The following is a 114,361-nucleotide window of genomic DNA, read 5'->3' on the forward strand; positions in this document are numbered from 1 at the left end:
GATGAACCGCATGACGCAGTTCAAAGACAAGGCCGGCAAGAACGCCGAGAAAGTGTCGCTTGGTCTTTACGCCTATCCTGCGCTGATGGCAGCCGACATTCTGCTGTATCACGCGACCCACGTGCCCGTGGGCGAAGATCAAAAACAGCATGTCGAGCTGACGCGCGATATCGCGGCCAAGTTCAACCACGACTACGGGGCAGAAGGGTTCTTCCCTTTGCCTGAGCCAATCATAGACGGGCCGGCAACGCGCGTGATGAACCTGCGCGACGGGTCGAAGAAGATGTCCAAGTCGGGTGAAAGCGACATGGAGCGCATCAACATGACCGATGACGCCGACACAATTGCCAAAAAGTTCAAGAAGGCGCGCACCGATCCAGAACCCCTGCCCGACACGCTTGAAGGTCTAAAAGGGCGCCCCGAGGCCAGAAACCTTGTCGACATCTATGCCGGTCTCTCCGAGACCTCACCAGAAGCGGTCATTACCGAGTTCGCAGGTGCCGGTTGGGGCAAGTTCAAGCCTGCACTGGCCGATCTGGCCGTTGAAAAACTGGGACCGATCTCAGAAGAGATGGCGCGCCTGATGAACGACACGGTCGAGATCGACCGCGTTCTGGCTCAGGGCGCGGAAAAGGCCGAGGCGATCGCCCAACCGATCCTTGACCAGACCTATGACATTATGGGGTTCCTACGCTCGCGCAAAGGGTAACGGCGGGGCGTTGCTACCATTATTAGAAGACTAGGCGCGGGGCATCCTGCGCCCGTTTCATTTGGCCCCAATCATTTACGCAGACCGGTTAGCGATCCACGCCCAGCTTCGCGCGAAGCTCGACCAATGTTGCGCGCTGGGCTTTGGTCCAAACCGCTTTGCGCGACTTGAACAGTGTGGCCTGGCTTTTGTGCACCGGACGGCCCGACAGGATTTTCAGGTGATTGGCCCGCAGCGTTTCCCCGGTCGACGTGATGTCGGCCACCGCTTCGGCGGTTTCATTCTTGATCGTGCCCTCGGTCGCGCCCTGACTGTCAACCAGTTGATAATCCGCGACACCGTGATCGCGCAAGTGATCGCGGATCAAGCGATGATATTTGGTCGCAATCCGCAGGCGGAAGCCGTGTTTGGCACGAAACGCCGCCGCTACCGCGTCCAGATCGTCCAGCGTATTCACATCGACCCAGCATTTCGGCACGGCGATGATCAGGTCGGCGTGACCAAATCCCATCGGCGCAAGCTCGATCACTTTCTCTTCCCATGCACCCAGCTTTTCACGCACTAGGTCGGACCCGGTGACGCCCAGATGGATGCGCCCTGCGGCCAGTTCGCGCGGGATTTCACCAGCAGACAGCAACACAAGCTCGACCCCGTCAATTCCGTCAACCGAAGCAGCATATTCGCGATCCGACCCGGTGCGCGAAAGCGTGACACCCGAAGCGCCGAACCAATCGAACGTCTTCTCCATCAACCGCCCTTTCGAGGGCACGCCCAACTTCAAAGTCATCGCATCACCTCGCCCATCAGATGCAAGGTCAGTTCTGGGCGGATCACGCCACCAACCGCCGGAATCTCGCGCCCTTCGCCATTCTGATTGCCTAATACGCGCGTCAGCGCATCATACCGTCCGCCGGTCGCAACGGGCGGCAGATCGGGGCGATTTTCGGCATAGAAACCGAAAACAAAGCCGTCGTAATATTCCATCGAGGTGCGGCCATAACTGCCTTCGAAATCCAAAGTGGCAACGTCGACACCCCGCCGGGCCAAGGCTTCGGCACGAATTTCAAGCCGGTCAACCGCTTGCGCAATCGCGGGCATGTCAACGGCGATATCGCGCAGATGTGACAACACATTCTCGGTGGTTTCGCGCAGGCCAAACAGATCATCCAGCAAGTCGACCTCCTGTGCGGAAATCGGGTTGGCGGCGGCATCTTCGCGGAGCGCCTCGACACGTTCAGCGATCTCAGCGCGCGCACGCAAGCCGATATGCGTGCCGCCAGCGGCCATCGGGTCGGCCATGTTCAAAAGGGCCTCGCGCCCCTCTGGCAACGGCGCACGTCCAGCGAACCGGTCCAGAAGCGCACGGAACCGACGCGGACGCCAGATGTGACGCAAAAGCGCAGCCTTGCGACGGTCGGTCGTTCGAAGCCCACGCACAGCAGCCAAAAGCAGCCCCATATCCCCGGTGGCAGCGCGCAAATTAAGCGGCGCCAACACGTCCAATAGCAGCGCGAAAACCTCGGCATCCGCCTCGATCGGGGCAGCACGGTCGAATACCTCGTACCCTACCTGAAAATACTCGGACGACCGATGGGCTGTTTCCGCCTGTGCGCGAAACACCTCGCCCATATAGGCATAGCGCGCGGGCTCGGCCCCACCAGCCATGTGCATCTGCACAACCGGAACCGTGAAGTCGGGGCGCAACATGGCCTCGCCGAAATCCGGGTCGTGGGTCACAAAGGCACGGGCGCGGATATCTTCGCCATAGAGATCCAAAAGCGTCTCGGCAGGTTGCAGGATATCGGCCTCGACCACGCTCGCGCCGTGATCTTCAAAAAACCGCAAAAGCCGCGTGGCCTCGGAGCGGACGCGCGCCTTGTCAGTCATCATTGCCCTCGATGATTTCGCGCACTTTTGCGACCATGTCGGCGCGGTTGCATTCGAACTGGCTGGGTCGCTCTTTCCATTCCTCGAGTGTGGCATTTTCGGCTATTTTTGCGCCCAACACCAGATCCTTGACTTGCACTTTTCCTGCATCAAACTCGTCAGAACCGGCAATAATGGCGACAGACGACCTGCGCTTATCAGCATATTTCAACTGATTGCCGAAATTCTTCGGATTGCCCAGATAGACTTCGGCCCGGATACCAGCTTGGCGCAGGTCACCCACCATCGCCTGATAATCGGCCAAGCGCGACTTATCCATGACGGTCACGACAACGGGGCCTTCCGCCCTACCGTCCAAGCGCCCTTTGGCGTGCAATGCCGCCAACAACCGGTCCACCCCGATTGAGACGCCGGTGGCCGGAACCGCCTGCCCGGTAAACCGCTTGACCAGATCATCATAGCGCCCACCGCCAGCGACCGAACCGAACTGCCGCGGTCGGCCCTTTTCGTCGAGAATCTCAAAGGTCAATTCGGCCTCGAACACCGGACCGGTGTAATAGCCGAGCCCGCGCACGACAGATGGATCGATCTCAATCCTATCGGAGCTATAGCCTTGCGCGGCCAACAAGGTCGCGATCTCTTCCAATTCGGCCACGCCTTCCGCACCAATGGCGCTGTCGCCCACAGCGGCGCGCAAATTTGCAAGCGTGTGTTCAGCGGTGTCCCCTTTCGAGGTCAGGAACGCCAGCACCGGTTCCGCTTGTTCATCCGACAGCCCGACCCCATCAATGTACGCGCCCGACGCATCCAGACGGCCCTTGCCCAAAAGCTCGCGCACGCCCGCTTCGCCCACCTTGTCAAACTTGTCGATGGTGCGCAGAACAGCATCGCGGGTGGGGCCCTCGTCGACACCCATCACCTCCAACACACCGTTCAAAACCTTGCGGTTGTTGACCCGCACCACATAGTCCCCGCGCGGAATGCCAACGGTCTCTAACGTATCCGCCAGCAACGCGCAAATCTCAGCATCCGCTGCCATACTCGCGCTACCAACGGTGTCTGCATCGCATTGGTAAAACTGCCGAAACCGCCCCGGTCCCGGCTTCTCATCGCGCCAAACCGGCCCCATCGCATAGCGACGATAGGGCGTCGGCAAATCGTTGCGATGCTGCGCGTAAACACGCGCCAAGGGTGCGGTCAGATCATAGCGCAGCGCCAGCCAGCTTTCATCTTCGTCCTGCCACGCAAATACACCCTCGTTGGGGCGATCCACGTCGGGCAGGAATTTTCCCAGCGCCTCGACCGTTTCCACGGCAGAGCTTTCCAGCGCGTCAAAGCCATAGCGATGATAAACCGCCGCGATCTGGTCGAGCATCCGTTTCCGCTCGTCCACCTCTGAGCCGAAATAGTCGCGAAACCCCTTGGGCGTGATCGCCTTGGGGCGGGGCTGTTTTTTCTGCTTGGCCATGGCTGGTCCCGGTTCGTGTAAGTGTCGCGGGCGGTCTAGCGGATGGGCGCGTCAGGGGCAAGGAAAGCCTGCCACGTAAGCAACACGCAAAAACCGCTGGGTCTTCGGCCCAAGCCGCGCTATCACGCCCCCATGACACAAGATCGCCTGACCCAGCTTGAAGAAACCATCGCCCACCTGACCCGCCAGGTCGAGGAATTGAACGAGGTCGTCACCCGGCAGGACACCGAACTGTCAAAGATGACGCACCGCGTGCGGATGCTGATGGAACGCGAGGCCGAGCGGGAACAGGCCAATTCCGGCGGCGTGGTCCTGGGCGACGAACGGCCGCCACATTACTGACCTCCGCCCGTTTCTTCTGGCCAAAAATATCCTGGGGTGAGCGGCAACGCCGCGAGGGGCAAAGCCCCTTAAACCTCTTCCACGTCAATCACGCCGTTCAGCGATTTCAAGGCCCCCTTGATTTGCGGGTTCAAAGGGAAAGGTTGACCCAGTGTCATCTCGACTTCCCCCGGCAGGGACGGGTCCATCAAGCATACAGAAACCTCGCCAGATCGCACATTAAGCGCCTTCTCGGACGCGTCTTTTAGAAGATTGGCAACCTGCGTCAGGGCGTCGGTCTGATCCAGATACAACTTCAATGCCATACCACCAGCATCGGCCACCACATTGTCGATAGGCGAGATTGACCGGGCCAGCAACTTCAACTGCTCGGCTTCCATCGTTGCCTCGACCGTCACGACCACATTTGCGCCGGTCTCAAGGCTGTCGCGGCTCTTCTCCAGCACATCCGAGAAGATCGTGACCTCGTATTGTCCGGTCGGGTCGGTCAACTGCGCGAAAGCAAAACGGTTGCCGCGCGCCGATTTACGCTCCTGCCGCCCGGCGACCGTGCCCGCCAGTTTCGCGACCATCGCCCCCCGTTCGGCTTTCCGCTGTAACTCAGCCAGCGACAATATCTGTTTGCGTTTCAGCGCGGGCATATAATCGTCCAGCGGATGCCCGGACAGATAGAAACCGATGGCCTTATGTTCCTCGGCCAGCCTTTCGCTGGGCAGCCAATCGCCAACCGGGGACAGGCGCGGTTCGGGCAGATCGTCGCCTGCCTCACCAAACAAGGACACCTGATTGGACGCACGCTGTTCGTGGATCGCCGCAGAATAACTGACCAGCGCATCAAGGCTGTCAAAGACGCGGCGACGATTGGGATCGAGCTGGTCGAAGGCCCCGGCGCGGGCCAGCATTTCCATCGGGCGTTTGCCGACACGCTTCAGATCAACGCGACGGGCAAGGTCGAAAAGCGTGGCGAATGGCTTGTCGACACCGTCGACTTTGCGCCCTTCGACGACAAGGTTCATCGCCTCGACACCGACGTTTTTAAGCGCACCTAGCCCGTAAACCACACGACCTTCGCTGACGCTGAACATGGACTGCGAGCGGTTCACACAGGGCGGCACCACCTCGATATCCATGCCCCGTCGCACCTCGTTGGCGTAGACGGCCAGCTTGTCGGTCAGGTGGATATCACAGTTCATCACACCCGCCATAAATTCGACCGGGTGGTTCGCTTTCAGCCAAGCGGTTTGATAGCTGACCACCGCATAGGCAGCAGCGTGGGATTTGTTGAAGCCGTAGTTGGCAAACTTCTCCAGAAGGTCGAACACTTCGGACGCCTTCTTGGCGGGCACCCCGTTTTCTGCCGCCCCTTTCTCGAATTTCGGGCGTTCGGCGTCCATCGCCTCTTTAATTTTCTTGCCCATGGCGCGGCGCAGAAGGTCCGCGCCGCCAAGGGAATACCCCGCCATAACCTGCGCGATCTGCATCACCTGTTCCTGATAAACGATGATCCCCTGCGTTTCCTCAAGGATATGGTCGATCAGGGGGTGGACGCTTTCGATCTCGCGCAGTCCGTTCTTGACCTCGCAATAGGTCGGGATGTTTTCCATGGGGCCGGGGCGATACAGCGCCACCAGCGCGACGATATCCTCGATACAGGTGGGTTTCATGCGCCGAAGCGCGTCCATCATGCCCGTCGATTCCACCTGGAACACAGCGACCGTCTTGGCGGCGGCGTAAAGCTTGTAGGTCGCTTCATCGTCCAGCGGGATGGTATTTATCTCGTTCTCGGTGCCTTCGGGTGGATCATACAGCGTTTGACCGTCCGGCCCGATGTGAATGTCACGCCCCTGCCCCCGGATCAGGTCCACGGCGTTCTGAATGACAGTCAGCGTTTTCAGGCCCAGAAAGTCGAACTTCACCAGCCCCGCCTGTTCGACCCATTTCATGTTGAACTGGGTTGCCGGCATGTCGGATTTCGGGTCCTGATACAAAGGCACCAACGCATCCAATGGCCTGTCACCGATCACCACACCGGCCGCATGGGTCGAGGCATTGCGAAGCAGCCCCTCAATCTGCTGTCCATAGGTCAGAAGGCGGTCAACAACCTCTTCCGCGCGAGCTTCTTCCCGAAGGCGGGGTTCGTCTGCCAAGGCCTTTTCAATCGACACGGGCTTCACGCCTTCAACCGGGATCAGTTTGGACAGGCGATCCACCTGCCCATATGGCATCTGCAATACGCGCCCAACGTCACGCACAGCGGCTTTTGACAAAAGTGCGCCGAAGGTGATAATTTGGCCAACCTTATCGCGACCATATTTTTCCTGAACATATCGGATTACCTCTTCCCGGCGATCCATGCAGAAGTCGATATCGAAGTCGGGCATCGACACGCGTTCGGGATTCAAAAACCTTTCGAACAGCAGCGAGTATCGCAGGGGATCAAGGTCGGTGATCGTCAGCGCATAGGCCACAAGACTCCCCGCACCGGAACCACGACCTGGCCCCACTGGAATGTCTTGCTCTTTCGCCCATTTGATGAAATCGGCAACGATCAGAAAATAGCCGGGGAAGCCCATACCTTCAATGATGTCCAGCTCGAAATCCAGCCGCTTTTGATACTCTTCGACGGACACGGCATGAGGGATCACCGCCAACCGAGCGTGTAGCCCCTCATTGGCCTGGCGACGCAGCTCCACCACCTCGTCATCCGCGAATTTCGGCAAAATCGGGTCACGCCGATACGCCATGAAAGCACAGCGGCGGGCAATTTCCACCGTATTATCAATCGCCTCGGGCAGATCAGCAAACAGGGTGATCATTTCCTCTGCGCTTTTGAAATAGTGCTGGGGTGTCAGGCGGCGGCGGTCTTTTTGTTGATCGACATAGACACTGTCCTTGATGCAAATCAGCGCATCATGAGCTTCATACAGCTTTTGCTTCGGAAAATAGACATCGTTGGTCGCCACCAAGGGGATGCCCATCGCATAGGCCATTTCGACGAACCCCTGCTCGGTCGCGCGTTCGGCCTTGGTCAATTTTCCGTCCTCGCCCGGATGGCGCTGCAACTCGACGTAAAGCCGATCGCCAAAACTGCGGTGTATCCGCTGCAACAGCGCCTCGGCCTTCGGCCTTTGGCCCGATTTAAGGAATTGACCGACCGGCCCATCAGCCCCGCCTGTCAGACAAATCAGGTCATCAGAGTATTGTTCAAGTTCCTCCAGTTGCACCTGCGGTAGCGCGCCGCCCTTGTCGATATAAAGGCACGAATTCAGCTTCATCAGGTTTTCATACCCGTGCTCGTTCTGGGCCAGCAGAACCACCGGGGCAGGTGCGCGCGGCCTCTCGCCTGGCGCGGGTGGCTCAAACAGCACATCGACTTGGCAGCCCATGATCGGCTGCACACCTTCAGCGGCGGCTGTAACTGAAAATTCCAGTGCCGCGAACATGTTGTTGGTGTCCGTCACAGCGACCGCGGGCATACCGGCAGCAGCGCTCAGGCCGGGCAGTTTCTTTACCGGAACGGCGCCTTCCAACAACGAATACTCGGTGTGAACACGCAGGTGGATGAATCGGGGGTGTTTTGTCATGGCGCCAACCTAGACGACCGTCCGGCGCCGGGGAAGCCAAGAAACGGTGATCAAGCGGGTTGAAGAACTTCGATGCGGTTGCCGAACGGATCAGCTGAATAGAACCGGCGAAACCCAATCAGGTTGTCATCCCATATCACCGGGCACGCCGCTTGATCCAGCTTTTGCGCAAGCGTATCCAAGTCGGTGCAGGTGAAGGCGGGATGGGCCTTTCTGGCGGGCACAAACGGCACCTCGACCCCCAGATGGACGCGCAAATCACCGCGGCGAAACCAGACCCCACCGCGCCCGTCCAACGGCGGGGGCTTCGGTTCTTCGTCCAACCCCAACAAGTCGACATAAAACGCCCGTGCCCGGTTTTCCTGACCTTCCGGCATGGCAAGTTGAACGTGATGAAGGGTTGTCAGCATTCGACGGCATCTTTCACTGTGTGCATTAGTATACCGATTACACCCGCACCTTCAACACCCCGCGTCGCCGATGCCGGCGCGACAGGAATTTCTTGCCAGACCGTCGATTCTGGGCTTTGCTGGTCCAACATAATGAACCCCGCCTGTTTTCTACGCCGCATCGAGGATAGGCAAACCGGGGCACAACAGGGTAACGCGGCGGGACGGATCTCATGGATATCGCCTTTCTTCTGAACGGAGAGAGTGTGACACTGGCCAACGTGGACCCCACCCGCACCACGTTGGACTGGTTGCGCGACACCCAAGGCCTGACCGGCACGAAAGAGGGCTGCAACGAGGGCGATTGCGGCGCCTGCACCGTCATTGTCGCGGATGATCAAGGCACCAAGGCGGTCAATGCCTGCATCCTGTTTCTGGGCCAGATCAACGGCAAATCCCTGACCACGGTCGAAGGGCTGAGCAAGGGCGACGACCTGCATCCGGTGCAGCAATCCATGATCGGCCTACATGGGTCACAATGCGGGTTCTGCACGCCGGGTTTCATCATGTCGCTGGCTGCCGCTCATCACAATGGCGACGACAATCACGACGATGTTTTGGCGGGCAACCTGTGTCGCTGCACCGGCTATGCACCGATCATCCGCGCCGCAAAAGACGCAGCCCAGCGCACACCTGATCAGCCGTTTGATCCGCTGCCCAAGAACATGCCAGAGGCCGCTAGCGCAAAGGACGCAGCCCGGCCGGAAACCGTCGATCAACTGGCCCAAGCGCTGATGATGTCGCCCCATGCGACCCTTGTCGCCGGGGCGACCGATGTCGGGCTTTGGGCGACCAAGGCCTTGCGCGACCTAAACCCGGTGATCTTCCTGAGCGGTGTCAAAGACCTGCGCGACGTTCAGATCACGGACGACGCCATGCGCATCGGCGCAGGTGTCACGCTTGAGACCCTTCGGCGTGTCATCGCCCCCTATCATCCACATTTCGCCGAGATGCTGCGCCGCTTCGCCTCGGTCCAGGTGCGCAATGTGGCGACGATTGGTGGTAATATCGCCAACGGCTCGCCGATTGGTGACACGCCGCCTGCGCTAATCGCGCTGGATGCCACACTGCACCTGCGTCGCGACACCCAGACCCGCGCCATCGCGCTGAAGGATTTCTTCATCGACTATGGCAAGCAAGACCGCCCACCCGGCGAGTTTGTCGAGGCCGTGTCGTTCAAACGTCAACCCGACCGCCTGCGCATCTATAAGCTGTCCAAGCGGTTTGACCAAGATATCTCGGCCGCGTTGGGCGCGTTCAACATTGCGACCGAGGCCGGCGTGGTGACAAACGCCCGCATCGCGTTTGGCGGTATGGCCGGCACACCTAAGCGTGCCGCTCATGTCGAAGATGCCTTGACCGGACAGCCGTGGAACTTGGATACCATCCACGCGGCTCTGCCTGCGTTTGCAAAGGATTTCCAACCGATGTCGGATATGCGCGCGTCGGCCGAATACCGTCTGAAAGCGGCGCAGAACCTGTTGCTACGCTATTGGCACGAAGATCAGGGTCTGGCGACTTCAGTCCTTGAGGTGCAGTCATGAGTGTTGGCAAACCCCTGCCCCATGATGCCGCCCGCCTTCATGTGACGGGTCAAGCGCGCTATGTCGATGACATTCCCACATCAGCCAATTGCCTGCATCTGGCGTTCGGGCTCAGCGACACGGCGCGTGGTGTAATCACGCGGGCAGACTTGTCGAAGGTGCGCAAGTCCCCCGGCGTTGTCGACGTTCTGACAGCCATCGACTTGCCGCACGCCAACGATGTTTCGCCCTCGATCCACGATGAACCGTTACTGGCCAACGGCGAGGTGTTTTATCATGGACAACCGATCTTTCTTGTCGTCGCCACGTCGCATCTTGCCGCCCGCAAGGCCGCGCGACAGGCCCAGATCACCATCGATCCGCGCCCGGCCATCCTGACCATTGACGACGCGATGGAGGCGGGCAGCCGGTTCGAAGGCGGCCCGGTGGTTTGGTCGCGGGGCGAGGCGTCCGCCGCGATAGATGGCGCGCCCCACACCCTGACGGGCGCGTTCGAGATGGGCGGTCAGGAGCATTTCTATCTTGAAGGTCAGGCCGCATTGGCGGTCCCGCAAGAAGCGGGCGATATGCTGGTCCATAGCTCGACCCAGCACCCCACGGAAATTCAGCACAAGGTGGCCGAGGCGCTGGGCGTGCCGATGCACGGTGTCCGGGTCGAAACGCGCCGGATGGGTGGCGGCTTTGGCGGCAAGGAAAGCCAAGGCAACGCGCTGGCCGTGGCCTGTGCCGTCGCCGCCCAGCGCACCGGTCGCCCCTGCAAGATGCGCTATGACCGCGACGACGACATGGTGATCACCGGCAAACGTCATGATTTCCGCATCACCTATCGCGCGGGCGTTGACGATCAGGGGCGCATTCTGGGGTTAGAGGTTACTCAGATTGCCCGTTGCGGTTGGTCGCAGGATCTCTCGTTGCCGGTCGCCGACCGCGCGATGCTGCATGCCGATAATGCCTATCACCTGCCTGCGGTACGGATCGAAAGCCATCGGCTCAAGACCCACACCGCCTCGGCAACGGCGTTTCGCGGGTTCGGTGGCCCACAGGGTGTTCTGGGGATCGAGCGTATTCTGGATCACATCTCGGCCACCCGCAGGCTTGATCCGGTCGACGTGCGGCGCGTCAATTTCTATCGCGACGGGCAGACCACGCATTACGGCCAGACCATCGAAGGCTTCCATGTGCCCGCCATGACCGACACGCTTCTGGCGCAGGCCGAGTACGACAAACGCCGCGCCGCGATTGACGCGTTCAACGCCAACAATCCTATCGTTAAAAAGGGGCTGGCCTATGTGCCGGTGAAGTTCGGGATCAGCTTTACGCTGACCCATCTGAACCAGGCAGGCGCTCTGGTGCATGTCTATGCCGACGGGTCGATCCGCATGAACCACGGCGGCACGGAAATGGGACAAGGTCTGTTTCAGAAGGTCGCGCAGGTCGCCGCGCGGTGCTTCGGCGTTCCGTTAGAGGCGGTAAAAATCACCGCGACTGACACCGCGAAAGTGCCGAACACATCGGCCACGGCAGCATCATCGGGGTCGGATCTGAACGGGATGGCGGTGCAGGCAGCTTGCTTAACCATACGCAACCGGATGGCAGAGCATTTTGCAAGCCAGTGGGACACCACAGCGGACAAGATCACCTTCGACAACGGCGCGCTGAGCGGCCCGGGCGGCCAATCGCTGCCCTTTGGCAAGGCGGCTGCGGCGGCCTATGAGGCGCGTGTCAGCCTGTCCGCGACCGGGTTCTACAAGACGCCCGGCATCAATTGGGACCGGACAAAGGGTCAGGGCCGCCCCTTCCTTTACTTCGCCCACGGCGTTGCCGTGACCGAGGTCGCCATCGACACGCTGTCCGGTGAAAACCGTATCCTGCGCACCGATATTCTGCATGATGCGGGCAGTTCACTGAACCCTGCGCTGGATATTGGCCAGATCGAAGGCGGATACGTGCAGGGCGCCGGGTGGCTGACGACCGAGGAACTGGTCTGGGACGGTAAGGGCCAGCTTCGCACCCATGCGCCGTCGACCTACAAGATCCCCGCATGCTCGGACCGACCACGCGTTTTCAATGTCAAACTCTGGGATCAGCCTAATCACGAGGACACGATCTTCAAATCCAAAGCCGTGGGTGAGCCGCCCCTGATGTTGGGCATCTCGGCCTGGCTGGCGCTGGCTGATGCCGTGTCGGCCTGCGGCGACGGCTATCACGACATGAACGCCCCGGCGACGGCCGAAGAGGTGCTGAATGCCATCGAACGGGTGCGCACGGGATGAGCTTTGACTTGACCCAGCTTGCCGATGCCATCGCCCGGCACGGCGCCGTCGCGCGGGTCGTCGTGGCCCAAACCGCAGGGTCAACCCCGCGCGAGGTGGGCGCTTCTATGCTGATCTGGCCGGACGGGCAAAGCGGCACGATTGGCGGCGGAGAGCTGGAATACCGCGCCGCAGCGGACGCGCGAGTATTGCTAGCAAAAGGCGGCGAACCGGTTGTGAAACAAGTCCCCCTTGGGCCTGCGCTGGGTCAATGTTGCGGCGGTGCTGTGACCTTGGTAACGGAATGCTTCGACGCGCCCGAGTCGGACCACGACGGCATCGTTGCAAGGCCGGTCGCGGCAACCGGCGCAGCGCCCCTTGCGGTAAGACGCCTGCTGGACAAAGCGCGGGCCCAAGGCGTGCGGCCGGCGCCGCAATTGCTGCAAGGCTGGATGGTCGAGCCGGTCGCCGAACCATTCGCACCCGTATGGATTTACGGGGCGGGGCATGTGGGGCGGGCGCTGGTCGATGTATTGTCGCCGCTGGCGCATTTGTCGATCACATGGATTGACACGGCACCCAACCGCTTTCCCGCCACGCCACCGGCCAGCGTGACCACCCTGCCAGCCGCTGATCCGGCGCGCACTGTGGCGCTTGCCTCGCCAGACGCCCATCATCTTGTCCTGACCTACAGCCACAGTCTGGATCTGGCCCTGTGCCACGCCATCCTGTCGCGCGATTTTGGCACCGCCGGGCTAATCGGGTCAGCGACGAAATGGGCGCGGTTTCGCAGCCGATTGGCCGCGCTGGGTCACGATGCGACACAGATCAATCGAATTCAGTGCCCTATCGGTGATCCGGGCCTTGGAAAAGCACCTCAGGCCATTGCGGTGGGGGTTGCCTGCACGCTACTTAAAAGCGTCGCCAACAAAGACATAATCAACAGGGGAACGTCAATTGACGGGGGATACGCGAAAAACCGACGCGCTTTTGACACTTGAGGGGATGACAAAAGCCTATCCCGGTGTCGTGGCCAACGACCAAGTTTCATTTTCCATCCTACCCGGCGAGGTTCACGCCTTGCTTGGGGAAAACGGGGCTGGGAAATCGACACTGGTCAAGATGATCTATGGCCTCGTCAAACCTGACGCAGGCCAGATGATACTTAGGGGTGAAGACTTTGCCCCCGCCAACCCCGCCGCTGCGCGTGGGTCGGGGGTGACGATGGTGTTTCAGCACTTCAACCTGTTCGACGCCCTGTCAGTGGCGGAAAATATCTCGCTTGGGATGGACGACCCGCCCCATCGGCGCAAACTGTCGGCGCAGATCCGCGAGGTCAGCCAAGCCTACGGCCTGCCGCTGGACCCCGACCGGGTGGTGGGCGAATTGTCCGCCGGAGAACGCCAACGGGTCGAGATCGTACGCTGCCTTCTTCAAGACCCCAAGCTTCTGATCATGGATGAACCAACTTCGGTTCTGACCCCGCAAGAGGTTGATATCCTGTTCAAAACCCTGCGCAAGCTGACCGCCGAAGGCACCGCAATTCTGTATATTTCGCACAAGTTGGAAGAAATCAGGTCGCTGTGCGAACACGCCACTGTTCTGCGGTTGGGAAAGGTGGTCGACACCTGCGATCCCCGCGAACGCTCGGCCCGCCAATTGGCCGAAATGATGGTCGGCGGGACCTTGCATGTGCCCAGCCGCGCCGCAGCCGATCTAGGGCCGGTCGCCTTGTCGATGGCGGGCGTGTCGATGTCATCGCCGAACGAGTTTGGCACCAACCTGCGCGACATCAACCTTGAGGTCCGCAAAGGCGAAGTTCTGGGCGTCGGCGGTGTCGCGGGCAATGGGCAGGACGAGTTGCTGGCCGTGCTATCCGGCGAAGGGCGCGCACAAACTGGCACGATCACCTTGTCGGGTGACGATATCGCCACCCTGTCCCCCAATGCTCGTCGCGCGCGTGGACTTCTGACTGCGCCCGAAGAACGGCTGGGCCACTCCGCCGCGCCCGAGATGAGCTTGGTTGAAAACGCCCTTCTGACCGGGGCCGTGCGCGAAAACCTTGTCAAACGCGGGTTTCTGCGTTGGCGGCGCGCCGAACGGTTTGCCCGCAAGATCATACAAGATTTCGACGTCCGCACCCCCGGCCCTGACAATACGGCAGGCTCGTTGTCTGGCGGCAATCTGCAAAAGTTCGTCATTGGGCGCGAAGTGTTACAACGACCCGAGGTTTTGGTGGTGAACCAGCCGACTTGGGGCGTCGATGCCTCGGCGGCGGCGGCGATCCGGCAATCGCTTCTTGATTTGGCCCAAAACGGGGCAGCCGTCGTGGTGATCAGTCAGGATCTGGACGAATTGATGGAGGTCGCCGACCGTTTCACGGCATTGAATGAAGGCCGTCTGGCCGATCCTGTCCCGACACAGGGTCTGGATGTTGAAACGATCGGCCTGATGATGGGCGGCGTGCATGGGGAAACAGCAGCATGATTCATCTGGAAAAACGTCCTCAGCCATCGAAATTCTGGGCCGGGGTCACACCGATCCTTGCAGTGATCGCAACCATGGTCGCGGGCGGCATCATGTTCTGGATGCTGGGGAAGGATCCAATCGAGGCGATCCGCACAATCTTCTGGGACCCTTTGTTTCACGAGACATTCGGCCCCTATTCCCGCCCGCAGCTTCTGGTCAAAGCCGCGCCACTTATCCTGATCGCGATCGGGCTAAGCCTTGGCTTTCGCGCCGGCATCTGGAATATCGGCGCCGAGGGCCAGTATATCATGGGCGCAATCTGTGGGGCTGGTGTGGGTCTTGCGTTCTATCCATCGGAAAGTTTGCTGATTTTCCCCGCTATGGTGTTGGCTGGTGCGATCGGCGGCTGGGCTTGGGCGATGATCCCGGGCTTGTTAAAGGTGAAGTTCGGCACCAACGAAATTCTTGTCAGCCTGATGCTTGTCTATGTGGCCGAGAACCTACTGGCCTCGGTCAGTCAGGGACTTTTGAAGAACCCCGAAGGCATGGGCTTCCCCGGCTCGCGTAATTTCCGCGACTTCCCCGCCGCTTATAACGCCGAAATCATCGGCGGCACCGGCATGCACTGGGGCGTAGCGGCAGCGTTTGTTGCAGTGATTTTCACCTATATTTTGCTAACCCGCCACATACTGGGCTTCCAGGTTCGCCTGACCGGACAGGCTCCGCGCGCCGCCCGGTTTGCGGGCGTCAAACCATCTGTGGTGATCCTGTTCTGCCTTGGCACGTCTGGCGCACTGGCCGGGCTTGCGGGTCTGTTCGAGGTGTCGGGTCCGGCGGGCCAAATCTCGATCGACTTTAATTCGGGATACGGGTTTACCGCGATTATCGTGGCATTTCTGGGCCGCTTGCACCCCATCGGCATTCTACTGGCCGGCTTGTTGATGGCACTGACCTATATCGGAGGTGAACTGGCGCAGCTGATGCTGACCCTGCCCGCCGCCGCAATCCAGATGTTTCAGGGGATGCTGTTGTTCTTCCTTCTGGCGATGGATGTGCTGTCCCATTACCGCATCCGTTTTAACAAAACCGCTGCGACGGTAGAGGGCTGAGCATGGCTGAGAACGTCGGGGTAAAATTGTCGTACCTAGAGTGGATCTTAGCGAGCCTAGCCCTTGTCTTTGGGTTTCTGATGGGTAACGCAATTGGTTTCATCGCACTGAATATTCAATTGCTCTGGCCGCTGGTTGTTCTGAGTCTGATCTATGCCTGCCTTGAACTATTGCTCTTTGGCGCGGTCACGGGATTTTGGCGGCTGGTCATCCGGCGAAAAGGGCGGACGCTAGAACAGGACGCTGCGCGCGACAACCAACCTCAAAGCCGCCTTATTCGTCATATTTTTATCGCAGGATTTATCGGCGGGCTCTGCATTCCAATGCTGCAAGCCCTTGCCAGCCTAGCAACAGGAGCCTGATCATGGACCTTGGACAAATCAATCCGCTTCTTCTGCTTGCATCGCTGATGGTTGCAGCGACGCCGATCCTGCTGGCTGCCATTGGCGAAGCAGTGGTTGAAAAATCAGGCGTTCTGAACCTTGGGGTCGAAGGCATGATGATCACCGGCGCGGTGGTGGGTTTTGCCATCAGCGTCAACACCGGAAACCCCGCGGTCGGCTTTGTTGGCGCCGCCTTGGCCGGAGCTGCGCTGTCGCTGCTGTTCGGGGTATTGGTGCTGTATCTGATGTCAAATCAGGTCGCCACCGGTCTTGCCCTGACACTGTTCGGGTTGGGCCTGTCATCGCTGATTGGCAAGCCATATGAGGGGGTAAAAGCGCCGAGCCTCGCCAGGCTGGACATCCCTGTCCTTGGCGATATTCCGGTGCTGGGACCGATCCTGTTTCGTCATGATCCCATGGTTTATGTCAGCCTGATCATCGTTGCGGCCACATGGTTCGTGCTGACCCGCACCCGCGCCGGTCTGATCCTGCGCGGTGTCGGGGAAAATCACGACGCCGCTCACGCGCTTGGCTATAAAGTGGTGCACGTGCGTCTACTGGCCATTGCGTTCGGCGGCGCCTGCGCAGGGCTGGGCGGCGCGTATGTCAGCCTTGTACGCGTGCCGCAATGGGTCGAAGGCATGACCGCCGGTGCCGGTTGGATCGCCCTTGCCATCGTCGTGTTTGCAAGCTGGCGACCATGGCGCGTGTTGCTGGGCGCCTATCTGTTTGGCGGTATCACCGTTTTGCAGTTGAACCTGCAAGCCGCCGGAGCTGCGATCCCCGTCGACATCTTGGCAATAAGCCCCTACGTCGTGACAATTCTTGTCCTTGTCATTATCTCACTACGAGGCAGCCACGGCGCGCCCGGGTCACTTGGAAGGATATTCCATGCAACCCACTAGGGGCCACTGATGAACAAGGTCGGAATGCTACACACTCTTAACTCTCAGAATACGCTCGCCCGTGTGAATGTCGGTGGGGGCAGGGATAAGTTGATGCTCGTCGCGGCCTTCGCTATCGCGCTTTGTACTACCGCGTCAATTTCCAACAGCTTGTGGCGGGCCTTGGCTGGCTTCACGACCGGTAGCTATGATGATATGCTTGCCGAAATGGGGGGCGGCGAGTTCTTCACCACTTTCGTTCTGTTCATCGGGGTCTTCGGGATCGGGGCGCCGTGGGTCATCGTGACAGCCGCACTTCTGGACCGCGAAACCAACGCCCAAAAACAGACGCATCAGGGCGCGGATGGTGGCAACGCCAACGCCCCGAACACTACGGACACACCAAAATCTGCTAAAACCATCAAGGGAGAATGATATGCGTGCAGTAAAAACACTTTTGGCCAGCGCGGCCCTGGCAACCGGCTTGTCCGGCGCGGCCATGGCCCAAGACAAGACCAAGGTCGGCTTCATCTACGTCGGGCCGATTGGCGACGGCGGCTATACCTATGAACACAACCAGGCCCGGCTGGCCGTCGAAGAGCATTTCGGCGACAAGGTCGAAACCGTCTACCAGGAAAGCGTGCCTGAAGGCGCAGATGCCGAACGCGCGATCACACAGATGGCGCTGTCCGGCGCGGATCTGATCTTCACGACCTCGTTCGGGTTCATGGACCCAACCGTTGCAGTCGCCGAAAAGTTTCCGGACGTGAAATTTGAACACGCCACCGGCTACAAGCGCGCCGAGAACCTGTCGACCTATTCTGCCCGCTTCTATGAAGGCCGTGTGGTCATGGGCCACATTGCCGGCAAGATGACCAAGACCAACAAAATCGGTTATATCGCTGCGTTCCCAATTCCCGAGGTTATTCGCGGCATCAACGCGACCTATCTGGCCGCCCAAAAGGTCAACCCCGATGTCGAATTCAGCATCATCTGGGCCTACACGTGGTTCGATCCGTCGAAAGAGGCTGATGCGGCCCAAGCACTTCTTGAACAGGGTGCCGACGTGATCTTGCAGCACACCGATTCCACCGCGCCGCAAGCCGCCGCTGAAAAGGCTGGCAACGTGATCACCTTCGGTCAGGCATCGGATATGGCGGAATATAAGCCGCGCCCGCGTGTGACCTCGATCATCGACAACTGGGGTCCATATTACATTGACCGCGTTCAGGCTGTGATGGATGGCACTTGGGAAAGCCATGACGTCTGGCAGGGCATCGGTGACGGTATGGTCGAGATCGGCGAAATCACCGGCCTGCCCGAAGACCTGACCAAAGAGGCCGAAGACCTGCGCGACCGTGTCGGCTCGGGCGAGTTGCATGCCTTCACCGGCCCGATCAACAAGCAGGACGGCACCCCTTGGCTGGCTGAGGGCGAAACCGCCAGCGACGAAGATCTGCTGACAATGGAATTCTTTGTCGAAGGCTTGACCGGCGAAATTCCGTCCAACTGATCGACGGATAAATCAAGACGAACGGACCTCGCCTTCGGGCGGGGTCTTTTTTGTAAAACCGCCTCATTCCCGACGCTCTTTCACTTTCACCCTTCCCGTGCAAATGTTCCGGCAACGGCAGAGCATGGAGGGTTCGCAAATGGATGATTTTATCGTCATAGGGGGTGGTATCGCAGGTGTATCAGCAGGCGCGCGGCTTTCCCATCTTGGCCGCGTCACGTTGATCGAGGCTGAGGACGCGCTTGCCTATCACGCTTCGGGCCGGTCGGCCGCATTGTTCGAAGAAAGCTATGGTGCGCCCAGCGTTATCGAACTGAACCGCGCCTCACGAACGTATCACGAAACGGCGAATGGCGGGGTGCTTAGCCCTCGTGGTTTTATGATGGTTGCGGGCAAAGGTCAGGAAGGCGCACTGGCGGATGACATGACGAACATGAATCTGACCCCGTTATCCGCGAGCGAAGCGATCGCGTTGGTGCCGATTCTGAACACCAATGCGCTGATCGGTGCGGGGTATCACGAGGATGCTTGGGATATCGATACCGACCGACTGATCCAGAACTTCGCCCGCGAAATCCGCGCGAATGGGCAGATCATCACTGGTGCCACCGCGCAGAAAATCACGCGCAACCCGGACGGGTGGCAGGTCACGACCGCCAAAGGCAGTTTCACGGCCAAAAAGCTGGTGAATGCGGCGGGCGCCTGGGCCGATCAGGTGGCCACGCTGGCGGGAATCACTCCGATTGGCATTCAGCCCTATCGCCGGTCGATGGCGCGCATCCCTGCGCCGGGTGGCGTCGATGTGTCTAGGTGGCCCTTGTTTATGGGGGCCGGTGAAAGCTGGTATGCCAAGCCCGATGCGGGCGCCCTGATTGTGTCGCCAGCCGATGCTGACCCCGTTGATCCACATGACGCATGGGCGGATGACATGGTGCTGGCCGAAGGTCTTGCGCGATACGAGGCGATGGTGACAGAGCCGGTGACGCGCCTGACCGCGAACTGGGCCGGCCTGCGCAGCTTTTCGCCCGACCGAAGCCTTGTTATCGGCCCTGCACCCACCGACCCTGATTTCCTGTGGTGCGCCGGTCAGGGTGGATATGGGTTCCAAACCAGCCCCGCAGCGTCGCAATTGCTGGCCGATATTGTCGCCGGCACCCAGCTTGGGTTGGACACGGAAACCGTCGCGTCGCTTTCGCCCGCACGGTTCGATTAATCCAGCAGTACATCCAGATGCTTGACGACCGAGCGCGCCAGCACGTCCGGTTCATATCCACCTTCCAGCATCGAGACGATGCGACCTTGCGCAAATTCCTCAGCAACCTTTTTCAGCTCGCGCGTGACCCATTGGTAATCGGCATCAATCAGTTGAACGCTAGACATATCGTCAGCCACATGCGCATCAAAACCGGCCGAGATGAAAATGAACTCGGGCTTGAACGCCTTGAGACGAGGCAACCAATGGGCGCTGACGGCCTCGCGAAATTCGGCACTGCCGGCACCGGCTGACAGGGGGATATCGACAAGGTTGTCGTTTTCCTTCTCGTGCCCCGTGAAGGGATAGAACGGATGTTGGAAGCTGGAACAGAACAACACACGCTTGTCGGCTTTGAAAATATCCTCGGTGCCGTTGCCGTGATGCACATCGAAGTCGATCACCGCCACCCGTGGCAACCCATGCCCATCCAGCGCGTGCGCCGCTGCAACTGCGATGTTGTTAAACAGGCAAAACCCCATTGCCTTGTCGCGTTCAGCATGGTGGCCAGGCGGACGAACCATGCAAAAGATGGGGTTGGCTTCTTTCGCCATCACCAAGTCGACACCCAGAACGCCCGCACCGGCGGCACGTTCGGCCGCGCGCAGGGTGCCGGGGCTCATCACGGTGTCGCCATCAACCTCGACGCTATCCATCCCCTGCCCTGGTGCCAGCGCATAGACGCGATCAAGGTAATCGGCGTCATGCACCCGCTCCAACTGCGCACGTTCAACCAGCGGCGCGTCGCGGTGGCGCACAACGTAATCCATGCCGGACATAATCAACTGATTGTTGATCGCATCCAGCCGGGCCTTGCTCTCCGGGTGCATGGGGCCTGCGTCGTGGTCACGGCATTCGGGGTGCGATATGATGGATAGCATCCGGTCTCCTCTCCTGTAACTCAGATCTCGCGTTCAACGATCACGACATCGCGGTCGTCGGGGTCGGGACGTTGGGTGAAGCCCAGATCCTTCATCAAATGCAGCATGGGGGTATTTTTGCGCAGCACAGTGCCTTCGATTACGTGCAAACCATGATCCTGCGCGGCCTTGATCAAAGCTTTCATCAGAATCGTGCCCAAGCCCTGTTTCTGGATGCGGTCGGACACGACGATGGCGAACTCGCAGCTTTTCCAATCAGGGTTGATCACATAGCGCGCGACGCCCACCTGAAGCCAAGCGCCATCAATCTCGGCCATCGCGACAAGCGCCATTTCACGGCGATAGTCGATCTGCGTGAACTGCGCCAAAAGCTCGGGGCTTAGCTCGTTCACCGACCCCATGAAGCGCATTTTTTTGGCCTCGTCCGACAGCTCGCGCATGAAGCGTTTTTCGTTTTCGGCATCCTCAGGGCGAATGGGACGAATGGTCAGGGGTGTGCCATCGCGCAGATAGGTCTGACGCTTCAGGTGGCGCGGATAGGGATGGATCGCCATGTGATCATAGCGCCCATCAATCGACGGTGGGCGCGCAATCGCGATCCGTGCATCCACCGCTAACACCCCGTCCGGTCCAGCGAAAAGAGGGTTTATGTCAAGCTCGGTAATCTCGGGCAGTTCGCTGACGATGATCGACACACGCTTCAGAACATCCACGACCGCCGCCTTGTCGGCGGGTTCATAATCCCGAAAATTGTCCAGCGCCTTCGAAACCCGCGTGCGGTCTATCAGCCGTTCCGACAGAACCGCGTTCAGGGGCGGCAAGGCAACCGCGCTATCCTTTATGACCTCGACCAAAGTGCCGCCCGCGCCAAACAGGATCGTGGGGCCGAACACCGCGTCGCGGCTCGCCCCGATCACAAGCTCGCGGGCTTGACGCAGGTGAGACATGGCCTCAACGGTCACGCCCGAAATCTGGGCATCCGGCTGCGCCTTGCGAACATTCTGCACAATATCGTGGAAACAGCGCGTGACTGACGCGGCATCGGTGACGTTGATTTTCACGCCACCGACATCCGTCTTGTGCGTCACATCTGGCGACGAGATTTTCATCGCAACCGGAAAGCCCACCGTTTCGGCGGCAACCAGCGCGTCATTTGCCGAATGCGCCTCGATCGTCAGGTTGACGGGGATGTTGAAGGCGCTTAGCAGAGCCTTGCTTTCTGTATCCGACAGCCGCACGCGCCCACCAGCCAGTGCGTTTGCGATGATCATCCGGGCGCCGTCCAGATCAAGCCCATCCTCAAACGCGCGGGCACGTGGCACTTCCAGCGACAGCTGCCGGTTGCGATGGTGTTGGGCGAGGTATGAGAATCCCTCGACCGCGCGTTCGGGCGTTTCAAACACAGAAACACCGGCGGCAGACAGAAGCACGCGGCCTTCGGCGACCATATCTTCGCCCATCCAGCAGGCCAGAACAGGCTTTCGGTTGCGCCGGGGCAGCGCCGCCTTGACGGCCTTGGCAGCTTCGGTGGGCTCGGTCAGCGCCTGTGGGGTCAGCAGCACCAGCACGCCGTCGACCTCGGGGTCGGCAATCGCGGCCTTGACGGTGGCGCCGTAATCTTCCGGCGTTGCGTCACCCAGAATATCTACGGGGTTTTCATGGCTCCAACACTCGGGCAGGATCTTGTCCAAAATCTTGCGGGTCGCGTCAGTCAGCGCCGGCAGTCCCAGCCCCAAATCGCGCGCGCGATCAGCTGCCAGCACACCTGCCCCACCGCCATTGGTGATTATGCACAGCCGATCACCCGAGGTTTTCTTGATATTCGCCAACAACTCTGCGGCCGCAAACAGCTGGCCCAGCGTGTTGACCCGCACGGCGCCCATGCGTTCAAGTGCGGCGTCCACCACCTCGTCCGAGCCGATCAGGGCACCGGTATGCGTGTGTGCGGCCTTCGCGCTGTCCGTGTGGCGCCCAGATTTCAGCACGATCACAGGCTTAAGCCGTGCAGCCCGACGCATTGCGGACATGAAGCCGGGCGCATCTTTCAAGCCCTCAATATACAGCAGGATCGCGTCGGTTTTCGGGTCATTCACCAGATAATCCAGCGTATCCCCAATATCGACATCCAGCGAGTTGCCCAGCGATACCATCGCGGAAAACCCGGAATGGTGCGGGCCCGCCCAATCGGCAATGGCCGAGGCCAGCGCCCCGGATTGCGACACCATTGCCAACCGCCCTTTCGGCGTGTTCGAACGTAAGAAAGACGCATTCAGCCCAAGCCACGGGCGCACAAGACCAACGCTGTTGGGTCCAAGAAAGCGAATGCCGCCCTTTCGGGCCTCGGTTATGACGCGGGCTTCATAATCGCGGCCTTTGGGATCGCGTTTGCCGAACCCGTCAGACAGGACAATCGCCGTTTTCACTCCCGCCGCCGCGCAATCGCGCATGATAGCTGGCACCGTACGGGCAGGCGTTGCGATCACCGCAAGGTCGATATCCTGCGTCACGGTCTTGATGCTTTTGTGACATTCCACGCCGTCGATCTTTTGATGTTTCGGATTGATCGGAATAACCGGCCCCGAAAAATCGCCTGCCACCAGATTGGCATAGGCCAACGCACCGACCGAACGGCCCGAGGGGCTGGCCCCGAACACCACGATCGAACGCGGATCAAACAGGGGGCTAAGGGGGCTTTTATCCATTCGTTACGGTCCTTTGCACGCAGGCTCGCCGGTGGGGCGAGCCGATAACTCCTCCTGCATCTTTTTGCGCTTGTGCGCGGCCCGCGTCCTTGATGTGCCTCAAGCTTTGCGGGTGGGGTGATCGGCGTGTTCCATACCTTTCAAAATTGGACAATCCGGCCGACCGTCGCCGGAACAAGCCTGCACCAGATTGGACAAGGTGTCACGCCTTGCGACCAGGTAGACAATGTTAGCTTCGAACTTGCGCAAATGCTCGTCCGCGATCGGTTTCACATATGCACTGGCAGGCGACTGATCCTTCTACAAGACTAGAAGCGTACGGCAGTTTCTCAAGATTAAGGGCAAATTGGTTGGCACGGCTATTTGGACCCCTGGCATCGTGCCACAGCAGACATAAGCGCGCTAGTCACTGGAAGTCAGGACCGTCTGCCGATGTTCTTAAGACGCACATTGTCATGCTTGCGGCCTGATCGTGCCATGATTATGCATTAGATACGAGGTATTACATGAAAGGGGATCCCAATGAGTACGTTTCACATACCAGATATGAACTGCGGGCATTGCAAAGCATCCATCACCGAGGCGTTGACCCAAGCTGGCGCTGATCGCGTGACCTTCGACATGACAGCCCGCACCATCGAAGTGTCGGGCCTTTCGACCGAGGCCATATTGATCAAGCTCGATGAAATCGGCTTTACCGCCACCCCCAATTAACAAAACCCCGACACGCGCCGGGGTTTTGGTCAGTCATTACGGCAATTTCTCACGTCAAATGACGTGACAGGCCACTTGCTGCCCCTTGCCACGATCGGTCAGCGGAGGTTTGATTTCAGCGCAAACCGGTTCTGCCAAAGGGCAACGGGTGCGGAAGACGCAACCCGATGGCGGGTCCAGCGGTGATGGCAGGTCGGCGTCCAGCAGCATCACCTCGTTCTCGGCATGGGCCTTGGGGTCCGGGATCGGAACCGCCGAGATCAGCGCCTGCGTATAGGGATGGCCAGGTGCGCGATAAAGTTGATCAGATTCGCTGATCTCAACCACATTACCCAGATACAGCACCATCACACGGGTCGAGATGTGCTTGACCACCGACAGGTCATGCGCAATGAAAATAAGGCTCAACCCCATTTCTTCCTGAATGTCCATCAGCAGGTTGATCACCTGCGCTTGAATGGACACGTCCAATGCCGATACGGGTTCGTCGCAGATAATTAACTGCGGCTTGACGATCAGCGCCCGCGCAATCCCGATCCGCTGACACTGCCCGCCGGAAAACTCGTGCGGATAGCGGTTGATCATGTTGGGCAGGATGCCGACGCGGTCCAGCACCTCGCGCACGCGGTCCTTGACTTCGGACGCGGGCGTGTTGGGGAAATGAGTCTTAAGCGGCTCGGCTACGATCTGGCCGATGGTCATGCGCGGGTTCAACGATGCCAGAGGGTCTTGAAAGATCATCTGCATTTCTTTGCGATGCGCACGCATACCGTTCTTGGTCAACGACAACAGATCGTCACCCAGCCATAGAACAGTGCCACCTTCGGACGGAACCATGCGCATTATCGCGCGGGCCAGCGTGGACTTTCCACAGCCGCTTTCGCCCACGATACCAAGAGTTTCGCCCGGCATCAGGTCAAAATCCACGCCATCGACAGCTTTCAGCTTGTCGGGCGCGGTCCACGGCATCGCGCCCTTGGGCTTGATATCGAACCAGACTTTAAGATCACGGACGGACAGCAAAGGGGACGGGGCGTTCATACAAGCTCCTCCAGGGGTCTTATGCAGGCACGGCGGCGCACCTTGCGTCCGGCAACACCGTTCAGGGTCGGGCGGATCGTGGCGCAGTCTTCAATTGCAAATTCACAGCGGGGCGAAAACGGGCAGCCGATCGGCATGTTCATCATATTGGGCGGGCTGCCTGCGATGGTCGCCAAGCGTGGGCTGTCAAGGTCAAGGCGGGGAACCGCCTTCAGAAGCCCCATCGTATAGGGGTGGGTTGGCATCTCGAACAGGCCCTCGGTGGTGCCGTATTCCATCTGCTGTCCGCCGTACATGACCAGCGTTTCCTTGCACGATCCGGCAACAACGCCAAGGTCGTGGGTAATCAGGATGATCGACATGCCGAAGTCCTTTTGCAGGTCTTCAAGCAACTTCATGATCTGTGCCTGAACCGTCACGTCCAACGCGGTCGTCGGTTCGTCCGCAATCAGGATATCCGGCTTGCAAAGAAGCGACATGGCAATCATTACGCGCTGCCGCATCCCGCCGGAAAACTCGTGCGGGAACATGGTTACGCGCTTCTTCGCCTCGGGAATGCGCACGGCGTCCAGCATGTCGACGGCTTGTCGTGTCGCTTCGGATTTCGAAAGGCCCTTGTGGTGGGTCAGCACCTCGGCCATCTGATCCGACACGCGCATGAACGGGTTCAGGCAGGTCATCGGGTCTTGGAAGATCATCGCGATCTTCTCGGCCCGGATCTTGTTCAGCTTGCTGGTCGAGATATTCAGAATCTCTTCCCCAGCCAATTTTACCGAACCCGTTGCCTTACCGTTGCGGGCCAGAAGGCCCATGATGGCAAAGACGGTCTGGCTTTTGCCCGACCCGCTTTCCCCCACAACGCCCAGCGTTTCCCCCGCGGTCAGGTCGAAACTGATCCGGTCCACCGCGGTCACGGTGCCATCAGGGGTGTCGAACTGGACGCTCAGTTCACGAACTTCAAGAAGTGCCATGTCGCAAAACCCCTAGCGGTCTTTCGGGTCCAGCGCGTCGCGCAGGCCGTCACCAAAGAAAAAGAAAGCAAACAGTGAGATCAAGAAGAAGAACAGCGGGAAGCCCAGCATCCACAGGGTGCCATAGCGCATCTGCCCTGCCCCTTCGTTGATCAGTGCCCCCCAACTGGTCAGGGGTTCCTGAACCCCCAGCCCAAGGAACGAGATGAAGCTTTCGAACATGATCATCGAAGGCACCAGAAGCGTCGCATAGACGATGACCACGCCCAGCAAGTTCGGAACGATGTGTCGGATGATGATCTTCGGCGTTGAAACGCCAGTGGCGATAGCCGCTTCGACGAATTCCTTGTTCTTGATCGACAGGGTTTGGCCCCGCGCAATCCGCGCCATGTCCAGCCACGAGATCAGCCCGATGCCAACAAACAGCATGAAGATCGACCGTCCAAAGACCACCAACAAAAGAATCAGAACGAACATATACGGGATCGCCATCAGGATATCGACGATCCGCATCATGATGTTGTCCAGCCGCCCCCCAATGAAACCAGCCGTTGCGCCGTAAAGCGTACCGACAACGACGGAAATCAGCGCGCCGACAATCCCGATCATCAGCGAGATTTGCGTGCCCTGTACCACCCGCGCGAACAAATCGCGGCCCAGCGGGTCCAGCCCGAAATAGTGCTTTGTCTCGAACGATGGCCCGCCAAGCGTGCGCACGTCGCCCATCAGGTTCCAGTCGATTTCCTCGTTCGACCACGGTGTCAGCATCCCGCCGAACAGCGCAAACAGCGAGACAAGGATCAGGATGATCATCGACGCGACGGCTGCCTTGTTGCGAAAGAACCGCACGCGTGCGTCTTGCCACAGTGAACGGCCTTTGACGACTTCGGCAGTTTCGACGTTCGTAACATGTGTCATGCGCGTGCCCTCAGTACCTGATCCGCGGGTCGATCCATGCGTAAAGCACATCAACCAGCAAGTTGAAAAGGATCGTCAGCATCCCGACCAAGATCGTGATGCCCATGATCACGGAATAGTCGCGGTTCAGCGCAGCCTGTACGAAATCCTTGCCGATACCGCCCGTCGACAGGAACATATCCACCACAACCGAGCCGGTTATCATGCCGACAAAAGCCGGTCCAAGATACGAGATCACGGGGATCAAAGCAGGTTTCAGCGTATGTTTCAGCACGATGGTCCGGTCCGGCAGGCCCTTGGCCCGCGCGGTGCGGATAAAGTTGGAGTTCAAAACCTCCAGCATCGAAGATCGCGTCAGCCGCGCAATCGACGCCAGATAGGACGTCGCCAGCGCGATCACCGGCATCACCAGATACGAGGTATAGGAATTGGGGTCCCCCGGCCCGCCCCACCAGCCGCCACCGGGCAGCCAGCTTAGCCACAGAGTGAACACCAGCACCAGAATCGGTGCCATGATGAAGTTCGGTAACGCCTGCGCGCCAATGGAAAATCCAACAGCCAGATAATCCATCCAAGTGTTTTGCTTCAACGCCGCCGCGATCCCAAGCGCACCACCGATCAGAACTGCAAGGACAAAGGCCCAGAAGCCATAGGTCAAAGTCACCGGAAACCCGTCGGCAATGATCTGGTTCACCGTCCGGTCCTGATAAACGAAGCTTGGTCCGAAATCGAAATGGAAGATGATGTTTTTCAGATAGGTGCCGATCTGCACCAAGAGCGGATCATCAAGCCCATATTTGGCGTTGATGTTTTCCAGCACCACCGGCGGCAGCGCGCGTTCTTTGGTGAACGGGCCACCGGGGGCGGCGCGCATCAGCACGAACGAGAAGATGATCAGGATCAGGATGACTGGAACGGCCATCGCGATGCGACGAAGAACAAAACCCAGCATTTGAAAGCCCCGCTGTTGGCTGGGCGGCCCGGTTGCCCGGGCCAGCCCCGTTTAGGTTTGAACAGTTCTGGCTTATTCAGCCACTTTGTACATCCGGCGGGAATAGATGTTGTTCATCAGATCATCAAACGGATATCCCTTCACGTCCGGTTTGACCATGATCACGTTTGTGTATTGATACACCGGAACGATTGGCATGTCTTCGGCCAGGATTTGCTCCATCTGCTTGTATTCCTCGGCGGGGTTATCGGACGTCTTCGCAGCTTTCGCCAACGTGTCGTATTCTGGGTTGGAATATTTGCCGTTGTTGTGACCCGAGGTCGAGGTGAACAGGTCAGTATAGGTCGACGGCTCGTTATAATCTCCGCACCACGCATAGCGCGCCATGCCGAAATCACCGTTGCGCATTTTATCCAGGTGCACTTTCCATTCGAAGTTGGCCAGCGTGATCTGGGCGCCCAACGCTTGCTTCCACATCTGGGACGCAGCAATGGCGATCTTTTTGTGAGCTTCGGACGTGTTATAGTTCAACGTCAGCTCAAGCGGCTTGCCACCGGGGCCATAGCCTGCTTCTTCCAGCAGTTCCTTGGCCTTCGCCATACGCTCTGCTTGGGTCCAGTTGGCGTAGTCGATATCCGGCATCTCGAACCCGGCGGTTTTCTGGTGCGTCCAGTTATAGGACGGATACTGACCGCCTTTCAGGATGCTATCCACGATCACGTCCCGATTCAAAGCGTAGGACAGCGCCTTGCGAACCCGCACGTCCTTCAAAGCCTCCGGGCCGTTTTCACGCAGGTTGAACATATAGATATACGAACACGACCGCGGCGTCGAATATGTCTCGTCCGGCAGTTTTTCCTTCAGGGCGGGATACTGACCTGCGGGAACCTCGGTCTTATCGACTTCACCTGCATCATATCGTGTCAGCGCAATGTTTTCATCATTGATGACCAGCGCGACGACCTTTTCAAGGATCGTTTCGTCGTTGTTCCAGTACATGTCGTTCCGCTCGCGCACGATTTTCACGCCGGGCACGTAATCGGTCAGAACATAGGCACCGTTGCCCACCAGATTACCGGGTTTGGTCCAGTTGTTGCCATGCTCTTCGATCACCTTCTGATTGACGGGGAAGGTCGACGCATGGGTCAGCATACTGGGGAAGTAGGGACGCGGATCGTCAATCTTGACCTCAAGCGTCTTATCATCAATCGCAGTCACACCCAGCGCGTCAGGTGCTGCTTCGCCCGCCACAACCTTCGATGCATTCTCGACCCCCATCAACTCCACATACCAAGCGTATTCGGATGCGGTTGCCGGGTCTGCCAGACGACGCCATGCGTAAACGAAATCGCCTGCGGTGACAGGGTCACCATTCGACCACTTCGCATCGCGCAAGCTGAATGTATAGGTCAGACCGTCTTCCGACACCTCCCAGCCTTCGGCGGCACCGGGGACGGGTTCCCCTTTTGGATCCGAACTCACAAGACCTTCAAACAGGTCCCGTAGAACGTGTGAACCTTCAACGTCGGTATTGATTTGCGGGTCAAACGACTTGATGTCATCCAAGTTACGATAGGTATAGGTCTGGTCGTCGGCCAATGCTTCGCCCGTTTCCGGGTGCGTGCCTGCAGCCAGAGCCGGGCTGGCCAGCGCGAATGCGGTGCCAAGTAAGGCGGCTTTAATTGTGATGTTCATTAAGGATCTCCCTTGTCAGATATTCGGAGGTAACGCTTTTGACGAAGCGCGCATGCTTCCCGGGGACTCGGCCCCAGCGTTCACCAGTACTGCATCCTAAGCGCATATTATCGGCAGAGACAACCGCTTGCGCTTCGATCGTTTTTTCAACAAAAAGGAAACCCATATCGCCGCCAGGCGCCCGAAATGTCGTTAAAATGACGTCGATTTTCGTCGTTGTGCCGCAAAAACCCGACCGGCTGCTTGCCGTCCCAGCAATATTGCCAATCCAGGGCACGCGTGCGAACGTTACGTAACATCAAGCCACAGGACCAACCCGAGGGATACCCGTGCAAAGCGAACATACATCAGCCCGAACCCCTGCGGCGGATCGGGACAACGCGCAGTTGCCGCAAGTGACCCAGGCCCGCAATCCGGGCATGGAACTAGACATGGATTGGGTGCGCGCCGTGCAGGCCAACACCTCGGCCATCGAACGCCGTTGCGCGACCTTGCCGGGGCGGCGCAGCGTCAAGAAAGACTATCAGGCGGCGTGGCTTCTTAAAGCGATTACCATGATCGACCTGACCACTCTTTCCGGTGACGACACGGCCGGACGGGTCCGCCGCCTGTGCGCCAAAGCCGCCCGTCCCGTGCGGGGCGATCTGCTAGAGGCGCTTGGTGTAGATGACATCACAACGGGAGCCGTCTGCGTCTATCACGACATGATCCAACCCGCTGTTGAGGTGCTGAACAATCTAGGGGTGAACGTGCCCGTCGCCGCCGTTTCGACCGGGTTTCCGGCGGGTCTGAGCCCCTATCACCTGCGTGTCGAGGAAATCCGCGAAAGCGTGCGCGCCGGGGCATCAGAGATCGACATTGTGATTTCCCGCCGCCATGTGCTGACCGGCAACTGGCAGGCGCTTTATGACGAAATGCGCGACTTCCGCGAGGCCTGTGGCGATGCGCATGTAAAAGCCATTCTGGCGACCGGAGAGCTGGGCAGCTTGCGCAATGTGGCGCGCGCATCACTTGTGTGCATGATGGCGGGTGCTGACTTCATAAAGACCTCGACCGGCAAGGAAAGCGTGAACGCGACCCTGCCCGTCAGTTTGGTAATGATCCGCGCAATCCGCGATTACTACGAAGCGACCGGATATCAGGTCGGCTACAAACCAGCAGGCGGTATTTCCAAGGCCAAGGACGCGCTCATCTATCTGGCGCTGATCAAGGAAGAACTGGGCGATGACTGGCTGACACCTGACCTGTTCCGCTTCGGCGCCAGCTCGCTTCTGGGCGACATTGAACGCCAGTTGGAACACCATGTGACCGGCCATTATTCGGCCACCTACCGCCACCCGATGGGCTGAGGACTTAGACATGACCGTGAAAGAAATCTTCGAGACCATGGATTACGGCCCCGCCCCCGAAAGCGCGAAAGAGGCGCTGGCGTGGATTGCCGAACGCGACGGCCAGTTTGGCCTTTATATCGGGGGCAAGATGACCGCTGTCGGCGACACGTTTGACAGCAAAAACCCGGCAACGGGAGACGTGTTGGCGCGGGTCACGCAGGCCACCCCCGACGACGTGGACGCCGCAGTGACCGCTGCGCGCAAGGCGCAGCGCGAATGGGCGGCGCTGACGGGACACGAACGCGCGAAATACCTCTATGCGCTCGCGCGTCTGGTGCAAAAGCACTCGCGGCTGTTTGCGGTGCTGGAAACGCTCGACAATGGCAAGCCGATCCGCGAAAGCCGCGACATCGACATTCCACTGGTCGCGCGCCATTTCTATTACCACGCGGGCATGGCGCAGTTGCAAGATTCCGAGCTACCGGATCGAGAGGCGCTTGGCGTTTGCGGTCAGATCATCCCGTGGAACTTCCCGCTTCTCATGCTGTCGTGGAAAATCGCGCCTGCGATTGCGATGGGCAATACGGTGGTTTTGAAGCCCGCCGAATACACATCACTGACCGCCCTTCTGTTCGCGCAAATCTGCGGCGAAGCAGGTTTGCCCAAAGGCGTCGTCAACATCGTCACCGGCGATGGGCGCGTGGGCGAGGCCATCGTGACGCATGAAGAGGTCGACAAGATCGCCTTCACCGGCTCGACCGAGGTGGGCCGCGTCATCCGCCGTGAAACCGCTGGATCCGGCAAATCGCTGACGTTGGAGCTTGGGGGCAAGTCGCCCTACATCGTCTTTGACGACGCCGATCTGGATTCAGCCGTCGAAGGTCTGGTGGACGCGATCTGGTTCAACCAAGGTCAGGTCTGCTGCGCGGGTTCGCGCCTGATCGTGCAGGAAAGCATCGCCGACCGCTTCTATGCCAAGCTGAAAGCGCGGATGGACAAGCTGCGCATGGGCGACCCGCTGGACAAATCCATCGACGTGGGCGCGGTGGTGGACCCGGTTCAGCACAAGCGCATCACTGAACTGGTCGATGCGGGCGCGGGCGACGGCGAGCTTTACCAAGCCCCTAGCTCGGTTCCAAACGCTGGCTGCTTCTATCCGCCGACCCTGATCACCGGCCTGTCGTCTGCCTCGATGCTCATGCAGGAAGAAATCTTCGGCCCTGTGCTGGTCGCCACCACCTTCCGCACACCGGCGGAAGCGGTCGAGATTGCCAACAACACCCGTTACGGGCTGGCGGCCACAGTGTGGAGCGAGAATGTGAACCTGACCCTCGACATCGCGCCAAAGCTGGCGGCGGGCGTGGTTTGGGTGAACGGCACGAATATGTTTGACGCTGCTGCTGGGTTCGGTGGTGTGCGCGAAAGCGGGTTTGGGCGCGAAGGCGGCTGGGAAGGGCTGCTGGCCTATACCAAGCCACGCGGCAAAGCGCAGTCATTGAAGCCCATCGCTGCCTTTCCCGCCCCGAAAGAGGCGAAAGTCGACGCGCTCGACCGCACCGCGAAGTTCTATATCGGTGGCAAACAGGTGCGGCCCGATGGTGGCTATAGCCAAGCGGTCTGGTCCAAACAGGGCGACCTTCTGGGCCATGTCGGCGTGGCAAACCGCAAAGACATTCGCAATGCCGTTGAAGCAGCGCATGCAGCGGCTGGGTGGTCCAAGACCACCGGTCACCTGCGTGCGCAGATCCTGTATTACATCGGCGAAAACCTGTCGGCCCGCGCGGATGAGTTCGCCGCGCGCATTGACACAATGATGGGGGGACGAAACGGCGCGAAAGAAGTCGCCGCCGCCGTCAGCCGCCTGTTCACCTATGCCGCTTGGGCGGACAAGTACGATGGTGCCGCCAAGCCCATCCCAATGCGTGGCGTCGCGCTGGCGATGAACGAACCTGTCGGCGTGATCGGCGGGTTCTGCCCAGACGACGCACCCTTGTTTGGGCTGGTGTCCCTGATGGCCCCGGCGATCGCTATGGGCAACCGCGTGGTGCTGGCGGCAAGTGAGCCGTTTCCGTTGGCGGCCACGGATTTTTATCAGGTGCTCGACACATCAGACGTGCCCGCAGGTGTGGTGAACATCGTCACCGGCAGTCACGCAGAACTTGCGTCGCCCTTGGCAGGCCATCTTGGCGTCGATGCGGTTTGGGCGCAGTCTGGTTCGGACATTTCAGCCATTGTGGAAGACGAAAGCGCGGGCAACCTGAAGCGCACTTGGGTCAACAATGCGAATGCGCGGGACTGGTTCGGGGCAGCAGGCGAAGGCCGCGAATTTCTAGCCCATGCGACCGAGGTCAAGACGATCTGGGTGCCCTACGGCGAATGATCTAACCTTCAATGAAAAGCGCCGCGTCGGATCACCCGCGCAGCGCTTTTTTGTTGCGTCACTTCCCGCGCCACGACCCCAGCCAGCGCGAAAACCGGCCGCGCGCATCGTCTGCGCGGGCGTCTACCGCATCCCACGCCTCGCCTGCATCCTCCAGGGCCGGATCAATCGAGCGTTCGCGAAACTGTCGCCAAATTGCGCGCACAAAGCCGATGATGATCGCCACAACAAGGAAAAACAGGATGTTGAACCACGGGATGATTATCACATCCGGGCTGGCAACCTGGCGGATCGCGATCGCGTTGGGGAAGGCCGAAATCAGCTCGTTGCGCCAGCCGTAATGGGTCATCACCGCCCATTTGGGATTTTCCGGCGTAGATCGAAGGTCGTCCGCCTCGGTCTGCAAATTGGCGGTGTCGAACTTGAAATAGAAGGGCCAGCCCCAACCGGTGTCTTCGTTGCGGTACACCATGACCTCTTCCGCGTCTCGCTGAATGAAGCCCAGAAGGAAGGTCTTTTTCTTAACAGTCTGGATGAACTGGACATCCCGATTGATCAGAGTCGCGGATTGATCATCGGGCTTTGACCAGAAAATGCGCGTCCAGTCCCCAAGGTCCTGCCGCTCTTGATAGGTATTCACGACCCGCACCACGTCATGCTGCGGTAGCACATAATGCAGCACGCCAAACAGGATCACGAAGATCAGACTGCGGATGATGATACGAAAACGACGCATGGGGAACCTCAGTTAATTAGAAAAATCGCCAGCAAAACGAACAACGCAGGGATGACATAGACCAGCAGGATCAACTTGGGTCGGAAGCTTTTCTTGTAATCCTCCATTCCCTGATGCAACCACGCTTCGCGGTCGGTTTCGTTGCCGTCAGGGTGTTCTTCGGCCCATTGATCTTCCAGCTTTTCCAGCCGCACGGACCGGGAATACAGGCTGACCAGAACATAGACGATGCTCAACCCAATAAACCCGAAAATGACAAGTCGCACCAATCCCATCGTTACCTCCCGCCTACGCTGCCCCAAGGGCCGACAATGTCGATCATCTCGTCTCGCGTGCGCCTGCGGGGGATTTCCGGCACCTTCAACCCGCGGTCGCTGCCACCAAACAACGCGTCCCGCGCCCCGGCCTTGTTCGCCATATAGTCACGATGCAGGAATTCTGCCACAAATTCACGCTTTTCATCGGGCCATGTGGCGTAGGAAGCATAAAAAAGCTGCTTATGACAGATGAAAAGCTGGCGGATATCCATCGGCGCAAGCTCGGCCAACAATTGGTTGATCAGGTCGCGATCCGGGTGGTCGGGCCGCGCGCGCAGGGTATAGAAATAGGCCGGATGGCGGCTGTCGATCCGGGGCCACGGGCCGCCTGCTTCCGCCCAGCGCACCATCGCCGCCAATCCGTGAAACGCCGCTGGCAGGCCCGCACCCAAACGCTGCGCCACCTGTCGCAACGTGCGCGACGACATATCGCCCAGGTCAATCCCCGCCGAGGTGGCGGCGTCCACCAGAATGAACTCCATCTTTTGGCGAAGGATATCCGCACCATTGCCGCCGCGTTCACGCACCACCGGTTCGACCAGATTGTTCTTGCCCAGAAAGCTGGCCAGCCGGTTGGGTTGGGTCGTATCCAGCACCTTGCCCGGCGGCAGCGTGTCCAGCCGATCCTTATCGCCCGAGACAATGGCCGCCGGGCTGTCCACATCGCGAAACACATAGACCCCGCCGAAATGCGCGGTCCAGAAATTGGCTTGCTCGAACGTCTGCACGCCCAAGTCCACGGGCACGCGGGTCACGTCGCCGGTTTCGCGGGCAAGCTCGATCATCTCGGCGATCAGATCATCATCGAACCACGCATTTTCTTCGCTTTGGAACTGGTCGATTTTTTCCGCCAACAGGCGCGCTTTCTTAACGTGGCTTTGGGTCGTGTCAGCCTCGATCCTGAACTTGCGGATGTCAAACAGCCGCGCAGGGGCGGACACGTCATAGACCGAGTCCATCAACTCCCCGGCGACCGCGTCATGGGCGGTCAGGGCAAACAGCTTCGCCTCGTTATCCGCGATGAACTGGCGAAGTATGCCGCGCGAGGTCGAGAACATGGCGTTGAGCAGCGGTGCTGTCTTCTGATCCACCGTCAAGATGATGAACTGTCGGTTGCAGCCATTGGGGTTTAGGTAGAGCGGATCGTCCAGCTCCTCGCCAATCTCGGGCGAGAAACCAGAGACGTCGATATGAAATTCTTTCAGCTTCGTCTGCTTGCCCGCCAGCCCCTTGAGCGCACGGTTATAGCGTTCGATCAGCGCCGGGCTGTCGACCCGGATCAGGTTGCCAAACATAAGGCCGCGTTGGATGAGGCGTTTCATTTCAATTTCTCCATAAAACGCGCGATATTGTCCTCGAGTTCCAATAAACCCAGCCGTTGCAGCCTGAATTTTTGAGCACTTGAGAGTCGGTCACGGATGTTGTGAAGGTCCTTCAGCGGTTCGCTCAGCCATCGAAAACCTGTTTTAAAAAATAGATCATTGCGAGTCACATCAATCGGAAAGGATATCCCATTGACCTCGTCCGCAAACATAGCAACGCGCCGACAGTACAGGTTGATCGCCCTTTCGTCGCTAAGCATTGCAATTCGGTCAAAACCGGTTTTGATCTCCCGCCCACTGGACATTTTTTCGAAACTTCTTCTGGTGGAATTGTCCCAGAGCCAAAAATAGTATGAGCTTTGAATGGCATGATCAGGGTCATGTTCAGCTATACGTTTTATGATAAAACCTAATTGTTTGACCATTTCGGTGAGCTCGGCTTCTGCTCTGGTTTCGTCACGTTGACATTTTTCATCCTCAAATATTTCTTTTTGCTTTTCTAGAACTGAGGTTTGCGCCTCCTGAGCAGTCGCCATTCGAGAAAACTCTTGTCGTTGCTCGCGCAACTCCGTCGCTTGTAGCCAGACAGTCACAACAATCCAGACAAATGCCAGCGTCCCGGCCACGCCAGCTAACGTATCGCCGATTTCATTGGGCTGTGCTTTCTTGATGTAGTCCCATTTCGTCGCGTATTCATCATTCATCGGCCAAACGAAAAGTGTGCACGCAAAGCCACCAAGCACAAGAACAGTCAAGCCGATACCAACCAAGAACGCCGGCTCTCTCCAGATTTTCTTTTCGTTAGACTCGCTCACAATCCCCCCCTCCCGGCGCTTATCGCCGGGTCACGCCCGACCCGCCCCACAGGGCGGGCGTGAACGCCCACCCTCGGATCGGACGCGCCCCTTATGTCTCGCCGGATACTCACTTCCCCTCCAAATACCGCTTCTTCGCCTCTTCCTGCCGCCCAAAGTCCCGCACCATCGCCTCAATAGCGGCCTCGTCCGACTTGTCGGCATAACGGAACTCTGAATCGGCGTAGCGGTTGATTTCCTGGATCACCATGTCGGTGGTGATGGGGACGCGCAGTTCCTCGATCATCGCTTTCTTGGTGTCGTAGTCTTTGACCAAGAACAGCTCGGGGTTCTCCATCCATTCATCAGGCAGTTCAAAGTCCATCGCGCGGACTTTCACCGCGTCGGTGATGTTCTTGATCGAACGACCCGTGAAGCGCTCGTCCGCCTCTTGAATGGCTTTCAGATAGGTGCCCATTTTGGCGATGTCGTCGAGTTCACCAATCTTGTTATGCACCTTGTCGAAAACGTTCAGCAGTCCATCTTCCTGCGGGCGGTTGTGCGCCTCAAACGAACGCGCCACGGCGGATTTGATTTCTTGCGCCGCGTAAAGGTCGTGGTCGCCCAGCGCGATGTCGTGGTTCTTGCCCATCAGCAGGTGCAGGATGTCGATATAGTCGTCGCGCGTTCGTGGCCCATCGACCAGAAACCGCGCACCGGCGCGTTGGCGCAGGGCGTCGTCCACATTCTCGGGGTAGTTCGAGAACATGCCGAAGGTGCAGTTGCCGCGCACCACCGTGTTGGCGCCCGAGAAGCTTTCCATCAGAACCGCCGTGACCTCTTGCTGCCCGGCGGAGGACTGGCGATCCCCCCGTTTGCCCGCGATCTGGTCGATGTCATCCACCGTGCCAAAGCCGATCACGTTGGGGTCGAGCACATTGTTGATAAACGCCTTGGCGTTCTGCCCCGACTTGCCCTGATAGCTGTCGATATTGTCGATACCGAAGTTCTGATAGCGAAACGGATAGCCCGCAACCGCGCAATAATCGTTGACCAACCCGGCCATCATCTGGATCAGCGTGGTTTTCCCCGTGCCCGGCTTGCCGTCGCCCATGAAGGTGAAGATGAAGCCGCCAAGTTCGGCAAACGGGTTTAGCTTGCGGTCGAAATCATAAGCCATCAGCATCTTGGCCAGCTTCATCGCCTGATATTTCGCGATGTGGTTGCCGACGACCTGATGCGGTTTCTTGAACGTCATCGTGATCGTCGACCCGCGATGGGCGCGGGCCGGGGTGAAGCCGGAAATGGTCAGGTTATCGGCCTCGACCCGGTAGTTGACCGAGGTAAACGGGCCAAGGTGGCTGGCGGTCTGGGCGCGCAGAGCGACCTTCTCCATCAACTGCTCGACAAAGGCCAAAACGGTTGCCACCAGTTTATCTTCGGACGTGACGAAGGTGGCAAGCTCCTGATCCAGCTCCCACAGTGCGCCTTTCAGGGCAAGCGGTGCATTGTCAGTCAGGATTTCATCAACTGCGCCGACCTCGATCGACGCCTCGCTGGCGTGATCGGCCAGAAGGAACGAGGTGGCGTTGGCGAACACATGCAACACGATCAGCGCCTCGGCGGTCAGAAGCTCGGAAAACGCGGTTTTTTTGTCGGACCCCAAGCGCCCCTCAAGATTGGCACGACGCAGGGCGGCCAGTTCGGTTTGTTCAGCAAACCCTTCGCCAACGGCCAACGCAATCGCTATGGCGCGGCGCAGCGCGTGCAATACCGTCGCTTGAAGCGGAGACATCAGCGGATCATCCCCGTCCGCGCTTTCAATCCGATCCGCCAGATGCACACCTTCAGGCCGCGCGGTCGACCGTGTCACAAGGCCCGGTGTCGTTGTGCGGAACCGCCGGGTGCGGGCAATGCCGGGGCTGCGTTGAGGCGCGGGTATAGCGCCCTTGGGTTTGGCAATCCGCGGGGTGTGGTCAAACCCATCCAGATTCCCAGCAGCCGCCACATAATGCGCACGGATTTCTTCTTCTCGAAGCTCCATCAGATCGGCAGGCAGGCTCATGTGGGGATTACTCCTATATCAACGATAACTCAGCACCCGCCCCCCGGGGCTGACAACAAATTTGCGCACGTCGTGAAAGCCTGCAGGTTTTTTCTCGGTCAGCACTTGAAAGGGCCGCGCGGGCATGATGATGGCGCGTTCCATACTGGTCGCGCCGATGTTTGCACCGGCATTGGCGAACGGGTCCAGCGCAAAAATCTCGCGCTCGACCGTGCCAAACCAGCCTGACTTTTCCTCTTTCACGCTTTGACTGCGCAATTCTTCGACCGTCCAAGCCAAAGCCCAGTCTTCACCGGGTGGACTTTTCGCCTCAGCCAGCACCTCGCGCAGGGGTCCGGTTTGTTGGGTGAAGGTGTGGCTATACATCGGCCCCACATGGAACCTACGCAGACGTTTGGGATGCAGGTCGTCGAAATCCTTGTCGAACCCCGCGGCGATGGTCACAAGCTGCAGCCCCGCCATGGATTGCGCCATCAGATGCGACTGCATCCGCGGCCAGCGGCGTTCGTCTTTCGGAAGCGCAACGCCACCTGTATCCTCAAGCTCCATGATGTAAATCGTCGGCAAATTCACCGCGCTGTCATAGACCGCCCAATGAACCAGATAGATGCGGCGCGTATCCCGCCCGTCACCCTTGGTCATGCGCCAGACGACATCCGGGGACATCTGCGGCCAGAACAACTCGCCTCTCGCAAGCTCTTCATAATAGAGCCGCTGGGACAGTGAATACTGCAACTCTTTCGGCACCGTCAGGTCGCCCACGATCTGGCTGACCATCTGGCTTTTCAATTCCTCGACAGAGGCCATGCCCTTCAGATGGGTATCGGCCTGTGCGGCATCCGATGCCATCTGAAGCAGCTCCGCATGGACTGGAAACCCGCTGTCGCGTCGATCAAAGGTCAAAGTCTCAGCGCCAAGTCCGTACGCCTTGTCTGACATGTGATACTTGTTGGCGAGCGCCTTGAAGCTAAGGCCCAGTTTGATGACATAACGGGCCAACACGTCCACCTCATCACGGGTGAGCTTGCCCTCAACCTCCATCTGTCCGGCCACGCGAGCCAGATGCGCGGTGATCTTCTCGAACTTCGAGAAATACCGCCGCGTGATCTGGGTATCCGTCAGTTCGGCATGGTCGCGCGGGGCGAAGCCAACCGAGGCGCGTTCGGAGGTTTTGATGTCGTTCGTCATAGCTTCCAATCAAACCGAAGAGGGCAGCGCCTGACCCTGGGTGGGTGCAAAGCGCCCTCCCGTGGGGAGGGTCGGGCGCTGCCCGGTCTATCGACCGGGCATAAGGAATCACTTATCATCTTGGTTTCTTTTGTAATTTTCACCAAACATGAACTTAGCGCGATCCTCACCATATAAGTTAGCGACTCCTTCTCCGAGACCATACTCCCGGAGTGAATCGGCACTCGCCTCGGTAAACCATAAAAAACCAGAAATGAGAGAAAGCCCCAACAACCACATCGAAATGCTCAATAGAAGTTTGGATTCGACCAGCCAGCCAAGCCCCAAAAACAAGAGGAACCCAACCATTCCTCCAACTAGCACCCATTTGAAGCCCCAATTTTTACCCTTCACATTCACGCCCCATACAGGTTCTTGTCATGCTTCTCGACAATCTCGGCAAACCGGCGCGCAAAGCGCTCGTCTGCCTTAGCCTTGGCCTCCAGCACGTCACGGGCAAAGACCATCTGCTCCTCGTGGGCTTCCATCATGTCCGCCATCCGTTGGTTGGTCGCCGTGCCAATCGCGGCCATCGCGGCTTGCGCTTCTTTGTCGGTCTCGACCCCGATTTCGTTGATCCGGTGCGCCACGTCCTGCTGCTGCGCGGTCTTCAGTGACTTGGTCAGCGCATCATACAGCACCACACGTTGCTTGGTGTCCGTCTGCAATTTGTTGATCAGCACCATCTGCGTCGCCGCTTGGTTCTGTAGTGAATCAACCCAGGTTTTGCCCTTTTCGATATAGCGCTCCAATGTCTGCGACTTGGCGAGCTTCACTTGCTCGTCCTGCACCATCTCGTTGTATTGCGTGTTCAGATCGGCCAGCTCGGTTTCAAGCTGCGTGCGCTTGGCAGCGTCCTGTTCATTGGCAATCTTGTTTTCCAACTCGATAATCTTAGGGTCCATACCCAGAATATCAGCGCGCAGGGCTTCCAATTCGCCCACCGTCATTTCACGCTCATCCAGCGTGGCGGTCAGATTCTCACCGACCTTTTCTTTCTGCTCGTTCAGCATCGCCAACTGGCCTTCAAGCAGGTTCACAATGCTGTCCGACTGCGCGATCAACTCTTGCAGCTTATCGTCAATCGACGCCGTTCGCATCCGTTCCTGCCGCATGCTTTCCGATTTGGCCTTCGAGAACATGCCAACAAACGCCTCCCAGCCGGTTTTTGACCGCATCTGGTCGAAATCCTGCGAAAACCCCGAGGTGACATCGTCCAGCCCCATGATCAGTTCCGCGATATTGGCGTTCATCGCCTCGGTATGGGCGTGCACGTCCTCCAGCGTCGCGTTCTCGATATCAATCGAGATATCTTCACCCGCCGTCGCTTTCGCACGCGTGATTTCGATTCGCGTCGTCAATTCAGAAATCTTCGACTGCGCTTCCTCGACCTGCGCCTGACTGTCACGAATCTGTTTGTCAAAACTGGCCATATGCCCTCCTCGGCTCTGCCAAATCCCACGAGGCAATGGCGCCTGCCCGGGACAAAGTTAATCATTACAACATCGCAATTGGGCTGAGTTTAACGCGATTTAAAGAGCCGCAACAGAGTTTTCGCACCAACGTCCCCCATTGCCTGCGCCGCTCAAGCTGCCTAGGCTTCACACATGGCCGACACCAAAGATCCTCTGCTTGCTGAAATCGCCCGCCGTCGCGACGATCTGATCGCGCTGACCCAAGACCTGATCCGCATCCGAACCTTGAACCCGCCGGGGCGGGACTATCGTACGATTTGCACATTTATTGGCGAGAGGATGGGCAAGCAGGGGTGGAAAGTTGATCTTATCCGCGCAAAAGACACACCGGGCGACAGTGACGATTTCCCCCGTTGGAACGTGATTTGCAGGCATGAAGGCGCTGCGTCCGGTGATTGTGTGCATTTCAACGGCCACCACGACGTGGTCGAGGTCGGGCATGGCTGGACCAAAGACCCGTTCGGCGGAGAAGTTGAAGACGGGCGCATTTATGGTCGGGGGGCTTGCGACATGAAGGGCGGTTTGGCGGCCTCGATCATCGCCGCCGAAGCTTTCGTGGCCCTCAACCCGGATCATAAGGGCGCAGTCGAAATCAGCGCGACCGCCGACGAAGAAAGCGGTGGCTATGGCGGCGTCGCCTACCTTGCCGACCAAGGCTATTTCGACCCTGCCCGCGTGCAACATGTCATCATCCCCGAACCCCTGAACAAAGATCGCATCTGTCTGGGCCACCGGGGCGTCTGGTGGGCCGAGATCGAAACAAAAGGCCGCATCGCGCATGGCTCCATGCCGTTTCTGGGGGACAGCGCGATCAGGCACATGGGCGCCGTGATGGCGGAAATGGAACGTCATCTTTTTCCGCTTTTGGCGAGCAAACATACCGACATGCCAGTCGTTCCTGACGGCGCAAAACAATCCACCTTAAACATCAACTCTGTCCATGGGGGCGAGCCCGAGCAATACAAGGGGTTCACTGGCTTCCCCGCAGCCTGCGTCGCTGACCGTTGCCGGATCGTGATAGACCGGCGTTTTCTGATCGAAGAGGATCTGAACGAGGTCAAATCCGAAATCACGCAAATGCTCGACACCATTCGCGACGAACGTCCCAATTTCGAATACGAGATCCGCGACATGCACGAGGTGATCCCGACAATGACCGACAAAGACGCGCCCGTTGTCACCACCACCGCTGCAGCCATCGAAAAGGTGCTGGGCCAGCAGCCGTCATACGTCGTCTCTCCGGGCACATACGATCAAAAACATATTGACCGTATCGGACGGCTCAAGAACTGCATCGCCTATGGTCCCGGCATTCTTGACCTTGCTCACCAACCCGACGAATGGGTTGGTATAGATGACATGATCGACAGCGCAGGCGTCATGGCGTTAGTTCTCAAAGAGCTGATCGCCTAGTGTCACGGGCTTGGACGCGGCTCACCAAGGGAGACCTCGCTTCGCTCGGCTGATCTCATGCCTCCGGCGGGGATACTTCTGGCCAGAAGACGCACAGCATCGTCTTTTCTGGCTAGAAATATCCTGAGGTGAATGCAAGCAGCTGAGAGGGGCAAGGCCCCAGGGCTTACTACAAGAGCCACCATCAAGGGCGAAGCCGCCAGCGCAGCCACCCGTTTAAACAGCGATGTTGTCGTCCAGTGAGCGTTACACCGCATCGGCCGCGGAAGCGCACGTGCTGCGCGACAACATGGCCTGGCACGTCTTTTTTACGAAAGGTGACAAGTCCGATATTCGCATATTGGCTTCGAAGCCAGCAGGCTATATTTGGTCCAGCGTCCCAACATATTGCGCATTGTTGCCAAGTTTCGCCGCATTCTGCACTTTGGTCAGCGGATATTTTGTCTCGTTACCGAGTAGTAGCGCGCTCAGCATCTGGGCGCTGGGGATGGCATAGGCGGTCAAGCACAACTACGGCACCTTCTTTCGGGGGCAGGAATGTCGGACAGTGTCGGCTTCGCTGTCTTTGCCGAAGCGGTCGTCCTGTTTCCTGCTCTGCCCGCTGCCGTGCGCGCAGCCTAATGCTGCGCCGCAGAGAAGCTGGAGGCCAGTTCGTAACACGCCCCTTGCGTCAAACTGATTTCCCGCGTTTCATGACACCTGACCCGTGATCGTGGTAAAGGAGGACCACCATGACCAACCTGAAATTCACAGCCGCCGCTTGGGCGCTGATGGCCTCGACCGCACTGGCGGGCAGCGATGCGATCACGCTTGGCATGGTGCTTGAGCCACCTAACCTTGACCCCACCGCCGGTGCCGCCGCCGCGATTGACGAGGTTGTGTATGCCAATATTTTCGAAGGCCTGACCCGGTTTGGCCCCGATGGATCGGTCCAACCCGGCCTTGCCAGCGAATGGTCCGTCAGTGACGATGGCCTGACCTACACGTTCAAGCTGCGCGAGGGCGTGACGTTTCATGACGGCACACCGATGGACGCAGAAGATGTGATCTTCACTCTTGATCGCGCGCGCGCCGAAGACTCGACCAACGCGCAAAAGGCGTTGTTCCAAGACATCGAAACTGTCACAGCCCCCGATCCCCTGACGGTCGAGGTGACACTGTCCGCCCCGAACGGCAGCTTCCCCTTCAACATGGCGTGGGGCGACGCGGTGATCGTCGCGCCAGAAAGCATCAACAATGCGGCCACCGCCCCGGTCGGCACCGGGCCGTTCAGCTTCGTCGAATGGTCCAAGGGCGACCACGTGACAATCGCGCGCAACGATGCCTATTGGGGCGAAACGCCTGCGCTTGCGAAAGCCACGTTCAAATTCATCTCGGACCCGAATGCCGCCTTCGCCGCGATGATGGCCGAAGATGTGGATGCCTTCCCCAACTTCCCCGCCACCGAAACCCTGTCGCAATTCGAGGCCGACCCCCGTTTCAACGTCATCGTCGGCTCGACCGAGGGTGAGACGATCCTGTCGATGAACCACGCCTCGGGTCCGCTGGCGGACAAGCGGGTGCGCAAGGCGATTTCCCATGCGATCAATCGGCAGGACATCATCGACGGGGCGATGTTTGGATATGGCACGCCCATCGGAACCCATTTCGCGCCACACCACCCCGATTACGTCGATCTGACGGAAAACTCCGCCTATGACCCCGAGTTGTCGAAATCGTTGCTGACCGAGGCCGGTGCCGAAAACCTGACCCTGCGCCTGATGCTGCCGCCCCCATCCTATGCCCGCCGCGGGGGCGAGATCGTCGCGGCGCAACTGCGCGCGGTCGGGATCGACACCGAGATTTCGAACCTTGAATGGGCGCAATGGATTGAGCAGGTGTTCAAGGGCAAGGATTTTGACCTGACCATCGTCAGCCATACCGAACCTGCGGATATCAACATCTATGCCCGCCCCGATTACTATTTCCAGTATGACAACCCGGATTTTCAGGCATTGATTGCTGAGTTGAATGTCACCGCGGACCCCGCGCAGCGATCCGAGCTGAACAAACAGGCCCAACAGATGATCGCCGAGGACTACGTGAACGGGTATCTGTTTCAGCTTGCGAAAACCGGGGTTGCCGATGCGAACATCAAGGGGCTTTGGGAAAATGCGCCAACACAGGCCAACGATCTGACCGGGGTAAGCTGGGCCGAGTAGCGATTGGAGCGATCACGCCAAAGGGCGCCCGTTATGGCGCCCTTTTTTCATGACTTTGCGGCGTTGGGGTTAGGCGTCACCCGGCGGTTCAGCATCGCCTCGCGCCATGTGATATAGCTGACAGCGCCGATGATAACGCCCGCGCCTGTGACGACCCAGATATCCACAGGCTCGGCAAACAGCCACGCACCCATCGCAGCCGCCCAAATGATTTGCACGAAAGTCACAGGTTGGGTCACGGATACCGGTGCCTCGGCAAAGGCGCGGGTCATGGAATAGTGGCCTGCCGTAGCAAAAAACGCGATCAAGACCAGCCACCCCAGTTGCACGAGCGTTGGCGTAACCCAAACAACCCATGCCACAGGCGCCAAGCCGATGGTCACGGTGATCGACATCATCGCCACCACGACCGCCGCCGAGGTTTCCTGTGACAGCCGTTTTGCGACGAGATACGAAGCGCCAAGAAAAATGGCCGTGAACACCATCGACAAATGCCCCGCCCCCAGCTCGCGCAGGCCGGGACGCAGGATGATCAACACGCCCGCAAAGGCAAAGGCGACAGCGATCATGCGGCGGGTCGAAAATGTCTCTCCAAGAAACAGTGCAGCACCCAGCATGACATAGATCGGGTTCAGGTAATTCATCGCCACGACCTCGGCCACGGTGATTTGGGTCATGGCATAGAACCAACACAACACCGCCACGCTGTGCACCAACCCACGCAGGGCAAAAAGCCCCCAAATTCGCCCCGAGAACCGCGCGCGCCTGAGTTGTCCGAAGGCGGGCAGCACGAAGAACAAACCGAACGCAAACCGCAAGAACGCCGCTTGCGCCGATGGCACCCCTTGCCCCACATGCTTGACCAGCGCATTCATCAGGACAAAAAGCAAGCCCGCCACCAGCATCCACACAATACCGTGCATGGGGCGTTGATCGATATGGGTTGTGATGCTCATCCCGCGACCTGACCCGAGTTTGCCCTGAAAGACAAGAGACCCCGACACGGGGTTCGGGCCGGGGTCTTACATGCGCGAATGTGTTATCGGATCAAAGCTGCTCCAGCACCTCGTCGGTCGCTTCGAAATTGGCCGTGACGCGCTGCACGTCGTCATCATCTTCCAATGCCTCGATCAGATTCATGAGCTTTTGCATGCCTTCAAGATCAAGCTCGGTTGTCATGTTGGGTTGCCAGATCAACTTGGTTGATTCACTTTCGCCCAGCGCGGCTTCCAGCGCGTTCGAGACCTCGTTCAAGTCGGTGTCGGCGCAGACGATCCGGTGGCCGTCCTCCGAGCTTTCGCAATCTTCGGCGCCGGCTTCGATGGCGGCTTCCATCACGGTGTCGGCGTCGCCTGCCTCGGCCGGATAGATCACTTCGCCCTTGCGGTCGAACATGAAGCCAACCGACCCGGTCTCGCCAAGGTTGCCGCCGTTTTTCGAGAAGGTCGAGCGCACGGTCGATGCGGTCCGGTTCTTGTTGTCGGTCATCGTCTCGACAATGATCGCAACCCCATTGGGGCCATAGCCTTCATAGCGGATTTCGTCGTAGTTTTCGGCATCACCGCCTTGCGACTTCTTGATCGCGCGGTCGATCACGTCTTTGGGAACCGATTGCGATTTCGCCTCTTTCACGGCCAGACGCAGGCGCGGGTTCTTGTCGGGGTCCGGGTCGCCCATCTTCGCGGCCACGGTGATTTCCTTTGCGAGCTTGGAAAACAGCTTCGAGCGCAGCTTGTCCTGACGCCCTTTGCGGTGCTGAATATTCGCCCATTTTGAGTGGCCAGCCATTGCGACCTCCGAGTTATTTCATGTTTTGGTATGTTGCGCGGTTCAATACAGCAGGGGTTGGGGGGGCCGCAAGGGCGTTGCTGATCCCAATTGGCGCCATCGTCAGGCGCGGTCATCCTTTGGCGATCCCATGACGACATGTGTCACGATCTGGTGTACCTGCGGCAGCGTGCCCAGCTTATCAGTGTGGAACCGTTTATAGGCGATCAGATCTTCGGCCTCTATCCTCAGCAGGTATTCGACCGTGCCGGTGATGTTGTGACACTCGCGCACCTCGTCAAACAGCGAAACAGAGCGTTCAAAACCCTCTTGCGCGGCCTTGGTGTGCCCCGTCAGGCCAACAGTGACATAGGCCACGAACCCGTTGCCCATCGCAATCGGATCAAGCACGGCACGATAGCCTTTGATCACACCTTGCCGCTCAAGCTCCTGCACACGTCGCAGGCAGGCCGAGGGCGACAGACCCACCCGTTCGGCCAGCTCTGTGTTCGGCAATCGACCATCGCGGAACAATTCCTGCAATATCCGCGCGTTGATGTCGTCTATTTTGGTCCGCTGTTGCAAAAAAACTCCGAATTTCTGAAAACTTGCAATCAAGTGTGGCAAATGTTCATGGATTATTGCCCACATGTCAATTGAGCTTCTGTCCGCCTTCGTCGCTTTTGCCTTCGTGTCCTCGATCACGCCGGGGCCGAACAACCTGATGCTGATGGCATCGGGCGCGAATTTCGGGTTTCGCCGATCGGTCCCGCATATGCTGGGCATTGGGATCGGCTTCACCTTCATGATCGTGCTGGTGGGCGTGGGCCTGATGACGCTTTTTGACCTGTATCCGGTCAGCTATACGATCCTGAAGGCAGGCAGCGTGGTCTATCTGCTGTGGCTGGCGTGGAAGATCGCCCATGCTGCCGAACCCGGCACCAGCGCTGCGGGTGGCACGCCGATGACCTTTCTGCAAGCAGCCGCGTTTCAATGGGTGAACCCCAAGGCCTGGGCGATGGCGCTGACCGCGATCAGTGTCTATGCCCCCACACGCAGCATGGCGGCGGTCTTGTTGGTGGCTCTGATCTTCGGTATGGTCAACCTGCCATCGGTGTCGGTATGGACCGTACTGGGGCAGAAAATCCGCGTCATCCTGACCAATCCCACGCGCCTTCGGTCCTTCAACGTGACCATGGCGCTGTTGCTGGTGGCAACGCTTTTTCCCGTAATCTTTGGGTGACGTTCTGATCGGCAAGCGGTAAGCCTTGAGGTATGACAACAGATCAGATCATCCTTTTTTCGCTTTTCGCTGCTGTGTTCGGAATGCTCCTTTGGGGCCGGTATCGCTATGACCTTGTGGCATTCGCGGCGCTGATGCTGGGGGTGGTGCTGGGGGTGGTGCCGACCAAAGATGCGTTTTCCGGCTTTGGGCACCCAGCAACGTTGATTGTCGCACTAGTCTTGGTGGTGTCAGCGGGTCTGGTGCGGTCGGGCGCGGTGTTTCTGATCACCCGCACGTTGGTGGATGCGTCACGGTCGTTAGGCGCGCACATTGCTCTGATGGGGGCCATTGGCGGCGTCTTGTCGGCTTTCATGAACAACGTGGCGGCCTTGGCTTTGTTGATGCCTGTCGACGTACAGACCGCCCGCAAAGCAGGCCGCGCACCGGGGTTAAGCCTGATGCCTCTGTCCTTTGCGACCATCCTTGGCGGCATGGTCACGCTGATCGGCACACCGCCCAACATCATCATTGCCTCGATCCGTGGTGAAGCATTGGGCGAGCCATTCCATATGTTCGACTTCGCCCCCGTCGGCAGTGTGACAGCGATTGCAGGGCTGGTGTTCGTCGCGCTGATCGGTTGGCGCTTGATCCCGCAAACGGACACAGCCAAAACGAACGCCGACCCGATGGAGGCGTTCGGACTTTACGTCGCCGAACTGACTGTGCCGGAAGAGTCGAAACATATCGGCAAGAGGTTGCAGGATCTTGTCGAAACCGCCGAGAAAAACGACGTCGCCATCCTTGGGCTGGTGCGCGACAACAAGCGGCGCTATGGCACACAGCGGGCGACGAAATTGGCCGCCGGCGATGCACTGGTGCTGGAAGCACGGCCCGAAGCCCTGGACGAATTTCGCGCGGCCCTTGGGCTGAGCTTCACCGATGCTGAACGGGAAGAAAAGCTGCGTGCCGATGGCGATGGGCTGTCCAAGATCGAAATCGTCGCCCCTGTCAACGCTCGCATCGTGGGCAAGACTGCGCAATCCGTGGGGCTGCACTGGCGACAACGCTCGGTTCTGCTGGGCATTTCGCGATCCGGCAAACGCATCACCAAGCAGGTCCGCAAGACAAAGGTCCAGCCCGGCGACATTCTTCTGCTGCTGGTCCCCAAAGGGGCCGAAGCGGATGTCACAGACTGGCTGGGCGGTCTGCCCTTGGCCGAACGCGGGCTGACCGTCACGCAGGACGACAAGGTTTGGCTGGCCATCGGTCTGTTTGGCTCAGCGGTGGCCGCCGCCAGCTTTGGCTTGGTCTATCTGCCTGTCGCACTGGGGCTTGTCGTGGTGGGGTATACCCTGACAAAGATTGTGCCCTTGGAAGAACTTTATACTCATATCGAATGGCCGGTGGTGGTTCTTCTGGGGTCGATGATCCCGCTTGGCGCGGCGCTTGAGACCTCGGGTGGGACGGAATTGATTGCAAACGCGTTGGTCAGCGTCACGCAGGGTCTGCCTGCATGGGTGGTTCTGACCGTTCTGATGATCGTCACGATGAGCTTGTCAGACGTCCTGAATAACACCGCCACCACCATCGTCGCCGCCCCTGTCGGCATCCAGATGGCACAGACGCTTGGCAAGAACCCCGATCCGTTCCTGATGGCGGTCGCGGTCGCGGCCAGTTGTGCGTTCCTGACGCCCATCGGGCACAAGAACAACACGCTGATCCTTGGCCCCGGTGGATACAAGTTTGGCGATTACTGGCGCATGGGCTTGCCGTTGGAGGTGTTAGTGGTCGCGGTATCAATTCCCGCCATTCTGGCGTTCTGGCCATTGTAAGGTCAGCGCGGCCTATAGCGGCCAGATGAACGGGATCAGGAACGAAGCCAGCACGCCCACCGACAGATTCAGCGGAATACCAACCCTTAGGAAATCCGAGAACTTATAGCCGCCCGGCCCATAAACCAGCGTGTTTGTCTGGTATCCGATGGGTGTCGCGAAACTGGCAGACGCCGCCACCATCACCGCCACGACCAAGGGGCGGGGGTCCAGCCCCAGCGCGTTGGCAAGACCGATCGCGATGGGCGTCACAACGACCGCCACCGCATTGTTTGACACAAGCTCGGTCAGGATCGACGTCAGCAGATAGATCGTCCAGACGATCAGGAACGGCGGTAATTTGCCCAGAAAGGGCGCGACCCCTTCGGCGATCAGACGCACGGCGCCGGACCCTTCCAGCCCGGCCCCGATGGCAAGCATGGAAAAAATCAGAACAAGCAGGCGACCGTCCACGGCGCCAAACGCCTCGTCCGCGTCAATGCAGCGGGTCAGCAGAACAAGGGCGACCGCAAGGATAGCCAGAAGGAAAATCGGCGCCACGCCGAACCCTGCCAACACCACCAACCCGACCAGCGCGGCAATGGCGATGGGGGCATGGTCACGCCGGTATTCACGGCCTGACGGTCTTGAGACATCCAATAGCCCCATATCCTGCGCCAGCCGCTGAATATCCTCGGGCGCACCCTCAAGTAACAGAGTGTCTCCGACGCGAACGACCAGATCATCCAGCTGCCGCCCGATATTCTGGTTCTTGCGATGCACAGCCAAGGGATAAACACCATATCGCCGACGCAGACGCATTCTGCCAAGCTGCTTTCCGACCATGCCGCAATCGGGCGTAATCAACACCTCGACCGTCGAAGTTTCCACCGCCGACAACTGGTCCACGCGTCGCAGGCTTTTGTCGCGTTGCAGGCTAAGCAGCTCGGCCATCCGGGTGCGCAGAACCACCCGGTCGCCAACTTGCAAAGTCACGCCGTCCAAATCGCGTCGCAGGGACGCATCGCCCCGGATCAGGTCAACCAGCCGCACACCTTCGCGTTTAAACAATTGCACACCGTTCACTTCGCGCCCGATCAGGTTGCTGTCGGGGGGGATGACTGCCTCGGTAAAGAATTTCTTGCGCGACCGGTCAGACAGCATCGTTGCCATGCTGTCACGGTCGGGCAGGATACGCGGAGCGATGAAATACAGATAGAACATGCCCCACGCGACCAGCGCCAGACCCAACGGCGTGACCTCGAAGATCGAGAACGGCGCAAGCCCGTTAGCGCGTGCCACACCATCGACCAGTAGGTTCGTCGATGTCCCGATCAGCGTCAGTGTGCCCCCCAGAACCGCCGCATAGCTTAGCGGGATCAGCAATTTCGACGCTGACCTGCCGATTTTTTTGGCCAGTTGCACAAAGACCGGGATCATCACCACGACCACCGGGGTATTTGACACGAAAGCCGACGCGACAACGACGAAGCCCATCAGCGCCGACAGGGCGATAGCAGGGCTTTTTTCGGCTCGTCGTTCGGCGATTTGGGTAAACCAGCGAAGCGCCCCGGTCCGCACAAGCGCGCCCATAACGATGAACATCGCGGCGATGGTCCAGGGGGCAGGGTTTGACAGCACCGCAAGCCCTTCAGTGTAATCCAGAATTCCCAGGATCAGCATGGCCGCAACCCCGCCGATTGCCACGACCTCGGTCGGAAAGGTTTCGCGCAGAAACATCACGAACATGCCAACGACGATCAGCAAAGACAGGATGGCCTGCGTTGTATCGCCGAATTCAAATAGCCCCATAGGTCGTCCCTGTTCGGTTCATCAACGCAGTCTTGCCCGGTGCGCACCGGGTGAGCAAGCGCGGTTTTACACAGAACACGGATCTTGGAACATCAAAATGGCGCGGCAAACAGGGATTATGCCTGATCCAGAGGCGTCGATTGCGCCAGCCGTCCACCTTCGCGGATCATCTGAACGCGGGTCGCCTTGCCAGTGCGGTCGTCAGTTTCGACATAGAGGCCGGACAAAGTCGCCTCGCCTGCCGCGGGGGTAAAGCGCGACTTCGACATGCCGGTGATAAAGCGACGCAGGGGTTCTTCTTTCTGCATCCCGATCACGCTGTCATAATCGCCGCACATGCCGGCATCCGACTGAAACGCCGTGCCTTTCGGCAGGATTTGCGCATCTGCGGTGGGCACATGGGTATGGGTGCCGACAACGATGCTGGCGCGCCCGTCGCACCAGTGGCCCATACCCATCTTTTCGGATGTGGCCTCGCAATGGATGTCGACCAGCGTGGCCTGAACGGCACCGCCAAGGGGGTGGCGTTTCAGCACAGCATCGACGGCCGAAAACGGGTCGTCAAAAGGGCGTTTCATGAACACCTGACCCAATGCCTGCGTCACAAGGATCTTGCGTCCACGCGCATCGGAAAACACCCGCGCGCCCGTGCCAGGCGCATCTTTCGCGTAGTTCAAAGGGCGAATGATACGTGGTTCTTGCTCGCAAAAGGTCAGCATCTCGCGTTGATCGAATGCGTGATCGCCCAGCGTAATCACATCTGCGCCCGCGTCCAAAACAAGGCGCGCATGGGCGGCGGTCAGGCCGGCCCCTCCGGTTGCGTTTTCACCGTTGATCACGACGAAATCCAGCTTCCACGCTTCGCGCAGACCTTTCAGCCGTTCGGTCACAGCACGCCGACCCGCGCGCCCCATGATGTCGCCAAGAAAAAGTATCTTCATGGCCCCAGCCCTAGTGCGGATAAACCAGCAGGGCAAGCCCAAGCGTCGCGGCTTAGACCCAATGCACACCTTCATCGGTGACAATCGCATCCAACCGCTGATCGGTAGGCTCAAGCGGCACCATGTCCACCTCTTGCGCGCTATAAGCATAGCCGATCGCCAGCGTCGGGCGTTTGGCACGCAACCCTTCAAGCGTGCGATCATAGAAGCCGCCACCATAGCCCAGCCGGCCCCCGTTGCGATCAAACGCCAGAAGGGGAACGATCAGAACCTCAGGTTCGATAAATTCGAGCTTTGCCGGAACGGCCGCACCAAACGCGCCCTCGGCCATTTCGCAATCCGGAGTCCACAGCGCAAATCGCAAGGCCGACGCCTGCGCGCTGATTACCGGCACCCCGACCGGCCCATGCGCGGCCATCGCAGCCATCACGGGCACCGGCGTAATTTCGGTGCGAATGGGCATATAGCCCGACAGCGGCCTGCCCTTGTACGGTGTCACCACGGATAAAAGATGCGCAACACCTGCGGCTGCGCGTGCTTCGCTATGCGCGCCTTTGCGGCGAGCAAACGCAGCCTTGCGTGCAGCCGCTTTTGTAATTGCCAGATCGCTATCGTCCGCCATCAAAGAAGCATCACTGCAGCCAGTCCCAGAAAGGCAAAGAACCCGACAACATCCGTGACCGTGGTCACAAACGCACCCGATGCCAGCGCGGGATCGACACGGAAACGTTCCAGCACGACGGGAATCATAACACCTGCCAGTCCTGCCACGACAAGGTTCACGACCATCGCAATCGCGATTACCAAGCCCAGCAGCGGCGTGCCAAACCACGCCACGCCGACAATCCCCATAACCAGCGCAAAGATCAGCCCATTGATCAGGCCCACCGCCGCCTCGCGTCGGATGACACGCCAGACGTTGGCCGAGGTCAAGTCCTTCGTCGCCAGCGACCGCACTGCCACCGTCAGCGATTGAGTGCCCGCATTGCCGCCCATCGACGCCACAATCGGCATTAAAACCGCCAAGGCCACGAATTGCGTGATCACATCTTTGAACTGCGCAATGACCAGCGATGCAAGGATTGCTGTCACAAGGTTAACCGCCAGCCACGGAAAGCGGCGTTTGGTGGTGTCGATCACCCGGTCCGACAGGCTGCTTTCGCCAACACCGGCCAGACGCATGATGTCTTCTTCGTGTTCCTCGTCCAGAATGACCATCGCGTCATCAATGGTTATCACACCCACCAGACGGTCATCCGCATCAACCACGGGCGCCGAAATCAAATGATACTGGTTGAACGCATAGGCGACCTCGCCTTCGTCCTGCATGACCGGAATGGTGCGAAAGCTTTCTTCGGCGATGTCTACCATCTTGACCTTGCGGCCGCTTCCCATCAAGCGCCCCAGCGTCACATAACCCGTCGGTCGCATCCGTGGATCGACCAGAATGACGTGATAAAACTGTTCGGGCAAGTCCTCTTGATTGCGCAAAAAATCAATGGTTTGCCCGACATTCCAATGTTCCGGGACAAACACCAGCTCGCGCTGCATCAGGCGGCCGGCGGATTCCTCGGGATAGGTCAGTGATTGCTCAACCACCGCGCGATCATCATCGTCCAATGCGCCCAGAACCGCCGCTGTCTGCGGTTCGTCAAGGTCTTCGATCAGGTCAACGACATCGTCGGTTTCCAGATCACGCACGGCCTCGGCCAGCACGTCGGGCATCATCGCGCCAACGATTTCCTCGCGCAGACCTTCGTCAAGTTCCGACAGGATATCGCCGTCCAGCTCGCGCCCGTAAAGACGCACCAGCGCGACACGTTGTTCATGGCCCAACTGTTCCAGCAAGTCAGCGATGTCGGCGGCATGGACGGGTTCAAGAGCGCGCACCAAGGCGTCCGAATCGTTGGCTTCCACCGCCGTCAGGACGGGCTGGAACAAACCTTCGATCAGTTCATAGGGGCTGTCTTCGGGCGCGTCGGCGCCTTGTGGTTCGTCCAGCATCCGCGACCCTCCTGATTGATCTGTGCGAACATAGGGCATGGTTTGCACCATTGGAACCGCCAGAAACCGATTGCTTCATTAATTTTCCAACCGTAATCTGGCCGCTGGCATTGAGGCGAGGCACGACATGCACCTTCTTCTGGGACAAACCATCACCTTTTCGGCCGACCCGTTCAAAGAACCCTTGGCTGGGTGCGCCAAACATGAACGTCGCGGCGCCGTGGCCATCGACGGTGGCATGATCACCGATCTGGGACCGGCGGACGATCTGCGCACGAAATATCCGCAGGCACAGGTAACGGATTATGGCGATGCACTGATCTCGCCCGGTTTCGTGGATGCGCATGCGCATTATCCACAGACGGCGATCATCGCGTCATGGGGCAAGCGGCTGATCGACTGGCTGAACAGCTATACCTTTCCCGAGGAAAGCCGCTTCGGCGACCCTGCGCACGCTGCCGAGATTGCCGAGACATATTTTGATCTTGTCACCGCGGCGGGCACCACGACCACGGTCAGCTATTGCACCATCCACCCCGAAAGCGTTGACGCCTATTTCACCGCTGCTGCGGCGCGTGGGTTGCGGGTGCTGGGCGGTAAGACCTGCATGGACCGCAACGCGCCCGACACCCTGCAAGATACAGCACAAAGCGCCTATGACGACAGCAAGGCCTTGCTGGACCGCTGGCACGGGCGCGACCGTTTATCCTATGTCATCACGCCGCGCTTCGCCCCCACCTCGACACCCGAACAGCTTGACGCGCTAGGCGCATTGTGGGCCGAGAACCCGGACGTGCTGATGCAGACCCATATCAGCGAACAGCACGAGGAAATCGCGTGGGTCGCGGACCTGTTCCCGGATGCGAAGGACTATCTTGATGTTTATGAGCGGTTCGGTCTGATCGGCCCCGGCGCCCTATTCGGTCATGCCATTCACCTGACCGACCGCGAACGCGACCGGATTCGCGAGGTCGATGCAAGCCTGATCCATTGTCCGACCTCGAACCTGTTTATCGGGTCGGGGCTGTTTGACATGGGAGGGCTGATGGAGCAGGGCCACAGGATCGGGCTGGCGACCGACACCGGCGGCGGGTCGTCCTTTTCGATGCTGCGCACCATGGCGGCGGCCTATGAGGTCGGGCAGTTGGCCGGCACACCGCTCCACCCCGCGCAGCTTTGGTGGCTGGCGACAGAGGGATCGGCGCACGCGCTGCACATGGCCGACAGAATTGGCACCCTTGCCCCGGGGTCCGAGGCGGATCTGGCCGTGATCGACCTGTCATCGACACACGCCATCGCGCAACGCGCAGCGCGCGCCGAGGATATATGGCAAGCGATCTTCCCCACCATCATGATGGGCGATGACCGGGCGATCAAAGCCGTCTGGGCAAATGGGTCATGCCTTAAAAGCTGACCAGAGCCACCCCGATCAGCACAAACGCCGCCCCGGCCAATTCCTGCCGCGACAGCCCTTCGCCAATGATGAAGGCATAGGCCAGCACCAGAAGGGATTCGGTGGCGATGATCGCGATATAGGCCAGCCCAAGTTCGACCTGCCTTAACAACAAGACTTCGAAGACAACGGTGCCAGCCAAAACAGCGACAAGAAGCGCCAGTGGTAACAGCGCAAAACCATACGAAAAATGCTTCATCAAAATGGTCGACACCCCGTAACCAAGGGCCGCAGCCAGTGCTAAAAATGTTCTGTCACTCATTACGGAAAGCATGGGAAACCCATCCTTCCTGCGGTAATATCCGCCTGAGAGGTTTAAAATATCGACTATATTACCACGTTTTCGCGCGGCCTCAAAATTGGCGGAGTAGCTAGCCTGAAAGGCGGGAGGCCAGCACGTTCTGATCCTCGATCACGCGGGGCAGGTCGATTGTGCTGATCTGCCCAGCACGGACCACCTGCCGCCCTTCGACAAACAGGTCGCGGACCTGACGCGGGCCGGCCAGAACAAGAGCAGCTGGATCCCAACTGCCCGCGCTTTCCAAACCGGACACATCCCAGATCGCAATATCGGCGCGTTTGCCGACGGCGATCTGGCCGCAATCGTGACGCCCCAGCACCTCGGCCCCGCCACGGGTGGCGATGCGCAGCGCCTCTCGCGCGCTCATCTTGTCGGCACCGTGTGCAACCCGTTGCAACAGCATCGCCTGCCTCGCCTCGTCCATCAGGTTCCCACTGTCATTCGAGGCCGAACCATCCACACCAAGCCCCACCGCGACCCCCGCATCCCGCATCTGTCGCACCGGCGCGATTCCCGATCCGAGCCGACAATTCGAACACGGGCAATGCGCAACACCCGTGCGAGTATGCGCGAACAGGTCAATTTCAGCTGCATCCAGCTTCACGCAATGGGCGTGCCAGACATCGTCGCCAACCCAGCCCAGATCTTCGGCATATTGGCCGGGGCGGCAACCAAACTGCGCCATGCTATAGGCGATATCCTCGTCATTTTCCGCCAAATGAGTGTGGAGCATCACGCCCTTATCGCGCGCCAGAAGGGCGGCGTCCCGCATCAGGTCACGACTGACGGAAAACGGCGAACAGGGCGCAACCCCGACACGCAGCATTGACCCCTCGGACGGGTCGTGAAAGGCGTCGATGACGCGGATGCAATCGTCAAGGATCGCGGCTTCGCGTTCAACCAAAGCGTCGGGCGGAAGCCCCCCGTCGCTTTCGCCGATCGACATCGCCCCGCGCGTCGGATGAAAGCGCACCCCTACCTCACGTGCGCCGTCAATCGTATCCTCAAGCCGTGCGCCGTTAGGGTAAAGATACAGATGATCCGAACTCAACGAGCATCCGGACAGCGCCAATTCGGCCAGCCCAACCATCGCCGAGACGCGCATTTCATCCGGGCCAAACCGTGACCAGATCGGATACAGCGCCTGAAGCCATCCAAACAACAGCGCATCCTGCCCGCCCGGCACAGCACGGGTCAGGGTTTGGTAAAGATGATGATGTGTGTTCACCAAGCCCGGTGTTACAACCGCGCGGGCGGCGTCGATTACCTCGCCTTTCGTGATCAGATCAGGGCCGATTTCTGCGATCACGCCACCCGCGATGCGAATGTCCACCGACGATAACTCGCGCGCAGCATCATCCATCGTCAAAATGGTTGCTGCGTTTTGAATAAGATATTCCATGCTGCCTCTTTCCGCCCATTTCGGTGAGACAATTTTGTTGGCGACAGAAAGGGCAAAGGACTCGCGCGTTTTTGCAGCTTGCCACGAGAGTTCGCGATCACACAACTGCTTTAAGGGCGATCAGGTGCCTGCAAGAACCTCAAGCGCGGCGGCGTGGATTTGGGGATTGGCCGCAGCGACCGCGCGTCCACCTTGATGAACAGGGCCGCCTTCCCAATTGGTGACGATACCACCTGCGGCTTCGATCACGGCCATCGGGCCCTGGATATCATAGGCTTGCAAACCAGCCTCGACCACCAGATCAATCTGCCCCGCAGCCACCAACCCATAGGCATAGCAATCCAACCCGTAACGGGTCAGCTTGACCTGGTTGGACAGATTGCGGAACGCCTGCCCCTCGGCCTTGGTGCCGACTTCGGGGAATGTGGTGAACAAGATGGCGTCGGACAAGCTGCGCGGCGCGCGGGTGCGCAAGGGGCGCGACCCGTGCGGGCCGTCAACGTGCGCCTCGCCAAAGCCGCCGATGAACCGCTCGCCAATATAGGGTTGGTCGATGATGCCAAGCTTGGGGCCGTTATCGTCCCCCACCGCGATCAGAACCCCCCAAGTGGGCGTGCCAGACAGGAAGGCGCGGGTGCCGTCAATCGGATCAAGAACCCATGTCAGACCACTGTCGCCCGCCGTCTGCCCAAATTCTTCACCAAGGATAGCGTCACGCGGCCGCGTTCGTGCCAAGACATCACGCATCGCGCGTTCAGCCGCGCGGTCGGCTTCGGTCACGGGGTCAAAACCAACGCTTAGCTTGTTGTCAGCAAAAAGGTTGTCGGCGCGGAAATAGGGCAACACAGCTTCACGCGCAGCATCTGCCAAAGCCTCTGCCACGCGTACCAATTCCTGTTTCGTGTCTGTGTCCAAATCAGCCACCACTAAATCCCGCGCCCTGCTTCAACCGCGCGGTAGCAGGGCAGGTCGCCCGGCGTCAAGATCAGGCGACGTCTGACAAGACACGCGCCAGTTCAAACAGCCGGCGGCGCTGGTTGTCCGGAATGGCATAATAGCTGCGCACAAGCTCCAATGCTTCCTTGTCCGCCAGAATGTCGCTAGGCAACGCATTTTGCGTTTCAGCGTCAGGTTTGCTTTCCAGACCTTCGAAGAAGAAGCTGACCGGCACTGACAGAGCAGCAGCAATATCCCACAGCCGGGATGCGGACACACGGTTCATACCGGTTTCATATTTCTGAATCTGCTGGAACTTGATCCCAACCTTTTCAGCCAATTGCTGCTGCGTCATTCCCACCATCCACCGGCGGTGACGAACGCGCTTACCAACATGGACATCCACTGGATGTTTCATTCAACCACTCCTCGTTACTAGCTTGGATTACGCAACCAATGATCACGCGACGGCGTTGTCGCTCAACCTGTCTTTTTGGTCAGCTTTACTGCTAAGAACTAAAAACCATTTAATATCAGCTTGATAAGAAGAATTTTCCGCATTTTTCAGACCTCTACCAATGCGAAAGCCAGTGTTATCTTAACACACGCTACAGGAGATTAGCAGTGTTCTTTGCATTTTGCAACTACACAACGTGAGCGCGAACTAATGATTCTGCACTATCCTCCTCGATTCTCGACCCAAGAACAGATACTGATTTCTCAAAAAAGGAGGTTCAATGAAAACCTTTCGCGTCACAGATTTCAACCAGCCCGCGCAGCTGACTGACGCCCCAGCTCCGAAGCCGGCGCAGGGGCAGGCCTTGATTGATATCCGCGCCTGCGGGTTGAATTTCGCAGACCTTCTGATGGCCAAGGGCACCTATCAGGACACGCCGCCGCCCCCTTTTTCGCTGGGTATGGAACCTGCGGGCATCGTCACTGCCCTTGGTCCTGACACAAAAGGTCCGACACCGGGAACGCGGGTCGCCGTATTTTCGGGCCGCGACGGCCTGGCAGAGCAAGGCGTTTTCGATGCCGACCGCTGTCTGCCCCTGCCTGACAAGATGAACTTCACGGAAGCCGCCGCCTTTCAGATCGCCTATGGCACCAGTCACGTCGCGCTGGATCACAAGGCCAGGTTGCAGCCGGGCGAAACCCTTCTGGTGCTAGGTGCGGCAGGAGGCGTTGGACTGACTGCGGTCGAGATCGGCAAACTGATGGGTGCGCGGGTCATCGCCTGCGCACGTGGTGCCGACAAGCTGGCAATCTGCCAGCGCGCCGGGGCGGACCACCTGATCAACACGGACACGCAAGATATCAGGGCCGAGGTCAAGGCACTGGGTGGCGCCGATGTTGTCTATGACGCAATCGGCGGTGCGCAGTTTGACGCGGCCTTCCGCGCCTGCAATCCCGAGGCGCGCATCCTGTTGATCGGTTTCGCCAGCGGCGACCTTCCTGACGTGCGGCCCAACCACATGCTTGTAAAGAACATCTCGCTTATCGGCCTTTACTGGGGGGGGTATCTGAAATTTCGACCACAAGTGTTGACCGACAGCTTACGTCAACTGCTTGCATGGTATGGCGAAGGGAAGATCAAACCGCATGTAAGCCACACCCTGCCACTGGACCACGCCACTGACGCGCTGGACCTTCTGCGCCAGCGCAAATCAACCGGCAAGGTGGTTGTGACGATGAACCCATCATCCTGACGAATTTGCGCGGTTATTCTACTTGAAAAACACCTCGCGCTTACCGATATTAAGCCCGAGTGTGGTGTCCACTTGGGCTCCGCAACTGATATTTCTTGCTGGAGGACTAGATGGCTGAATTTGACACGATCCGCACAGGTGTAGGCACACGTGCTGCGATCGATGAAGGGCTTCGAGCCCACATGAACAAGGTCTATGGGCTAATGTCCGTTGGCCTTCTGATCACCGCGCTGGCCAGCTGGGCCATCGCCGGTCTTGCTGTAACCACAGATCCGACCGGCGCGACCGCCGCGATCCGCGAAGGTCAGTATCTGACTGGTCTGGGTCAGGCGATCTACATGTCGCCGCTGAAGTGGGTCATTATGTTTGCCCCTCTTGGGATGGTTTTTGCCTTTGGCGCGGCCATCAACCGGCTATCTGCGGCTGGCGCGCAGCTGTTCTTCTATGCCTTTGCCGTTCTGATGGGGCTATCGATCAGCTCGATCTTCTTGGTCTTTACCGGCGTGTCGATCGTGCAGACGTTCCTGATTACCGCCATCGCGTTTGCGGGGCTTAGCCTGTATGGTTACACCACCAAACGCGACCTTGGTCCGATGGGTGCGTTCCTGATCATGGGTCTGATCGGCCTGATTGTGGCATCGATCGTCAACATCTTCATCGGCAGTTCGATGATGCATTTCGCGATCTCGGTGATCGGTGTGCTGATCTTCGCGGGCCTGACGGCCTATGACACGCAGCGGATCAAGACCGATTACATCGCCCACGCGCAATCCATGGACAGCGACTGGTTGGCGAAATCCGCGATCATGGGCGCGCTGAGCCTGTATCTGGACTTCATCAACCTGTTCATGTTCCTGCTGCAATTCCTGGGCAACCGCGAATAAGCAGCCAAGATACTAAACAACAAAGGCCGGTCCAATGGGGCCGGCCTTTTTCATGGAAGGTGTTGATGGCAGACCGGATACTGAAATTTGCCTTGGCGCCTGTGCTGGTGGCGCAAGCCTTGCGGGTGCGCAAGACAGCGGCCAGCTTGCCCGAACCACCCGGCGCGCGGGCGGGCCGCACAGGCAAGGGGCCACCCCTGCGCCTTGCCATCCTGGGCGATTCGTCTGCCGCCGGGGTTGGCGCGAGGCACCAGAGCGAAGCTCTTTCAGGTCGTTTGACTGAACTGCTGGCATCCCACTACGCGCTGGACTGGTCGCTTCATGCGCGCACCGGCGCGACCACAAAATCAGTGCTGCGCAAATGGCCCGGCGGGCTTCAGACGTTGGACATCGCCATCATCATCCTTGGCGTCAATGACGTCACCCGACAGGTGCCCCTGCGCCGCCTTCTGGCCCAACGCGAACAGCTTTATGCACGGTTGCAACGCGACCACGGCGCCATGCGTGTGCTGGCGACAGGTGTGCCACCTTTGGCCGATTTTCCATTGCTGCCCGCCCCCCTGCGTCATGTGCTGGGGCATCAAGCCCGGCGGTATGACGCGGCCTTGTCACAGCAGGCAAAGGAATTAGGCGTTGAATACCTGCCATTCAACTTGTCACTGGACCCTGACATGATGGCAGCAGACGGGTTTCACCCCGGCCCGACCGCTTATCGCCACTTTGCCGATATTCTGTTTCGCCAGATCCAACGCTAACAAACGAAAAGGCCGCGCCCAACGGCACGGCCCATTCAAACAGTCGAAAGGGATCAAGCTTACTTGATCTTACCTTCCTTATACTCAACGTGCTTGCGCACAACCGGGTCGTACTTTTTTACAACCATTTTCTCGGTCATGGTGCGAGCGTTTTTCTTGGTCACATAGAAGTGGCCGGTATCCGCGGTCGAGTTCAGGCGGATTTTGATAGTGGTCGGCTTCGCCATGTCGTCAGCTCCTCATCGGGTGGGCGCACCCCGCCCGGGTAAATCTCTGGAACCCGCCTTTTACCGCCATTGGCCCCCGAGTCAACAGCCAATCGGGAAATTCGCGCGGCTTCGTGCAGGCAGTGCGGGTCAGTGCCTAAAAGGCGCGAAAATATATGCGCGGATGGCCTGTAAGCCGGATTCTGTCCAGGTGTTGCCACCGTGGATGACCATTCCTCTAGGATGCCTGTTACCAGACACCTCAAGCTGCCAACCCGGACCTTTGGGCCAAGACAGCCCTGAGGTTTCCCCCGCAAGATCCCTATTTGGCATTGCTCCCGGTGGGGCTTGCCGTGCCGCCCTTGTTGCCAAGCGCGCGGTGGGCTCTTACCCCACCGTTTCACCCTCACCTGCGACAGGCGCAGGCAGTTTGTTTTCTGTGGCGCTTTCCCTCGGGTTTCCCCGGCCGGGCATTACCCGGCACCGTTGCCTTGTGGAGTCCGGACTTTCCTCGCGCCCAGAAAATGCAAGCATCTCTACGACCCGCGGTCATCCAGCCATCCGCGCATAGGTCGACTTAGGCGCTGGGTGCAGGCGCGTCAACGGGGAAGCGGGTGGCAAGATTGGTGATAATGCCCATGTCGCGCGCATCCAGCGAACCACGCGCCCATGGGCGAAAGCGTTGGCGCATTGCGTCCAGAACCGTCGCAACACCCGTTTCGGTGGGGTACCCAAAGCTGGCTGCGCGCCGCAGGAAGGCAGCATCATCCGGTGCGGTGTCCTTGATTTCAGGCCAAACGCCCAGCCCTTGCCGCGACAGCCGCAGCCACGGAAACCGCCGTCCGGGGTCGGTTTTGCGATCTGGCGCCATGTCGCTGTGCCCGATCACACTTTCGGGCGGGATCGAGCAACGCTTCATGACGATTGGCAACAGCCGCTCAAGCTGCGCCAGTTGCGGTTCGCTGAAGGGCGAGGCACCGTCATTGTCGATCTCAATCCCGATCGAGCGCGAGTTGATGTCCCCCTGCCCCCGCCACATACCAGCGCCCGCGTGCCAAGCGCGCATTTCTTCCTCGACCAGCAGAAAAACACGTCCGTCACGATGGAGGAGATAGTGGGCCGAAACCTCGTGTTCCGGCGCACAAAGCCGCGCCAACGCCTCGTCCGGGTCGGGCATGGCGGTATAGTGAAGGACGATAAGCGAGGGCTGCAAGCCATCCCGACGTGGGCCAAAATTCGGGGATGGGCAGCGGATGATTTCCACCTATTCGCCCGAGACAGTCTCGTCCGAGATATTCAGGGTGTCCCCCGGCAGCGGGGCCGGTTCGCTAACAGCAGGTTGTTCTTCGGTCACGATGCCCACTGCCTCAAGGTCAGCCTTGCTGATGCCAGAATCTTCGACCACGGTCGTATCTTCGGCGACACTGCGGGCGGTGCGGAAGGGCGCCGGATTCCAGCCACAAGCGAACCCATCACCATCCGGGTCAAGGCCGTGCTTGTCACGTTTTGGGCCGCCGGCCTCCAGAAAAGCGATCTGTGCGAAATCAGCGGATGTATAGCGCGCGCAATTGCGTTGCGCGCGCGCCTCGCCCGATAGGGCCGAGCGAGAATAGATCGACTGCCCAACCGAATTACTGGACGACAGCGCGTATTCCACCACGGACACCGAATTGTCGTTCGGGCGATCGGGCACCGCGACGACCTCGGCCTGCTGATAGGCGGCCTGATAGTTTTCGATGCGCTGCGCGTCGCTTTCGATGCTTTCACGCGCAGCTACGGCGCTGAAATCCTGTTCATCGGAAATTGCGGCGGACACGGGCGCGCCTCCATCCAACGGCTGGCTGGACACCGCGCTGCCTTCGATCATCGTTGACAGCGGCGCGCCGGTCGCAGTTCCCGCGTTTGGCGGCGCGACATTCGCAGGCGACCGGCTGTCCGGCGCATTGCTGACACAAGCCGACAGGGACGCGACGGCGACAAAACCCATTAGATAGCGCATAGAACCCTCTTTCCCAGCAGCCATATTGGTTGGTCCGCGTGGATTACCACCATTTTTGCGGCTTTGCCACAAATCCTGCGCGTGCCTCCACCTCGTGAGCAATATTTAGCAGATCGCCTTCTTCCCACGGACGCCCGATCAGTTGCAGACCCAACGGTAAGCCCTGTGCGTCCAAACCAGCGGGCACCGCAATCCCCGGCAGGCCCGCAAGGTTAACGGTCACGGTGAACACATCGTTCAGATACATTTTGACCGGATCGGCATTTTCCATCTCGCCCAACCCAAACGCTGCCGATGGTGTGGCGGGCGTCAGGATCGCGTCGATACCTTGCGCGAAAACATCATCAAAATCTTTCTTGATCAATGCGCGCACTTTGCGGGCGCGGTTGTAATAGGCGTCATAAAACCCGGCGGACAGCACGTAGGTGCCGACCATCACGCGGCGCTGTACCTCGTCACCAAAGCCTTCGGCGCGGGTCTTTTCATACATCTCGGTGATGCCATCGCCCTGCCCCAGCTTGGCGCGGTGGCCATAGCGCACCCCGTCATAACGGGCGAGGTTCGAAGACGCCTCGGCCGGCGCAATCACATAGTAAGCAGGCAGCGCGTATTTGGTGTGCGGCAGCGAGATATCGATAACCTCGGCCCCTGCATCGCGCAGCATGTCGGCACCATTGGACCACAGCGCCTCGATCTCGTCAGGCATACCATCCATACGGTATTCTTTGGGCAGACCGATTTTTTTGCCTTTGATATCGCCGGTCAGCATCGCTTCGAAATTCGGCACGGGCAGGTCCGCGCTGGTCGAATCTTTCGCATCGTGTCCGCACATGGCTTCCAGCATGATCGCCGCATCGCGCACCGATTTGGTCATTGGACCAGCCTGATCCAGCGAGGATGCAAACGCCACGACACCCCAACGCGAACAGCGCCCATAGGTCGGCTTGATGCCCGTGATGCCGGTGAAGGCGGCTGGCTGGCGGATCGACCCGCCGGTATCCGTGCCGGTCGCGGCAAGGCAAAGGTCAGCGGCCACGGCGGACGCTGACCCGCCTGACGAGCCGCCCGGTGTCAACTGGCGGTCGTCGATCTTCCAAGGGTTCACGGCGTTGCCGTAAACGCTCGTCTCGTTCGACGACCCCATCGCAAACTCGTCCATATTGAGCTTGCCTAACATGACGGTGCCATTGTCCAAAAGGTTCTGGCTGACAGTCGATTCGTATTCGGGGATGAAGCCCTCAAGAATGCGGCTGCCCGCTTGGCTTGCCACGCCCTTGGTGCAGAACAGGTCTTTGATGCCCAGCGGAATGCCGCACATATCCGGCGCATCGCCCGCTTTGATGCGGTCGTCCGCCGCCTTGGCTTGGTCACGAGCCAGATCGGGGGTGTTGTGGACAAACGCGCCCAGCGCGCCCGCGCCTTCAATCTCGGACAAGCACGCGTCAGTCAGTTCAGCAGATGTCAAATCACCCTTACGCATCGCATCGCGGGCATCGGCAATCGTTAGTTTGTTCAGGTCAGCCATTATTCCACCACCTTCGGCACCGCAAAGAAACCTTCGCGCGCGTCTGGCGCATTGGACAGCACCTTCTCGGGCATGTTGCCATCCGTCACCACGTCTTCGCGACGTTTCAGGCGCATCGGCGTGACCGAGGTCATCGGCTCGACTCCCTCCACATCCACCTCGTTCAACTGCTCGATAAAGCCGAGGATCGCGTTGAAGTTTTCGGCAAGCTCCGGCAGGCGGTCTTCTTCGACCTTGATGCGGGCCAGATGCGCAACCTTGCGCGCGGTTTCGATGTCGATCGACATGGGCGGCTCCCGTGTATGTTTCGCCAGATCGTTTAGCGCGCGCGTGCCCCGCCCGCAAGCCATGTGCGCGGGATGTGACGCTGGCCCACAGGTGACAGGGACGGTTTTGCTGCTAGTCTGACAATGAACGATGAAAAGGGGGGCTTTCCATGCAAATCACATTCCTTGGACATTCCGGCTTTCGGATCGAGATTGAAGACGCCGTGCTTCTGATTGACCCCTGGCTGGATGGCAACCCGATGTTCCCCGAAGACCGGCGGGACGAGGCCACCGAGGGCGCGACTCACATCCTGATCACCCACGGACATGGCGACCACGCGTCATCAACCCTTGCAATTGCCCGAGAGAAAGGCATTCCGGTTGCCGCCATTCACGAACTTGCCACCTTCTGGGGCAATGAAGACGGGGTCGAGACGCTGGGTTTCGGCAAAGGCGGCACCATTGACCTGAACGGGGCGAAGATCACCATGGTGAACGCCTCGCATTCCGCCAGTTTCGACTATCTGGACGGAGAACGCCCGCTGTGCGCCGGGGCCGAGGTCGGGTTCATGATCGCGGGTGAAGATCACGTGATCTATCTGTCCGGCGACACCGACATCATGGCGGATATGGAGTGGATGGGCGATCTGCACAAACCCGATATCGGCATTCTGTGTGCCGGTGGTCATTACACGATGGACATGGCGCGAGTGGCTTACGCGGCGAAACGGTATTTCGATTTCGACACTGTGATCCCCTGTCACTACAAGACCTTCCCGATCTTGGCGCAATCCGCGAACGAGCTTGTTGAAGCCCTGCCCGATGTGAATGTGATCGAGCCAGAAGTGTTGAAGCCGATCACCTTGTAGGGCCTATCGCCGGGCGGCGAAGAAGTCCTTTAGGATCTGCTCGGCCTCGTCCGCGCCGATCCCATCATAGACCTCTGGCACATGGTGGCATTGAGGGTGGGTAAAAATGCGTGGGCCATGTGCGACGCCGCCCGATTTCGGGTCAGCCGCGCCATAATACACCCGGCGAATGCGCGCGGCGGATATGGCGGTGGCGCACATCGGGCATGGCTCAAGCGTCACGTATAGATCGTGATCAGGCAGACGTTCAGAACCCACTTGCGCGCATCCCGCGCGGATCACCAAAATCTCGGCGTGGGCGGTGGGATCGTTCAACTCGCGTGTCCGGTTGCCTGCCGTGGCGACAACCTGCCCAGACGGCGACACCAGCACCGCGCCCACGGGCACCTCACCGCGCTTGGCTGCAGCGCGGGCCTCGTCCAAGGCGGCGTCCATATGGCTTTTGAAACGGCTCATGCCCCCTTTTGCATTGGACCTGCACGCTTGCCAAGGCTTCCCCTTTGCCCCGCCTCGCGCTATGCGAAGGCATGACAGACAAAAAACGCCCCCCCGTTCCCAAATCCGCCCGTAAACTCGCGCCGAAAAGGCCGGATGCCGCACCAACGGATCCGTCGAAAGGCGACCGCATCGCCAAGGTGCTGGCCCGCGCCGGTGTCGCCAGCCGACGCGAGGCGGAACGGATGATTGAAGTGGGGCGCGTGACCGTGAACGGCACGGTGATCGACAGCCCCGCCCTGAACGTCACGCCCAAGGATGAGATCCTGTTTGACGGCGCGCCGCTGGCCGAACCCGAACCGCCGCGTATGTGGCTGTATTACAAGCCCATCGGCCTTGTGACGACGGAACGCGACGAAAAGGGGCGCGACACTGTTTTCAACAATCTGCCTGACGACCTGCCCCGTGTAATGAGCGTCGGGCGGCTTGACCTGAACTCGGAAGGTCTGCTGCTTCTGACCAATGACGGCGAAGTGAAACGAAAGCTGGAGCTGCCATCAACCGGGTGGTCGCGCAAATACCGCGTGCGGGTGAACGGGCGACCTACCGAGGATACGCTGGCCCCGGTGCGCAAGGGTCTGACCATCGACGGCGAGCGGTTCCAGCCGATGGCTGTATCTCTCGACCGGCAGCAAGGCGCAAACGCTTGGCTGACCGTAACCCTGCGCGAAGGCAAAAACCGCGAGGTGCGCCGCGCGATGGAAGCCGTGGGCCTGACCGTGAACCGCCTGCTGCGTGTCAGTTATGGCCCCTTCCAACTGGGCGAATTAAAACCCGGCGAGGTCGAGGAAATCCGCCAACGTGTCGTGCGTGATCCGCTTGGGATGGAGGATGCAAAGCCAACGCCAGTGCGTACGCGCAAAGAAATCCCGCGCGGCAAACACGGCAGCAAACCGGGTGCAAAGCCTGCGTTCAAAGGGACTGGTCGTCCTGGCGGGAAACCGGGGCAGCGCCCGGCGGGGAAAGGCCCCGGCGGCAAACCGCAGGGACGTCCCGGTTCGCGTAAGAAATAACGTGGTTGCAGATCAGAAAAGCGAGCCCTGATCGGGAGCATCTTTTTTGGGCTTGGACTTGGTCGCGGGTTTGGTCGGCCTCGCGGCTGTCGCTGACTCATCCAGTGACAATCGCCCATCCGCAAACTCGATCTCAAGCGCTTTGGCCTGCGCGGCGGCGGCTTGGGTCGTCACGACATCTCCGTCGCCCCGCACAACCGCATAGCCACGCTTCAACGTCTCGGTGTAGCCCAGCGTTTGGCGCATCCGCTCCAATGCAGACAACCGATCCTCATGCCGCTTTGTATTCGACAGAAAGGCACGATCCAATCGCGCGGTCAGTCCGCTGATCTCGACCGTCCGTCGTTTGTTCGCGTCTGTGATACGATCCGGATCCAATCGTACCGCCACCATATCAAGCCGGTCCCGCATCGGCGCAAGCCGAGAGGTCAGAACACGCGGGCGCAGACCCGCTGACGCCTCAGACAACTTCACGCGCCGTTGCTGCGTCATGTACCGCAAGGCAGAGGGCAGTTTGTGGCTGGCCGTATCCAACCGCTGGCGTGGGTTTTCCAACAACGCCTCGGGGCGCGGCAGGGCGCGGGCCAAGTCACGCAGCCGCTGGCCGCGTTGCATCAGCGCCTGTTCAAGCGACCGGGTCAGTCGGGTGCCCTGCTCCTCGGCCCAAGCCAGCAACTCCATCCGCACCGGCACGGCATGTTCGGCAGCCGCCGTCGGTGTGGGCGCGCGCAGATCGGACACATAGTCGATCAGGGTCGTGTCCGTTTCATGCCCCACAGCAGAGATGACAGGAATTTCCGAAGCCGCCACAGCGCGGGCGACGTTTTCTTCGTTGAAGCCCCACAAATCCTCTATCGAGCCACCACCACGTGCGACGATCAGCAGATCCGGCCGGGGCAGCGCGCCACCCGGTTGCAAACGGTTGAAGCCTTCGATCGCGGCGGCAACCTGAGGCGCGCTCGCTTCACCCTGAACGGCCACTGGCCAAATCAGCACCTTGCGCGGGAAGCGATCCCGCAAACGGTGCAGAATATCGCGGATGACGGCACCTGAGGGCGAGGTCACAACGCCAATCACGTCGGGCAGGAAAGGCAGCTTCTTCTTGCGTTCAGGCGCAAAAAGCCCTTCTGCAGCCAGTGCTTTCTTGCGCTTTTCCAACATCGCCATCAACGCGCCTTCACCCGCGACGACGACATCATCGACGTTGATTTGGTATTTGGACTGGCTGCCGAAGGTCGTGATCTTGCCTGAAACGATCACTTCCATGCCTTCCTCGGGCATGATTGAAAGGCGGCTGACCTGTCCCTTCCAACTGACGGCAGCGATCACAGACCGATCATCTTTCACATCAAAATACAAATGGCCCGACCGTGCCAGCATCACGCGCCCGACCTCGCCGCGGACGCGGACGCGACCAAACGCGCCCTCGATTGTCTTTTTCACCGCGCCAGAGATTTCCGAAACGGTAAACTCGGGCGCATTCTGGCCGGGGGTGGGGTCGTCAATCAGCTCGGACATACTGCCTCAGTTCTTGTGCATTGCTCGCCTCGACCTTAGAACGCCGATGACAGAAGGCCAAGCGGGGGACGAGCCATGAACATCCTTATTCTGGGCAGCGGCGGGCGCGAACATGCGCTTGCATGGGCTGTGATGCAAAACCCGAAATGTGATCGGTTGATCGTGGCGCCCGGAAATGCAGGAATGGCCCAGATCGCAGAGTGTGCGACGCTGGACATTGAAAACGGCGACGCGGTCGTGACGTTTGCGCAGCAAAACACCATTGATTTCGTCATCATCGGGCCGGAAGCGCCGCTGACCAAAGGCGTGGCCGACCGTCTGCACGAGGCGGGCGTCAACGTCTTCGGCCCATCGGCAGAAGCCGCAAAACTGGAAGCCTCGAAGTTCTTTACCAAAGAAATCTGCGATGCAGCAGGCGCGCCCACGGCGGCCTATGGCCACTTCACCGACGCAGACGCCGCCAAGGCCTATATCCGCGAACAAGGCGCACCGATCGTGGTCAAGGCCGACGGGTTGGCTGCAGGCAAGGGCGTGATCGTCGCGATGGATGAGCAGACGGCGCTGGACGCTATCGACGATATGTTCGGCGGCGCGTTTGGCGGGGCTGGCGCAGAAGTTGTGATCGAGGAGTTTATGGATGGCGAGGAAGCATCTTATTTCATCCTCTGCGATGGCACGACCGCACTGCCCATCGGCACCGCGCAGGACCACAAGCGCGTGGGCGATGGCGATACGGGGCTGAACACCGGCGGCATGGGCGCCTATTCCCCTGCCCCGGTTTTGACCGACGACATTGCCGCCCGCGCAATGCGCGAGATCATTGAGCCCACCGTGGCCGAAATGGCCAAACGCGGTACGCCCTATCAGGGCGTTCTGTATGCGGGGTTCATGATCAAAGATGGCCAGGCGCGGCTGGTGGAATACAACGCCCGATTCGGCGATCCGGAATGTCAGGTCTTGATGATGCGGCTGGGCGCGCAGGCGCTGGATCTGATGCTTGCTTGCGCCGAAGGACGACTTGATGAAGCGCAAGTCAACTGGGCAAATGACCACGCGATCACCGTGGTGATGGCGGCCAACGGCTATCCCGGACCTTATCAGAAGGGGTCGGTCATCAAGGGCTTGGACGATCTGCCGGAGGATTCAATGAACATGGTATTTCATGCTGCCACCACCAAAGTGGATGGCGAGATCACAGCCACCGGTGGGCGTGTTCTGAACATCACCGCCCGCGGCGACAGCCTGCAAGAGGCCCGCGACCGCGCCTATGCGATGATCGAAAAGATTGACTGGGCCGAGGGGTTCAACCGTTCCGATATTGGCTGGCGGGCGCTATAGGCGCCGGCCAGCCGCAGCGCCAAAACTTCAGATCTGCTTTTCAGGCATATGCACGACCAGACCATCCAGATCGTCGGTCACCTTGATCTGACAGGTCAGGCGTGACCGTTCAGCATCCGGTTCAAAAGCAAAATCCAGCATGTCTTCTTCCATCGGGTCCTTGGGTGGAACCTTATCGACCCACGCAGCATCCAGATAGACGTGGCAGGTGGAACAGGCGCAGGCACCACCGCAATCGGCTTCGATCCCAGGAATGTTGTTGTCACGCGCACCTTCCATAACGGTCAGGCCGGGTGCAACGTCGACGACATGCTGTGTTCCATTGTGCTCGATGTAAGTGATCTTGGCCATCCGGCGCCTCCTGTTCATGCTCGGGTCTTTCTAGACAAGGCAGATAGACAAGGCCAACAGGATTTGCGAGGGCTGATGCGCAAAGATTACGGGCGGACGGAAAACTTTTTACGAAACAAAGACAAACGCCCCGAAAACGCCTTGGGCGCGCGGGGCGACAGTCATTGCATTGCGGTGATCCAGATCGAGTAGAGGCAAAGCCCCGATTAAAGCAGGCCCGCCAACTGTCCGGCAATCGCCTGCGTGACAGGATCCGCCTGCATCACCCAAGCGCCAGCCTGTTCGATCAGCGTTCCCTGGGCCAAGCGGTCCAAACGGTCCGTGTAATTCAAAGCGCCCACTTGGCTAAGCATGAACCCCTTGAACACCATGAAGCCGATCAGCGTCAGCACCAATCCCTTGATGGGGAACCCGCGCCGCATCCGACGTTGGCGGGGCACCAACAAGCCATCACGTTCGACCAGCTCCACATACCCATTGGTAAATCGACGATGTTGGCGGCTAATTCCACGCACTCTCTTTTGAAAGTCTTGAACTTGTGCATCAGTCACTTTCAATCCCTCCCCTATTAACAAAAAATAAAAATAATTTTCATGAATCAGAATATGGCAAAAAAGTGCTTGTGACTAGAAAGCAGTCAAATTTTAGGCGAAAAAGATTAATTTTTGCGGAGGATTAGCGTCGTCCAGTCGACAATCTCGGTTCGTTCAACAAGATTAAACCCATTTTCGGCATAAACGGCGATCACCTCGTCCGCTTGCGGGTTCAGAATCCCCGAAAGAATCGCATACCCTTTGGGCGAAATATTCTTTCCCATATCCGGCGCAAGACCAATCAAGGGGCCTTTCAGGATATTTGCGAACACAAGATCAAAGGGGATGGCATCTTGCAATTCGGGGGCGTTGAAACCAGCGGCTTCAACGCAGCAAATGCGGTCTTCCAGGTTGTTGGCAGCAATATTGGCCTTGGCCACATCAACCGCAACTTGGTCGATATCGCTTGCCAGCACCGGGTTGGGCCAGATGCGGGCGGCGGCCATCGCCAAAACAGCGGTCCCACAGCCAATGTCGACAACATTCTTGCCGACGAACCCCTGCCCGGCCAGTTTATCCAACGCTTGCAAGCATCCCAGCGTCGTGCCGTGATGGCCGGTGCCAAAGGCCATCGCGGCTTCGATCAACAAGGCGATCTTGCCATCGGGCACCTGATCGGCGTCATGACTGCCATAGACAAAGAAACGCCCCGCCTCGACCGGTGACAATTCGCGACGGACATGGGCGACCCAATCGACCTCGGGTAATTCCGAGACGGCGAAATCCTGCGCGCCGTGCATCGTGGCCAATAGCGCAAGCCCCGCAGGGTCGGGTTGTTCGACAAAATAAGCACCTACTTCCCAGATGCCCGCACCATCCTCGATTTCAAACATGCCAACGCCGGTCGGCTCGGGCGTTAGGTTTTCCATCGCGGCGCCAAGCGCCTCGGCGGCGGCTTGACCTTTCAAGGTGGTCAGAGCGGTCCATGTGGTCATCATGCCATCCTTTCAACTGCACCTTTTGGCCTAGTGCGCGGCGTGGGGCGGGTCAACTGTTTCGCCCTGCCCTACCGCACAACCTGCCGCAACGGAGGCGCAAACACTGTTTCGTTGCCCTTCTCCGGATGGCGCGGGATCAAAAGCGCCAGCATCAGCGAGACCGCCGCCATTCCGGCAGCAAGCCCGAACACCGCTCCCGGTGACACGACCCACAGGTACCCAAGAAGCGCGGGCAGGAACACAGCCGCAATGTGGTTGATTGTAAACGCCACCGCCGCAGTGGGCGCAATATCTTGCGGGTCTGCGATCTTTTGGAAATAGGTTTTCAATGCGAAAGCCAGTGCAAAGAACATGTGATCCAACACGTAAAGCACCGCCGCCAGCACAACACCCCACCCAAAATAATAAATGCCGCCATAAGCCAGAAACACACCGACCAGCCCGACATATTCGAATGCCAGCGCACGGCGTTCGCCCCATTTCGCGACCGCTTTACCCATCAAGGGCGCAAAGAAGATATTGGCGGCATAGTTGATCAGGAACAGGGCTGTAATTTCGTGCACCTCGAACCCGAAGCGTTCAACCATCATGAAGGCGGCAAACACCGTGAAAATCTGACGCCGCGCACCGGACATGAATTGCAAGGCGTAATACAGCCAATAGCGCCGGCGCAGCACGAACTGCTTCAGTTGCGGCTCGGGGCTTTCGAATTGCGGGTAGGCGAAGAAGCAAAAGATCGCGACGGCCAATGTCGTCCCACCTGCAAGCATATAGACGAGGTTATAGCTAAGGTCGAAGGTCTTCCATGTCAGGACCAGCAACCCATAACTGACTAACCCCGCCGCCGAGCTGATCGCCATGATCCAACCCAACATCTGCGGCGCGCGCTTCTTGTCGATCCATTGCAGTTGAAGCGACTGATTCACCGTCTCGAAGTAATGAAACCCAATAGACGACAGCATCGTGATCGTCAGAATGCCACCAAAGCTGGGGAACCACGCGGTCACCGCCGTGGCAGCACCCAGCAGGCCCAGCGCCACGATCCCCAGAACCTGTTCGCGAAACAGCATCAGAAGGGCGATCACCCCGATGGCCAGAAACCCCGGAATTTCGCGCACCGTATGCAGCCAGCCGATTTCGACACCGGTAAAGCCTGCAGCGTCGATCACGAAGTTGTTTAAAAGAGCCGACCAGGTGAAAAAAGCAACCGGCATCCCCGCCGCCATCAACATCAGCAGGAAAATGGGGCGGCGCCAAAATGGCAAGGCGCGCGCTTGGTCAAGAGTCAGGATCTGAAGTCTCATAATCACGCCATACGCTCGTTATCCCCAGTTGGCGAGCCGTTAACGCATTCGCTCAAGCATATATGTTTATGATATAAGTCAAGATGTGCAGGTCGGAAACACGTTAAGATTACTGGAAAAGCAAGAGAGACCAGATGGATATCATCCCCCTGATCGACCGAATCGGAGAAGCTCCGACAGCCGCACTGTTCGGCCTTATCACCGGTATTGTGTTCGGCGTGGCCGCCCAGCGGTCGCGGTTCTGCCTGCGCGCGGCGACCGTGGAGTTTGCGCGGCGCATGATGGATAATTCGGTCGCTGTGTGGCTTTTGACTTTCTCGACGGCGCTGGTTTGGGTTCAGGGTGCATCGCTTGTGGGGCTGTTGCGGGTCGAGGACGCGCGAATGATGGCCGTGACCGGCACTTGGTCAGGCGCCATTATCGGCGGGTTGATGTTCGGCGTGGGTATGGTGCTGGCACGTGGCTGTTCGGGCCGTCTTCTGGTGCTGGCGGCGACGGGCAACCTGCGATCGGTCGTGTCCGGCCTGATCTTCGCCGTCGTTGCACAAATGAGCCTGCACGGCTGGCTTGCCCCTACCCGCGACACACTTGCCCGGCTTTGGATGACCGAAGGCGGCACAAACATGAACCTTCTGACCACGCTTGGCATCCCAGCCTGGAGCGGTTTTGCGCTGGGGGTCATCACCGCCATTATGGCCATCGTCATCGCCCGCCGGTCGGGCATGGAATACAAACGATTGGTGTTCGGGTCAGGGGTGGGATTTGCCGTCGCCCTTGGCTGGGTCTTAACCTATCAGCTGTCTATGGCCGCGTTCGAGCCTGTGTCCGTCACTTCGGCCACATTCTCTGGCCCATCTGCCAACACGCTTATGTTTTTTCTGATCCCCGACCCTGTCCTGAATTTCGACGTAGGGCTCGTGCCGGGCGTGGTCATCGGCGCGTTTGCCGCCAGTTGGTTGTCGGGCGATTTCAAATTCCAAGGTTTCGATGGTGAAGCAACCATGCGCCGCTCTATGACCGGAGCGTTCCTGATGGGCTTTGGCGCAATGCTGGCTGGCGGCTGCGCCATCGGCGCAGGCGTCACCGGCACCTCGATCTTCGTCGGCACCGCATGGCTCGCGCTTTTGTGCATGTGGATCGGGGCGGTGTTCACCGATGCGCTGGTGGATCAGGCGCAAGGCCGGGGCGCTGCGTTGCCGGCGGAGTAACGAATTGGCGAAAATTGACTTCTCTGCGCAATTTGGCGGGCGAGATGCTGCAAAAGCGGTACTGCCCCATTTCAGGGCATTGAAGGCAGCGTGCAGAGACATAGACACACCGAGATTTCCTGCCCCCAAACTCACATTCATCCTTCGAGTTGATGGCAGTATCAATACATATGGTTTTTCGGGACCAAATCATTTGGACATAAAAGAAAACGACTATGTTTCAGTTGATTTGGGAATACCCACGCGCGCTTACTCCATTTCCAGCGTAGACACCGCTAAGTTTATTACTGACCAATTGTTGAAAAGTGTCGATTTTTTAGTTGAGTTAGATAACCCGCAATTAAGTGATCTAGCTGCGGTTGCCCTGCGCGATTCAATCAGAGACCTGAACAAAATCTACCTTTTAGAAATTGAGAAGCTTTGAAGCTCTAATAAAAACTCTGCGGGTCAATATCCACCGACACACGCATGTCGCCTTTGATGTTGAACTGCGCAAGCCAGCGTTTTAGCGCGGGTTGTATGGGCGCACCCTTATCAGCTTTCACCAGCAGACGCACACGATGCCGCCCCCGTACGCGCGCGATCGGCGCGGGGGCGGGGCCGTAAAGTTGCGCGCCGATTTGGATCAGCGGCTCGGATCGACGGGCCATTTCTGACCCTAGATCAAACACCGCTTGGATGTCGGGGGATGACAGAATGATACCGGCCATGCGCCCATAGGGCGGCACGCCCGCAGCTTGCCTTTCACCTGCTTCCGCGCGCCAGAACTTCTCTTCCTCGCCAGCAAGGATCGCGCGGATCACCGGGTGTTCGGGTTGGAACGTTTGCAGGAGCGCGACGCCGGGCGTTTCCGCCCGTCCAGCCCGGCCCGCGACTTGGCGGATCAGTTGGAAGGTGCGTTCAGCCGCGCGCAAGTCAGATCCTTGCAAGCCAAGATCGGCGTCGATCACGCCGACCAGAGTGAGCTTGGGGAAGTTGTGCCCTTTGGCGACCAGTTGCGTGCCGATGATGATGTCGGCGCCTCCTGCCGCGATCAGTTCGATCTGTTCTTTCAGCGCGCGGGCTGAGCCAAACAGGTCGGACGACAACACCGCCACGCGGGCGTCCGGGAAACTGGCGCGGACTTCTTCCGCCAGCCGTTCGACACCCGGACCGACCGGGGCCAGCTTGCCTTCAACGTCGCATTCCGGGCAGGCCTCGGGCATCGGTTTTGTTTCGCCGCATTGGTGGCAGACAAGGCGTTTCTGGAAGCGGTGTTCCACCATGCGCGCGTCACAATGGTCACAGCCAATCTGGTGTCCGCAAGCCCGGCAAATCGTGACCGGCGCATAGCCACGGCGGTTGATGAACAACAGCGATTGTTCGCCCTTCGCGATGCGCAGGGTCACGGCGGCTTTCAGCGTGGGGGAAATCCAGCTTTGCGACGGCAAATCCTCTTGCCGCATATCAATCGCGCGCATGTCGGGCATGACGGCGGGACCATACCGACTGGTCAGGTCAATACGGTTGTATTTCCCCGCCTCGCAGTTGGCCCAAGTCTCAAGCGAGGGCGTGGCCGAGGCCAGCACCACTTGCGCATCACAGATCGACGCGCGCATTACAGCCATGTCGCGGGCAGAATACAGCACTCCGTCTTCCTGCTTGTAGGAACTGTCGTGCTCCTCATCCACGATCACCAACCCAAGGTCACGAAATGGCAGATAGAGCGCGGAACGGGCACCCACCACAAGCGATGCCTCCCCCTGCCCGACCATCCGCCAGCACCGGCGGCGTTCGGTCATGGTCACACCGGAATGCCATTCGGCAGGTTGCGCGCCGAAGCGTTCTTCGACCCGTTTCAGGAACTCGGCGGTGAGCGCAATTTCAGGCAAAAGAACCAGAGCTTGACGGCCTTTCTTCAAACAGGCGGCGACGGCTTCCAGATAAACCTCGGTCTTACCGGCGCCGGTGACGCCACGCAGAAGCGTGGTGCCATAACGGCCGGTGCGCACGCCATCGGTCAGTTGCTTGGCGGCGGCGGCTTGTTCCTCGGTCAGTTGCTTGCTGGGCAAGCTGGGGTCAAGACGCGGATAGGGCATGTCGCGCGGCGTGTCTTCCTCGCGAATGGCACCCAGCTTCACCAGCCCCTTCACAACGGAGCCACTTACCCCCGCCAAATCGGCCAATTCCTTCTGCGTGAAGCCGACACCGGGCTGATCCATCAGCACGTCCATCACCTTGGCACGTGCATCGGTCAGGCGGTTGGGGCGATGTCCCGACGCCTTCAAAACCTTGCGCATCGAAGGTGGATCGGACAGGCCCGGCGCGCGGGTGGCAAGGCGCAACATCTGGCTCATCGGGGTCAGGGTGTAATCGCCGACGCGGGTCAGAAATTCCGCCATCTCGGCGCGCATGGGGGCCACATCCAGAACGCGGATCACGGCGCGCAGTTTGGAGGCGTCAAATCCAACCTCGCCCGGCCCCCAGATCACGCCCAGCACCTTGCGCGGGCCAAGCGGCACCTCGACAAACGCACCTTGCACGCAGCCCTCTTCGGGCGCGCGGTATGTCAGGATACGATCCAAGGGCTGCGCGGTCAGAACACCGACGCGCGCGCCTTCCGGAAAATGCTGAATATCGCTCATTTCGCCTGAGTCCCCGTGGTCGCGCGCACCATAAGGGCTTTCTGCCCGCGCGCCCATGGGGTATGAGAGCGCAAACGCTCAATAGCTGCAGGAGCCGCGCATATGAAATTTTTCGCTGATACCGCCGATATCGACGCCATCAAGGAACTGAACGACGTCGGGATGATCGACGGCGTGACCACCAACCCCTCGATCATCAAGAAATCGGGACGTGACATTCTGGAAGTGACCAAGGAAATCTGCGACATCGTGGATGGCCCAGTCTCTGCCGAAGTCACCGCCATTGATGCCGACACCATGATCGCAGAAGGCCGCAAGCTGGCGAAGATCGCCGACAACATCGCAGTCAAGGTGCCGCTGACCTGGGACGGGCTGAAAGCCTGTAAGGTTCTGACCGACGAAGGCACCATGGTGAACGTGACGCTGTGTTTCTCAGCCAACCAGGCGCTGCTGGCCGCAAAAGCTGGTGCGACCTTCATTTCGCCGTTCATTGGTCGTCTGGATGACATCAACATGGATGGGCTGGAGTTGATCGAGGACATTCGCACCATCTATGACAACTACGGGTTCGAGACGCAGATTCTGGCGGCGTCGATCCGGTCGGTCAACCACATGAAAGACTGTGCGCTGGTTGGGGCAGATGTGGCCACCGCACCAACATCGGTCATTCAGGCGATGGCAAAACACGTGCTGACCGACAAGGGGCTGGACGCGTTTCTGGCCGACATCAAAGCGGCTGGCATCAAGATTCTCTGAGCCGCACACCAACACCGCGACTGTTACGAGGGGGCCACGGCCCCCTTTTTCGTCGGCGCATAAGCGAAAAAACTGGCCACTCGCCACCTTCCCTCGTGTATGTTCGATCAAAACGACAAATAAAATTCGAGGCAGCAGATGAACGTACCCGCTACGATCGACGAAGAATTGCGCGCGCATTTGATCGCGCAACCCGAAACCATCCTGGATGATCAGGATATCATGCGCGCCCTGATTGACGCGAATGAACGGATCATGGGCGCCAATATCGTGGACCTTCGCGGCATTGCGATGGACCGGCTCGAGTCCCGGTTGGACCGGCTGGAAGATACGCACCGTTCTGTGATCGCTGCCGCCTATGACAATATTGCTGGCATGAACCTGATCCACCGCGCGGTGCTCAGAATGCTGGACCCGGCCGATTTCGAGCTGTTCATGGCCGATCTTGGCGGCGAAGTGGCCGAGATTTTGCGCGTCGATTGCGTGCGCCTTGTGCTGGAAACCGAGCTTGGCCAGAAAAACAGCGCCATCGGGCGGCTTGGGCCGGTTCTGTCCGTGACCGAACCGGGTTTCGTCGATGAGTATCTTGGAATGCGGGCCGAGCAATCGGCGGGGCAGGTTTTTCTGCGCCAGATCCAGGAACAGGAAGAAACCATCTATGGCGAAACCGGCTTCTGGGTCCGGTCCGAAGCCTGCATCCGTCTGGATCTGGGCGAAGGCCGCCTGCCCGGCATGTTGGTTCTGGGGGTCGAGGACGCACAGCAGTTCAAACCCGGACAAGGCACCGACCTTCTGGCCTTCTTCGGCGGCGTGTTCGAACGCGCGATGCGCCGCTGGCTGTCGTGACCGGCAAGGCCACGTTAATGATCTCGGCGGGCGCGCGAGCCGCGTTGTCGGAGTGGCTTGATCATATCCGCGCGCTGGACGGGGCGTCGGTCAACACCCTTGCGGCTTATCAGACGGATTTGACGGGGTTTCTGGCCTTCATGGCGACCCATCTTGGCGGGTCTGCCGGACGTGGCGGATTGGCGGCGGTGTCGCTTCCGGATATGCGTGCATGGATGGCGCATGAACGCGGCCGTGGGGTCGGCGCGCGATCTTTGGCCCGAGCATTATCGGCGGTCAAAAGCTTCTATCGCTGGCTCAGCGAACGCGACGATTTCGATGCCACCGCCGTCTTGTCCACGCGCAGCCCGAAATTCTCAAAGAAACTGCCCCGTCCACTGGCGCCTGATGCCGCCAAGGCGGTGATCGAAACGGCGGGTCTGCAATCGCTGCACGGCTGGGTGGGCGCGCGTGATATTGCGGTCGCCACGCTGCTTTACGGCTGCGGCCTGCGCATTTCCGAGGCACTGGGGCTGACCTGCGCCGACGCCCCCCTGCCCGACGCCCTGCGAATTAAAGGCAAGGGCGGCAAGGAACGTGTGGTGCCTGTCTTGCCCGTCGCCCGCGACGCAGTCGAAGCATATCGTCGGCTTTGCCCACACCCCGAAACGCCCGACGCCCCCCTGTTTCGCGGTGTGCGCGGCGGCGCGCTTGGGCCGCGCGCTGTGCAAAATACAATGCAGCAGGTGCGCCTGCAGCTGGGCTTACCCGCCACAGCAACCCCCCACGCGATGCGCCACAGCTTTGCGACGCATCTTCTGGCCGCAGGCGGTGATCTGCGTGCCATTCAGGAACTTTTAGGCCATGCCAGCCTGTCCACCACCCAAGCCTATACCTCCGTCGATACCTCGCGCCTGCTCGAGGTCTACAAGGCCGCCCACCCCCGCGCCTGACCGCGCCCAAGGTTTCTTCTTTCCCCCATCCTCAATTTCCGGCACAAAGCGCGCATGAAAATTACGACTAAAGCCCTGCTTGTTCATCTGTTCACCGCAACTGGTGCTGTCATCGCGATGTTGGCCATGTTGGCCGCAGTCGACGAAAAATGGAGCCTTATGTTCCTTTGGCTTGTCGTCGCCTTTGTGGTTGATGGTATCGATGGCCCTCTGGCGCGGCGTTATCACGTCAAAGTCAATGCACCGCAATATGACGGCGTGTTGATGGACATGATCATCGACTATCTGACCTATGTGTTCATCCCCGCGTTTGCGCTGTTCAAGTCCGACCTGATGCCGGGCTGGACGGGTTGGTTCGCAATTATCGTGATCACATTCGCCAGCGCGATTTATTTCGCAGACACCAGAATGAAAACCAAAGACAACAGTTTCTCAGGGTTTCCGGGATGTTGGAATATGCTGGTCATTGTCCTGTTCGCAACGGAACCAAACTTTTGGATCCTGTTGTTATTGGTGACCGCGTTGGCGATCGCCATGTTCCTGCCGTTGAAATTCATTCATCCGGTACGAACCGAACGGTGGCGCGAGCTTAGCTTGCCCGTTGCGCTGGCTTGGACGTTCTTTGCCGGCTGGGCGGCTTGGGTTGATTTTCACCCGGAAAGCTGGGCGCATTGGGGATTGGTCGTGACCTCGATCTATCTGTTGGTTGCGGGGATCGCACAGCAGATAATCCCCGAGCGCGGCGCAACTGCGTAAACGCGGCCGCCGAGCTTACTCGGACCACCGTTTCAAAGCGTCTTCGTCATCAACCTTGGCCGCAACCCAACCCGTGGCGCCGTCACGCGCAAATTCCTTTTTCCAGAACGGCGCGCGGGATTTCAGATAGTCCATCAAGTATTCCGCCGCTTCGAACGCGGCGACGCGGTGCTTGGCGGCGGTTGCGACCATCATGATCTGTTCGCCGGGGCGCAAAGGGCCGTGGCGGTGGATCACTAGACAATCGGCCAAGGACCACCGCGCGCACGCCTTGTCGACAATGGCGGCAATCGCCTTTTCGGTCATGCCGGGGTAATGTTCGATCTCCATCCGGTCCAAGGTGCCGTCGTCATCGCGCACGATGCCGGTGAAGCTGACGACCGCGCCCAGATCGTTGCGGCCTTGCGCAAACTCCGACAATTCGGTGCCCGGGTTGAACGTGTCGGTCTGAACCCTGACGTGCATGTCAGCCCCCTGTCATCGGGGGGAAGAACGCGACCTCGCGCACGCCCGACAAAGGCGCATCGAAATCGGCCAATTCCTGATCCAGCGCGACGCGCAGCGCCGACAGGTCAGCAAACGCCGCAGCATAGCGCGGTTCGCGCGCGCGCAGTTCATCCACCAGTTCGGCGACTGTCGATGCGTTGGTATCGACCTGTTCGCGCGGCTCGCCGATGCGTTCGCGCACCCATGCGAAATACATGACCTCAACCATGGTCCGTATCCTCTCTCAAAAAGGGCATTGCCTTGCGGAAGTAATCCCAGCCGGTGACGATGGTCAATGCGGCTGCGATCCACAGCAGCGCAATACCAATCCAGGCCGACCAGCGGCCTGCCCATTCGTAGAACAAAAGCCCGACGTCATCGGTGATCGTGCCGTCAAAAATGCCATCAATCGTGGCCTGATCCATGCCTTGAATGCGGTCGATGAAACTGTGCTGGAAAATCCCGGTCGAAAACAGAATGGCGATCGCCACCATCTGCACCGTGGTTTTCCATTTCGCCAGGTTTGTGACCTTCAGCGCACGGGCCTTGTCACCCAATGTCTCACGCAGACCCGACACGAACACCTCACGATAGATAATCAGGGCCGAGGGTAGCAAGATCCACGGCGTCACGCCCGCATATCCGTTGATGACCAGAAGCGCGATCAGCACCATCGCCTTGTCGGCAATCGGGTCCATCGCGGCACCAAACAGGCTTTCCAGCTTCCACGCACGCGCCAGATACCCATCAAGATAATCGGTGATCGAGGCCACGATGAACAGGATCATCGCATACCAATCCGCCCACGGGCGCGCGAAGTAAAGAAACATGACCGGCAACAAGGGCGCAGCGACCAGCCGGGCGACGGTCAGAATATTGGGCAGGTTCCATTTCATAAGTTTCTCCTTACCGCGTCAGGCCCTGTCATGGAAGAAGCCATAGATGGTTTCCGCAAGAGTTTCCGAGATCCCGTCCACCGCCTTGAGGTCATCCAGCCCTGCCCGGCTGACCGCCTTGGCGGACCCAAAGTGCAGCAACAGCGCACGCTTGCGGGTGGCCCCCACGCCCGGCACCTCGTCCAACGGGGTGGCGCCTTGCGCTTTCGCACGTTTGGCGCGGTGGGTGCCGATGGCGAAGCGGTGCGCCTCGTCCCGCAGGCGTTGGATGAAATACAGAACCGGATCATTCCGTTTCAACGCGAAGGGGCGCATTTTCCGTCGGTAAAACTCTTCTTTTCCCTGATCGCGATCAATGCCTTTGGCGACGCCAACCATCGGGATGTCGGTCACGCCCAGTTCTTCCATGATCTCGTGCACCGCACTGACCTGCCCCGCGCCGCCGTCGATCAGTAGAAGATCGGGCCAGTGCTCGCCCTCGCGGTTGGGGTCTTCTTTCAGAAGGCGCTTGAAACGGCGGGTCAGCACCTCTTTCATCATGCCGAAATCATCGCCGGGGGTCAGGTCGTCGCCCTTGATGTTGAACTTGCGGTATTGGCTTTTCATGTAACCTTCTGACCCCGCAACGATCATCGCGCCAACCGCGTGGGCGCCTTGAATGTGCGAGTTGTCATAGACCTCAATCCGCTGCGGCGGGCCGTCCAGATCGAAGGCCTGTGCAATGCCGTCCAGCAGACGGGCTTGCGTGGCGGTCTCGGCCATCTTGCGGCCCAAACTTTCGCGGGCATTGCGTTGGGCATTCGCCATCAACTCGGATTTTTCGCCACGTAACGGGACCGAGAGTTCAACCTTGTGGCCCAAGCGTTCCGACAATGCCTCGGCCATCAGGTCTTGTTCGTCCAGCGGATCGGACAACAGGATCAGGCGCGGCGGCTCTTTTTGGTCATAGAACTGACCGACGAAAGCCTGAAGCACCTCGCCCGGCCCGGCACCTGCCCCCGTTCGCGGATAGAAATCACGGTTCCCCCAGTTCTGGTGGGCGCGAATAAAGAACACCTGCACACAAGCCTGCCCCCCTTCCATATGAAGCGCGATCACGTCCGCCTCGGCCACGCCGCGCGGGTTCACGCCTTGAGCTTGCTGCACTTGGGTCAGCGCGCGGATGCGGTCGCGCAGGGCGGCGGCCTTCTCGAATTCCATCGCGTCTGACGCCGCTTGCATATCCGACGCCAACGTTTCTTGCATCCGGGTGGTGCGGCCGGACAAAAAATCCTCGGCATCGCGCACCAGCTTGGCATAATCCACTTCGTTGATTTTCCCCACACACGGAGCCGCGCAGCGCTTGATCTGGTACTGCAAACATGGCCGGGTGCGCGTTTCGAACATCGCGTCCGAGCAGTTGCGCAGCAAAAAAACCTTTTGCAACTGGTTCAGCGTTCGGTTGACCGCATCCGCGCTTGCAAACGGGCCGTAATACGCGCCCTTCTCTTTCCGTGCGCCGCGGTGCTTTTTGATCTGTGGAAAGTCGTGACCGGTGACAAGAATGTTCGGAAAGCTTTTGTCGTCGCGCAACAGCACATTGAAATGCGGCTTCAGCTGCTTGATCAGGTTTTGTTCCAGCAACAGCGCCTCGGTTTCTGTTTGGGTGGTCAGAAACATCATCGACGCGGTCTGGCTGATCATCCGCGCAATCCGTGCCGTGTGCCCGGTGGGCTTGGCATAATTGGACACCCGCTTCTTCAGGCTGCGAGCCTTGCCGACATACAAAACGCGCCCCTTGGCGTCGAGCATCCGGTAAACGCCCGGCGAGTTGTCCAGCGTCTTCACATAGGATTGGATAACCGAATGCCCTGTCGCGGGGGGATGCGCATCGCTATCGCTATGGTTGTTTTCTGTATTCATCCGCTCGCCATTCCGATTCTCGGCCTGCCTGCAATCTTAGTGTTCAGGATACAAGAGGAAACCTGCCCACAATTTCTGTGGATAACTCTGTAGACAGGTTTTGACCATCAGCAAAAATCCCTTGTATTTCGACCCTTTCGTCAGAGTGCCTAATTTTTAGGCAGCAATATAACCCATTGTAAAACAACAAAAGAATTCTCACGAAATCGTAAGCAGATGATTTCATTGCAGAATTAACGAACCTTCCCTTGGGGTAACTTCACGGGTGCACAACTTTTCGGGCTAAAAGCAGACACCATAGCACTTGGGCATGATTTCAGGGCTGTTCAACACCAAGGATATCGGGTGTCTGCCAGCCCAGATGCTGACCGCCATCGACCGTGATCATCTGTCCGGTTACCGACGGAGCGTTCAGCAGAAATGCCAGCGCCGCCGTGATGTCGTTGACATTCGCGCCTCGTTGCAAAAGCGATGCGGCCCGTTGTCCGTTGAAATGCGTCTGAGACTGCCGCGCGCCAATCAGAGTGGTGCCCGGCGCGATCCCGTTGACCCGCACATGCGGGGCCAAAGCCTGCGCGGCGGTTCGCGTCAGTGTCCACAGCGCATTTTTTGCCAGACTATAGGTCATGAATTCGGGCGTCGGCTTCTGCACGCGCTGGTCCAGCATATTGACCACCAGCGCCTGCGGAAGGCTTTCGCCGTTTTCGTCCAGCACAGCCTGCGGGGCCTGTGCAGCGAAAGCTTGCGTCAGAAAGAACGGTGCGCGCAAGTTCGATGACATATGCCTGTCCCAACCGTCCTGAGTTGCGCTGTGCAAGCTATCATACTCAAAAACCGATGCATTGTTGACCAGCACACTCAGTTCCCCACCCAGTGCGTCGACGCAGCGGGGTATAAGTGCGTCAACCTGCGTCATGTCCAGAAGGTCGGCCTGCAATGCCACCGCCTGCCGCCCAAGCGCGCGAATGGCGTCCACGGTCTTTGTCGCACCATCAGACGAAGTTGCATAGTGAACCGCCACGTCCAACCCCGACCGCGCAAGTTCGATCGCCATCGCGCGCCCAAGCCGTGCGCCTGCCCCTGTGACCAAAGCGCGTGGCTGCGTCATTCAAAAGCCTCCCAGCACCATCATGACATAGACGACATATAGCGCCGACAACACGACACCCCAGACCCGCCCCATATGCCATTTCAGGAACACAAACGGCGCCAGCAGAAGCGACGCACCCAGCATAACCCAAAGGTCGAAACGCAGGATCTCGGCCTCGACCGGCATGGGACCGACCAGGGATGCGACGCCGATGATGGCCAGAAGGTTGAACATGTTTGACCCGATGACGTTGCCCAACGCAACCTCGGCCTGATTGCGCAGGGCGGCCATAACCGTGGTCGCAAGTTCGGGCAGCGATGTGCCAAGTGCCACCAGCGTCAAGCCAATGACTGTTTCCGAAACGCCGATATGGCGCGCGATATTGGTTGACGCATCAACCAGAAGGTCGGCCCCCAATGGCAAACCAATAAGGCCCAGCACCAGAAACAGAATGACCTTCCACCACGGCATGTCAGGGTCCGCGCCCTCGACCTCTTCCTCATCGGTGCAGCAGGCGACATCGGCGGGCACATTGTTATTGCGCCGGTGCGATAAAGCCTCGCGAAAGGCCGAAGACAGCATCAGGGCAAGTGCGGCAAGCAGCACGAGCCCCTCGACCCACGAAATCACCCCGTTCATGCACAAGACGATGAACAAGCCGGTAGCCGCCAGCATCTGAAGATAGCTTTTCTTGGTATCACAGGTGCCCGTAGACAGACCGGAAATTATGGCCGGCACCCCCAGCACCAGCAGAATGTTGGCGGTGTTCGAGCCAACGACATTCCCCATCGCCAGCCCCGGCACCCCCCGCATGATCGCCTGAACAGATATCAACAGCTCTGGCGCAGACGTGCCAAACGCCACGATGGTCAGCGACACGATCAGGGCCGGCACACCAAGACGCAGTGACAGGTTAACTGCCCCGCGCACAAGGCTATCGCCTGCCAACAGAAGGATAATCAGGCCCAGCGCAGCGTAGATCAGGTCCAACATCAGCCCTTCCCGTTACAGTCGCAGGGGGATTTCCCCATCCGATATCGGCCACACCGCGGACATTTCATCGCTTCGATGCGCTTTTGGCCGGGATATCGCAATTTACCAAACATGGCCATCACACCCATTGCGACAAGAAACAACGCGACAATCTTGACGACCATCTAAAGACCGAAACGTGCAAATTCCGCACGCTCCTCTATTGCGGCGATGGCGTCAGTGCCCAGCCGCAGGCCAAAGCGGCCAAGGATCGACCGGCGCGGCCCGTGGGCGCGAAACTGCACCTCGTCGCCGTATTTCTGCTTCATCACGGGGACAACATGGCCAATGCCGTCCGCCAGCCCTTTTTCGATGGCAGCGCGGCCCAGCCAGATATCTCCGGTGAACAAATCTTCGTTCGTCGGTAATTTGGCTGCGCGGCGTGTCGTGACCTGCTGTTTGAAGGCGTCGTGGATATCGTCTTGCAGCGTCTTCAAGCGTTTGATGTCATCGGGGTCTTCGGGGCGGAACGGGTCCAGCATCGATTTCGACTTGCCGGCGGTATAAACGCGACGCTCAACCCCGATCTTTTCGATCAACCGGGTCAGACCAAAACCAGCCGAAATAACGCCAATCGACCCGAGGATCGAACTTTCATCCGCATAAATCTCGTCCGCCGCTGTCGCCAACCAATACCCCCCCGAGGCCGCCACATCTTCGACAAACGCATAGACGGGTAGCTCTTTCTCGTCGGCCAAGCGACGGATGCGGGCGGTGATCAGGCTGGATTGCACCGGGCTGCCGCCGGGCGAGTTGATCACCAGCGCGACGGCCTGCGGCTTGCCCTTACGAAACGCGCGTTCGATCACCGGGGCGAGGGCTGCGTCGTTCAACTGGCCGCGTGCGCCCGTTGCGATCATGCCAGACAGGCGGATCACAGCGACCAATGGAGGCTTCTTGATAAACGGAATGTATTTTTTCATGGCTGTCATGTAGACCGCACCTCTGGCTCAGACAAGGGCAGCGGAAGCACTGCCCCGCATTGTTGCAAATGGTCCATCATCAGCTTCGCAGCCGGTATCCGGTGTGAAAAATCCATCGGATCGTCGCAAGGCAGACCCCCATGAAGACGACGATCGCCAAGATGGACCAGCCGATCGACACATCCGCCATGCCGAAGAACGCCCAACGAAAGCCCGAGATCAGATAGACGACCGGGTTGAACAGGGTGACCGTCTGCCACACCGGCGGCAGCATCGAGATCGAGTAAAACGACCCGCCCAGAAACACCAGCGGTGTGATCACGAGCAGAGGCACCAACTGCAACTGTTCGAAGTTCTGCGCCCATATTCCGATGATGAAGCCCAAAAGGGCGAAGCTGATGCAAGTCAGTACAAGAAATATCGCCATCCAGACAGGATGCAGGATGGTCAGGTCGACAAAGAAATGCGCGGTGCCAAGGATGATCAAGCCGATCATCAACGCCTTGGTCGCCGCCGCACCGACATACCCGATCACGATCTCGTAAAACGAAATCGGCGCAGAAAGGTGTTCATAGATCGTGCCGATGAACTTGGGAAAATAGATGCCAAAGGATGCGTTGGTGGTGCTTTGGGTCAGCACGGTTAGCATGATCAGCCCCGGCACGATGAACGCGCCATAGCCGACCCCTTCGACCTGATCAATGCGCGACCCGATGGCCGCGCCGAACACGATGAAATAAAGCGAAGTCGACAGGACGGGCGACACGATGGACTGCAACAAGGTGCGAAAGGTCCGCGCCATTTCAAAACGATAAATCGCGGCGATTGCGTGCCAGTTCATGCCGCGTCCTCCTTCACCAGATCCACGAAGATATCTTCAAGCGAGCTTTGGCGCGTCGACAGGTCGACCATGTGCAGCCCTGCTTTACGCAAATCGGCCAGCAGCGCGGTGATCCCGGTGCTGCCTGCGTGCGTGTCATATGAATAGATCAACCCGCCATCGGGCGACAGCGTCAGGGGGTAATCTGACAAAGCATCGGGGATGGTATCGACGGGAGGATCGCATTCGATGATCAGCTCTTTGCGGCCCAAGCGTTTGATCAAGGCGTCTTTTTCCTCGACCAAAAGAATTTCGCCCTTCGAGATGACCCCGATGCGGTCGGCCATCGCTTCGGCCTCTTCGATGTAATGCGTGGTCAGGATGATCGTCACACCGGTGTCTTTCAGCCGCGCCACGATGTCCCACATATCCTTGCGCAGTTCGACATCCACACCGGCGGTGGGTTCGTCCAGAAACAGGATGCGGGGTTCGTGGCACAGCGCCTTGGCAATCAGAACACGCCGCTTCATGCCGCCCGACAACGTTCTGATGCGGCTGTCCTTCTTGTCATGCAGGCTTAGCGTTTTCAGGATATCCTCGATCAGCGCGTCGTTGCGCGGGCGACCAAACAGGCCACGTGAAAAACGCACTGTGTCCATCACGGTTTCGAACGGCTCAAGGTTGATTTCCTGCGGAACAAGTCCGATCAACTCGCGCGCGGCCCGATAGTCTTTCGCGTGGTCATGGCCGCCCACGGTGATCGTGCCATCGCTAATCGTTGTGATGCCGCAGATGACCGATATCAGGGTGGTCTTGCCCGCCCCGTTCGGGCCAAGCAGCGCCAAAATCTCGCCCGTTTCGATCTGAAGATCTACGTCTTTCAGCGCCTTGTGACCGCCCTCATAGGTTTTGGTCACGCCGCTGACGTTCAGGATCGTCGCCATTCTGTCCCCTTGTTTCGCCGCCGCGCCATGTTGTCAGTCTGGATCGGTTAACGCAGACTATTTCAAATAAGCAACCCGGCGGCTCCTTCAAGGCGCAGCAGGTGAACTTTTGCCTCGATCCCGCCCGCACCGGAAAAGCCGCCATGGCCATCCGCCCCCAGCACGCGGTGGCAGGGTATAATGATCGGGATCGGGTTGGCGCCGCACGCGTTGCCCACCGCCTGCGCCGACTTGCCCGTCTGGCGCGCGATCTGGCCATATGTCAGCGTTTCGCCAAAGGGGATTGACGCCATCGCGTCACACACCGCGCGCTGAAAGTCGGAACCCTGCACATTTGTCGGCAGATCGAAGCGCTGCAAACGCCCCTGAAAATAGGCCCTTAACTGCGCCACTGCCTCGCGTAAAAGCGGCGTCGGCGGGCCTTTGGGCGTAGCGCCCCAGATCAATCGCGTGATCGCACCCGCCTGCGCCTCAACCCCCAAACGCCCCAGTGGGCTGTCCATCGTTACCATTGTCATCAAGGCAGAGTGCCGAAGAAGCTTCGCGAATACAACGGTGTGCGTGCCGATACATCCATAAAAAAAGCCCCCGCCGCGACGGCAAGGGCTTTCCTACGCAGGATCAGACCCGCGCTATTTCGTGAGTGATGGAACCCAATCAGCCTGGGAAGCTGTAATGACGCACCGCCTTTTCCAGCTTCTCGCTGCGCTTGCCGGTCCACATGTCGCGGTGTTGTTCCAGATTGAACCGTTCCTGCTTGGTAAAGCTCAGGGCGGATTTGAACCATGTGATCAGGGTGCGGGCAATGGATTTTGACTGTGCCATCTTCAAGGCTCCTCTTCGGACGAACAATAAAAAATTTCGGGCAAGCATGATCATTTGGGCGATCTGCCGCCGCGCTTGAAGATCACATAGGCTGTCGGTGCGGCCAGTACGACAGACGTTCCGGCAATCCCGAAATGCAAGGCTTGCATGGCTGGCTTCACGCCAGAAGCGGCCCCTGACTGCAATGGAGTTGGCGCTGCCAAGGTTTCCCCTTAGACAGCGCCATCGTCGTCAGATGTCAGCTTAGCGCCGCGTCGCAGCGCCCACAGACGCCCGCATGGTCATGGCTTCCCACATCGGGCAGGATTTTCCAGCACCGTTGGCACTTATCGCCACTGGCTTTTTCGAACACGACACCCACGCCTTCGATTTCCGGCAGGCGGAAAGCTTCGGAAGGCAGAGGGTCCTGGGTCAAAGACACGGACGAGGTGATTGCGATATCAGCAAAGTTCACTGATTTCAGCGCGCCCAGCACGTCCTGATCGCGCACATGAACAATCGGCGCAGCCTCAAGCGACGCACCGATCACCTTGTCGCGCCTTTGAACTTCCAGCGCGGCGGTGACGACACGGCGCGCCTTGCGGATGCCCGACCATTTCGCGGCCAGCGGTTCGTCCAGCCAGTCAGCGGGCGTGTCAGGGAAGTCGACCAGATGGATCGAGCTGTCTTCGCCCGGGAACCGCTCTAGCCACACATCTTCCATTGTGAAGACCAGCACAGGCGCAAGCCATGTGGTCAGGCGGTGGAACAGGATGTCCAGCACAGTGCGCGCGGCGCGTCGGTTCAGGCTGTCCGCGCCGTCACAATACAGCGCATCCTTGCGGATATCGAAATAGAAGCTGGACAGGTCCACGGTCGCAAAGTTGAACACCGCCGAAAACACGCCTTGGAAATCGAAGGTCTTGTAACCTTCGCGCACCACGTGATCCAGCTCCGCCAAACGGTGCAGCACCCAGCGCTCTAACTCCGGCATATCGGCCGGGTCGACACGCTCGGATTCGTCAAACTCATGCAGATTGCCCAGCATAAACCGCATCGTGTTGCGCAGGCGACGATAGCTGTCGGCCACGCCCTTCAGGATTTCCGGCCCAATCCGCTGATCCGCGGTATAGTCCGTCTGTGCCACCCACAAGCGCAGGATATCCGCGCCGTATTGCTTCACAATTTGCTCGGGCACGATGGTGTTACCCAAAGACTTGGACATCTTCATGCCCTTTTCGTCCAAGGTGAAGCCGTGTGTCACGACGTTCCTGTAAGGCGCACGCCCCTTGGTGCCACAGGCTTGTAAAAGCGAGGAATGAAACCACCCGCGGTGTTGGTCGGTGCCTTCCATGTAGACATCCGCGATGCCATCCGGTGTGCCATCTTCGCGGTCGCGCAGAACGAACGCATGGGTCGAGCCACTGTCGAACCACACATCCAGCACATCGAACACCTGATCATAGTCGTCCGGGTTCGCCGCATCCCCGATGAAGCGTTCCTTGGCACCGTCGATATACCACGCATCCGCGCCTTCGGCCTCGAACGCGTCGGCAATACGGGCATTCACCGCGTCGTCGCGCAAAAGGTAATCCGCGTCGGTCGGCAGCGCACCCTTCTTGGTGAAGCACGTCAGCGGCACGCCCCAAGCGCGCTGACGAGAAAGAACCCAATCGGGCCGCGCCTCGATCATCGAATAAAGCCGGTTGCGCCCCGATTGCGGCCACCATTTCACCAGTTGGTCAATCGAGTTCAGAGCACGGGTGCGGATGGTCTTGCCCATGTCATCCTGTCCATCGCCGACCTCGCGATCGACGCTCGCAAACCATTGCGGCGTGTTGCGATAGATGATCGGCGCTTTCGAGCGCCACGAATGCGGATAGGAGTGCTTGATTTTACCACGCGCCAGAAGCCCGCCAACATCGACCAGTTTGTCGATCACGGCCTTGTTTGCGTCCCCCTCGCCGCCCTTGCGGTTCAGGATGTAGGTGCCGCCAAAGAAGGGAAGATCCGCGCGGAATGATCCATCGTCCATAACGTTGTAAGAGATGACCTGTTCCAGCATTCCCAGATCACGATAGAGCTCGAATTCCTCCATGCCGTGCGAAGGTGCACAATGAACAAATCCGGTGCCTTCCTCGTCCGTCACGAAATCGGCAGCGCGGAAGTCGCGGGCAGCGTCCCATTCCCCATTGGCCCCTTCGGCACCCGCAAGCGGATGATGCAGCGTCATGCCCGACAATTGCGCGGGCGTGACATTGCGCACCCGGCGATACATGCCGGGTTCCAGTCGGGCACGCGCCATCACATCTGCGGCCAGTTTGTCGGCAAGGATGAACCGGTCGCCCTTGGCCGCCCAGCATTCATCCGGGCAATCGGTGACTTCATACAGCCCGTATTCGAAATCCTCGCCAAACACGACGGCCTTGTTCGACGGGATTGTCCACGGTGTCGTCGTCCAGATCACCACATGCGCGCCAATGAAGTCATGGGCGGCGGCGTCTTTCGCCTCGGCTATGGCTTCGCGGGTGTCGTCGGTTTCTTCTTCATCCGACAGAACCATGTCGGGCAGGCTGAAATCCGTAACCTTGAACTTCACCCAGATGGTGAAGCTTTCCTTGTCGTGGTATTCCACTTCGGCTTCGGCCAGCGCGGTTTTCTCGATCGGCGACCACATCACGGGTTTCGACCCCTGATAAAGCGTACCGTTCATCAGGAACTTCATGAATTCTTCGGCGATCACGCGTTCGGCGTGGAAATCCATCGTCAGATAAGGATCGGCCCAGTTGCCGGTGATGCCCAGGCGCTTGAATTCATCCCGCTGGATGTCGATCCAGCCAGCGGCGAATTTACGGCATTCCTGGCGAAAATCGATCACATCAACCGCGTCTTTGTCTTTGCCCTTTTTGCGGTATTGTTCTTCGATCTTCCATTCAATCGGCAGGCCGTGGCAATCCCACCCGGGCACGTAGCGGCTGTCGAACCCCATCATCTGGTGCGAGCGCACGATCATGTCCTTGATCGTTTTGTTAAGTGCGTGGCCGATATGCAAATGCCCGTTGGCATAAGGGGGGCCATCATGCAGAATGAAGGGCGTGCGTCCCTCTTTTTCGCGCAGGCGGTCATAGACGCCGATCTTTTCCCAATGGGCCAGCCATTCTGGTTCACGTTTGGGCAGGCCCGCGCGCATGGGGAAATCGGTGACGGGAAGCGTCAGGGTGTCTTTGTATTCAGGGGTGTCGGCACACATCTGTCCGGTCCTTTTCAGGATATTGTCTGCAAATGGGATATGGGGCGGCGCGGGTCATCCAAACGCCTTGTCCCGGCGGCTCATCTGGATCAGAGCGCCGGGCATATAATTCGAATAATGATGGCCTGTGCGTGCATCATGGGGGCGTTATAGGCGCGTGGTTCAGCGGCGTAAAGGCTTGGCTGCGCGCCGTACTGCGCGCAATTGTATCTTTCGCCTGCAACGTTAATCTGACTAAACATATCGGATTAATAGGAGCAATAATGACCCCCCTTAACCCCCTCGCCCGTTTCCCCGTCACCGGTGACCAGATCGCGCGGGTGATGCACGTATTTTACGGGCGCATCCGACGCCATCCCGAACTTGGCCCGGTCTTCAACACCCATATCGGTGAAAGCGACGCAGACTGGGCCGCACATATCGACAGGATCGAAAGTTTCTGGCGCAACGCGATCCTGCGCGAAAAGGGGTATGAGGGGAACCCGATGCGCGTTCACGTCGCCTCGCCCGACATTCGGCTGGAACACTTCGCACCATGGCTTCAGACGTTCGAGGATGTGTTGCGACAAGAGCTGCCCGAAGACACCGCCAATGCGTGGCTTGCGCTGGCGCAGCGGATCGGACGCGCGTTCCAGTTCCAGATGGAGGATACACGTCGTTCGGCGACCACCCCGCCGAAGCTGATCTGACTACGACCCGAACAAGCCCGTCAGCGCACGTTTCACGATACCCGATACGCTGGGGCGTTTCTTGGGGCCAAAGGGCAGCGGGCGGCAGACTTCAAGCGCGGCGACGCCCACGCGCGCCGTCAGCGCACCGTTCACGACGCCTTCGCCAAACCGGCGGCTGAGTTTCGACAACATGCCGCCACCGGCCAGCGACCCGATCAGGTCATCGCCAGCGGCCACGGCCCCCGTCGCCACAAGATGCGCCATGACCGCGCGGGTCAGCCGCCAACTGCCCAGCGCACCGGAGCGTCCGCCATAGATCTCGGCCACCCGACGTATCATGCGGATATTAGCGGTGAGGGCCGTTGCCACATCGGCCAACGCAATGGGTACGATGGCCGTCACCAGCGCGACCTGTCGGGCGGCGGCTTCGACTTCTTTGATGGCGGCGGCGTCCAAGGGGGCCATCAGCTCGCGTTCGGTCAGGGCAAACAGGGTGTCGGCATCGAAAGCATCGCCTTCGCGCTCGGACATTCGGTCCAGCCCCCACCGCAGATCGTCGCGCCCGTGGTAAAGTTGCTTAAGGCGGTCCACCACGCCGCGCGCCTCGGTCAGATCTCCGTGGGCAATCGCAGCCTCGGACGCGCGGTGCAGGCTGTCGACGCGGCGCAGGCGGGCGAACGCGATCCATTCCTTCAACGCGATGATCAGCAGAACCAGAATAAACGCAGCCACCAGACCCAGTGCTGCGTATCCCAGCAAAGGCTGACGCTCGATCAGTTTGGTGACGAAATCATAGGCGGCAACCGACAGCACGAACCCCATGATCGCCAGCAGAAGCGACCAGAACCAACGCGCCAGACGCGAACGTTTGCGCCCCGCGAAACTGATCGCGCCCTGCATTGCCGCCCCCGTGGCGTCAACTGCGCCCAGCTCGGGCACCGGCGGGGCGTCGGCGGGGGTGGTTCGCGACGCCTCGCCCAGTTCGATCAGAACCGGCCCTGTGGACTTCTTCGGGGTGTCAGCCATCACGCGGCCCTCCAGATGAACCGGATGTCCGGCAGGTTTTCGTCATTGCCCGCGCCATCGGTGCGAAACGCCTCGGTGAAGCCCTCGCGTTGATAGAAGCGACAGGCGCCTTCGTTGGCTTGGAACGCAAACAACGCAAGATCCGCGCTGGCGGTTTTGGCGTGATCCAGCAGCGCCTTACCCATACCCCGGCCACGCGCGGCAGGCGACAGGTAGAGCGCATGAACCTCGCCCCCGTCACGGGCCAGAAATCCCTGCACGCGGCCCCGTTCACGCGCGACCACGGTCCAGCCACGATCCACCAGCATCCGCGCGAACCCCTTTTCATCCGCGCGGCTGTGGACGCGCGGCATCCACGGTGTCGCAGCCACCCAACCGGTCAGGATATTGGCAATCGCGGGCACGTCCGCCGGGGTTGCAGGCGCGATCATCACAGGCGATCCCCGATCAGAAATTCTGCGGCCTTGTCCAGCCGGATATGCGGCGGCCCCTCGCCGGGTCTGAGCGTGACGGCGGCAGGCGCAAACCGCATGATCTGGTAATCTGCGTCCAACCAAGCCTCGGCCCCGTCACGCGCGGGCGACAGAAGGCGGGATGGATCATCGGGCAGCGCACCCGGATAGAACGCCGCCGTCTTGCCGCTGTCCAGCAAGGTCCCGCGCACGCAGTCAAGCGTTTGTCCGTCATGCTCCAACCGTTCCTCGACCGTGGTGCGCAGGGCTGCGATTGACATGGCAGCGGTCTTGGCACCCGCAAAATCCGCCCGGTCACGGGCTTCGCGCAGCAGCGCTTCGGTGATTGCGGTCAGGCGGGGGTGCTGGCTGTGGTGCAGGTGGTCGGCCTTGGTGGCGGCAAACAAGATGCGTTCGACCCGCCGCCCCAGAAAGATTGAGCTGAGGAACGCATTCGCACCGGGCCGAAAGGCGGTCAAAATCTCGGCCATCGCGCGGCGCAGGTCTTCCAGCGCGGCAGGGCCAGAATGGATCGCACCCAGCACATCGACCAGCACAACTTGGCGGTCGATCTTGGCGAAATGGTCACGGAAAAAAGGTTTCACCACGCGGGATTTATAAGCCTCGAAGCGCCGCTCCATCTCGCGCCACAGGCTTTTGCGTGGGGTCGTGTCGGGGCGCAGAATGGGCGCGAAGGTCAGGACCGGGCTGCCTTCAAGATCGCCCGGCAGAAGGAACCGGCCGGGGGTGCAATCGCTGTATCCGTCCGCGCGGGCGGCAGACAGATAGGCGGCAAACCCGCCTGCAAGGCGCTTGGCCTCCATCTCGTCCAGCGGCGCGGCGCCATCAACGCCTTGCACCATGCCCAGATAGCTTTCCGCTTGCGGGCGGTCGGCGATGCGGTTCAAAACCTGCGCCGCCCAATCGGCATAGCTGAGATCCAGAAGCGACAAATCCAGCAGCCATTCGCCGGGATAATCCACGATATCCAGATGCACCGTGCGCGGCCCGCGCAACCCGCCCAGAAGGCCCGAGGGTTGCACCCGGAAGGACAAGCGCAGTTCTGACGTTGCGCGGGTCGACTCCGGCCAGCGCGGTGAAGGGCCGGTCATGGCGGACAGGTGGGTTTCAAAATCGAAACGCGGCACCGTATCATCGGGTTGCGGCTGCAAGAACGCCGTCTGGATGCGCCCGTCTGCGGCGGCCAGAAGCCCCTGCATCCGCCCCCGGTTCATCAGGTTGGCCACAAGCGAGGTGATGAACACCGTCTTGCCCGCGCGCGACAACCCGGTGACGCCCAAACGGATCACGGGTTCGAACAACGCCTCGCTTGTGGCGTCGCCGATGCTTTCGATCTGCCGGGTGATGCTGTCTGCGATATCGCTCAGGCCCAAGGCTTTCTCCTTCACTGCTCGCACCGAAGATATGGTCCCCCGCCCGGTTTCACCAGAGGGGAGGTTGATGCGTCCTTTCCCCGCCACTTTCGCCAGCCCAAAGCGACGCCAGACGCTTGCCGCCTCGCGCCCGGCGCGCTATGCGGTGGGCCATGCCCAGATTTGCCCTGAAAATCGAATATCACGGCGCAGGGTTTGCCGGTTGGCAGCGCCAGAAAGAACACCCCTCGGTGCAGGGCGCGGTCGAGGCCGCGCTGACGAAACTGGAACCCGGCCCGCATAAGATTGCCGCCGCCGGGCGTACGGATGCAGGCGTACACGCGCTGGCACAGGTGGCTCATTGCGACATGGCAAAGGATTGGGACGCGTTCCGGCTGTCCGAGGCGCTGAATTACCACCTGCGCGACATGCGCGTCGCGATCGTCGATTGCGCGCAGGTGGACGATGACTTCCACGCCCGCTTCTCGGCGCTTGAGCGGCGTTACCTGTTCCGCCTGATTTCCCGCCGCGCGCCCTTGACACACGATCACGGGTTGGCGTGGCACATCAAGAAAACGCTGGACCGGGACGCGATGCAGGCCGGTGCCGACCGGTTGCTGGGACGCCATGACTTCACCACCTTCCGGTCGACGATCTGTCAGGCTGATAGTCCGATCAAGACGCTGGACGAATTGCAGGTCGAGCAGATCGCGATTCCCAACGGCACCGAATACCGCTTTCACGTCCGCGCCAGGTCATTCCTGCACAACCAGGTGCGCAGCTTTGTCGGCACCCTTGAACGCGTGGGCGCTGGGGCATGGGCGCCCGACGACGTGACCCGCGCGCTCAAGGCCCGCGACCGCGCCGCCTGCGGGCCGGTTTGTTCACCCGACGGGCTTTATCTGGCCGGTGTCACCTATCCCGAAGACCCGTTCGGTTGATGCAGCTAGGCCTTTTCCCGGCCGCACCGCTCTGCCATACTACGTGTCAAACAATGAACAGAGCAGCACATCCATGAGCGAAGACCTATTGGCCGCCCAAGGCCCCGACGACTATGATGCCTCGTCCATCGAGGTTCTTGAGGGGCTGGAACCCGTGCGCCAACGCCCCGGCATGTACATCGGCGGCACAGACGAACGGGCGCTGCATCATATGGTGGCCGAAATCCTCGATAACTCGATGGACGAGGCCGTTGCGGGCCATGCCAACCGGATCGAGGTCACGCTGAATGATGACTACTCGGTGTCGATCACGGACAATGGGCGCGGCATTCCGATCGACCCACACCCGAAATTCCCCGACAAATCCGCGCTGGAGGTGATCTTGTGCACCCTGCACGCGGGCGGCAAGTTTTCGGGCAAGGCGTATCAGACCTCGGGCGGTTTGCACGGCGTCGGCTCATCCGTGGTGAACGCGCTGTCGGATTCGATGGTGGTGCAGGTCGCCAAGAACCGCGAGCTATTTGAACAGCGTTTTTCGCGCGGCATCCCCCTTGGCCCGGTTCAGAAAATCGGCGCCGCCCCCAACCGTCGCGGGACCGACATCACCTTTCACGCGGACGAAGAAATTTTTGGCCACCACCGTTTCAAACCCAAACGCCTGTTCACACTGGTGCGATCCAAGGCCTATTTGTTTTCGGGGGTCGAAATCCGCTGGAAATCCCACATCGACGACGGCGAAACCCCGACCGAGGCCACATTCCATTTTCCCGGTGGTCTGTCCGATTATCTGAAAGAAACATTGGGCAGCGCGTCGGTCTATGCCGATGCGCCCTTTGCGGGCAAAGTCACCTTTCAGGAGCGGTTCAACCAACCCGGCTACGTCGAATGGGCGATCAACTGGACGCCGTCGATGGATGGCTATCTGCAATCCTATTGTAACACCGTGCCAACGCCCGAAGGCGGCACCCATGTCACCGGGTTCTGGGCCGCGATGCTGAAAGGTATCAAGGCGTATGGAGAGCTGGTGGGCAATAAAAAGGCCGCCAACATCACCCGTGACGACCTGATGACGGGCGGTTGCGCGCTGGTGTCGTGCTTCATTGCCGACCCGTCCTTCGTAGGGCAGACCAAAGACCGGCTGTCGACCGAATCTGCCGCCAAGATGGTCGAACAATCCGTGCGCGACCATTTCGACAACTGGCTTGCCGCCGACACGAAATCCGCAGGCGCGATCCTTGACTTCCTTGTCCTGCGCGCCGAAGAACGCCTGCGCCGCCGTCAGGAAAAAGAGACCGCCCGCAAAACCGCCACCAAAAAACTCCGCTTGCCCGGCAAGCTGGTCGATTGCTCGGCCACGAACCGCGAAGGCACGGAATTGTTTATTGTTGAGGGCGATTCCGCCGGTGGGTCCGCCAAAATGGCGCGCAACCGCAAGACGCAGGCGCTGTTGCCCCTGCGCGGCAAGATTTTGAACGTGCTGGGTGCTGCGTCCTCGAAACTTGGCACGAACGCCGAGATCAGCGACCTGACCCAAGCCCTTGGCGTCAGCCTTGGCACGCGGTTCAACGTCGACGACCTGCGCTATGACAAGATCATCATCATGACCGACGCTGACGTGGACGGCGCACATATCGCGGCCCTGCTGATGACGTTCTTCTTCACCCAAATGCGCCCGATGATCGACGCGGGCCACCTGTATCTGGCCTGCCCACCCCTGTTTCGCCTGACCCAAGGCGCCAAACGCGTCTATTGTCTGGACGAAGCCGAGCGGGACGCGTGGCTGGAAAAAGGCCTGGGCGGCAAAGGCAAAATCGACGTCAGCCGCTTTAAGGGTCTGGGCGAGATGGACGCGAAAGACCTGAAAGAAACCACGATGGACCCCGCGTCACGCAAGCTGATCCGTGTGACCATCGACGAGGACGAACCGGGCGAAACGGCGGCCTTGGTCGAGCAGTTGATGGGGAAAAAGCCCGAGCTTCGGTTCCAGTATATTCAAGAGAACGCGCGGTTTGTGGAGGAGTTGGATGTTTGAGTAAATACTTTGTCGGATTAACAGATAGTTCAATCAAAGAAGCATTAAAACTGTCGCAAGAGCTTAAGTCGAAGGGCCGCGAATTACACGAGGTCACAGCCACCGCTGGTCCGCCCAAAGATCATTTTATTGTGTATGAAGATGGCCTACATCCACTGAAAGCAACAATCAAAAAGGCCATGGAGCTTAGCGGCATTGACCCTAGTGACGACTCACGACGTGGGTTCACGTCGCACAGTGCCAGAGATTGGTTGCCTAAACTCGGCTTTTCTTGGGAGCAAATCTCGAACCCAACTCCATCTAAGATTACTGACTTTGAACGTCACCGAAAATTGCAGAAAATTCTCGCGCGGCCGGAGCAGGCTAGGTTCCGATTGGAGGTTGCGAGGCTATGGGGCTATCGCTGTCCGCTTACCCAGTGCACCGCAATGGAAGCGATGGAAGCCGCGCACATTATTCCCATTGGCGCTGGCGGGAGCGACGACCCATCAAATGGAATTTTGCTGCGCGCCGATATTCACAAACTCTTTGATGCCGGTCTATTGGAATTCGAATTGCCCGAACTGACTATCGTTCTTAACGGGTCTGCTGCCGAATGCTACCGTGAACTGAGCAATTGTCGCTTAAGTGTTCCAAGCACACTGGACCACGCTCGGTTCTCAGAGAATCTTCGCGTCAGGAAAAGTTACCCACCAACCAGTCACCAGTCCACCGAACAATAGATTAATCAAGCTGATTGCCCGGCCTGTTAACCGGGCGAAACCCTACCCCTGCACACTCTCCAAATACTCCGCCAGCCTTATCAGCGCGGCGGGTGTCGGCGTTTGCACGCCTTTTTCGTCCACCCAGACCTCCATTTCGCTGTCAAGATAGGCGCCGAATTCGGGCATGGGGCCGCGGTGGGTGCCTTGGGCGTATCCGTCGATCGTGGACATTACGTATCGGGCGGGAAATTTGCCGCCGTGGCGGGCGGTCAGGGTGGTCAGGTCCGGTACCTCGACCATCGGGGCGCCTTTGGCGTCTGATCCGTGGCACGCTGCGCAATGTTCAGCAAAGATTTGCGCGCCGGTTTCATCGGTCACGTCGATCTTGTCCGAGTTTGAGGTAAACAGCCCCTCCCCTTCGCAGGCGGCAAGGGCCAATGTCAGGGCGGGCAGGATCAGGGCGGTGCGCAGCATGGGACCTCGTGGACGTTAGGAGTGATGGGGCGAGTCTATCACGCCACCCGGCCGGTTCAACAAGAACGCACAGGTGCGGCGGATTTACACCGCTGTTTTACCAGTTAATTCAGCACAAGATCGCTGATCTTCCCGCGTGCGACCGTGTTCGTGTCGTCACTGTCCGATGACACCGCCAACGCCACCAGCGCGCCGGGTTCCGAACCGAAGGCACGACGATAATCCGCAGCCAGATCGACCCGTTCGGCATGGCCGCCGGTGCCCGAAGGCCGCAACACCACCGTCTTGCCCCGCGCGCCCAGATAGGGCGATGCCAACACATCGCCGCGCCCGTGATTGCCGCCCCAGACATAGACAAGCACGCGCCCCTTGGGGTTTTTCAAAAGCCCGCGCAGGTTGCGCGACCCGTTTGCGCGCTGCGCCTCGGCCTTGGGCAGAAAGGCGAAATAAAGCGCGAGGTTGCGATCATCCCCACCCTTGCGGCGCAGGTCGGTGGCCGGCACGGTCTGATCGACTGACCACGACCACTTCGCCGACCGCGCCGCCCAATCCTGTTGGTCCAGCAGCTTATAGATGATCGACACCGCACCATTGGCCTGCACGCGCAGCGCTTTGGCTGAGTAAGTGAAATCCACATCCGCAAATCGTGCGAACCAGTGCTGACGCCAATCACCAAACCCGACCGACCCGGCGAAAGAAGGCTGCGCGATCAGGGTTGCGGCGACAATGGTGGCTTTGATCAAGTGGGGCATGGCACCTCGCAGGTCGATTGCTCACTGACATAGTGCCCAACCACGCCCGCCGCACAACAGCACTCACGCGATTGTCACGGGTTGCGAGCGTCAGGCAATCACGCCCGCATCCAGCCGGAGTGTCCGATCCATTCGCGCGGCAAGCTCAAGGTTGTGGGTGGCGATCAGGGCCGACAGGCCGGTATCGCGCACCAGTTCCATCAGCGCGCCAAACACGGTGTCGGCGGTGTCGGGGTCAAGGTTGCCCGTGGGTTCGTCCGCCAGCAAAAGCGCGGGGCGGTTGGCCAGCGCCCGACAGAAGGCCACACGCTGCTGTTCGCCGCCCGACAGCTCTCCGGGTCGGTGGCTGGCGCGGGTATCGACGCCCACGCGCGCCATCAGATCCAACGCGTGATCACGGGCGGTCTTGTCATCAACACCGTTGGCAAGCTGCGGCAGGACGATGTTTTCCAGCGCGGTGAATTCCGGCAGCAGGTGGTGAAACTGATAGATGAAGCCGACTTGATTTCGCCGCGCCGCGGTGCGCCTGCGGTCAGACAGCGCGCCCATATCCTGCCCGTTGATCGCCACCTGCCCCGCGTCTGCCGTATCCAGCAGCCCCGCGATGTGCAGAAGCGTCGACTTGCCAGAGCCGGAGGGCGCGACCAGTGCGACGACCTCGCCCCGCGCGATCTGAAGATCGGCCCCGCGCAGCACACGGATTTCACCGGGGGTGCCATCGTTATAGGTTTTTTCGATGCCTGACAGATGCAGAACAGGGTTACTCATAGCGCAGCGCCTCGACCGGGTTCATCCGTGCCGCCTTGCGCGCCGGAAACAGGGTGACAAGGAAAGAAAGGGTTAGCGACAAGCCGACGGCTGATGCCACGTCCCAGAACTCCAGTTTGGCTGGCAGGCGATAGATGCCGCGGATTGACGGATCCCATACCCCGCCGCCTGAGAAATAGTTGATGGCCGAGAAGATAGAGTCGATGTTGATCGCGAAAAGACACCCCAGAATGACCCCAGCGATGGTGCCGACGATGCCTGTCAGCGATCCGCACAGGAAAAACACCCGCAGGATCGACCCTTCGGTCAAACCCATCGTGCGCAGGATGCCAATATCGCGCCCCTTGTTTTTCACCAGCATGATCAGGCCAGACGTGATGTTCATCGACGCGATCAGCACCAGCACCGACAGGATGATGAACATCACGTTATCCTCCATATCCAACGCCCTGAGAAACGCGCCCGAGCGGTCGCGCCACGTCCAATAGGACGATGGTTCCACGGTCGCGGCCAGGATGTCTTCGATCAGGCGGTCAACCTTTTCGGGCTCATCCACAATGACCTCGATCTGATCGGCCTTGCCTTCGCGGTTAAAGAAGCTCTGCGCCTCAGCGAAGGGCAGATAGACGCGCGTTCGGTCAATGTCCCAGCGCCCGGCGGTAAAAATATAGGTCACGTCATAGGCGTTCACCCGCGGGCTGGTGCCAAAAGCCGTCTTTACGCCGTTGGGGGATATGATTTTGATCTTGTCGCCCAGCCCGATGCCCAGCTCGGCGGCCACACCCGAGCCTATGGCGATACCCGTCTCAAACGCCGCAATATCACCGACATGGCTTTCGGGGTGGGCCACGCGCGGGATCGCCAGAAGGTCGTCATAGGCGATGCCGAACACCTCGACCCCCGCGTTGTTCTGACCAGAACTGGCCATGACCTGGCCCTTGATCAGAGGGGCCGCGCGGGTCACGCCGGGCACTTGGGCGATCCGCTCGGCCCAGCCGTCAAAATCAGTGATCGAGCGTTCGACCTGCCCGGCCTCGTTCACATAGCTTTGGGCGAACACCTCGACATGCGCATTGGCGCCAAGAATCGTGTCGACGAATTCATCGCGGAACCCGGTGCGCACCGCCAAGGTGATGATCAAGGCTGCAACCGCCAACGTGATGCCGATCAGGCTGATCCAGGTCATCGTGCTGACGCCCCCATCGGCGCGGCGTGCGCGCAGGTATCGCCACGCGATCTGCCATTCGAACCGGGAAAACGGGGCTGTGTTTTTGGACACCTGTGTCTCCTGACCTGTGTTTGTCGCGGCAAACTGGGGCTTCGGGGGGATAAGGTCAAGCAGCGCACGCTTATGCGGCCTTGTTTCGCCGCCATCCCGTCTGCGCGTTAACCTGTGGAGAAACAAAAGTTTTCTGTGGACAACTTGTTCACACGCGAAAGTTTGCCTTTACAGCGACTCAGTGACCTGACACCATATTTAGTAAGGGAAGGTGCGCAGAACGCCGAACCTAGTACAGGCATCAAGCTTTAGTGGCCGCACAGAGGTCTGATCCGATCTCGTGCCACGAAGCTGAAAAGAATGGAAGGACAGCACCATGTCCGCGACCGAGCAGTTCATCGAAGGCGACGACCTTCACCCCATCGACATGGTTCAGTCCATCGCCGAACACCACGATTGGCAGTTCGACCGTGTGGCTGATGACCAGATCGCCATGGCGGTCGAAGGCCAGTGGCGCACCTATTCGATCACGCTCGCCTGGTCGCCCTATGACGAGACCCTGCGCCTGATCTGCACGTTCGAGATGGAGCCGCCGGAAGAAAGCCTGCCCCGCCTTTACGAGGCCCTGAACCGCACCAACGACATGTGCTGGACCGGGGCGTTCACCTATTGGCATGAACAACGCCTGATGGTCTATCGTTATGGGCTTGCATTGAACGGCGGGCAGATCGTCAGCCCGCAGCAGATCGACCAGTTGATCTCAAGCGCCGTTGGCACGTCTGAACGGTTCTATCCAGCGTTCCAACTGGTCTGCTGGGCTGATCGCAGCGTCGATGACGCGCTTCAGGTTGCGATGGCCGAGGCCTACGGCCGCGCCTGAACCCACACTTTGACACGCCAATAGAAAGGCTCGGTCCGTGACCGGGCTTTTTTGCTGGCCCCTCGCCCAAGCCTCGCGTTATCCATGACCTCAACCACGGAGGATGCATTATGACCGGAAGTGACATGAAAGAGCTTGAAGCACGCGGGCTGGTCTTGCTGGGCTGCGGCAAGATGGGATCAGCGATGCTGGAAGGTTGGCTGGCACAGGGATTGCCGGTGGGATCTGTATGGGTGAACGATCCCTATCCGTCTGATTGGCTGGCCGGGTTGGAAGGCCTCAACCTGAACGCGGATTTGCCGGACAACCCGGCCATCGTTCTGGTTGCCGTCAAGCCGCAGATGATGGCGGACGCGCTGCCGACGCTGGCCGCGTATGGCAATGGTGAAACGCTGTTTCTGTCAGTCGCCGCTGGCACCTCGATCGCAACCTACGAAGACATGCTGGGCAGCGAAACGCCGATCATCCGCGCCATGCCCAACACCCCAGCCGCCATCGCGCGCGGGATATCCGCGATGTGTGGTAATGACCACGCCACAGCAGGACATCTGGACATGGCCCAGTCGCTGCTGTCTGCCGTTGGGCAGGTTGTCCGGCTAGACGGCGAACACCAGATGGATGCGGTCACGGGGGTTTCCGGTTCGGGTCCGGCCTATGTCTTTCACCTGATCGAAACGCTGGCCGCAGCGGGTGCAGCACAAGGATTGTCGGACGAACTGGCCATGCAGCTTGCCAAGGCGACGGTGGCAGGTGCAGGCGCATTGGCGATGCAGGCCGATGATGACCCGGCCCAGTTGCGGGTCAACGTGACCAGCCCCGGCGGCACCACCGCCGCCGCGCTTGAGGTTTTGATGAACGAAGAAAACGGCTTTCCCGCCCTTCTGAATCGCGCCGTTGCCGCCGCAGCCAACCGTTCGAAAGAACTTGCCAATGGCTGACCTGAGTTTTGACGATTTCCTGAAAGTGGACATTCGAAAGGGCACCATCACCCGCGCCGAACCCTTCCCCGAAGCTCGCAAGCCTGCCATCAAGCTATGGGTGGATTTCGGATCAGAGCTTGGTGAAAAGAAAAGCTCGGCCCAGATCACCGCGCATTACGATCCGGAAATGCTGGTGGGCAAAGAGGTTTTGGCGGTCGTCAACTTCCCCCCGCGCCAGATCGGCCCGGTGATGAGCGAGGTTCTGGTGCTTGGCCTGCCCGACGAAAACGAGGATATCGTGCTGCTCACCCCGGATAAATCTGTGCCCGATGGCGCAAGGATGTATTGATGAAGCTCTTTATCTCTCGCCCCCTGCCCGACACCGTGATTGATCGCGCCCGCGCGGGTTTCGATGTGACATTGCGCGGGGATACCACCTCTATGTCGCAGGACGAGATAGCAGCAAGCCTGCGCGACTTCGATCTGGTGCTGCCCACGCTGGGCGATTTCTACTCGGCCGAGGTGTTCAAGGCGGCAGGGAATATCCGCGCCAAGCTGCTGGCCAATTTCGGTGTGGGCTACAACCATATCGACGTGGACGCCGCCCGCGCCAACGGCATCGCCGTCTCAAACACACCCGGCGCGGTCACGGATGCTACCGCCGACACCGCGATGACGCTGATCCTGATGACGGCCCGCCGCGCAGGTGAAGGCGAACGGCTGGTGCGGGCCGGGCGCTGGGACGGTTGGCACCCCACACAGATGCTGGGGATGCACGTCACCGGCAAGACCGTCGGCATCATCGGTATGGGGCGCATCGGCGAAGCAATTGCCGCGCGCTGTCACCACGGGTTCGAAATGGAAGTCGTGTTTTTCAACCGCTCGCCGAAGACCCCGCCTTTCCCGGCGCGGCAACTGGACAGCATTCAGGACGTAGCCCGTGCCTGCGATATTCTGGTAATCGCCGTGCCCGGCGGGACTGACACTTGGCACCTGATCGGTGCAGACACATTCGCTGCGATGCAGCCCCACGCCATCTTCGTGAACATCGCGCGCGGTGAAATCGTGGACGAAGCCGCACTGATCGCGGCCCTTGATGCGGGCCAAATCGCGGGTGCGGGGCTGGATGTTTACGAATTTGAACCCAAGGTGCCCGACGCCCTGATCGCCCGTGAAAATGTCGCCCTGCTGCCCCATCTTGGCACCGCCACGCTTGAGGTGCGCACCGCGATGGGAATGCTGGCAATGGACAATCTGGAAGCCTTCGCCGCTGGCAAACCGCTGATCAGCCCGGTCTGACCTAAGCCTCGGTCACGGGATCGCCTACCGCCTGACGCCAATGACGGCGGCAGAGCGAGACATAGCTCTCGTTCCCGCCGATCTGCACTTGGTCGCCAGCGGTCAACACATTGCCCGCGTCGTCTTGGCGCACCACCATCGTGGCCTTCTTGCCGCAATGGCAGATCGTGCGCACCTCGCGCATTTCATCGGCCAGCGCCAAAAGGGCGGCAGAGCCGGGAAACAGGTTGCCCTGAAAATCAACGCGCAGACCATAGCACATGACCGGCACGCCAAGGTCATCCACCACGCGCGCCAGTTGCCATACCTGATCGGGTTCCAGAAACTGCGCTTCGTCTATGAACACGCAGGCACAGGGACCAACGGTCAGGCGGGTCCTGATCTTCGCGAACAAATCTTCGCCCACAGCAAAGGTGTCAGCGTCCGACCCAATGCCGATCCGGCTGCCAATCCGCGCAGCCCCCGCCCGATTGTCCAGCTTTGCCGTGATCAGATAGGTCTGCATCCCGCGTTCGCCATAGTTATGACTGGCCTGCAACAACAGGGTCGATTTCCCTGCGTTCATCGTCGAATATTGAAAATAGAGTTTCGCCATGCGCAGGGATTACGCCGCTGTGTGTTTCTGATCAAGACCATCCATTACACATGCTAGCGGAGAGGGGGGCGGCAACGACGGACCGATGATGAAAGCCAGCGGGTCGAAACCCTGGGGATGGAACGGACCCTCACCCTCAATCCTTGTGTCGCACCGACACTGGCCTGAACAAGATGCCCAGACCGCCTGCTGCAATACACGCAGCAGGCCCCCTCCGCGCGCTGGCGCAACATGCGCCAGGCACTCTGTACACTCACCAACTCACCACTCGTATAATTAAGCCATTCCCTTGCGCGCAGATTAATGGGAAAAGAAGTGCGGGTTTCCCCGCGATACGGTTGCGCGCCAGGAGGTTACAGACATGGACAGCATCAACAGTTACCTGAAGAAACACACCGAAACCCTGGTCAAGGATGTGGGGCTTGAGGCCGCGTGCAAGCTGACCGGCAAGTCCAAAGCGACGCTTGGCCGGTATTATTCCGACAGCGACGAACACGCCGACCGCTTCATGCCCGTCGATGCGGTTGCCGCGTTGGAAAAGGCCGCACGTTATCCCCATGTCACCGGCGCGCTGGCCGAATTGGGCGGGATCACGATGTCTTACGATTCCGAACGCAAGAACACCGCCAGCGGTGGGGTCAATTCCGATGTGATCGCCCTGTCACAACGGTTCGCGATGTTGATGGGGGAATATCAGCAATCCATCGAAGATGGTGTGATCAGCATCAACGAGGCCAAGCGCCTGTTGCGCGAGACTTTGGCCCTTCAGCATGTGCTGATCGACATGAAGCTGCATTTGGAAGAAGAAAGCGGTAACTGACCTCTAACCCAGCAGGATCGCTAACCACGCGACAGCCCCCGCAAGCGCGGTCAGCACGACAAACGCACTGGCGGCATCTTTGGCCTGCCCAGCCAGCGGGTGAATATCCTGCGTGATCAGATCGACGGTCCGTTCGATGGCCGTGTTGATCAGTTCGGACGCCACGACCAACACCGACAGGGCCAGCAGCAAGGCACGCTCGCCACCCGTCAGATCAAGCCACAGTGCAAGCCCGCAGGACAGCAGGCAGACGACGGTCCATTGTCGCACCGATTTTTCCGACTGCCAGGCCATGCGCCATCCGGCCCAAGACCAGTTCCACGTCCGCCACCAGCGTTTCAGTTCAGATATGATCATTCCCGCGTCTCCGGTTGGGTGTGAGAAAGGTAATGATCCACGCAATCCTGCACGCGACGAAAACGATCGCCGCCCAGCTTGGTGCCACCAAACCAGCGGGTCACGACGATGATGTGGCCATGCAGCCCTTCGCGTTCCAGCATCCGCAGAATGACCAGCCCCGCCCCAGCTTCCCCATCGTCGCCTTTGGTGGGGCCGTCATCGGGCAGGATCGCCGCCCATGTGTTGTGGGTCGCCTTGGCAAAACGCTTGTCGCGGGTCAGGTTCTTCAAGAACGCCTTTACATCGGCGCGCGATGCAACAGGGCCGCCGGATACGGCATATTTCGACCCTCGGTCCGTGAGAAATCCGTTGAATTGCTGCATCTGCCCTGCCTTCCAAGGCTATATACGCCGCCTTCACCCGGCTGACCAGATGCACACTGGTGTTTGCCGCATGATCGCGTACACTCGGTTCATGTTTACCATTGAGCACGAATTTGACGCCACCGTCGTCACCCTTGTGGATGAAGGCCGCGCGCCCTTGAACGAAGACGTCACCATCAACGCGTTCGACGATTGCATCACCCTGGAGCAATGGGACCCGCGCACCGATATGGTGCATCGGATCACGCTGTCGCCGGCGCAACTTGGCGACCTGACAGCCGCCTTGAACCTGCCCGAGGGGATTTATCGTTCGACCAAGCCGACCGGGGCTTAGTCCCGGCGGCTCAGCGTTCGGCTGACCGCACCCTGCCACGCGTCATAGCGGCGGTTGCGCGTGGCGTCGTCCATCTTGACCTCGAACCGGTAATCCAGCGCCCATCGCTCGGCAAACCCGTCTTGATTGGGGTAAATGCCTGCGCGCATCCCCGCCAGCCATGCCGCCCCCAGCGCGGTGGTCTCAAGCACGGTTGGGCGGTCCACGGCCGCCCCGGTGATGTCAGCCAGAAACTGCATCGTCCAGTCAGACGCCGCCATTCCGCCATCAACGCGCAGGACCGTGTCTGCCTTCGCCCCCATATCGGCTTGCATCGCCTCCAGCAGGTCGCGGGTCTGAAACCCGACGCTTTCCAACGCCGCGCGCGCGAATTCCTTGGGGCCAGAGCCGCGCGTCAGGCCAAATATCGCGCCACGGCAGTCGGCATCCCAGTAGGGTGCGCCAAGGCCGGTGAAAGCGGGGACAAGGATCACCTCTTGTTCGGGATCGGCGGCTTGGGCCAGCGCGCCGGTTTGACTGGCATCCTTGATGATCCCCAACCCGTCGCGCAGCCATTGCACGGCAGCGCCCGCGATGAAGATCGATCCTTCCAGCGCATAGGTCGGTGTGCCGTCAAGCTGATAGGCGATCGTGGTCAGCAACCGGTTTTTTGACGCAACCGGGGCATCACCCGTGTTCAAAAGCGCAAAGCACCCGGTGCCATAGGTCGATTTCATCATCCCCGGTTTGAAACACGCCTGCCCGATCGTCGCTGCCTGTTGATCGCCCGCAACGCCCAGAATGGGTGTATCGCCCCCGAACAGATCAGTCGCCCCGAAATCAGCCGCGCAATCCAGCACCTCGGGCAGCATCGACATTGGAATATCCAGCATGGAACAGATGTCTGCATCCCATCGGCCGGTCTTGATATCATAAAGCATGGTCCGCGCGGCATTCGTCGCATCCGTCACATGGCGCGCGCCATTCGTCAGCCGCCAGATCAGGAACGTGTCGACGGTGCCGAACGCCAGCTCTCCGGCTTCGGCACGTGCGCGGGCACCGTCCACATTCTCCAAAATCCATGCCAGCTTGGTGGCCGAGAAATAGGGGTCCAGCAACAGCCCCGTGCGGTCGGTCACGAATGCCTCGTGCCCGGTCTTCTTCAGGGCGGCACAGGTCGCGGCTGTGCGCCGGTCTTGCCAAACGATGGCGTTGTAAATCGGTTTGCCGGTGGCGCGGTCCCACACCAGCGTCGTTTCGCGCTGGTTGGTGATGCCGATGGCGGCAACCTTGGCCCCGTCAGCGGTCTCAAGGCAGGTGTCGCGGACAGTGGACCAGATCTCCTCGGGGTCGTGTTCCACCCAGCCCGAGGCGGGGTAGTACTGCTTGAACTCGCGCTGCGCGGTTCGGATCGGCCGGATCTGGTCGTCAAACAGAATGGCGCGCGAAGATGTGGTGCCCTGATCAATGGCGAGGATGTGGGTCATGGGGTCTCCGATCATCGTCTGAACCGCTGCATCATGCGGCAGGATATCGCTAACATCCCGTCGCGCACCTGTCACGCGGGATTGCGACTATACCTTGCCGCCGCCCGCGCCTAGGTTGCGCGAAAGACAGGAGGTCACATGGAACTTTTGCAACAACTTCGCGACGCCATCGGGACGGCGCATGTGTTGACAGGCGCGGATATGGCACCTTGGGACAGCGACTGGTTGGGCACGTATCACAACACGCCCTTGGCCGTGCTGCGTCCCGGGTCAACGCGCGACGTGCAAGCTATCATGGCCATCGCCCATGACACCGGCACCCCGGTCGTTCCAGTGTCGGGCAATACGGGGTTGGCGGGTGGGGCCCACGCGTCCGACGGTAGCCTGATGCTGTCTTTATCACGCATAAACCGCATTCGCGACATCCGGCCCGATGCACGCGTTGCCATTGTGGATGGCGGCGTTGTCCTGGAAACCCTGCAAGCCGCCGTCGCCGCGCACGATCTGGAGTTTCCGATGAGTTTCGGCGCCAAAGGATCGTGTATGATCGCGGGAATGCTGGCCACCAACGCGGGCGGGTCAAATGTCGTGCGCCACGGCAACACCCGTGACCTGTGCATCGGGATCGAAGCCGTACTGCCCAACGGCGACCTGCTTGATTTGATGAGCGAGTTGCACAAGGACAATTCCGGCTATGACCTGCGCGACCTGTTGATTGGGTCCGAAGGCACGCTGGCGGTGATCACCGGCGCGGTTCTGAAACTGGTCCCTGCCCCAAAGGCCCGCGCCACAGCCATGCTCGCGGTCGCGTCATTGGGCGACGCTTTGTCCATCCTGAACCGGCTGCAAGACGCCACCGGCGGCGCGGTCGAGGCGTTCGAATACATGCCCGACCGCTATTTCGATGCATTGCTTGAAAAACACCCCGACCAGCGCCCGCCATTTGCGGAAAGCTACGCCATCAACATTCTGACGGAAATCGGATCAACGATTGAACGGGATGCCATTCCCGGCGACGATGGCTCGATCCCCCTGACCAACCGGCTTGAGGAAGTCTTGGCAAGCTTCATGGAAGACGACGCTATCCTTGACGCAAATATCGCCCAAAACGACGCCCAGCGCATCCGGATGTGGCACATGCGCGAATCCGTGGCCGAGGTCGTCTTGTCCCGCGACCCGCTGGTCAACAACGACATCGCCCTGCCACTGGATCAGGTCGAGCCTTTCCTGACCCGCATGGGTGGTGAAATGCAGCAAGTGGACCCCGACGCCGAGGTGATCGAGGTCGCGCATCTGGGCGACGGCAACATCCACTATACCGTCTTTCCCAGCGCGCCCGCGCTGGTCGATCCCATCATGGAACGGGTCGAGGATGTCACCCTTTCCATGGGCGGCAGCTTTTCGGCAGAACACGGAATTGGGCTGTCAAAACTACCGTCGATGCGTCGACGCAAGGACAAGATAGCACTGGCCGTGATGCGCCAGATCAAACAGGCGTTGGACCCAAAAGGCATCATGAACCCGGGAAAGGTGCTGCCTGAGAAGCCGATTGGTGTTCCCATTGCGACCGCATTGCCAGGGTGACTGAGGTGATCAGCCCCACCTAAGTGGTCCAGTTCGTATGTTAGTGCATGATTGGCTTGGGCTCCATCGGGACGATGGTTTCCGGGGCCGGTGGGCGGTAGCCCAAGGCACTATGTGGTCGTTTCATGTTGTAGTGCTTCCTCCATTGTTCAATCAGAATTTGCGCTTCTCGCAGGCTGTAGAAGACCTCTGCGTTCAGCAGTTCATCTCTGAGGCGGAGAAACGCGCGAAAGTTGGTGATGCCCTGAGGGGCGGCATAGCACCTCAACCTGCCGTAACTGCGTTAGCGGACGTTCGTGCGCGGCGCTGTATACGACAAAAGGGCAAGAACCAGGCCGAAGATGCAGAGCGCATTCTGTGTCATAGTGGGCCGTCAACGTCGGGTTGTCGGCGTGGGCGAGCATGGCAGATCGGAGGATCAGTCATGGAAATGAAAACTTAACTGCCATTCGTGCGCGTCGCCCCGCCGTTTTCACGAACGGTTAAGTATCTCGACCCGCCAATATGCACGGATTGTCCGGGATTGGTGTCGTCGATTGGCCTTGAGGCGAGCGGCGAGGGCACACAGTCAATGCGCCAGACTAAGGTGACGCAGATCTACAAGAAGGCGGGAAACCTGCGTGCGGTCCATCTCTTGTTAAGGCACACCAATTATACCACTTCGTCATCGAAGACGGCGTCGAAGCGCCTCGCATCTTACGAAGTCTCGCGCACGATAGCGCGCTAGTTCACGGGCATCGGCTTGGCCTGACTTCGAGTAAATCAGGCGCCGTTCGCAGAGGTTCTTTATGCCACAGATATGACCCTCGCATTCTCGTAACACAGCGTCATGACCAAGGCGTGACGAGGTATTTCTCACCAGTTTTCATCGCATTATAATCAGTGACAGCCTGCTTGGTCAGCATTTCGTCGAGATTGACACGCTTCTTGTAATTACTGGCGAAAGTCGTCGTAAGATTGTCGAGCACGCGCTTGCGCATACGGCCCATGGTTTCGGCCCCCACCGCTTGAAGGAAGGGAAACAGCAACCACCCCGAAAGTGTCCAGCCAAAGCCGTAGCTTGGCGACAACGTCGTCAGGCCGGTGTCCAGACGCCCGTAGATGAACATACGCTTTGGCTGGTTCGAGCCATAGCGCGAGTACTCTGTCATTCTACTTACCGCGACCTGCTCCATGGCCTTGAAGGCAGTGTCAACCGATTTGCCGCCTCCGATCGGATCAAAGCCGTAGAATGCGCCGGTGTCTTCGATCGCGGACGTAAGCTGGTGCATAAAGTCGTCATCCGAAGAGTTGACCACATGTGTGGCTCCAAGCCCTTCGAGCAAGCCGACCTGGCTTTCCCTTCGGACAATATTGACCAGACCAATCCCATCTTCCTTGCAAATGCGGGTCAGCATCTGGCCAAGGTTGGATGCCCCGACCGTATGCAGTATTGCGTCCTGCCCGTCCAACTTTGCGTTCTCGGCGAACCCCAAGGCAGTCATGGGATTGACGAAGCCGCTCGCGCCTTCCTCAGCCGAATGATCGCCCAACGGAAGGCACATGGCCGCGTCGGCGATACAATACTGACTATAGGCATTACCTGGAACGCAGGAAACGCGTTGCCCGGCCAGCGCCTTGGCTGTGTCACTGTCGCCGACAGCGACAACCGTGCCGGCCCCTTCG

The 114,361-nt window shown here is 59.4% G+C and carries 111 protein-coding genes, 1 other RNA gene and 2 pseudogenes (2 of these 114 only partly in view); 44 read left to right on the forward strand and 70 right to left on the reverse strand.

Going from position 1 to position 114,361, the window contains the following annotated elements:
* Nucleotides 1-709 carry the 3' portion of a tryptophan--tRNA ligase gene (trpS, locus tag MN186_RS07315; protein ID WP_242113718.1) on the forward strand. It extends 317 nt beyond the left edge of the window, so the window shows 709 of its 1,026 coding nt (coding positions 318-1,026); its start codon lies beyond the left edge, outside the window; it ends in the stop codon at nt 707-709.
* Between the two features lie 88 nt (nt 710-797).
* Here the strand turns inward: trpS and hisG are convergent, their stop codons facing one another.
* From hisG to hisS, 3 genes are read right to left on the reverse strand one after another with little or no spacing between them, the layout of a single operon-like run.
* Complete coding sequence (hisG, locus tag MN186_RS07320; RefSeq protein ID WP_242113719.1) at nt 798-1,496, reverse strand: ATP phosphoribosyltransferase; 699 nt, start codon at nt 1,494-1,496, stop codon at nt 798-800.
* A complete protein-coding gene (locus MN186_RS07325; RefSeq protein ID WP_242113720.1) occupies nt 1,493-2,596 on the reverse strand; it encodes an ATP phosphoribosyltransferase regulatory subunit in 1,104 nt (367 codons plus the stop codon). The genes hisG and MN186_RS07325 overlap by 4 nt, the downstream gene beginning before the upstream one ends.
* A complete protein-coding gene (gene hisS / locus MN186_RS07330) occupies nt 2,589-4,064 on the reverse strand; it encodes a histidine--tRNA ligase (protein WP_242113721.1) in 1,476 nt (491 codons plus the stop codon). The genes MN186_RS07325 and hisS overlap by 8 nt, the downstream gene beginning before the upstream one ends.
* A gap of 147 nt (nt 4,065-4,211) precedes the next feature.
* On the opposite strand from hisS, the gene MN186_RS07335 reads away from it, so the two are divergent.
* On the forward strand, nt 4,212-4,406 hold the full coding sequence (locus MN186_RS07335; RefSeq protein WP_242113900.1) for a SlyX family protein: 195 nt from the start codon (nt 4,212-4,214) through the stop codon (nt 4,404-4,406).
* 68 nt (nt 4,407-4,474) lie between these two features.
* Here the strand turns inward: MN186_RS07335 and dnaE are convergent, their stop codons facing one another.
* Both dnaE and MN186_RS07345 read right to left on the reverse strand, forming a co-directional pair.
* Nucleotides 4,475-7,990, reverse strand: a complete 3,516-nt coding sequence (gene dnaE, locus MN186_RS07340) for a DNA polymerase III subunit alpha (protein ID WP_242113722.1) — start codon at nt 7,988-7,990, stop codon at nt 4,475-4,477.
* 50 nt (nt 7,991-8,040) lie between these two features.
* A complete protein-coding gene (locus tag MN186_RS07345) occupies nt 8,041-8,400 on the reverse strand; it encodes a VOC family protein (RefSeq protein WP_242113723.1) in 360 nt (119 codons plus the stop codon).
* A gap of 212 nt (nt 8,401-8,612) precedes the next feature.
* On the opposite strand from MN186_RS07345, the gene xdhA reads away from it, so the two are divergent.
* From xdhA to MN186_RS07395, 10 genes are all read left to right on the forward strand, one after another.
* The gene (gene xdhA, locus MN186_RS07350; protein WP_242113724.1) at nt 8,613-9,983 is read left to right on the forward strand and encodes a xanthine dehydrogenase small subunit; all 1,371 of its coding nucleotides are present in this window, start codon (nt 8,613-8,615) and stop codon (nt 9,981-9,983) included.
* The gene (xdhB, locus tag MN186_RS07355; RefSeq protein ID WP_242113725.1) at nt 9,980-12,256 is read left to right on the forward strand and encodes a xanthine dehydrogenase molybdopterin binding subunit; all 2,277 of its coding nucleotides are present in this window, start codon (nt 9,980-9,982) and stop codon (nt 12,254-12,256) included. The genes xdhA and xdhB overlap by 4 nt, the downstream gene beginning before the upstream one ends.
* Nucleotides 12,253-13,236 (forward strand): xanthine dehydrogenase accessory protein XdhC, encoded by a 984-nt coding sequence (gene xdhC, locus MN186_RS07360; protein WP_242113726.1) that lies wholly within the window; start codon nt 12,253-12,255, stop codon nt 13,234-13,236. Before xdhB ends, xdhC begins: the two co-directional genes overlap by 4 nt.
* Before the next feature lie 4 nt (nt 13,237-13,240).
* Nucleotides 13,241-14,722: an ABC transporter ATP-binding protein gene (locus tag MN186_RS07365; protein ID WP_242113901.1), complete on the forward strand. Its 1,482-nt coding sequence runs from the start codon at nt 13,241-13,243 to the stop codon at nt 14,720-14,722.
* Nucleotides 14,719-15,813: an ABC transporter permease gene (locus MN186_RS07370; RefSeq protein ID WP_242113727.1), complete on the forward strand. Its 1,095-nt coding sequence runs from the start codon at nt 14,719-14,721 to the stop codon at nt 15,811-15,813. Before MN186_RS07365 ends, MN186_RS07370 begins: the two co-directional genes overlap by 4 nt.
* Before the next feature lie 2 nt (nt 15,814-15,815).
* Nucleotides 15,816-16,175 (forward strand): hypothetical protein, encoded by a 360-nt coding sequence (locus tag MN186_RS07375; protein ID WP_242113728.1) that lies wholly within the window; start codon nt 15,816-15,818, stop codon nt 16,173-16,175.
* Between the two features lie 2 nt (nt 16,176-16,177).
* Nucleotides 16,178-17,101, forward strand: a complete 924-nt coding sequence (locus MN186_RS07380) for an ABC transporter permease (RefSeq protein WP_242113729.1) — start codon at nt 16,178-16,180, stop codon at nt 17,099-17,101.
* 9 nt (nt 17,102-17,110) lie between these two features.
* Nucleotides 17,111-17,515: a hypothetical protein gene (locus tag MN186_RS07385; protein ID WP_242113730.1), complete on the forward strand. Its 405-nt coding sequence runs from the start codon at nt 17,111-17,113 to the stop codon at nt 17,513-17,515.
* 1 nt (nt 17,516) lies between these two features.
* A complete protein-coding gene (locus tag MN186_RS07390; RefSeq protein ID WP_242113731.1) occupies nt 17,517-18,593 on the forward strand; it encodes a BMP family ABC transporter substrate-binding protein in 1,077 nt (358 codons plus the stop codon).
* Nucleotides 18,594-18,732: 139 nt separating this feature from the next.
* Nucleotides 18,733-19,806, forward strand: coding sequence for an NAD(P)/FAD-dependent oxidoreductase (locus tag MN186_RS07395; protein WP_242113732.1), 1,074 nt, complete (start codon nt 18,733-18,735; stop codon nt 19,804-19,806).
* Here the strand turns inward: MN186_RS07395 and MN186_RS07400 are convergent.
* Both MN186_RS07400 and MN186_RS07405 read right to left on the reverse strand, forming a co-directional pair.
* Nucleotides 19,803-20,726: a histone deacetylase family protein gene (locus MN186_RS07400; RefSeq protein WP_242113733.1), complete on the reverse strand. Its 924-nt coding sequence runs from the start codon at nt 20,724-20,726 to the stop codon at nt 19,803-19,805. The two genes, MN186_RS07395 and MN186_RS07400, sit on opposite strands and share 4 nt — an antisense overlap.
* A 20-nt stretch (nt 20,727-20,746) precedes the next feature.
* Entirely contained in the window at nt 20,747-23,428 is a 2,682-nt protein-coding gene (locus MN186_RS07405) for a bifunctional acetate--CoA ligase family protein/GNAT family N-acetyltransferase (protein ID WP_242113734.1), read from the reverse strand.
* A gap of 522 nt (nt 23,429-23,950) precedes the next feature.
* On the opposite strand from MN186_RS07405, the gene MN186_RS07410 reads away from it, so the two are divergent.
* Nucleotides 23,951-24,142 carry a heavy-metal-associated domain-containing protein gene (locus MN186_RS07410; protein WP_242113735.1) on the forward strand — a complete coding sequence of 64 codons (192 nt, stop codon included), beginning with the start codon at nt 23,951-23,953 and terminating at the stop codon, nt 24,140-24,142.
* 54 nt (nt 24,143-24,196) lie between these two features.
* On the opposite strand, the gene MN186_RS07415 is transcribed toward MN186_RS07410, so the two are convergent.
* The 6 genes from MN186_RS07415 to MN186_RS07440 form a co-directional block, all read right to left on the reverse strand.
* Nucleotides 24,197-25,183 (reverse strand): oligopeptide/dipeptide ABC transporter ATP-binding protein, encoded by a 987-nt coding sequence (locus MN186_RS07415; RefSeq protein WP_242113736.1) that lies wholly within the window; start codon nt 25,181-25,183, stop codon nt 24,197-24,199.
* The gene (locus tag MN186_RS07420) at nt 25,180-26,154 is read right to left on the reverse strand and encodes an oligopeptide/dipeptide ABC transporter ATP-binding protein (protein ID WP_242113737.1); all 975 of its coding nucleotides are present in this window, start codon (nt 26,152-26,154) and stop codon (nt 25,180-25,182) included. Before MN186_RS07420 ends, MN186_RS07415 begins: the two co-directional genes overlap by 4 nt.
* A gap of 12 nt (nt 26,155-26,166) precedes the next feature.
* Nucleotides 26,167-27,072: an ABC transporter permease subunit gene (locus MN186_RS07425; protein WP_242113738.1), complete on the reverse strand. Its 906-nt coding sequence runs from the start codon at nt 27,070-27,072 to the stop codon at nt 26,167-26,169.
* Nucleotides 27,073-27,082: 10 nt separating this feature from the next.
* Complete coding sequence (gene oppB, locus MN186_RS07430) at nt 27,083-28,024, reverse strand: oligopeptide ABC transporter permease OppB (RefSeq protein ID WP_242113739.1); 942 nt, start codon at nt 28,022-28,024, stop codon at nt 27,083-27,085.
* A gap of 72 nt (nt 28,025-28,096) precedes the next feature.
* Nucleotides 28,097-29,719, reverse strand: a complete 1,623-nt coding sequence (locus MN186_RS07435) for a peptide ABC transporter substrate-binding protein (RefSeq protein ID WP_242113740.1) — start codon at nt 29,717-29,719, stop codon at nt 28,097-28,099.
* The gene (locus tag MN186_RS07440) at nt 29,703-29,996 is read right to left on the reverse strand and encodes a hypothetical protein (protein ID WP_242113741.1); all 294 of its coding nucleotides are present in this window, start codon (nt 29,994-29,996) and stop codon (nt 29,703-29,705) included. Before MN186_RS07440 ends, MN186_RS07435 begins: the two co-directional genes overlap by 17 nt.
* A gap of 142 nt (nt 29,997-30,138) precedes the next feature.
* Between MN186_RS07440 and deoC the strand changes: the two genes are divergently transcribed.
* Nucleotides 30,139-31,068 carry a deoxyribose-phosphate aldolase gene (gene deoC, locus MN186_RS07445; RefSeq protein ID WP_420838908.1) on the forward strand — a complete coding sequence of 310 codons (930 nt, stop codon included), beginning with the start codon at nt 30,139-30,141 and terminating at the stop codon, nt 31,066-31,068.
* A gap of 10 nt (nt 31,069-31,078) precedes the next feature.
* The gene (locus MN186_RS07450) at nt 31,079-33,430 is read left to right on the forward strand and encodes an aldehyde dehydrogenase family protein (RefSeq protein ID WP_242113742.1); all 2,352 of its coding nucleotides are present in this window, start codon (nt 31,079-31,081) and stop codon (nt 33,428-33,430) included.
* 58 nt (nt 33,431-33,488) lie between these two features.
* Here the strand turns inward: MN186_RS07450 and MN186_RS07455 are convergent, their stop codons facing one another.
* The 8 genes from MN186_RS07455 to MN186_RS07490 form a co-directional block, all read right to left on the reverse strand.
* Complete coding sequence (locus MN186_RS07455; RefSeq protein WP_242113743.1) at nt 33,489-34,166, reverse strand: DUF1523 family protein; 678 nt, start codon at nt 34,164-34,166, stop codon at nt 33,489-33,491.
* An 8-nt stretch (nt 34,167-34,174) separates the two neighbouring features.
* Nucleotides 34,175-34,441 (reverse strand): hypothetical protein, encoded by a 267-nt coding sequence (locus tag MN186_RS07460; protein WP_242113744.1) that lies wholly within the window; start codon nt 34,439-34,441, stop codon nt 34,175-34,177.
* Nucleotides 34,442-34,443: 2 nt separating this feature from the next.
* Entirely contained in the window at nt 34,444-35,805 is a 1,362-nt protein-coding gene (locus tag MN186_RS07465) for a DUF6638 family protein (RefSeq protein WP_242113745.1), read from the reverse strand.
* The gene (locus MN186_RS07470) at nt 35,802-36,620 is read right to left on the reverse strand and encodes a hypothetical protein (protein ID WP_242113746.1); all 819 of its coding nucleotides are present in this window, start codon (nt 36,618-36,620) and stop codon (nt 35,802-35,804) included. Before MN186_RS07470 ends, MN186_RS07465 begins: the two co-directional genes overlap by 4 nt.
* A gap of 109 nt (nt 36,621-36,729) precedes the next feature.
* Nucleotides 36,730-38,664, reverse strand: coding sequence for an ATP-binding protein (locus MN186_RS07475; RefSeq protein ID WP_242113747.1), 1,935 nt, complete (start codon nt 38,662-38,664; stop codon nt 36,730-36,732).
* 18 nt (nt 38,665-38,682) lie between these two features.
* A complete protein-coding gene (locus MN186_RS07480; protein ID WP_242113748.1) occupies nt 38,683-39,852 on the reverse strand; it encodes a hypothetical protein in 1,170 nt (389 codons plus the stop codon).
* Nucleotides 39,853-39,960: 108 nt separating this feature from the next.
* Nucleotides 39,961-40,245: a hypothetical protein gene (locus MN186_RS07485; RefSeq protein WP_242113749.1), complete on the reverse strand. Its 285-nt coding sequence runs from the start codon at nt 40,243-40,245 to the stop codon at nt 39,961-39,963.
* A 2-nt stretch (nt 40,246-40,247) separates the two neighbouring features.
* Entirely contained in the window at nt 40,248-41,324 is a 1,077-nt protein-coding gene (locus MN186_RS07490) for a coiled-coil domain-containing protein (protein ID WP_242113750.1), read from the reverse strand.
* A 174-nt stretch (nt 41,325-41,498) separates the two neighbouring features.
* On the opposite strand from MN186_RS07490, the gene MN186_RS07495 reads away from it, so the two are divergent.
* Nucleotides 41,499-42,779, forward strand: a complete 1,281-nt coding sequence (locus tag MN186_RS07495; RefSeq protein WP_242113751.1) for an acetylornithine deacetylase/succinyl-diaminopimelate desuccinylase family protein — start codon at nt 41,499-41,501, stop codon at nt 42,777-42,779.
* Between the two features lie 731 nt (nt 42,780-43,510).
* On the forward strand, nt 43,511-44,980 hold the full coding sequence (locus MN186_RS07500) for an ABC transporter substrate-binding protein (RefSeq protein ID WP_242113752.1): 1,470 nt from the start codon (nt 43,511-43,513) through the stop codon (nt 44,978-44,980).
* Nucleotides 44,981-45,027: 47 nt separating this feature from the next.
* Here MN186_RS07500 and MN186_RS07505 read toward each other — a convergent pair whose 3' ends face one another.
* The 3 genes from MN186_RS07505 to MN186_RS07515 all read right to left on the reverse strand — a co-directional run bounded on the left by MN186_RS07505 (nt 45,028) and on the right by MN186_RS07515 (nt 47,314).
* Nucleotides 45,028-45,936 (reverse strand): DMT family transporter, encoded by a 909-nt coding sequence (locus MN186_RS07505; protein WP_242113753.1) that lies wholly within the window; start codon nt 45,934-45,936, stop codon nt 45,028-45,030.
* A 91-nt stretch (nt 45,937-46,027) separates the two neighbouring features.
* Nucleotides 46,028-46,768 (reverse strand): YebC/PmpR family DNA-binding transcriptional regulator, encoded by a 741-nt coding sequence (locus tag MN186_RS07510; protein WP_242113754.1) that lies wholly within the window; start codon nt 46,766-46,768, stop codon nt 46,028-46,030.
* A gap of 102 nt (nt 46,769-46,870) precedes the next feature.
* Nucleotides 46,871-47,314, reverse strand: coding sequence for an Lrp/AsnC family transcriptional regulator (locus MN186_RS07515; RefSeq protein WP_420838915.1), 444 nt, complete (start codon nt 47,312-47,314; stop codon nt 46,871-46,873).
* A gap of 82 nt (nt 47,315-47,396) precedes the next feature.
* On the opposite strand from MN186_RS07515, the gene MN186_RS07520 reads away from it, so the two are divergent.
* Together MN186_RS07520 and MN186_RS07525 are read left to right on the forward strand one after the other, a co-directional pair.
* A complete protein-coding gene (locus MN186_RS07520) occupies nt 47,397-47,990 on the forward strand; it encodes a LysE family translocator (RefSeq protein ID WP_242113756.1) in 594 nt (197 codons plus the stop codon).
* 32 nt (nt 47,991-48,022) lie between these two features.
* A complete protein-coding gene (locus MN186_RS07525; RefSeq protein ID WP_242113757.1) occupies nt 48,023-49,804 on the forward strand; it encodes an SLC13 family permease in 1,782 nt (593 codons plus the stop codon).
* A 12-nt stretch (nt 49,805-49,816) separates the two neighbouring features.
* Here MN186_RS07525 and MN186_RS07530 read toward each other — a convergent pair whose 3' ends face one another.
* From MN186_RS07530 to mgtE, 4 genes are all read right to left on the reverse strand, one after another.
* Nucleotides 49,817-51,595, reverse strand: a complete 1,779-nt coding sequence (locus MN186_RS07530; protein ID WP_242113758.1) for an SLC13 family permease — start codon at nt 51,593-51,595, stop codon at nt 49,817-49,819.
* A gap of 116 nt (nt 51,596-51,711) precedes the next feature.
* Nucleotides 51,712-52,536 (reverse strand): TIGR00282 family metallophosphoesterase, encoded by an 825-nt coding sequence (locus MN186_RS07535; protein WP_242113759.1) that lies wholly within the window; start codon nt 52,534-52,536, stop codon nt 51,712-51,714.
* A 52-nt stretch (nt 52,537-52,588) separates the two neighbouring features.
* Nucleotides 52,589-53,158: a 5-formyltetrahydrofolate cyclo-ligase gene (locus tag MN186_RS07540; protein WP_242113760.1), complete on the reverse strand. Its 570-nt coding sequence runs from the start codon at nt 53,156-53,158 to the stop codon at nt 52,589-52,591.
* The gene (gene mgtE, locus MN186_RS07545; protein WP_242113761.1) at nt 53,158-54,540 is read right to left on the reverse strand and encodes a magnesium transporter; all 1,383 of its coding nucleotides are present in this window, start codon (nt 54,538-54,540) and stop codon (nt 53,158-53,160) included. The genes MN186_RS07540 and mgtE overlap by 1 nt, the downstream gene beginning before the upstream one ends.
* Before the next feature lie 127 nt (nt 54,541-54,667).
* Between mgtE and guaD the strand changes: the two genes are divergently transcribed.
* Nucleotides 54,668-55,954 (forward strand): guanine deaminase, encoded by a 1,287-nt coding sequence (guaD, locus tag MN186_RS07550; RefSeq protein ID WP_242113762.1) that lies wholly within the window; start codon nt 54,668-54,670, stop codon nt 55,952-55,954.
* Here the strand turns inward: guaD and MN186_RS07555 are convergent.
* From MN186_RS07555 to MN186_RS07570, 4 genes are all read right to left on the reverse strand, one after another.
* On the reverse strand, nt 55,944-56,255 hold the full coding sequence (locus tag MN186_RS07555; protein ID WP_242113763.1) for a 5-aminolevulinate synthase: 312 nt from the start codon (nt 56,253-56,255) through the stop codon (nt 55,944-55,946). The genes guaD and MN186_RS07555 overlap by 11 nt on opposite strands.
* A 109-nt stretch (nt 56,256-56,364) precedes the next feature.
* The gene (locus tag MN186_RS07560) at nt 56,365-57,696 is read right to left on the reverse strand and encodes an 8-oxoguanine deaminase (protein ID WP_242113764.1); all 1,332 of its coding nucleotides are present in this window, start codon (nt 57,694-57,696) and stop codon (nt 56,365-56,367) included.
* A gap of 120 nt (nt 57,697-57,816) precedes the next feature.
* Entirely contained in the window at nt 57,817-58,620 is an 804-nt protein-coding gene (gene hisN / locus MN186_RS07565; RefSeq protein ID WP_420838909.1) for a histidinol-phosphatase, read from the reverse strand.
* A gap of 61 nt (nt 58,621-58,681) precedes the next feature.
* Complete coding sequence (locus MN186_RS07570; RefSeq protein ID WP_242113765.1) at nt 58,682-59,050, reverse strand: helix-turn-helix domain-containing protein; 369 nt, start codon at nt 59,048-59,050, stop codon at nt 58,682-58,684.
* 319 nt (nt 59,051-59,369) lie between these two features.
* Between MN186_RS07570 and MN186_RS07575 the strand changes: the two genes are divergently transcribed.
* From MN186_RS07575 to MN186_RS07585, 3 genes are all read left to right on the forward strand, one after another.
* The gene (locus MN186_RS07575) at nt 59,370-60,341 is read left to right on the forward strand and encodes an NADPH:quinone oxidoreductase family protein (protein ID WP_242113766.1); all 972 of its coding nucleotides are present in this window, start codon (nt 59,370-59,372) and stop codon (nt 60,339-60,341) included.
* Nucleotides 60,342-60,451: 110 nt separating this feature from the next.
* Nucleotides 60,452-61,225, forward strand: coding sequence for a Bax inhibitor-1/YccA family protein (locus MN186_RS07580; protein ID WP_242113767.1), 774 nt, complete (start codon nt 60,452-60,454; stop codon nt 61,223-61,225).
* Between the two features lie 65 nt (nt 61,226-61,290).
* Nucleotides 61,291-61,980: an SGNH/GDSL hydrolase family protein gene (locus tag MN186_RS07585; RefSeq protein ID WP_242113768.1), complete on the forward strand. Its 690-nt coding sequence runs from the start codon at nt 61,291-61,293 to the stop codon at nt 61,978-61,980.
* Nucleotides 61,981-62,039: 59 nt separating this feature from the next.
* On the opposite strand, the gene rpmG is transcribed toward MN186_RS07585, so the two are convergent.
* From rpmG to gatC, 6 genes are all read right to left on the reverse strand, one after another.
* The gene (gene rpmG, locus MN186_RS07590) at nt 62,040-62,207 is read right to left on the reverse strand and encodes a 50S ribosomal protein L33 (protein WP_008034579.1); all 168 of its coding nucleotides are present in this window, start codon (nt 62,205-62,207) and stop codon (nt 62,040-62,042) included.
* A 155-nt stretch (nt 62,208-62,362) separates the two neighbouring features.
* Nucleotides 62,363-62,751, reverse strand: an RNA gene (rnpB, locus tag MN186_RS07595) — RNase P RNA component class A.
* 12 nt (nt 62,752-62,763) lie between these two features.
* The gene (locus MN186_RS07600) at nt 62,764-63,450 is read right to left on the reverse strand and encodes an N-acetylmuramoyl-L-alanine amidase (protein ID WP_289042748.1); all 687 of its coding nucleotides are present in this window, start codon (nt 63,448-63,450) and stop codon (nt 62,764-62,766) included.
* Nucleotides 63,451-64,185, reverse strand: coding sequence for a hypothetical protein (locus tag MN186_RS07605; protein ID WP_242113770.1), 735 nt, complete (start codon nt 64,183-64,185; stop codon nt 63,451-63,453).
* 43 nt (nt 64,186-64,228) lie between these two features.
* On the reverse strand, nt 64,229-65,710 hold the full coding sequence (gatA, locus tag MN186_RS07610; protein ID WP_242113771.1) for an Asp-tRNA(Asn)/Glu-tRNA(Gln) amidotransferase subunit GatA: 1,482 nt from the start codon (nt 65,708-65,710) through the stop codon (nt 64,229-64,231).
* On the reverse strand, nt 65,710-65,997 hold the full coding sequence (gene gatC / locus MN186_RS07615) for an Asp-tRNA(Asn)/Glu-tRNA(Gln) amidotransferase subunit GatC (RefSeq protein WP_242113772.1): 288 nt from the start codon (nt 65,995-65,997) through the stop codon (nt 65,710-65,712). The genes gatA and gatC overlap by 1 nt, the downstream gene beginning before the upstream one ends.
* 149 nt (nt 65,998-66,146) lie before the next feature.
* On the opposite strand from gatC, the gene MN186_RS07620 reads away from it, so the two are divergent.
* Nucleotides 66,147-66,845, forward strand: a complete 699-nt coding sequence (locus MN186_RS07620) for a metal-dependent hydrolase (protein ID WP_242113773.1) — start codon at nt 66,147-66,149, stop codon at nt 66,843-66,845.
* A gap of 3 nt (nt 66,846-66,848) precedes the next feature.
* On the opposite strand, the gene MN186_RS07625 is transcribed toward MN186_RS07620, so the two are convergent.
* Nucleotides 66,849-67,301, reverse strand: coding sequence for a nucleoside deaminase (locus tag MN186_RS07625; protein ID WP_242113774.1), 453 nt, complete (start codon nt 67,299-67,301; stop codon nt 66,849-66,851).
* A gap of 71 nt (nt 67,302-67,372) precedes the next feature.
* Here MN186_RS07625 and MN186_RS07630 point away from each other — a divergent pair, with 71 nt between their 5' ends.
* A complete protein-coding gene (locus MN186_RS07630) occupies nt 67,373-68,353 on the forward strand; it encodes a pseudouridine synthase (protein ID WP_242113775.1) in 981 nt (326 codons plus the stop codon).
* 12 nt (nt 68,354-68,365) lie between these two features.
* Here the strand turns inward: MN186_RS07630 and xseA are convergent, their stop codons facing one another.
* Nucleotides 68,366-69,871, reverse strand: a complete 1,506-nt coding sequence (gene xseA, locus MN186_RS07635; RefSeq protein ID WP_242113776.1) for an exodeoxyribonuclease VII large subunit — start codon at nt 69,869-69,871, stop codon at nt 68,366-68,368.
* A gap of 75 nt (nt 69,872-69,946) precedes the next feature.
* Between xseA and purD the strand changes: the two genes are divergently transcribed.
* The gene (gene purD, locus MN186_RS07640; RefSeq protein WP_242113777.1) at nt 69,947-71,209 is read left to right on the forward strand and encodes a phosphoribosylamine--glycine ligase; all 1,263 of its coding nucleotides are present in this window, start codon (nt 69,947-69,949) and stop codon (nt 71,207-71,209) included.
* Between the two features lie 27 nt (nt 71,210-71,236).
* Here purD and MN186_RS07645 read toward each other — a convergent pair whose 3' ends face one another.
* From MN186_RS07645 to MN186_RS07660, 4 genes are all read right to left on the reverse strand, one after another.
* A complete protein-coding gene (locus MN186_RS07645; protein ID WP_242113778.1) occupies nt 71,237-71,560 on the reverse strand; it encodes a 2Fe-2S iron-sulfur cluster-binding protein in 324 nt (107 codons plus the stop codon).
* A 206-nt stretch (nt 71,561-71,766) separates the two neighbouring features.
* Nucleotides 71,767-72,075 (reverse strand): hypothetical protein, encoded by a 309-nt coding sequence (locus MN186_RS07650; RefSeq protein WP_242113779.1) that lies wholly within the window; start codon nt 72,073-72,075, stop codon nt 71,767-71,769.
* A gap of 143 nt (nt 72,076-72,218) precedes the next feature.
* The gene (locus MN186_RS07655) at nt 72,219-73,088 is read right to left on the reverse strand and encodes a 50S ribosomal protein L11 methyltransferase (protein ID WP_242113780.1); all 870 of its coding nucleotides are present in this window, start codon (nt 73,086-73,088) and stop codon (nt 72,219-72,221) included.
* Nucleotides 73,089-73,159: 71 nt separating this feature from the next.
* Nucleotides 73,160-74,395, reverse strand: a complete 1,236-nt coding sequence (locus MN186_RS07660; RefSeq protein ID WP_242113781.1) for an MFS transporter — start codon at nt 74,393-74,395, stop codon at nt 73,160-73,162.
* Nucleotides 74,396-74,529: 134 nt separating this feature from the next.
* On the opposite strand from MN186_RS07660, the gene MN186_RS07665 reads away from it, so the two are divergent.
* Together MN186_RS07665 and MN186_RS07670 are read left to right on the forward strand one after the other, a co-directional pair.
* The gene (locus tag MN186_RS07665; protein ID WP_242113782.1) at nt 74,530-75,603 is read left to right on the forward strand and encodes a YeeE/YedE family protein; all 1,074 of its coding nucleotides are present in this window, start codon (nt 74,530-74,532) and stop codon (nt 75,601-75,603) included.
* A gap of 4 nt (nt 75,604-75,607) precedes the next feature.
* The gene (locus tag MN186_RS07670; RefSeq protein WP_242113783.1) at nt 75,608-76,027 is read left to right on the forward strand and encodes a hypothetical protein; all 420 of its coding nucleotides are present in this window, start codon (nt 75,608-75,610) and stop codon (nt 76,025-76,027) included.
* Between the two features lie 4 nt (nt 76,028-76,031).
* Here the strand turns inward: MN186_RS07670 and MN186_RS07675 are convergent, their stop codons facing one another.
* Nucleotides 76,032-78,227, reverse strand: coding sequence for a primosomal protein N' (locus MN186_RS07675; RefSeq protein ID WP_242113784.1), 2,196 nt, complete (start codon nt 78,225-78,227; stop codon nt 76,032-76,034).
* Between the two features lie 102 nt (nt 78,228-78,329).
* Here MN186_RS07675 and fsa point away from each other — a divergent pair, with 102 nt between their 5' ends.
* The 4 genes from fsa to MN186_RS07695 all read left to right on the forward strand — a co-directional run bounded on the left by fsa (nt 78,330) and on the right by MN186_RS07695 (nt 81,517).
* Nucleotides 78,330-78,983 carry a fructose-6-phosphate aldolase gene (gene fsa, locus MN186_RS07680; RefSeq protein ID WP_242113785.1) on the forward strand — a complete coding sequence of 218 codons (654 nt, stop codon included), beginning with the start codon at nt 78,330-78,332 and terminating at the stop codon, nt 78,981-78,983.
* Between the two features lie 138 nt (nt 78,984-79,121).
* Nucleotides 79,122-79,829: a DUF484 family protein gene (locus MN186_RS07685; RefSeq protein WP_242113786.1), complete on the forward strand. Its 708-nt coding sequence runs from the start codon at nt 79,122-79,124 to the stop codon at nt 79,827-79,829.
* A 17-nt stretch (nt 79,830-79,846) separates the two neighbouring features.
* Complete coding sequence (locus MN186_RS07690; RefSeq protein ID WP_242113904.1) at nt 79,847-80,761, forward strand: tyrosine recombinase XerC; 915 nt, start codon at nt 79,847-79,849, stop codon at nt 80,759-80,761.
* 54 nt (nt 80,762-80,815) lie between these two features.
* The gene (locus tag MN186_RS07695; protein ID WP_242113787.1) at nt 80,816-81,517 is read left to right on the forward strand and encodes a CDP-alcohol phosphatidyltransferase family protein; all 702 of its coding nucleotides are present in this window, start codon (nt 80,816-80,818) and stop codon (nt 81,515-81,517) included.
* Nucleotides 81,518-81,532: 15 nt separating this feature from the next.
* Here the strand turns inward: MN186_RS07695 and MN186_RS07700 are convergent, their stop codons facing one another.
* The 12 genes from MN186_RS07700 to ileS form a co-directional block, all read right to left on the reverse strand.
* Nucleotides 81,533-81,982, reverse strand: a complete 450-nt coding sequence (locus tag MN186_RS07700) for a molybdenum cofactor biosynthesis protein MoaE (protein WP_242113788.1) — start codon at nt 81,980-81,982, stop codon at nt 81,533-81,535.
* Between the two features lies 1 nt (nt 81,983).
* Nucleotides 81,984-82,232, reverse strand: coding sequence for a molybdopterin converting factor subunit 1 (gene moaD / locus MN186_RS07705; RefSeq protein ID WP_242113789.1), 249 nt, complete (start codon nt 82,230-82,232; stop codon nt 81,984-81,986).
* Nucleotides 82,225-82,899 (reverse strand): CDP-diacylglycerol--glycerol-3-phosphate 3-phosphatidyltransferase, encoded by a 675-nt coding sequence (gene pgsA, locus MN186_RS07710; RefSeq protein ID WP_242113790.1) that lies wholly within the window; start codon nt 82,897-82,899, stop codon nt 82,225-82,227. The genes moaD and pgsA overlap by 8 nt, the downstream gene beginning before the upstream one ends.
* Nucleotides 82,900-82,917: 18 nt before the next feature.
* Nucleotides 82,918-84,801 (reverse strand): excinuclease ABC subunit UvrC, encoded by a 1,884-nt coding sequence (uvrC, locus tag MN186_RS07715; protein WP_242113791.1) that lies wholly within the window; start codon nt 84,799-84,801, stop codon nt 82,918-82,920.
* A gap of 316 nt (nt 84,802-85,117) precedes the next feature.
* Nucleotides 85,118-85,909, reverse strand: a complete 792-nt coding sequence (locus tag MN186_RS07720) for an SDR family oxidoreductase (RefSeq protein WP_242113792.1) — start codon at nt 85,907-85,909, stop codon at nt 85,118-85,120.
* Complete coding sequence (locus MN186_RS07725) at nt 85,910-86,884, reverse strand: calcium/sodium antiporter (RefSeq protein WP_420838910.1); 975 nt, start codon at nt 86,882-86,884, stop codon at nt 85,910-85,912.
* Between the two features lie 164 nt (nt 86,885-87,048).
* On the reverse strand, nt 87,049-87,846 hold the full coding sequence (locus MN186_RS07730; protein ID WP_242113793.1) for a S49 family peptidase: 798 nt from the start codon (nt 87,844-87,846) through the stop codon (nt 87,049-87,051).
* Between the two features lie 79 nt (nt 87,847-87,925).
* Entirely contained in the window at nt 87,926-88,687 is a 762-nt protein-coding gene (locus tag MN186_RS07735) for an ABC transporter permease (protein ID WP_242113794.1), read from the reverse strand.
* A complete protein-coding gene (locus tag MN186_RS07740; RefSeq protein WP_242113795.1) occupies nt 88,684-89,610 on the reverse strand; it encodes an ABC transporter ATP-binding protein in 927 nt (308 codons plus the stop codon). Before MN186_RS07740 ends, MN186_RS07735 begins: the two co-directional genes overlap by 4 nt.
* Before the next feature lie 62 nt (nt 89,611-89,672).
* Nucleotides 89,673-90,113 (reverse strand): methylated-DNA--[protein]-cysteine S-methyltransferase, encoded by a 441-nt coding sequence (locus tag MN186_RS07745; RefSeq protein ID WP_420838911.1) that lies wholly within the window; start codon nt 90,111-90,113, stop codon nt 89,673-89,675.
* 154 nt (nt 90,114-90,267) lie between these two features.
* Complete coding sequence (locus tag MN186_RS07750) at nt 90,268-90,435, reverse strand: hypothetical protein (RefSeq protein ID WP_242113797.1); 168 nt, start codon at nt 90,433-90,435, stop codon at nt 90,268-90,270.
* 238 nt (nt 90,436-90,673) lie between these two features.
* Nucleotides 90,674-93,664: an isoleucine--tRNA ligase gene (gene ileS, locus MN186_RS07755; RefSeq protein WP_242113798.1), complete on the reverse strand. Its 2,991-nt coding sequence runs from the start codon at nt 93,662-93,664 to the stop codon at nt 90,674-90,676.
* Nucleotides 93,665-93,927: 263 nt separating this feature from the next.
* On the opposite strand from ileS, the gene MN186_RS07760 reads away from it, so the two are divergent.
* Nucleotides 93,928-94,353, forward strand: coding sequence for a group III truncated hemoglobin (locus MN186_RS07760; RefSeq protein ID WP_242113799.1), 426 nt, complete (start codon nt 93,928-93,930; stop codon nt 94,351-94,353).
* Here MN186_RS07760 and MN186_RS07765 read toward each other — a convergent pair whose 3' ends face one another.
* From MN186_RS07765 to MN186_RS07775, 3 genes are read right to left on the reverse strand one after another with little or no spacing between them, the layout of a single operon-like run.
* Nucleotides 94,354-95,361 (reverse strand): YcjF family protein, encoded by a 1,008-nt coding sequence (locus MN186_RS07765; protein ID WP_242113800.1) that lies wholly within the window; start codon nt 95,359-95,361, stop codon nt 94,354-94,356.
* Nucleotides 95,361-95,792, reverse strand: a complete 432-nt coding sequence (locus MN186_RS07770) for a GNAT family N-acetyltransferase (RefSeq protein WP_242113801.1) — start codon at nt 95,790-95,792, stop codon at nt 95,361-95,363. Before MN186_RS07770 ends, MN186_RS07765 begins: the two co-directional genes overlap by 1 nt.
* A complete protein-coding gene (locus tag MN186_RS07775; protein WP_242113802.1) occupies nt 95,792-97,207 on the reverse strand; it encodes a YcjX family GTP-binding protein in 1,416 nt (471 codons plus the stop codon). Before MN186_RS07775 ends, MN186_RS07770 begins: the two co-directional genes overlap by 1 nt.
* Nucleotides 97,208-97,359: 152 nt before the next feature.
* On the opposite strand from MN186_RS07775, the gene truA reads away from it, so the two are divergent.
* The 3 genes from truA to MN186_RS07790 all read left to right on the forward strand — a co-directional run bounded on the left by truA (nt 97,360) and on the right by MN186_RS07790 (nt 100,881).
* Complete coding sequence (truA, locus tag MN186_RS07780; RefSeq protein ID WP_242113803.1) at nt 97,360-98,127, forward strand: tRNA pseudouridine(38-40) synthase TruA; 768 nt, start codon at nt 97,360-97,362, stop codon at nt 98,125-98,127.
* Nucleotides 98,128-98,200: 73 nt separating this feature from the next.
* Nucleotides 98,201-100,159: a DNA topoisomerase IV subunit B gene (parE, locus tag MN186_RS07785; protein ID WP_242113804.1), complete on the forward strand. Its 1,959-nt coding sequence runs from the start codon at nt 98,201-98,203 to the stop codon at nt 100,157-100,159.
* Nucleotides 100,156-100,881: an HNH endonuclease gene (locus MN186_RS07790; protein WP_242113805.1), complete on the forward strand. Its 726-nt coding sequence runs from the start codon at nt 100,156-100,158 to the stop codon at nt 100,879-100,881. The genes parE and MN186_RS07790 overlap by 4 nt, the downstream gene beginning before the upstream one ends.
* A gap of 42 nt (nt 100,882-100,923) precedes the next feature.
* Here the strand turns inward: MN186_RS07790 and MN186_RS07795 are convergent, their stop codons facing one another.
* The 4 genes from MN186_RS07795 to MN186_RS07810 all read right to left on the reverse strand — a co-directional run bounded on the left by MN186_RS07795 (nt 100,924) and on the right by MN186_RS07810 (nt 104,136).
* Nucleotides 100,924-101,337 (reverse strand): c-type cytochrome, encoded by a 414-nt coding sequence (locus tag MN186_RS07795; protein WP_242113806.1) that lies wholly within the window; start codon nt 101,335-101,337, stop codon nt 100,924-100,926.
* 104 nt (nt 101,338-101,441) lie between these two features.
* Entirely contained in the window at nt 101,442-102,089 is a 648-nt protein-coding gene (locus MN186_RS07800; RefSeq protein ID WP_242113807.1) for a DUF3047 domain-containing protein, read from the reverse strand.
* A 90-nt stretch (nt 102,090-102,179) separates the two neighbouring features.
* Nucleotides 102,180-102,857 (reverse strand): ABC transporter ATP-binding protein, encoded by a 678-nt coding sequence (locus MN186_RS07805; RefSeq protein WP_242113808.1) that lies wholly within the window; start codon nt 102,855-102,857, stop codon nt 102,180-102,182.
* Complete coding sequence (locus MN186_RS07810; RefSeq protein ID WP_242113809.1) at nt 102,850-104,136, reverse strand: lipoprotein-releasing ABC transporter permease subunit; 1,287 nt, start codon at nt 104,134-104,136, stop codon at nt 102,850-102,852. The genes MN186_RS07805 and MN186_RS07810 overlap by 8 nt, the downstream gene beginning before the upstream one ends.
* A 316-nt stretch (nt 104,137-104,452) precedes the next feature.
* On the opposite strand from MN186_RS07810, the gene MN186_RS07815 reads away from it, so the two are divergent.
* The 4 genes from MN186_RS07815 to MN186_RS07830 all read left to right on the forward strand — a co-directional run bounded on the left by MN186_RS07815 (nt 104,453) and on the right by MN186_RS07830 (nt 107,175).
* A complete protein-coding gene (locus tag MN186_RS07815) occupies nt 104,453-104,956 on the forward strand; it encodes a type III secretion system chaperone family protein (protein ID WP_242113810.1) in 504 nt (167 codons plus the stop codon).
* A 110-nt stretch (nt 104,957-105,066) separates the two neighbouring features.
* Complete coding sequence (gene proC / locus MN186_RS07820; protein ID WP_242113811.1) at nt 105,067-105,894, forward strand: pyrroline-5-carboxylate reductase; 828 nt, start codon at nt 105,067-105,069, stop codon at nt 105,892-105,894.
* Nucleotides 105,887-106,225: a tRNA-binding protein gene (locus tag MN186_RS07825; RefSeq protein WP_242113812.1), complete on the forward strand. Its 339-nt coding sequence runs from the start codon at nt 105,887-105,889 to the stop codon at nt 106,223-106,225. The genes proC and MN186_RS07825 overlap by 8 nt, the downstream gene beginning before the upstream one ends.
* Nucleotides 106,225-107,175 (forward strand): 2-hydroxyacid dehydrogenase, encoded by a 951-nt coding sequence (locus tag MN186_RS07830; RefSeq protein WP_242113813.1) that lies wholly within the window; start codon nt 106,225-106,227, stop codon nt 107,173-107,175. Before MN186_RS07825 ends, MN186_RS07830 begins: the two co-directional genes overlap by 1 nt.
* A gap of 1 nt (nt 107,176) precedes the next feature.
* On the opposite strand, the gene MN186_RS07835 is transcribed toward MN186_RS07830, so the two are convergent.
* On the reverse strand, nt 107,177-107,770 hold the full coding sequence (locus MN186_RS07835) for a thymidine kinase (RefSeq protein ID WP_242113814.1): 594 nt from the start codon (nt 107,768-107,770) through the stop codon (nt 107,177-107,179).
* A gap of 361 nt (nt 107,771-108,131) precedes the next feature.
* Here MN186_RS07835 and MN186_RS07840 point away from each other — a divergent pair, with 361 nt between their 5' ends.
* Nucleotides 108,132-108,590 carry a hypothetical protein gene (locus MN186_RS07840; protein WP_242113815.1) on the forward strand — a complete coding sequence of 153 codons (459 nt, stop codon included), beginning with the start codon at nt 108,132-108,134 and terminating at the stop codon, nt 108,588-108,590.
* 3 nt (nt 108,591-108,593) lie between these two features.
* Here MN186_RS07840 and MN186_RS07845 read toward each other — a convergent pair whose 3' ends face one another.
* Together MN186_RS07845 and MN186_RS07850 are read right to left on the reverse strand one after the other, a co-directional pair.
* The gene (locus MN186_RS07845) at nt 108,594-108,947 is read right to left on the reverse strand and encodes a diacylglycerol kinase (protein WP_242113816.1); all 354 of its coding nucleotides are present in this window, start codon (nt 108,945-108,947) and stop codon (nt 108,594-108,596) included.
* Complete coding sequence (locus MN186_RS07850) at nt 108,944-109,312, reverse strand: YigZ family protein (RefSeq protein WP_242113817.1); 369 nt, start codon at nt 109,310-109,312, stop codon at nt 108,944-108,946. The genes MN186_RS07845 and MN186_RS07850 overlap by 4 nt, the downstream gene beginning before the upstream one ends.
* A gap of 91 nt (nt 109,313-109,403) precedes the next feature.
* On the opposite strand from MN186_RS07850, the gene MN186_RS07855 reads away from it, so the two are divergent.
* Entirely contained in the window at nt 109,404-109,646 is a 243-nt protein-coding gene (locus MN186_RS07855) for a hypothetical protein (RefSeq protein WP_242113906.1), read from the forward strand.
* Here the strand turns inward: MN186_RS07855 and glpK are convergent.
* Nucleotides 109,643-111,112, reverse strand: a complete 1,470-nt coding sequence (gene glpK, locus MN186_RS07860; protein WP_242113818.1) for a glycerol kinase GlpK — start codon at nt 111,110-111,112, stop codon at nt 109,643-109,645. The two genes, MN186_RS07855 and glpK, sit on opposite strands and share 4 nt — an antisense overlap.
* 138 nt (nt 111,113-111,250) lie before the next feature.
* Here glpK and MN186_RS07865 point away from each other — a divergent pair, with 138 nt between their 5' ends.
* Complete coding sequence (locus MN186_RS07865) at nt 111,251-112,696, forward strand: FAD-binding oxidoreductase (protein ID WP_242113819.1); 1,446 nt, start codon at nt 111,251-111,253, stop codon at nt 112,694-112,696.
* Between the two features lie 40 nt (nt 112,697-112,736).
* Here MN186_RS07865 and MN186_RS07870 read toward each other — a convergent pair.
* Nucleotides 112,737-112,913, reverse strand: a pseudogene (locus MN186_RS07870) (integrase core domain-containing protein); the annotation flags it as partial.
* A 244-nt stretch (nt 112,914-113,157) separates the two neighbouring features.
* On the opposite strand from MN186_RS07870, the pseudogene MN186_RS07875 reads away from it, so the two are divergent.
* A pseudogene (locus tag MN186_RS07875) lies at nt 113,158-113,345 on the forward strand (integrase); the annotation flags it as partial.
* A gap of 178 nt (nt 113,346-113,523) precedes the next feature.
* Here MN186_RS07875 and MN186_RS07880 read toward each other — a convergent pair.
* Nucleotides 113,524-114,361: the 3' portion of a zinc-binding dehydrogenase gene (locus MN186_RS07880; RefSeq protein ID WP_242113820.1), read on the reverse strand. 275 nt of this gene lie beyond the right edge of the window; only the last 838 of its 1,113 coding nucleotides appear in the window; its start codon lies beyond the right edge, outside the window — the gene reads right to left on this strand; the stop codon is at nt 113,524-113,526.

This window comes from Aliiroseovarius sediminis (assembly GCF_022678485.1).
Lineage (GTDB): Bacteria > Pseudomonadota > Alphaproteobacteria > Rhodobacterales > Rhodobacteraceae > Aliiroseovarius > Aliiroseovarius sediminis.

Bases quoted from the DNA above. Each gene is read 5' to 3' on its own strand.
- MN186_RS07520 (WP_242113756.1), top strand. From the start codon at position 47,397: ATGTCAATTGAGCTTCTGTCCGCCTTCGTCGCTTTTGCCTTCGTGTCC.
- xseA (WP_242113776.1), bottom strand. From the start codon at position 69,871: ATGTCCGAGCTGATTGACGACCCCACCCCCGGCCAGAATGCGCCCGAG.
- MN186_RS07375 (WP_242113728.1), top strand. From the start codon at position 15,816: ATGGCTGAGAACGTCGGGGTAAAATTGTCGTACCTAGAGTGGATCTTA.
- MN186_RS07420 (WP_242113737.1), bottom strand. From the start codon at position 26,154: ATGGCACTTCTTGAAGTTCGTGAACTGAGCGTCCAGTTCGACACCCCT.
- MN186_RS07530 (WP_242113758.1), bottom strand. From the start codon at position 51,595: ATGGGGCTATTTGAATTCGGCGATACAACGCAGGCCATCCTGTCTTTG.
- MN186_RS07575 (WP_242113766.1), top strand. From the start codon at position 59,370: ATGAAAACCTTTCGCGTCACAGATTTCAACCAGCCCGCGCAGCTGACT.
- MN186_RS07855 (WP_242113906.1), top strand. From the start codon at position 109,404: ATGTTTACCATTGAGCACGAATTTGACGCCACCGTCGTCACCCTTGTG.
- guaD (WP_242113762.1), top strand. From the start codon at position 54,668: ATGCACCTTCTTCTGGGACAAACCATCACCTTTTCGGCCGACCCGTTC.
- MN186_RS07505 (WP_242113753.1), bottom strand. From the start codon at position 45,936: ATGAGCATCACAACCCATATCGATCAACGCCCCATGCACGGTATTGTG.
- MN186_RS07560 (WP_242113764.1), bottom strand. From the start codon at position 57,696: ATGGAATATCTTATTCAAAACGCAGCAACCATTTTGACGATGGATGAT.
- truA (WP_242113803.1), top strand. From the start codon at position 97,360: ATGCCCAGATTTGCCCTGAAAATCGAATATCACGGCGCAGGGTTTGCC.
- deoC (WP_420838908.1), top strand. From the start codon at position 30,139: ATGGAACTAGACATGGATTGGGTGCGCGCCGTGCAGGCCAACACCTCG.
- MN186_RS07570 (WP_242113765.1), bottom strand. From the start codon at position 59,050: ATGAAACATCCAGTGGATGTCCATGTTGGTAAGCGCGTTCGTCACCGC.
- MN186_RS07585 (WP_242113768.1), top strand. From the start codon at position 61,291: ATGGCAGACCGGATACTGAAATTTGCCTTGGCGCCTGTGCTGGTGGCG.
- MN186_RS07665 (WP_242113782.1), top strand. From the start codon at position 74,530: ATGGATATCATCCCCCTGATCGACCGAATCGGAGAAGCTCCGACAGCC.
- MN186_RS07555 (WP_242113763.1), bottom strand. From the start codon at position 56,255: ATGAGTGACAGAACATTTTTAGCACTGGCTGCGGCCCTTGGTTACGGG.
- xdhB (WP_242113725.1), top strand. From the start codon at position 9,980: ATGAGTGTTGGCAAACCCCTGCCCCATGATGCCGCCCGCCTTCATGTG.
- MN186_RS07410 (WP_242113735.1), top strand. From the start codon at position 23,951: ATGAGTACGTTTCACATACCAGATATGAACTGCGGGCATTGCAAAGCA.
- dnaE (WP_242113722.1), bottom strand. From the start codon at position 7,990: ATGACAAAACACCCCCGATTCATCCACCTGCGTGTTCACACCGAGTAT.
- MN186_RS07385 (WP_242113730.1), top strand. From the start codon at position 17,111: ATGAACAAGGTCGGAATGCTACACACTCTTAACTCTCAGAATACGCTC.
- MN186_RS07795 (WP_242113806.1), bottom strand. From the start codon at position 101,337: ATGCTGCGCACCGCCCTGATCCTGCCCGCCCTGACATTGGCCCTTGCC.
- MN186_RS07720 (WP_242113792.1), bottom strand. From the start codon at position 85,909: ATGACGCAGCCACGCGCTTTGGTCACAGGGGCAGGCGCACGGCTTGGG.
- MN186_RS07605 (WP_242113770.1), bottom strand. From the start codon at position 64,185: ATGCGCTATCTAATGGGTTTTGTCGCCGTCGCGTCCCTGTCGGCTTGT.
- MN186_RS07475 (WP_242113747.1), bottom strand. From the start codon at position 38,664: ATGAGCCTGCCTGCCGATCTGATGGAGCTTCGAGAAGAAGAAATCCGT.
- MN186_RS07815 (WP_242113810.1), top strand. From the start codon at position 104,453: ATGTCCGCGACCGAGCAGTTCATCGAAGGCGACGACCTTCACCCCATC.
- MN186_RS07840 (WP_242113815.1), top strand. From the start codon at position 108,132: ATGGACAGCATCAACAGTTACCTGAAGAAACACACCGAAACCCTGGTC.
- glpK (WP_242113818.1), bottom strand. From the start codon at position 111,112: ATGACCCACATCCTCGCCATTGATCAGGGCACCACATCTTCGCGCGCC.
- MN186_RS07750 (WP_242113797.1), bottom strand. From the start codon at position 90,435: ATGGCACAGTCAAAATCCATTGCCCGCACCCTGATCACATGGTTCAAA.
- MN186_RS07370 (WP_242113727.1), top strand. From the start codon at position 14,719: ATGATTCATCTGGAAAAACGTCCTCAGCCATCGAAATTCTGGGCCGGG.
- uvrC (WP_242113791.1), bottom strand. From the start codon at position 84,801: ATGAATACAGAAAACAACCATAGCGATAGCGATGCGCATCCCCCCGCG.
- MN186_RS07675 (WP_242113784.1), bottom strand. From the start codon at position 78,227: ATGAGCGATATTCAGCATTTTCCGGAAGGCGCGCGCGTCGGTGTTCTG.
- MN186_RS07735 (WP_242113794.1), bottom strand. From the start codon at position 88,687: ATGAACTGGCACGCAATCGCCGCGATTTATCGTTTTGAAATGGCGCGG.
- MN186_RS07825 (WP_242113812.1), top strand. From the start codon at position 105,887: ATGGCTGACCTGAGTTTTGACGATTTCCTGAAAGTGGACATTCGAAAG.
- MN186_RS07460 (WP_242113744.1), bottom strand. From the start codon at position 34,441: ATGGGATTGGTGCGACTTGTCATTTTCGGGTTTATTGGGTTGAGCATC.
- pgsA (WP_242113790.1), bottom strand. From the start codon at position 82,899: ATGAAATGGAACCTGCCCAATATTCTGACCGTCGCCCGGCTGGTCGCT.
- MN186_RS07700 (WP_242113788.1), bottom strand. From the start codon at position 81,982: ATGCACGTCAGGGTTCAGACCGACACGTTCAACCCGGGCACCGAATTG.
- MN186_RS07345 (WP_242113723.1), bottom strand. From the start codon at position 8,400: ATGCTGACAACCCTTCATCACGTTCAACTTGCCATGCCGGAAGGTCAG.
- MN186_RS07510 (WP_242113754.1), bottom strand. From the start codon at position 46,768: ATGGCTGGCCACTCAAAATGGGCGAATATTCAGCACCGCAAAGGGCGT.
- MN186_RS07630 (WP_242113775.1), top strand. From the start codon at position 67,373: ATGACAGACAAAAAACGCCCCCCCGTTCCCAAATCCGCCCGTAAACTC.
- ileS (WP_242113798.1), bottom strand. From the start codon at position 93,664: ATGTGTGCCGACACCCCTGAATACAAAGACACCCTGACGCTTCCCGTC.
- MN186_RS07765 (WP_242113800.1), bottom strand. From the start codon at position 95,361: ATGGCTGACACCCCGAAGAAGTCCACAGGGCCGGTTCTGATCGAACTG.
- MN186_RS07655 (WP_242113780.1), bottom strand. From the start codon at position 73,088: ATGACCACATGGACCGCTCTGACCACCTTGAAAGGTCAAGCCGCCGCC.
- MN186_RS07450 (WP_242113742.1), top strand. From the start codon at position 31,079: ATGACCGTGAAAGAAATCTTCGAGACCATGGATTACGGCCCCGCCCCC.
- oppB (WP_242113739.1), bottom strand. From the start codon at position 28,024: ATGCTGGGTTTTGTTCTTCGTCGCATCGCGATGGCCGTTCCAGTCATC.
- rpmG (WP_008034579.1), bottom strand. From the start codon at position 62,207: ATGGCGAAGCCGACCACTATCAAAATCCGCCTGAACTCGACCGCGGAT.
- MN186_RS07540 (WP_242113760.1), bottom strand. From the start codon at position 53,158: ATGGCGGACGATAGCGATCTGGCAATTACAAAAGCGGCTGCACGCAAG.
- MN186_RS07620 (WP_242113773.1), top strand. From the start codon at position 66,147: ATGCAAATCACATTCCTTGGACATTCCGGCTTTCGGATCGAGATTGAA.
- xdhC (WP_242113726.1), top strand. From the start codon at position 12,253: ATGAGCTTTGACTTGACCCAGCTTGCCGATGCCATCGCCCGGCACGGC.
- MN186_RS07830 (WP_242113813.1), top strand. From the start codon at position 106,225: ATGAAGCTCTTTATCTCTCGCCCCCTGCCCGACACCGTGATTGATCGC.
- parE (WP_242113804.1), top strand. From the start codon at position 98,201: ATGAGCGAAGACCTATTGGCCGCCCAAGGCCCCGACGACTATGATGCC.
- MN186_RS07400 (WP_242113733.1), bottom strand. From the start codon at position 20,726: ATGCTATCCATCATATCGCACCCCGAATGCCGTGACCACGACGCAGGC.
- MN186_RS07500 (WP_242113752.1), top strand. From the start codon at position 43,511: ATGACCAACCTGAAATTCACAGCCGCCGCTTGGGCGCTGATGGCCTCG.
- purD (WP_242113777.1), top strand. From the start codon at position 69,947: ATGAACATCCTTATTCTGGGCAGCGGCGGGCGCGAACATGCGCTTGCA.
- hisG (WP_242113719.1), bottom strand. From the start codon at position 1,496: ATGACTTTGAAGTTGGGCGTGCCCTCGAAAGGGCGGTTGATGGAGAAG.
- MN186_RS07455 (WP_242113743.1), bottom strand. From the start codon at position 34,166: ATGCGTCGTTTTCGTATCATCATCCGCAGTCTGATCTTCGTGATCCTG.
- MN186_RS07535 (WP_242113759.1), bottom strand. From the start codon at position 52,536: ATGAAGATACTTTTTCTTGGCGACATCATGGGGCGCGCGGGTCGGCGT.
- MN186_RS07495 (WP_242113751.1), top strand. From the start codon at position 41,499: ATGGCCGACACCAAAGATCCTCTGCTTGCTGAAATCGCCCGCCGTCGC.
- fsa (WP_242113785.1), top strand. From the start codon at position 78,330: ATGAAATTTTTCGCTGATACCGCCGATATCGACGCCATCAAGGAACTG.
- MN186_RS07800 (WP_242113807.1), bottom strand. From the start codon at position 102,089: ATGCCCCACTTGATCAAAGCCACCATTGTCGCCGCAACCCTGATCGCG.
- MN186_RS07745 (WP_420838911.1), bottom strand. From the start codon at position 90,113: ATGGACAGCCCACTGGGGCGTTTGGGGGTTGAGGCGCAGGCGGGTGCG.
- proC (WP_242113811.1), top strand. From the start codon at position 105,067: ATGACCGGAAGTGACATGAAAGAGCTTGAAGCACGCGGGCTGGTCTTG.
- MN186_RS07725 (WP_420838910.1), bottom strand. From the start codon at position 86,884: ATGTTGGACCTGATCTACGCTGCGCTGGGCCTGATTATCCTTCTGTTG.
- MN186_RS07660 (WP_242113781.1), bottom strand. From the start codon at position 74,395: ATGAGACTTCAGATCCTGACTCTTGACCAAGCGCGCGCCTTGCCATTT.
- MN186_RS07405 (WP_242113734.1), bottom strand. From the start codon at position 23,428: ATGGATAAAAGCCCCCTTAGCCCCCTGTTTGATCCGCGTTCGATCGTG.
- xdhA (WP_242113724.1), top strand. From the start codon at position 8,613: ATGGATATCGCCTTTCTTCTGAACGGAGAGAGTGTGACACTGGCCAAC.
- gatA (WP_242113771.1), bottom strand. From the start codon at position 65,710: ATGGCTGACCTGAACAAACTAACGATTGCCGATGCCCGCGATGCGATG.
- MN186_RS07395 (WP_242113732.1), top strand. From the start codon at position 18,733: ATGGATGATTTTATCGTCATAGGGGGTGGTATCGCAGGTGTATCAGCA.
- hisS (WP_242113721.1), bottom strand. From the start codon at position 4,064: ATGGCCAAGCAGAAAAAACAGCCCCGCCCCAAGGCGATCACGCCCAAG.
- MN186_RS07465 (WP_242113745.1), bottom strand. From the start codon at position 35,805: ATGAAACGCCTCATCCAACGCGGCCTTATGTTTGGCAACCTGATCCGG.
- MN186_RS07380 (WP_242113729.1), top strand. From the start codon at position 16,178: ATGGACCTTGGACAAATCAATCCGCTTCTTCTGCTTGCATCGCTGATG.
- MN186_RS07835 (WP_242113814.1), bottom strand. From the start codon at position 107,770: ATGGCGAAACTCTATTTTCAATATTCGACGATGAACGCAGGGAAATCG.
- MN186_RS07690 (WP_242113904.1), top strand. From the start codon at position 79,847: ATGATCTCGGCGGGCGCGCGAGCCGCGTTGTCGGAGTGGCTTGATCAT.
- MN186_RS07645 (WP_242113778.1), bottom strand. From the start codon at position 71,560: ATGGCCAAGATCACTTACATCGAGCACAATGGAACACAGCATGTCGTC.
- MN186_RS07390 (WP_242113731.1), top strand. From the start codon at position 17,517: ATGCGTGCAGTAAAAACACTTTTGGCCAGCGCGGCCCTGGCAACCGGC.
- MN186_RS07730 (WP_242113793.1), bottom strand. From the start codon at position 87,846: ATGAAAAAATACATTCCGTTTATCAAGAAGCCTCCATTGGTCGCTGTG.
- MN186_RS07425 (WP_242113738.1), bottom strand. From the start codon at position 27,072: ATGACACATGTTACGAACGTCGAAACTGCCGAAGTCGTCAAAGGCCGT.
- MN186_RS07525 (WP_242113757.1), top strand. From the start codon at position 48,023: ATGACAACAGATCAGATCATCCTTTTTTCGCTTTTCGCTGCTGTGTTC.
- MN186_RS07805 (WP_242113808.1), bottom strand. From the start codon at position 102,857: ATGAGTAACCCTGTTCTGCATCTGTCAGGCATCGAAAAAACCTATAAC.
- MN186_RS07415 (WP_242113736.1), bottom strand. From the start codon at position 25,183: ATGAACGCCCCGTCCCCTTTGCTGTCCGTCCGTGATCTTAAAGTCTGG.
- MN186_RS07685 (WP_242113786.1), top strand. From the start codon at position 79,122: ATGAACGTACCCGCTACGATCGACGAAGAATTGCGCGCGCATTTGATC.
- MN186_RS07625 (WP_242113774.1), bottom strand. From the start codon at position 67,301: ATGAGCCGTTTCAAAAGCCATATGGACGCCGCCTTGGACGAGGCCCGC.
- MN186_RS07770 (WP_242113801.1), bottom strand. From the start codon at position 95,792: ATGATCGCGCCTGCAACCCCGGCGGACGTGCCCGCGATTGCCAATATC.
- MN186_RS07760 (WP_242113799.1), top strand. From the start codon at position 93,928: ATGACCCCCCTTAACCCCCTCGCCCGTTTCCCCGTCACCGGTGACCAG.
- MN186_RS07695 (WP_242113787.1), top strand. From the start codon at position 80,816: ATGAAAATTACGACTAAAGCCCTGCTTGTTCATCTGTTCACCGCAACT.
- MN186_RS07850 (WP_242113817.1), bottom strand. From the start codon at position 109,312: ATGCAGCAATTCAACGGATTTCTCACGGACCGAGGGTCGAAATATGCC.
- MN186_RS07865 (WP_242113819.1), top strand. From the start codon at position 111,251: ATGGAACTTTTGCAACAACTTCGCGACGCCATCGGGACGGCGCATGTG.
- MN186_RS07365 (WP_242113901.1), top strand. From the start codon at position 13,241: ATGACAAAAGCCTATCCCGGTGTCGTGGCCAACGACCAAGTTTCATTT.
- MN186_RS07490 (WP_242113750.1), bottom strand. From the start codon at position 41,324: ATGGCCAGTTTTGACAAACAGATTCGTGACAGTCAGGCGCAGGTCGAG.
- MN186_RS07580 (WP_242113767.1), top strand. From the start codon at position 60,452: ATGGCTGAATTTGACACGATCCGCACAGGTGTAGGCACACGTGCTGCG.
- MN186_RS07740 (WP_242113795.1), bottom strand. From the start codon at position 89,610: ATGGCGACGATCCTGAACGTCAGCGGCGTGACCAAAACCTATGAGGGC.
- mgtE (WP_242113761.1), bottom strand. From the start codon at position 54,540: ATGCTGGACGAACCACAAGGCGCCGACGCGCCCGAAGACAGCCCCTAT.
- MN186_RS07435 (WP_242113740.1), bottom strand. From the start codon at position 29,719: ATGAACATCACAATTAAAGCCGCCTTACTTGGCACCGCATTCGCGCTG.
- MN186_RS07845 (WP_242113816.1), bottom strand. From the start codon at position 108,947: ATGATCATATCTGAACTGAAACGCTGGTGGCGGACGTGGAACTGGTCT.
- gatC (WP_242113772.1), bottom strand. From the start codon at position 65,997: ATGTCGATCGACATCGAAACCGCGCGCAAGGTTGCGCATCTGGCCCGC.
- MN186_RS07325 (WP_242113720.1), bottom strand. From the start codon at position 2,596: ATGACTGACAAGGCGCGCGTCCGCTCCGAGGCCACGCGGCTTTTGCGG.
- MN186_RS07480 (WP_242113748.1), bottom strand. From the start codon at position 39,852: ATGACGAACGACATCAAAACCTCCGAACGCGCCTCGGTTGGCTTCGCC.
- moaD (WP_242113789.1), bottom strand. From the start codon at position 82,232: ATGGTTGAGGTCATGTATTTCGCATGGGTGCGCGAACGCATCGGCGAG.